The organism is Bacillus sp. ISL-18 (assembly GCF_018613415.1).
Classification (GTDB): domain Bacteria; phylum Bacillota; class Bacilli; order Bacillales; family Cytobacillaceae; genus Neobacillus.
Window position 1 is genome coordinate 57,672 of record NZ_JAGGQG010000011.1, and the last position, 115,343, is coordinate 173,014.

Sequence of the window (115,343 nt, forward strand, 5' to 3'; positions counted from 1 at the left end):
TTTCAATATTTGCGATAGCTACACAGATAAGTGGATTATATATGGCATTAGCATCTTCTACTTCAGTGTTATTACTTCCACGTACTACAAAAATGGTTTCAGAAAATGCTAATAATATACAATTAACAGATTTATTAATCCGTTCAGCAAGGTGGCAATTTATTATTTTAGGACTCATTTTATGTGGCTTTTTTCTTTATGGAAGACAGTTTATTACACTTTGGGTAGGTTCTGAATATTTAGAGGCTTGGCGTATTGCAGTGATACTTATGATTGCGAACACTATCCCACTAATCCAACAGGTGGGAGTTTCAATTTTACAAGCTAAAAATATGCATGGCTTTCGCTCGGTAATGTATTTAATTATAGCAATAGTTAATGTAATTATTAGTATTCCTTTGGCTAAACATTTAGGTGGAACAGGTTCTGCTATTGGAACGGCCATTGGACTATTAGCTGGGAATGTAATTGGTATTAATTTATATTATTATTTTAAATTAAAATTACAAATATCCCGCTTCTTTAAAGAACTTTTTCAAGGTATTCTCCCTTCTGTGATTTTTTCTGCTTTATTAGGTGGAGGAGTAAGAGAATTACCTATTGAGTCATGGTTTGGCTTAATATTAAAATGCTTTTTGTATTTCTGTATTTATATTTTTATTATGTGGCGTTTTGGTGCTAATGAGTCTGAAAGAGGAACGTTAGTTGCACCTTTTTTTAAATTAAAATCAACAATTAGAAATAAAAGATTATTGTCACAGTAATTAATTATCAATTATAATTTCATAACTTTAAAGAAAAAAACTCCTGTATAGGAGTTTTTTTAGTATTTAATAACTTAAGTATTACATAAGGAGTGGAAATAATGGAGTCTAAAAAATATAAAGTTGGGTATACAACAGGGGTTTTCGATATGTTTCATATAGGACATTTAAATTTATTGAAAAATGCTAAGCTATTTTGTGACCAATTAATAGTTGGTGTAAGTACTGATGAATTAGTAAAACAATATAAAAACAAAAATACTATTATACCCTTTGAGGAAAGGTTCTCTATTGTGGAATCGATAAATTATGTTAATAAGGTTGTACCCCAAAATACAATGGAAAAACTGAAAGCTTGGGAAACATTACATTTTGATGTTATGTTTGTTGGAGATGATTGGAAAGGAACACGGAAGTGGTTGAAATTTGAAGAACAATTTAAAGAATTAGGTGTGGAAATAATTTATTTACCATATTCTAAACAGACTTCATCAACGATGTTGAGAGAGCTAATAACTAAGGAATTAGTAAGTAAATAAGAATAGATAGATTTTCTAATTAATAGAATAGTGGGGTAAAAAAAGTGAATGTTTCCGAAGAATTAACGCAGGAGAAGTTTCAAGAAATCTTAATAAATACATATAAAAGAGGAATGGAGGCTAAAAACTTAAAAGTTGTAGAAATAATTGAAGAGATAAAAAAGCAAGTCTTGTCAGTAAAAAATAATTAAATTTGGGGAGATGGATAACAATGAAGCGATTGTTTGATTTTTTTATTTCATTAGTTTTATTTATAGGTCTATTCCCCCTCTTCTTATTAATTGCATGTTTAGTCAAATTAAAGCTAGGATCACCTATAATCTTTAAACAGCAGCGTCCAGGTTTATATGGCCGTTCTTTTTATTTATATAAGTTTCGAACTATGACCGATGAACGAGATCATGATGGTAAATTACTAGCTGACTACATAAGGCTGACTCCGTTTGGGATATTTTTAAGAAAATATAGCTTAGACGAATATCCTCAATTGATAAATGTTATAAAAGGGGATATTAGTTTGGTTGGACCTAGGCCCTTATTGATGGAATATCTTCCACTTTATACAAAAGAACAATCAAAACGACATAATGTTAGACCAGGAATAACAGGTTGGGCACAAGTAAATGGTCGGAATGCTATAACCTGGGATGAAAAGTTTAAATTGGATGTTTGGTATGTAGATAACCGTTCCTTTCTACTTGATATGAAAATATTAATTAAGACTTTTTTTAAAGTCATCATGACTGAAGATATTAATCAACCTGGAACCGCTACAATGGAAACTTTTACCGGCTCAAATTCTACATCTGGAGGTGATATTGGATGAAATTGGTTATAGTTGGACATGGCGGTCATAGTAAAGTGGTTCACGATTTGATTATTTCTGAAAATAGATTTGAAATTATTGGTTATCTAGATGAGAAGTATAAGGAAATATCACTAGTAGATAATATTTATTTTGGACCAGTTCATTCTGCGAAAGATATGCTTTTAAAATTTATTAATATCAAATTTATTGTTGCCATTGGAGATAATAAAGTACGTAAACAAGTAATAGAAAAATTAAATCTACAAGATGAGTATTTTACTACTTTGATCCATAAAACTGCATGGATTAGCCCTTCTTCAAAAATAGGAAATGGTACTGTGGTAATGCCGAACGTAGTTATTAATGCAGATAGTAAAATTGGTAACCATACCATAATCAATACTGGAGCTATTATTGAGCATGATAGTATAATTGGCAACTTTTCACATGTCTCACCAGGTGCGGTCTTAACTGGGGCCGTTCAAATTGAAGAGTGTGTGCATATAGGAGCAGGAGCAACTATTATTCCTAGCATAAAAATTGGGAAATGCTCGGTGATCGGGGCGGGGGCTACTGTAATAAATCATGTTCCTTCTGATTGTACAGCAGTTGGTGTTCCAGCAATCGTTAAAAAAATAAATAAGACTGGGGGAGAAAATATTGCTAAGTACAACATCTAAAAAAAGGATTTTTCTTTCTTCACCACATATGAGTGGAAATGAATCAAAATATATTAATGAAGCATTTGAAACAAACTGGATTGCACCGTTAGGACCAAATGTTGATGAATTTGAAAAAGAGATTGCATTAAAAGTCGGAGTCAATGAAGCGGTTGCAGTAAGTTCTGGAACTGCTGCTATACATTTGGCTCTCTCTTTATTAAATATTAAAAGGGGAGACATAGTTTTTTGCTCAAGTCTTACTTTCATCGCAAGTGCAAATCCTATTATTTACCAGGGGGCTGAACCAATATTTATTGATTCTGAACCAGATACATGGAATATGTCACCAGATGCACTTGAAAGAGCATTTTTAGATGCAAAAGATAATGGAAGATTACCCAAGGCAGTAATTTTAGTCAATCTGTATGGTCAAAGTGCAAAAATGGATGAAATTATTGCAATTTGTGATTATTATAACGTACCAATAATTGAGGATGCTGCAGAGTCACTTGGTTCGATCTATAAAGGTAAAGCCAGTGGGACTTTTGGTAGGTTTGGAATTTATTCATTTAACGGCAACAAAATTATTACGACCTCAGGTGGTGGGATGCTCATATCGAACGATACAGAATTATTAAAAAAGGCACGCTTTTTAGCAACTCAAGCCCGTGATCCTGCACCACATTATCAGCACAGTGAGATTGGTTTTAATTATCGAATGAGTAACATTTTGGCAGGGATTGGTAGGGCCCAATTAGAAGTGCTGCAACAAAGAGTGGAGGAAAGAAGAGCTATTTTTCAGCGATATTATCAAGAACTTTCAAGGATACCCGGATTTGAATTTATGCCTGAACTAAAAAATACAAAATCAAATCGTTGGCTCACAGCTCTTACAATAAACGAAAAAGAAGCAGGAGTCTCAGTGAAGAAATTGTTAAAAACATTTAATCAAGAATATATTGAAGCCAGGCCAGTTTGGAAACCTCTTCACTTGCAGCCTGTTTTTAAAGGCTGCCGATTTTATTCACATAAAGAAAATGAAAATATTTCAGAGTATTTATTTGTTAATGGAATTTGCTTACCATCAGGTTCAAATATGACGGCTGACGAACAAAATAAAATAATTCAATGTATAAACGAAACAATGGCTCAAAAATGACTAAAAGGATGCATATACTATCGACTAATTTAAGGATAAACGAGGTATGCTTATTATGATCGGGAATAATATTTATGAGTTACGGAAGAAAAGGGGATTAACTCTTTCAGAGCTTGCATCGCGTTCTGAAATTTCTAAGTCCTACCTTAGTAATATAGAACGAGGTCTTAATCAAAATCCATCTATTAATGTCTTGAAAAAAATATCGCTTGTATTGAATGTGGAGCTTAAAACTTTGCTGAAAGCAGAAGTTTCCAATGAGGATACAGTATTTGATAAGGAGTGGATTGATTTAGTTATTGAATTAAAAGAAAGAGGAATTGATAAAATACAATTACAAGAATATAAGACTTTAATTGAATTTATAAAGTGGCAGAATCAAAATATAACTAATAAGGATAAAAAATCGTTTAAATAATATATTTTGATTATATTATTGAACAGAATAAAAATTTAGTTTTACTAAGTATATTAGGACCTTTAATTAAGAAGAAATTTAAAATAGATAAATGTTGGTTAAATTATTTAACAATTTATTTGGAAAGTATAAAAAAATCCAATGACAGTTAGCTTTAATGATATAACATAAATGGGATAACCTATGAGAATAAAAAAGAGGTGTGTTAATTGAAAATAGCGTTTATTTCGGATATTCATGGTAATGCAACTGCTCTTGAAGCAGTATTAAATGATATAAATAAAGACGATGTTGACAAAGTTATAGTACTAGGTGACTTGTGCTATCGTGGCCCTCAACCAAAGAAATCAATTGATTTGGTGAGATCATTAAACACTCATGTTATAAAAGGTAATGCTGATGAGTGGGTGATTAGAGGTATCAATGAGGGAGAGGTACCTAATAATAGTCTTGAAATCATGAATAAAGAAAGGGATTGGATATTCTCACAACTAGATAGTGACTCTATTGAATACCTTAAAGCGTTACCGCATAATTTATTTCTGGAATATAAAAAAGTAAAGATTTATGCTTATCATGCAACGCCTAATAGTTTATTTGAAGTAGTTTCCTCAAATGAAAGTGATAAATTACTAGAAGAAAAAATGATGGACACCGAAGCTGATATATATATATATGCACATATTCATAAACCTTATATCAGATTCTTGAAGGGTAAATGCATTATCAATACCGGTAGTGTTGGCTTACCATTTGACGGTTTATCTAAAGCATCTTATGTTTTATTAAATATTTCCGAAGAAGGTTTTCAAACATCAATAGTAAGGGTGGAGTATGATGTGAATAAAGTGATTAAAGATATAACTGATTCGGATTATCCTAATTCAGAGCAATTAACGAAAATCTTAAAAAACGCTGGGGTTTAATTACAAATATGAGTTCTAGCGGATATTAATACTTTTTATAATCTTATTTGTAAAATATTTATATAAACTATTATTTTTTTTGTTTAAAAACTTAAGATTCAACTTTATATGTAAATTGAGTTTGAATTTAAAGTTTTTTGAGTAACTGCTTAGAGAGGTTAGTTTACTTTACTATAAGAATGCATTAGTGTATATAAATAGAGTATATTCTTTCAAAATAAAAAAGCTCTCATATATATTAATGAATTTTTGTAAATGTTATAATGTTAAATCTTCAATTTAATACCTTTAGTTGACCAAGAGGGGTGGTTCAATGAATAAACGTTTTTATGTATTAGATTCCTTAAGAGGGTTAGCTGCCTTATCAGTTCTTCTATGCCATATTTTATTAGTAACTAAAATTCCAATATTAACGTTTTTTTTTACTGGCTATTCACCTCTAAAAGTATTTGTTAATGGGCATTCAGCAGTTATTCTTTTTTTTATCTTAAGTGGTTTTGTATTGTCTCTTCCATTTATTCGCGGAAATAATATCAAGTATCACATATTTTTGATTAAACGTTTCTTTAGAATTTACCTTCCTTATATCGTTTCTGTTTTATTTACTATAATTTTTTGTTATGCCTTTTCAAGAGGTGGAATTAATGAACTAAGTAGTTGGTTTAATAATTCTTGGACGGAGTCAATTAAATTCAATAACATTATTGGACACATTTTTATGATAGGAAATTTTAATGTTGAAGCTTTGAATAGTGTTTATTGGTCTTTAGTTCAAGAAATGAGGATTTCTCTCATTTTTCCGTTGTTAGCCCTCATAATATTGAGATTTAATTGGAAATGGACTTTGATTTTAGGACTTACTTTATCAGGTATCAGCGGTCTAAATAACATCTTTAAGTTTGAAACTAGCCAAGGATTTAATATCTCTTATTCCTTTACCTTACATTACATATCTTTGTTTTTAATAGGTGGATTGGGTGCTAAAAATTCAGACAATTTGGTAGGACTATATAAAAAATTATCTAAATCCCAAAAATGGATATTAGTAATATTTTCATTTGTGTTATATAATTACTCTGGCCTTAATTCGAAAATTGCCATTTTGTTGGGGATTCCTTATTATTCTGAAATATTAAGTGATTATTCTATAGCTCTTGGAGCAATTATAATCGTTATAATATCAATTGGATCTGTGAAATTCGGTCAACTATTAATGTTAAATCCATTGAAATTTTTAGGCAAGGTATCCTATAGTCTGTATCTCTTCCATTTGCCAGTAATGTTTAGTTTGATTAATATATTTTATTATGCGCTACCAATGTGGTTTATTTATATGCTTTCGGTAGTGTTAAGTTTGGTAATTTCTAATATTGTTTGGTATCTAATTGAAAAACCATCAATAAATTATGGGAAATTAATTACAAGTAAAATGTCCACCTTTGGGATAAAAAATGATTTTAATCAAGTAAAAACGATAAAGTAAGCTGAAATTAAATAATTAAATAAACTATTACTTTACTCCAAAGTGCTGTATCTTTCTGTATTAATAAAAAAAGGTCGATTGTTTTTCTCTCTTAGTGAGATGAATAACAAACGACCCTTTATTTCTTTTAATATTCTATATTTCATTCAAACAAGTGATGAATTTTTCAATATAAGAGATGAATAGGAAATTCATAATATAAAAATCAAGAGAGACAAAATTATCGTAACCAAGCATTGTTTTTTTAAAATCTGATTAAAGTAATCAGACATGGTAATACAGGAATAAGTTTATTAAAACTATTTTTTGTTTTTACCTGGCAAGTACAAGAAATTTTAGGCTTAAAGACCAAATAATTATAATTTAAGCTAGACTCTAACATAAGGTTTTAACCCTATATTTTTTTTATAATAATTTTTAAAAAAGGATTTTCTAGATCTTTTATAAAAATACTATCTTTATTTATTATAAGGATTATTGGTTGAACAATTTTAGATGTAGACGAGACAGATAAAACATTAGGTTCTAATGTATTCAGGTTATGGGTAACAGTAGCTGAATAACCATTTTCATCCTTCAGTAATGTTAAGTTTGCTTTGTATGTGTTATCAATATCATATCCTTTGTAGATATCTGAGTCTTCGCTTGGCAAGTTAATATTAATAAATAAATTATCTGCTGAAATGAAATTAATCATAGGGTTAATATTATTATAATATATTAAATTTAGTGGGCTATCTCCAGAATATTTAAATTTACATTTTTTTAAAAACAAAGTAAAGACTTGCTTTACAGTTGGTTTATCGTGATGTATTAAGTAAGAAAAGTTGGAATTAGATATTTGAATATTACATTTGTCTAATTTTATTAAGCCACTTGGTTGGTTAAAGTCTGTAGCAAATAGATAGTTTATAGAGGTAGTAACCAATTCACATTCCTCTAATATTATTGTTGCAGGGAATCCTGGAGTGTTTATATTTCCAACTTTTATAACAGTATCTGTAAACTTTGATTTAGAAATAAATATTTCTCTGTCTTTCGTACCCAAAACAAGGTTAATTAGGATACTGTTTTTATATTCACAATTCTCTATTCTAACCTTTTCGCTTGCACTGTTACCATTAATTGTTTGAATAGTAATTTTTAAGCTGTTAAAGGTACACCCTATTTGGTTATAAACTCTTAGAACGAAGTCTCTCAATATTGTCGAATCAAAAATGCAATTTTCTACTTTGTAAGCGGTAATGGTAGAGCTACCTGAAACACTATCAAATTTAAGACGATTGTTTCTAAAGGTATTGTTTATTGAATTGATACCCATATTAATACTATTAACGTTAATAAAATTATTCTCAGAAACGTTAATTTGATAAGAATTGTTATTATTGAAAGACAGAATTCCTCCCTCAATATGATTATCTGTAATATTTACATATGCATTCTCTACATTTGATCCCATTAGACCTATGCTTGTACTACAGTTATAAATAAAGTTCCCTCGTATATTGGCGTATAACAAGTTATATAGGTTAACACCAATAGAATCCACATTATAAATATGATTATTTTCAATTTGAATGGAATAACAACCAACTAGTATTCCATGAAAACTACCATATATGAGATTATTCTTAATAACGCAGTTATCTCCATATGAATCTTCTTGATTTATAGCATATCTAGTTGAAGAGCTAAAGTTAGGCTTTCCGTCTAAGAAACTATTAGTGCCTTTTCCATTATCTCTAATAACATTATGCTGTATGATATTATAGCTTCCTCCAAGTGTTATTCCTCCTCTATGGCCATTATAAATTTCATTATTTTCAACTACATTATGGTGAGGAATTAAACCGAATCTCAAAGTAACCTGTAGATTTTTAGAGGTATTAGTTTCGTTTGAAAATACAATTTTTAATTTCGCAGCATCTATTGGTATTGAAATATCAGTATATATTTTTCTGTTTTTAAAAACCCCTATATAGGAATTATCTTCTTTATAGAAAAATACATCCACTTCTTTATCTGTTAAAGCAGTAAGTCTAGTATAACCAGCTCCTGTAATCTGGAATGAGGAAAATACAGTTCCAGTAGGTATTTTAATAAACTCTGTGGTCAATGTATTAGATGAAGAGACTATATTTCCAGTTAAATAGTCTAAAGAGTTTAATGTAACATTACCTACTCTTAACTCATTGATTGCATTACTAGTAAAAGTTACATTGTCTCCCATATAATCTCTAACTATACAATTTTTTATTGAACAATATTTTGAGCTTTTTCGAAATGCAACACCATAGCTGCTTTCAACCTTTCTTTCAGCTGTTACATTCAAAAAACTACGATCATCCCTGCACCCAATAATTGTTCCATTAATTAAGTGAGCATTCATAACGTTTTCAAATACTATGCTGTTTCCAGTAAAGTTGTAATAATCAGTGGTTGTCCGAGTGTCAAAAGGAGATTTTCTATCAGAATCATAAATTACTTTTAAAGTGGATCCGTTTAAATCAAAAGTCATGTTACTAGTCATTTTTATTTCTCTTGGATAGCATAAAGCATACTGCCCTTTTGGCAGTATTATTCCGTTAAAGCCATTATTAGAGGCAAATTGTATTGCATTATTTATTCCTTGAATATTGGTATCAGCCATCTGATAATCTGCACCTAAATATGGTTTATTGGGTAAACCTTGCTTGATATTCCATCTATCAAGTTCAATAAGATACATTATTATCACTCCTTAATTTTCACATACAGAATAAATTTGTATGTCTTTAAATTATATGAATTAATACATAGTTGGATTGGACAAGTTTACTAATAATTATTTTATTAACAAGATAATTTTGCCGGATTTATATATTTTGAGGAATATAATAGATTGGGTGAATTTGTAATAAAAAATGGAATAAATTCAGTAAATTGTCGAATTCTCGTTCTTTTAAAAGAACAAACGTTAGTTTATAATTTTAAATAAGGAATAGTATCACAAATTATATTTATACTACTTAAATTTATTGATCAACACTTTTTTATAAATCGTTCTTTATAGTGAACATTAAAATATAGATAAGGAGGTGATTAAGTGACTAAAGAAAAAGTATACCAAAGACCTATTGTCTTAATCCATCAACCAATACATTTTGAAACTGCTCAAAGCTGGAATCCAGGTAATGGTAATCATGACCATAAGGGAAAAGGAAATGATGGGATTCAATTCCCAGTGGATAGTAATACCAATACCCAACCTTGTGGAGCAGGAGAGCAGGGTGGGATAGGGCAGTGTAATCCTCAAACTAATCCCAAAAAATAAAAATGGGGGAAGACGAAAAGGAATAATTCCTTTTGCCTTCCCTAAAAAGATTAAAAATAGGAGCCCAATATGAAAGTAATCCAAACAAAAATTGGTGACCATTTTATTCAAATAATGTCTCAATTTGAAAAGCCCAATAAAATATTACATAATTTTCAAACCAATACTGAGGTAATTCAGCAACCAGACCTAATAATTAAAATTAAAAATGGCTACGGTATACCCTTTCAAGATTACGAAGTAACCATCACAAAAAAGAATAATAAGATTATTTATACCAGAGCCGATTATTTGATCGAAGTAGATTCAGAATATAAAACTGCAACTATATCCGTATATGATGATTTCGCGTTAAAACATGCCTTAACCAATTTGTATAGTTCCTTTATTGTTCATCACAACTGGGGCTTGCTAATCCATTCTTCGTGTGTCCTAGAAAATGGCAAAGCTCATCTGTTTTCTGGGCATTCTGGTGCAGGAAAATCAACCGCAGCAAAACTATCTTTTCCTAGGCAACTTCTATCCGATGAAGCCTCACTTGTAAAAATTACACCTAATCAAGTTACTGTGTTTAATTCACCATTCCGAAGTGAACTAGAGGCGGAACCTTTTGAGGGAAATGTTGAATTAGCAAGTATTCAAATCCTTTTTCAAGCTCTTCAAAATAAACGAGTAAAATTAGAAAAATCGGATGCCCTGCTTCATTTAATGGATAAAGTGTTTTTTTGGCCGCAGAGTCAAGATGAGGTTAAAAAAATTCTGCGGCTTATGACACAGTTAGTTAAGCAAGTACCAGTCTATGAGCTTCATTTTCAAAAAAATAATACATTTTGGGAGTTAATATCATGATGACTCAATATATTCAAAAAGGAAATTATGAAACAACAGAACTTGATGGCGAATTCATTATACTAAATACTGATAAATTTACCATTACGAAGTTAAATGATGTAGGTGGCTACTGCTGGTCAAAATTAAGTGAAGCCCAAACCGCTGATACACTTACGAAAAACTTGGTAGAGAAGTTTTCTGCCCATGGAAACGAGACTCAAGTTAAAAAGGATATGGAAGAATTTTTAGAGAATCTACTTCAGTGCGGGTTGATTCAATATGCAGATTGACATTCACACTTTTACAATATTAAAAAAAACCATTAATAGAGATGGCTGGTTGGAGCTCCCCGCTTCTGGAAATAGTATGTTTCCGTATATCCAGAAGGGGAATCTCTGTCGGTTTGTCCCATGTAAACCTTCATTATTAAAAAAAGGCGATGTTATTCTCTATTATTCACAAATAGGTCAATTGATTGCTCATCGTTTTGTTGGAACTACGACCGTAAAGAATCAATCGTTATTTTTACTAAAGGGTGATACCAATCTCGGCTTTGACCAACCGATTGAAGAACATTGGATACTAGGAAAACTGGAAACAGTGCAAAAAAAACAATTCAATATCACTGCAGATCATTTTATCGTTCGAATCTGGGGGGGATTAATCCTTTCTTTTCCAATCCTATCAGGTGTTCTGCGGAGCTATTTAAATAGGAAGTTAAAACTACATTTTAATTAATGATGGAGTGTACCTAACATGAAGGATCAGCTGAAATCAATTATAACCCAATATTTTTCGATGAATGATATTCGCAGAGTTTTTTCTTTTGTCCTGCCTTATATTCTCAAAAGATGGAAGGCATATGTTGCCATTCTTCTTTTATTAGGAGTGGATATCTTCCTAACCATAGCTTTTGCTAAGTTTTACGGTGAGATTACGGATGCTGCAATTCATGGTGGTTACAAACAAATATTATCATTTATTCCCTACGGTGCACTCCTTATTTTATTAAGTATCGCTTCAAGTGTGTCTTATACCTTTTTTAATATGATTGCGACAAATGGGGTAAAAATGGATCTGAAAAACCACTTTTTTAACCATGTTTTAAGATTACCTGCCGGGGAGGTGTCCAATTATCGTTCCGGTGAATTAATGTCCCACTTTTCCAATGATATTCATGGTGTCGATGGAGTGATCGGAAGCAGTCTGATTAGCCTTGTTAGACTACCGATTATTTATATTGTTGTATTTGTGTATTTAGTGAATATTAATCTTACACTATGCTTAGTAAGCCTGATTATCGCACCAATTGCAGCACTTTCTGGTTTGGTATTTGGCTTGCTGCTTCGGAAAAATGGCAGATTAATTCACCGTTTAGTTGGAAATATCAATAGTCTTTTAAGTGAAACATTTCATGGATTCACTGTAATCCGTTCGTTTACATTGGAAAAACTGCAATATAAGAAGTATGCTAAGCAAAATCAGGAATTGTATCAATTGGAATTGGAAAATGCTAAACTTCAAAGCTGGTATAAGACAGGCGAACAAATCATTGGTTCGATCACCTTCATTATCAATGTTTCTATTGGGGCCCTTTTTGTTTCCAAAGGAGTTCTTACAGTTGGAGCACTATTAACCTTTCTTAACCTAGTTACACATCTATTCTATCCAATCACAGGAATTGCCAATGTTTGGGCCGGTTTTCAACGGTCTGTTGCTGCCCTTGAGAGAGTACTAGATGTTCTCGAAAAGCCAGCAGATGTAGAAGAACTTCCATCCTTTTCTCAAAATAGCTGTGTTAACGGAAATATTGAATATCGAAATGTTACCTTCAGCTACGTGGAAAATAAACAGGTATTTGAACATTTTAACCTCGAAATTCCGGAAGGAAAGGTTGTTGCTTTAGTTGGTCCTAGTGGGGCTGGAAAGAGTACATTATTTAATCTCCTGCAAGGCTTTTATAAACCTCAATCAGGTGACATACATATTGCAGGGAAGTCACTTCAGGAGTTATCGGCATCTGATTTAAGAAGTTCCATTGCCCTTGTTCCACAAGAGACCTTTCTATTTTCAGGAACGGTAAAGGAAAATCTACTGATTGCACGTCAGAACATTACTGAAAAAGAAATGGTGGAAGCAGCCATACGTGCTGAAATTCATGACTTCATTCTTTCATTACCTAAAGGATATGATACAGAAATTGGTGAAAATGGGATCAAGCTATCAGGAGGACAAAAACAACGAATCGCCATAGCAAGAGCGATTTTAAAAGATGCACCAATTCTGTTATTGGATGAAGCCACTTCTGCCTTAGACAGCGAAACAGAATATTACGTCAAAGAAGCATTAGAAGAATTAATGAGAGGCCGAACCACGATTATCATTGCGCATCGACTGTCCACGATTCAGCATTCAGATGTCATCATGGTTATGGAGCAAGGGAAAATTGTTCAACAAGGAACTCATAACGAACTAATGAAGCAAAGTGGCTTATATCGAAAACTTTATGATTCATCTTTTAGCTCAAAAAATGAAAATACTGTACCTTTAGTTGCAAGATAGAGTGGAGGTGAAAACTCATGAGTTTAGAGATGGTTAGATTACTTTATAATCCAAACACCGGTATGCCCTTAGAAGAAGATTTCTACACACATTCGCTCTTGGATATTGAAAATGAAGGAATCTCATCCCAAGTTTACTTCATTTTAAAGCAGCAGGGGAGGCTAAATCAAACCCCTGTTTTTTTTCAAAATCGTTTAAAGGAAAGCTATGAAAAGGGGCTGTTCCAAAATCTTTTAATCAGAAATCAACTGAATAACATTCTAACCGATTTTGAGAATCATAGTATAGATGTTATCCCACTTAAAGGGGTTCATTTTGCTGAAAACTATTTTGGACATATCGGAGCAAGGTCCACTTCGGATATTGACCTTTTAATTCGATTACAGGACCTTAATAGAGCTATTGAAATAATCAATAACTTAGGATTTACTGTTGAAGAGGAGCAGGTACCCGGTCATTTTCATTGTAGTTTTAGTAAAACTATACCTGGTTCAACCATGCCGCTAGTAGTAGAGTTGCACTGGAATATAGTGAAGGAAAATACGTCGAAGTTTAATATTGATGAGTTATGGAGTCAAGCTGAACTAGTCGGCAACTCTAAATATCTTAAAGAGCTTTCACCTAATCATTTGTTCTACATGATCTGCCTGCACGGCTGGCGTCATAATTTAGATTCGGCGAAATACTTTATAGACATTATTCAATTAATCTATAAATTAGGTGGAAAGATTGATTATGATTATTTGTTAAGACTTGCTGCGTCTCACAAAACATTAACAAGGTTAAAGAGGACGTTATCCATTGTCTATCTTCAATTTCCTCATTTAAGTAGAGTAAAAGAGTTGCCGTTCATAATAAAACGAACGAATTGGGAGTATCAACATTCAAAAGGAATAAGGCAATATATCGATTTTATTGACTATCAGTTATTCAGCTACGATAACGTTAAACATCGCTTAGTTGCACTTCAAAATTTGATTTGGCCTACAAAATATGAACTAATTGCTGAAATTGATGGGGAACACCATGGAAGGTCATTGTTCAAGATGTATTTGACATTATACAAAAAAAGACTTTCTTCTATTATAAAGGTATTTTTACCTCATTAACTATTCTTTTAACAGATCATGATGTGCAAAAAAGGTTGAGTATTTGCTCAACCCTTTTCCACATCATGATCTGTGTTCTGTGGTGAATCGTTTAGTTATGAAGTAGACAGAAAATATCCCTAATGAATCAATAATCAAATCGTAAAATCTGCCATCCCTGCCGAAAAACAATTGGAAAAATTCAGTGATGAAAGCGAAAATTAAGGCAATCACAACCGATGATTTATGAGTTTTTAATAAACTAAAAAGAAGAAAATCCATGATGGCAAATCCTATAAAATGACCTGATTTTACTTTAATAAATTCAGAATGTACCAAAGTAATGTCATTAAAAATAAAGAAAGACAAAAAATCTGGTTTAGGCACCCATTTAAATCCGAATGTATGAAGATACATAAGTTTCTCAATGCTTTCTGTCCAGGTATTTAATAACAAAAATAGTCCCCAAAAGGTTATGAAAAGTAATTTTAAAAAAATACGTTTTTCTTGGGAATTGCGTTTCCTCTCAAGTGGTTGATGATCCATTTCTTTTACTCCCATTTCCCCATGAAATTTTCCTACTATTAATCATAACATCGTTCTTTATGAAGAACAATACTGGGTATTTTAATAAAATTACAAATGAAAATATATATAGTCCAAAACTATACCACTTTAGTATCATACGAAAAATATTTTATAGGTAATACCAACCTGGTTTTTATTTACAAAATTCTACATTTTCTTTATAATGAACTCATATCGTTCTTTTTTGGGAACTGACTAATTAGAAAAGAAGGGAAACTATGATCTATCCGCTAATAAAAAAAAGAGATCAAATACACATTGTTAAAGACCCTTACTGTTGTGTTTGTGGTCTGGAATTTAATACAGAAAGAGTTATTAAAAGGAAAACCCTTAGAAAAATAAAATTTATTGAATTAGGTCAAGTAACCTGTGAGCAATGTGTGTTAAAACTTCTAAACTATGAATAATCCATTACATAATTTGGATTTTGTCGAAATTGTGTCGATATTTTTGGAAATATTTTCATTTAGATTGGCTAAAGACTATAGTACTATTAAAATAGTTCTTTAATACTTTAATACTAAAAAGACAAAGGCAAACCATTCGAAAGGGTGGGACGCAAAGCTACAGGTCTAAGGTTCTTAACTATGATGGCTGAGTTACCTAAAATAGTAATACAATTTTTAGGAGGGTAATAGCGTGTCTGTATTAACTGCTGAAGAAACTGATAAAGAATGGTTAGACCTGATTGTTGAAGCGAAAAAATTAGGACTTTCCATAGAAGAAATAAAAGAATTTCTAGAGAATCCTTTTAAATCATAATGAAACCGACCTTAAAATGTTGAATAGCAACGGACGAAGCTAAATCAATTAATTAATCAAAAACGACTAGTAATACATAAAATATTCTGAATATTATATCTCGAAGGACGAGTGTATGTTTATAAATATTCTAGTTAGATTAAAACAGCTTAACAAATTGGTTTGAACCATTTTGTTAAGCTGTTTTTTGTATAAATTAATAATTCAAAAACTTCACACAAACCCCATAAGGCACCGTAATATCAGAAGTAATCAACGTCAAGCGGCCAGAAACCTCGTCTCTAGTATACAACACCGCATTGCCAGACTCCTGATTAACAGCCACCACAAACTTCCCACTTGGATCAATCTCAAAATCCCGTGGCCAATCCCCTTCAGTAGAAGTATGCTCCACAAACGTAAGCTCACCAGAGCCTGGATCCACACTAAACACAGCAATACTGTTATGCCCGCGATTGCCAGCATAAACATAACGTCCTTCCGCAGAAATATGAATCGCACTGCCTTGATTGTTTTCCTTAAAATCCTCAGGCAGAGTAGAAATATATTGAACCTCGCTAAAACGGCCATTTTCCGGATTGTAATTTAATGCAATTACCTCAGAGCTGAACTCAGTCATAACGTAAGCCATATCCCTGTTTGGATGAAAAACAAGATGTCTTGGACCGCTGCCAGCTTTTAATGGCAAAAGATGTGCCTTGCTAAGAGTGCCATCCTCTTCCACAGCATATGTAATCAGTGCATCAATTCCTAACTCACAAACCACAAGATACTTCCCATCAGGAGTCAATTCGGAAAAATGGGAATGTGGCTTTTCCTGTCTTGGGTCAGGGCCAGAGCCTTCATGCTCTCTAATTGATGCATACGGTAACACTGAACCATCTTCTTGATTAATCAAATGTGATTGAACCAGCCCTTGATGATAGTTAGCACCAAACACCATCCGGTTTTTGCTGTCTACACTCACATAACAAGGTGGTGCGCCAGCTAACACCTGGCTGTTAATTTCCGACAGACTACCATTTTCACCAATCGAAAAAGCGGCAATTCCGCCAGTTTCCCCTTCTTTAACAACCGAGTAAAGATAGCGATTGTCTGGGCTGATTGCTAAATAGGTTGGGTTCCCAAGCTCAGCAGCCACGTTAATATTTTCAATTTTTGCTTCATCCGTATTCAATGTAAAGGAATAGATTCCTTTACTATCTCCCTTTGTATAAGTTCCGATATAACCCTTATAGTTTGCCATCAGCTACACTCCTTCAGAATTGGTTTCGTTTTATTTTATCAAACATTACCAATAATTACTCCCCTAACGAACCGAAGCTTTAGGGAAAGAGGAACTCAGGCAAGACAAAAGTTGATATAAAAAAATATCGCAGTTTAGTTAATGTGTGACAACAATATCCTTAATAAAGTTTTCAATCACAAAGGCAGCCACACCTAATGCTGAAGAATAAATCGAAAGTGACGAGAAAAGTACTTCCATTTCATTCTGATGAAAGGACAAAGAATGATTTTCAATCGTTCTTTTTATTGGTGCTTCAAGCCACTGCCTTGCTTTGGCTAATCGATTACCGATGATGACCTGCTGTGGATTAAAGCTATTAATAATGTTATTTATGCCGTACCCCAGATAGCGGCCAATTTCTTCAAAAAGTTCAAGGGAAGTCTTGTCATTTTCTTTCGCACGTTGGATCAATGATTCAAGCGTTGCGTCCTTTTGGTTCGTCATTTGTAACAGGGTATGTTCGGAAGCATACATCTCCCAGCATCCGCTGCTTCCACATCTGCAGGGTCTTCCATTTACTTCAATAATCATATGTCCAAATTCTCCGGAATAACCATTATTCCCTTGATACAACTCGCCATTTAGGATGATCCCAACACCAATCCCAATTCCTGCACTAATATAAATGATATTTTCGTGATGTTGGCCTGCACCAAATTGTTTTTCTCCATACGCGCCGGCATTCGCTTCGTTTTCAATGATAACTGGAAGTTTAAAAACTTTCTCAATCTCTGATTTTAAGGATACGTTTTTCCAGCTTAGGTTGGGTGCCAACAAAACCATACCTTCTTTATCCACAATACCAGCAACACCCAGCCCCACACCAACTACGCCATATTTGCTGGGAGGCATTTCAGTAAGAATGGTATGGATACCTGTTTTAACAATTTCTTTTACAACTGAAAAACTAGAATCTTGAATTAGTTGGCTTTTTTCAAAGATGATATTGCCCTTTAAATCTGTTAAAACACTTAGGATATAATTAACACCCACATCAATCCCAATGGCATATCCTGCTGTTTTATTAAAGTGGAGAAGGACCGGACGGCGGCCGCCGCTGGATTCACCTGGACCTGATTCATAAATGAGATCTTCTTCTAATAATTCATTCACCATGGAAGAAACGGTGCCCTTATTTAAACCGGTCACCTGAGCAATGTCAGCACGTGAGATTGGCTCTTTCTCCATAATCATTTGCAGTACCAAAGATTTATTGTTTCTTTTTACTACCTGCTGGTTCCATGTAATGGTTGTCAATGAAAAAATCTCCCCATGTTCGTTATTGTATATTTATCTTAACATAAACTTAGTTTATTGGATATACAAACAAAGGAAAGCGTGCTATAATACAAATGGAAACGGTAAGAAATAACCACAAACTTGGTGTGTAATCGCTTCCTCGTTTCAAGCTAACCGTGAAGTAAAGTTAGGGACATCTCTGAAACAATTAACTATTATTTGGAGAAAGCAGGGGAATTATATGTCAAAAAATATGTTTTTCAATGCCCATCATTCACCAATTGGAGCCTTTTCAAGTTTTACCCTTGGTTTTTATGGGAATGGCGGGGGACTCGATCTTGAGCTTGGCCGTTCACCACGAAAAAATGTTTATGTTGGTGTTGAATCGGCAGAACGTGAAGGAATCTATGAGGCACTGCCATTCTTTGAACTAGAAGATGATGAAAGTAAACGCTATGATATTGAAAATATGGATCCAAACCCAGATAAGCCGCGCATCATTTTACCTTTTGAGAAGGAACAAATAGAGCGGAACTTCCAATTGGGAACAGATTCTTGGAAGGCCGGCGATTTAACCTTTACCGTCTATTCTCAAGTCCAATCTGTACCAGATCCAGCTACAGCATCAGACGAACAACTAAAAAGTACCTTAATACCTGCTGTATGGGCGGAGCTTACGATTGATAACACGCAAGGAACGAAAAGCCGACGCGCCTTTTTTGGCTATCAAGGCAGTGACGCATACAGCTCGATGCGTCGTTTGGATGATACTTGTGATGGGATTGCTGGTGTTGGCCAAGGCCGCGTAACAGCCATTGCAACCAATGACCCTGAAGTGAAGTCAGCTCTGCACTTCAGCTTGGAGAATATTTTAACCACACCGTTTGAAGAAAACTGGGCCTTCGGTTTAGGACCTGTCGGTGCACTAGTGGTGGATGTTCCTGCCGGGCAAAAACGCACCTATAAATTTGCTGTGTGCTTTTACCGCGGGGGCTATGTAACAGCAGGGTTAGATGCTTCCTACTTATATACAAGATATTTCCCAAATATCGAAACTGTAGCGACTTTTGCCTTAGAAAATTTTGATCAATTCACAGCCGTTGCGAAAGAATCCAATCAATTAGTAAGTGATGGGGATTTATCAGATGATCAAAAGTTTATGATGATTCATTCCATTCGCAGCTACTATGGCAGCACACAATTGCTGGATGTGGACGGAGAGCCGTTTTGGGTGGTAAACGAAGGGGAATATCGAATGATGAATACCTTCGACCTGACTGTCGACCAAATTTTCTTTGAATTGAAAATGAATCCTTGGACAGTGAAGAACGAGCTGGACATGTTTGTCAGCAGATTTAGCTATGAAGATAAAGTGCGTTTCCCAGGGGATGAGACAGAATATCCTGGCGGTATCAGCTTTACGCATGATATGGGGGTTGCTAACACGATTTCCCGTCCGCATTATTCCTCTTATGAATTATACGGATTAGATGGATGTTTCTCTCATATGACTTATGAGCAGTTGGTTAACTGGGTGTTATGTGCATCTGTATATGTAGAACAAACAGGAGATACCGAGTGGTTAAACGGGAATTTGGATGTTTTCTTCCGCTGCTTTGAAAGCATGATCAATCGTGATCATCCGGAAGCAGATAAACGAGATGGCATTATGGGTCTTGACTCCACACGCGTAATGGGGGGTGCAGAGATTACGACTTATGATAGTTTAGATGTTTCACTGGGCCAGGCAAGAAACAATATTTATTTAGCCGGCAAGACATGGGCATCCTATGTGGCATTAGAGAAAATCTTTAAAGAGAATGGACTAACGAACTTGTCGAAACAGGCTGGAGAGCTAGCGGAAAAATGTGCATCCACGATTGCAGGCCATATTACGCCTGGCGGCTATATCCCTGCGGTTATTAAGGAAGGGAACGATTCTAAGATTATTCCAGCGATTGAAGGACTGATTTTCCCTTACTATACAAACAACAAAGAAGCATTGGATCCAAATGGTCGTTTTGGCACCTACATTCAAGTATTGAAAAAGCACTTAACAACCGTATTGACTGAAGGTGTTTGCTTGTTTGAAGATGGCGGCTGGAAGATTTCGTCTACAAGCAATAATTCTTGGTTAAGCAAGATCTACTTAAGCCAGTTTATTGCCCGTGAAATTCTTGGGCTTGATTGGGATGAAAAAGGAGCAAAGGCAGATGCAGCACATGTTGCTTGGCTAACGCATCCAAATCTATCGGTTTGGAGCTGGAGTGATCAAATCATCTCTGGTGAAATCGCCGGAAGTAAATATTACCCGCGCGGAGTAACAAGTATTTTATGGCTTGAGGAAAGTAAAAAATCCGCACCATTAGCGGCTTCTGCAATGACTGAATAAAGGAATCGAGACTGTCTGGTAGTAACTGGACAGTCCTATTTTTTAATAGAAGTAATGCGACACTTGTTTTATACTAAAGATAGTACTCATCAAGAGGTGAAAGACCATGCAATTTAATTGGGTAGTCGGTAAGGCATATACTGGTTGTGAGTGGGTTATGAAACTAGCTTATTTAAATATTTTATGGGTGCTCTTTTCATTGGGCGGTCTTATTTTACTCGGCATTTCCCCTGCATCTGTCGCATTGTTTACCATTTTAAGAAAATGGTTGATGAATGAGACGGATGTACCAATCTTTCGAACCTTTTTAACTACTTATAAAAAGGAGTTTATCAAATCCAATCAGCTTGGATGGGTAATGGCGTTGATCGGGATGTTCCTGTATTTCGATTTCAAGTATCTGATTACGGTTGGAGGAACGATACAATATGTGCTCTCCATCCCACTGTTGATTGTTTCGATTTTATTTTTAATCACGATGCTTTATCTTTTTCCTGTTTATGTTCATTACGAATTACGCCTGATTCAATATATTAAAAACTCCTTTTATATTGGAATCATTAACATGCATATCACTATTTTGATGATTGCTGTAACGATCCTCATAGGCATCTTGTATCGTTCTATTCCTGGGATTGTTCCGTTTTTTAGCATAAGTTTGTTCTCTCTCATGGTGATGACGGGGGCCAAACAAAGTTTTAATCGGATTGAAGCCAAACAAAAAAAACTTAGTGTACAAAATTAATAAACTGTACTTCCGAAAAAGCTGTCGACGCAAAAATGGGACAGCTTTTTTGTTTGTCATAATTTGTTCAAAAAAAATTCTATAAATCTTTGTTTATCCGATAGACAAACGAAGTGGAGGATGCTATACTCTAATTAAACCTAGGTTAAAGACTATGAGATTAAAAGACATGTAAGCATTTACAAGACTAGGTCTATAACCGAAAAACCTTAGGAGGAATCCACCCATGGCATATTTTGAAAATGTAAAAAACATTCAATTTGAAGGTTCAAATTCATCGAATCCTTTAGCATTTAAGTATTATAATCCACAAGAAGTAATCAACGGAAAAACAATGGAGGAATTACTGCGTTTCTCTGTTACCTGGTGGCATACATTTACAGCAGACGGAACAGATCCATTCGGCGTAGGTACTGCCATTCGTCCTTGGAACCACTTAACAGGACTTGATTTAGCAAAAGCACGCGTTGAAGCAGCATTTGAACTTTTTGAAAAATTAAATGTTCCATTCTTTGCTTTCCATGATGTTGATATTGCTCCAGAAGGAAGCACATTAGCTGAATCTAACAAAAACCAAGACATTATCGTTAACATGATTAAAGAATACATGAAAACAAGCAAGACGAAGCTTCTTTGGAACACGGCTAATATGTTCACAAATCCTCGCTATACACATGGTGCAGCTACTGCTCCAAATGCAGATGTATTTGCATACTCTGCTGCAAAAGTGAAGAAGGGCTTAGAAGTAGCGAAGGAATTAGGCGCAGAAAACTATGTATTCTGGGGCGGCCGTGAAGGATATGAAACACTATTAAATACTGATATGAAGCTTGAGCAAGATAACCTAGCACGCTTCTTCCACTTGGCAGTAGATTATGCAAAAGAGATTGGCCTAAATGTGCCTTTCTTAATTGAGCCAAAACCAAAAGAGCCAACAAAACACCAATATGACTTTGATGTGGCTACTGGACTAGCATTCTTACAAAAATATGACTTAACTGATTACTTCAAGTTCAATCTTGAAGCAAACCATGCAACATTAGCTGGTCATACATTCGAACACGAACTTCGTGTGGCTCGTATCAATGGTATGCTTGGCTCGATTGATGCAAACCAAGGGGATCCATTACTTGGCTGGGATACAGATGAGTTCCCAACTGACTTATATTCTACAACATTAGCAATGTACGAAATTCTTCTAAATGGCGGCCTAGGAAAAGGCGGTACGAACTTCGATGCGAAAGTACGTAGAGGTTCTTTCGATCCAGAAGATTTATTCCACGCTCACATCGCTGGAATGGATGCATTTGCAATCGGCTTAAAAGTAGCAAACAAGTTACTAGAAGACCGTGTATTCGAAAACTTCATTGATGATCGTTACAGCAGCTATACAAAAGGCATCGGTTTAGACATCGTTGAAGGCAGAACAAATTTCCGTGAATTAGAACAGTATGCTCTTGGTTTAACTGAAATCAAAAATACTTCTGGCAGAACAGAAGTATTAAGAGCTACACTTAACCAGTATCTATTAGAAACACTTTCAGGTGTGACAGTTCGATAAAAACAACAATGAACCCAACAAAATAAAATGGAAAATGTGCTGGAAGTTACTTGTCCAGCACATTTTTATAGAGAGGGATGCTGCAAATGAAATACGTTATTGGTGTTGACCTTGGGACAAGCGCTGTCAAAATTCTCCTCGTTAATCAAAATGGTGATGTATGCCAGGAAGTTTCCAAATCTTATCCTTTAATTATCGAGAAATCAGGTTATAGTGAACAAAACCCGGAAGAATGGGTGGCAAAGACAACGGAAGGATTGGCTGAATTGGTCCAAGCATTCCAAGGCGATGTAAAGGATATAGAAGGAATCAGCTTTTCAGGACAGATGCATGGATTGGTTTTACTAGATGAGGCAAACCAAGTTTTGAGAAATTCAATTCTTTGGAATGATACAAGAACCACGAAGCAGTGTCAGGAAATTTATGAGACTGTGGGTCAGGAGAGACTTCTTGAGATTACGAAAAACCCGGCATTGGAAGGCTTCACCTTACCGAAAATTCTTTGGGTAAAAGAGCAGGAGCCTGAAACATTCAAACGTGCAAGCGTATTCATGCTTCCAAAAGATTATTTGCGTTACCGCATTACCGGCAATATTCATATGGAGTATTCGGATGCAGCCGGAACATTAATGTTAAATGTAAGTAAGCGGGAGTGGAGCCCGGAAATTTTAAATCTATTTAGTATTGCTCCTGAACTTTGTCCGCCGCTGGTAGAATCCCATGCTTGTGTTGGCACAGTTACAGCTGAATTTGCGCAAAGTACTGGATTATCAGAAGCAACGAAGGTATTTGCGGGCGGAGCGGATAATGCTTGTGGAGCAATCGGTTCAGGTATTCTTTCAGAAGGGAAATCATTGTGCAGCATTGGTACATCTGGTGTTGTCCTTTCATATGAAGAAAGAAACGACCTAGACTTTGAAGGTAAAGTTCACTATTTTAACCACGGTGAGGAAAATACTTATTACACGATGGGGGTTACTCTTGCTGCCGGTTATAGTTTAAGTTGGTTTAAGGATACATTTGCAAAAGAGGAAGCCTTTGATCAATTTTTAGAAGGTGTTGACGAAGTATCTGCCGGCAGTGATGGCTTATTATTCACTCCGTATATCGTTGGAGAAAGAACACCGCATGCGGATTCCAATATCCGGGGCAGCTTCATTGGAATTGATGCTGGCCATGAGCGGAGGCACTTTGCCCGTGCGGTTCTTGAGGGAATCACTTTTTCATTAAATGAGTCCATTGAAATTTTTAGAAACAGTGGTAAGACCATTGATTCGATCATTTCCATGGGCGGCGGTGCTAAAAATGAAACATGGCTGCAAATGCAGGCTGATATCTTTAATGCTAAAATCGAAAAACTTACAAGCGAACAAGGTCCAGGTATGGGGGCAGCAATGTTAGCGGCTTATGGCAGCGGCTGGTTTACCTCTTTGAAAGAGTGTGCAGAGAAGTTTATTCAAACGTCAAAAACCTATTATCCTATTGAGGAAAATGTAGAAGCATATAAAAAACTATTTGCTATTTACCAACAAGTTTATACACAAACAAAGGTGCTTAATGATCAATTAAAGGATTTTAGAAGATAAGTTGTAGATCGATAGGTGGAGGGGACATATGACAAAGTTCGTTGAAAAGCTAGATGGCTCTTTTTACACTGGGGAATATCGAAATCTCTTCAAAGAAATCGGCAAAACGGATGAAGAAATCAACCAAAGAATCAAAAATAATTGGGAAGAACTTTTTAATGGTGATGAAGATACAAGAATCTATTATCCAGTCGGCGTTGATTTAGGGTATATGCTCGATACTGGAAACCTCGATGTCCGGACGGAGGGCATGTCCTATGGAATGATGATGGCGGTACAAATGGATATTAAAGATGTATTTGACCGGCTTTGGAACTGGACAATGAAGTACATGTACATGACTACTGGGGAACACGCAGGTTACTTTGCCTGGTCTTGCCAGCCTGATGGTACGAAAAATGCTTACGGTCCTGCTCCTGATGGGGAAGAGTTCTTCGCGATGGCTTTATTCTTTGCCTCCCACCGCTGGGGAGATGGTCCAGAGCCTTTTAACTATAGCGTTCAAGCAAAGAACATTCTAAGGACTTGCCTTCATAACGGTGAAGATGGTGTGGGCTACCCTATGTGGAATCCGGATAACAAATTAATTAAATTTATTCCTGAATGTGAGTTCTCGGATCCATCCTATCATTTACCGCATTTTTATGAATTATTTGCTTTGTGGGCGTACGAGAAAGACCGTCCGTTCTGGAAGGAAGCAAGTATGGCAAGCAGGGAATATCTAAAGATCTCTTGTCATCCTGAAACCGGCTTAGCCCCAGAGTACGCATACTATGATGGCACTCCGAACAATGAGAGAGGCTATGGTCATTTTTTCAGTGATGCCTACCGTGTAGCTGCTAATATCGGTCTTGATTACGAGTGGTTTAGAGGGGATGCATGGGAAACGGAAGAAGCGAATAAGATTCAAGCCTTTTTTGCAGATAAGGATCCTGTTGATTACCGGCGTTATACGATTTCTGGAGAACCATTTGAGGAAAAATCTCTTCATCCGGTTGGTTTGCTTGCGACAAATGCCATGGCCTCCCTTGCCGCAGATGGTCCAGATCGATTAAAATGGGTGAAATTATTCTGGAATACTCCTGTTCGAACTGGGGAAAGACGGTATTATGATAACTGCTTGTATTTTTTTAGTTTGCTGGCATTAAGCGGCAATTATAAAATTTGGGCACCTTATTAAGTCAATAGATAGACTAAAAGAATGCTCTTCGTATTTATTAAAGCGAAGGGTATTCTTTTTTTGTTGTCAATTTACATAGAAACTAAAAATAGAGGACAAAAAATGAAGCCTCTCAGGTAATGAATTTGAGGGGCTTCATCGTTTAAAAATTTCATTAAATTCCAAAAATTTTCTGATAGTCTAACCTCTAAACTATGTTCCGTGGTAAAATGAGAATAAATAAATTCTGATAAGGAAATAAATTTATTCTTTATTTATTAGTCTTTCAACAGCAATAACAATAAAACATTAGTAATAATATCAGGTGTGAGATACGTCTTTTTTATTATGTAAGCGCTTAAGGTTCTGGGGCTTTAAAGCGCAAAATGCTAATTTCATCTAATTGGAGTTGAATAGACAATGCATAAAGTGATTTTAGTTGATGATGAAAATTTTTTCCGGAAAGGATTAAGAAGTTTAATAGATTGGGAAGCAAGTGGATTTAGGGTTGCAGGAGAAGCTGCAAATGGTGAAGATGCGTTAGCACTTATTGATGAAGTAGATCCCGAACTCGTCATAACCGATATCAGAATGCCGGTCTTAGATGGAATAGAGTTAATTAAACATGTTATGCAAAAAGAGGGAAATCATCCTAAATTTATTATTATCTCGGGTCACAGTGATTTTAAATACGCCCAACAAGCGGTACGTTACGGTGTTCATGATTTTATCCTAAAGCCCATTGATCAGGAAGAAATTGAGGAAACCTTGCAATTGCTTTCCCATACAATATCAGAACAAAAGCTCGTTCGTGAACGGAACATTGAAATAAAGAAGGCCGTTTTTCTTGAAAATCTGATTTATGGAAAAGTCAATGAGGAGGACGCTTACGCTTTCTCAAGAGAACTATCTTTGAGCAGTGCTGCCGAATATTATTATCTGATTTTGGAGGTAAATGGACATCCTCAATCTCCAGAAATTCAAGTGAAGGAAAAAATAACTAGTATCATCCACGATATATGTGATCCACAAGTGGGGGTATTTATTCAAGAGTTAGAACAAGGGAGCTATGGATTGTTAATTCCCTCCACTTATCTGTGTCGTTTCCAAATGCAAATCAGTCATTTTGTGAAGTGGATTTATGGATTACTTACAAGTAATATGCCTCAAGAGGTTACCTTTTATATTGGTCCTGCTGTTCCCAAATTATATTTTTTAAGAGAGTCGTTCGAAGCAGCCAAAAATGCACGCGAGTATAAGTATGTGTATGAAGATAAAAATATTATTCTTTCAAAAGAGATAGAGAACAATAAATCGATTACCTATACAGAACTTGAGGATTCTTATTACCATCTATTAATGGAGCAAATAGAAGAAAATACAACGATGGCCATTATGGAAACAATAGATAAGATTTTCCTTCAGTTTGCCTCGAAAAAAATGGCTCAAGTAGCAGTGAAGGCATCCATCAATCGATTTGTTCACGCGATTTTAAAAATTATTAAAAACATGGAAGGGGAAGTATCGAATTTAAAAAACTTCCGGATAATGCTTCAGCTTCAAAACTATAATTTAACATTACAACAACTTAGGAAACAATTTCTTGAATTTGTGTTAGAAAGTAAAGAAATGATCACAATCCTTCGCAAACAATCTGCAGATGGTGAGGCTCATAAAATTAAACAATTTGTAGACTCACACTATCGGGAGAATATAAGTTTGAAATCCATCGCTGCAAAATTTTTTATGAATCCTGTCTATTTAGGCCAGTTATTTAAGAAAACCTACGGGATCTACTTTAAAGATTATTTATTGCAGGTAAGAATTAATGAGGCGAAAAAACTGTTGAGGCAATCGGAACTGAAGATATATGAAATTGCGGAAAGAGTAGGTTTTAATAATACGGACTATTTTGTGACCATTTTTGGGAAGTTTGAAAAGATAACTCCCTCTGAATATCGGAATAAACTACTAGAAAAAAGAAAAGTGTGATTACCATGAAAAAAGTAAAATTCAGTTTTCATAATGTGCGTTTAAGTAAAAAATTATTGATTATGTATATTTTTTCAGTCTTTATTCCAATTGTTTTAACCAATATTATTTTTTATACGGTTACGATAAAAAATGTAAAACAGCAGCAAATGCACGACTCGCAGCTTGCATTGAACCAAATAAGTAATGATTTTGGGAAGATTATCGACGATGCCGTCGGGATATCTTCCTCTCTTTATACCAATACCAATATTAATTTATTCCTGGAGAGGGAATACCCTTCAGATGTGGATTATGTGGATGATTATGATACTTATCTACGAACCTTTAACCAATCAAGCCCGATTAATCCGTCAATCAATTCGATACGATTTTATACGGATAACCCCACGATTATCTATTCGGGCGGTGTCTATCCATTAACAGAGGAAATCAAAAAAATGGCTTGGTATAAACAATTAATGAAAACGAATAATACGTCTCCTATCGTATTAAATTCAATCCTTGATAACCAAACATCAACTTTCAGTATTATAAGAAAGCTTGATTACTTTAACTTTAATAATAGACAAAAGATTGTAAAAATCGAAATTAATCCGGAAACCATCGATAAAATATTCAATAATGTTACCTTTAAAGGAGATGTTTATCTTCTCAATGACAAGGGGCAAATTGAGTATTCAACGAAAAAGGATTTAGCATGGAGAGATAAGCACATCCCATTTAGTCAGATCTCAAACACAAATAAGACGGTGCTCTTTGATTCGACCCACTTGGACCAAGCCTACCTTCAAAGCTGGAAGGTGGTTGGAACTCTCTCCGAAAAAACAATGCTTAATACCGTTAACAAATCGGGGCGCTTTATTCTCTATTTGGCTTTTATCAATATCATCATTCCTACTATTATCATTATTTTAATTAATCGATCCTTTTTAAGAAGGTTACAGCGCATATTTAGACATGTTAAAAAGATGGGGGATCAAAATTTTGAAAAGATTCCCGATCCGGAATATACAGATGAAATAGGAATCTTAACAAGTGAGTTTAATCGCATGGTAAGGAAAATTGAGGAATTGATTCAAGATGTATTGATTGCTAATATCCAAAAGCAAGAGATGGAGATTAAACGAAATCGTGCCCAGCTTAGCGCTCTGCAAAGTCAAATTAATCCGCACTTTTTATTTAATGCGCTTGAAACCATCAGAATGAGAAGTTTAATGAAAGAAGAGATTGAGACGGCTAATATTATCCATAATATGGCCAAAATTTTTCGTAACTCCTTGACTTGGGGAAAAGACATGGTAACGGTCCGATCGGAAGCAAACCTGGTCGTTAGTTTTCTTGAAATCCAAAAATACCGGTTTGGTGAAAAGCTAGAATATGAAATTGATATAGATGAGGCTGCAGAACATTGCATGATACCAAATATGGCTCTCCAGCCATTTGTTGAGAATGCTAGTATTCATGGAATAGAGCCGTTAAAGGGAAATGGGAAAATTAGTGTAAAAGTCACAGTTAATCAAGATATCTTAACCTGTATCGTCATGGATAATGGTGTAGGAATGCCTGAAGATAAAAAGGAACGGATACTCCACTCCTTAAAAAATGAAGATGAAATGGGAAAAAGTGTGGGTATAAAGAATGTGTTTTATCGTTTGAAGCTGTACTACGCGGACCAATTTCACTTTTATGTGGATAGTGAGAAAGGAAAAGGAACCATTGTTACAATGAAAATCCCCTATAAGACGAGTATAACAGACAAGAAAATTGAAATTTCACAAAACAAACTATACTTTACTAAGTAACAACTATAGTTTTTAGGTACTCCAAGAAAGCCCTTACATTTTATAATAAACATGTAACTAAAAAGAAACGGGGGTTAGCAAATGATTAACAAGAAATTCTTGGCTGTACCTTTAATGGCAGCGATGTTATTTACTGCAGCAGGATGTACTAAAGATGAAAGTGCTAGTACAAGTTCCAGCAAAAATGACAAATCACCTGTAACCTTTACTTATTTTAATGCCGGTGCCGCAGGTAAAGACTTGAATACCGATGAAACTGCCATTGGTAAAGAACTTGAAAAACAAACCGGTGTAAACTTTAAGGTCGAGCACATTGTGGGTGACGTTAATACAAAGATAGGAACGATGATCGCTAGCGGAAAATATCCAGACCTTCTTGTTCCCGATCAAGGAATCGATAAAGTGGTACAAGCAGGAGGATTTATTGATTTAACGGACCTAATCAATAAACATGCCCCGAATCTTAAAAAATTATATGGTCCTTACTTAAATCAAATGAAAGATCCGAAGGACGGGAAAATTTATTTTATTCCATTTGGCGCCAGCCAGGGATATGCCCCATACCCCGATATTCAGCAAAGCGCATTTTGGATCCGTCGTGATGTTCTAAAAGAAGCAGGCTATCCAAAAGTGAAGACAGTCGATGAATATTTCAAACTAATAGAAGACTTCCAGAAAAAGCATCCACAGACGAATGGTGCTCCTACGATCGGCTACACATCACTAAACTACGATTGGAGATTTACCGTAGGTGATGGTGCAAGGCATGCTGCAGGTTATGGAAATGATGGCGGCGTTATTGTCGATACGAAGACACAAAAAGCCTCTGTTTTTGCAAACAAGGATTGGATGAAAAATTATCTTCAAAAATTAAATGACCTTAATGCCAAAGGAGTATTTGATAAAGAATCATTCGTTTCCAATTATGACGAATATCTTGCGAAAATAGCTTCAGGACGTGTCTTGGGATTCTTTGATTATCAATGGGAAGTTTCCCAGTCTTTAAATAGTTTGGCAAAAGCCGGCAATGACGATATGCGTTACATGGCATTGCCAATCACCTTTGATTCCAGCATAAGAGATGCTTATGTCGATCCGCCAGCTTTTGTAAACAACCGCGGTATTGGTATTACTGTTAGTGCAAAAGATCCTGTTCGAATCATTAAATACTTAGATGCACTTTGTAAAGAAGAAAATCAAAAGCTAGTTATGTGGGGAATTAAGGGACAAACTTATGAAGTCAATGACAAAGGCAGATTCTATCGTACTCCGGAAGAAATTGCAAAAACCCAAGATCAGAAATTTAATGACCAGTTTGGCTTCACGACTTTTGATTGGTACTGGCCTGTCGGTGATGGTCTGTATAGCGATGGTAACGCATGGGGCCCAGCGAAACAACCGGAAGTGGCGCAAGCTTCTTACACAGAAGGGGATAAAAAATTATTATCCGCATACAACATAAAAGTGTTTTCTGACCTGTTTGCGAAACCTGAAAACCGTCCGTGGTATCCGGCATGGAGCGCACAGCTTGAGCAAGGATCTCCTGCCCAAATTTACGACCAGAGAAGCCAGGATTTGCAAAAGAAATACTTTGCTAAATTGGTATTAGCCAAGCCGTCTCAATATAATTCTCTCTGGAATGAGTTTACGAAACAATACAATGCCCTAGATTCTAAACCATATGAAAAAATAATGAATAAAGTAGTTCAAGACCGGGTTAAATTAGCTGAGCAAAAGTAGGATAAAGAGAATGTAATCAAGGCCGATATTTGCAAAAACAAAGATATCGGCCTTGACCATTTTAGTAGACACTATTAATGGGAAGCTTTATAACATTTGAAGGAAAGGGACTTAGTACTTTCCTTAAGGGAGGGCTAGTAATGCAGGCAGAAACGAAAATTGCTGATGAGTTGATTCAATCTAAAGTTTCCATTCAGTCTAATAAGAAAAAGGGACTATTTCTCAAAAGGTTGAAGACGCAAAAGGCACTTATGGCCATGAGTATTCCATTCCTGATTTGGTTGTTTATTTTTAAGTACGTCCCTTTATGGGGCTGGAGCATTGCTTTTCAGGATTATAAACCAGCATTAAGCATGTTCGATCAAACATGGGCTGGATTAAAACATTTTAAGTTTTTATTCGATGACGCAAACTTTTACCGGGTGCTTCGTAATACGCTGGGTATGAGTGTTATTAATCTTGTATTGGGGTTTGTAACTGCAATTGGTCTTGCCCTGCTTTTAAATGAAATCAGACATAGCAAATTTAAGAAAGTCGTTCAAACCATCAGCTATATGCCTCACTTTCTTTCATGGGTGGTGGCGGCAAGCATCATTTCTTATTCTCTTTCCACAGATACGGGAATTGTCAATATTGTATTAATGAAACTGGGTATTATTCATCAGCCGATCCTATGGCTTGGAAAGGAAACTTGGTTCTGGGGAATTAACGGGATTTCCGATGTTTGGAAAAATGTCGGCTGGAATACAATCATCTATCTGGCCGCCATTACGATGATTGATCCGGAACAATACGAAGCAGCAGATATTGACGGTGCAACCAGGCTCCAGCGGATTAAGCATATTACACTTCCTTCTTTAAAACCAACAATTATTATCTTGCTGATCATGAATTTGGGTTATATTTTGGAATCAGGCTTTGAGGCCCAATATTTACTAGGAAATCCAATGAACCTTGACTACTCGGAAAACCTCGATATATATGTATTAAAATACGGGATTTCAATGGGGAATTTTTCACTTGCCACGGCAGCGGGCATATTTAAAACAGTCGTTAGTTTCATCTTCCTGTTTACTGCTAACCATATCGCTAAAAAGTTTGATCAGCCAAGGCTGTTTTAGGAGGGAGACATATGAAACAAAGGAAATTCTTTAAAGCTACAAAAAATTATTCCGGAGCAGGCGATTATCTTTTTGATATTTTTAACTATACATTTATGATTTTTCTTTGCGTAGTTATGCTGTATCCGTTTTTAAACCAGGTGGCTGTTTCTTTGAATGAAGCCACTGATTCCTTAAAGGGCGGAATTTTTTTATGGCCAAGGATATTTACGATGGCAAATTATAAGTATGTATTTGGCGAAGCCAGTATTTTTCATGCCTTCTTTATTTCGGTTTTAAGAACTGTAATCGGAACACTTGTTTCTGTCCTTTGTACGGCAATGGTTGCTTATACAATCAGCCGAAAGGATTATGTATTACGAAAATTCGTGACGATCGCCTTCGTTATTACGATGTATATTAACGGCGGTCTGATTCCGAATTACTTGCTCATCAAAGACCTGGGTTTATTGGATAGCTTTTGGGTATATATTATCCCAGGAATTATTGGAGTATTTAATCTCATCGTAATTCGTTCTTTTATTGAAGGAATACCTGATAGTTTATTTGAATCAGCAAAAATCGACGGCGCAGGCGATTTTACTACTTTTATCAAAATTGTCCTTCCGTTGTCACTGCCGGTATTGGCGACGGTTTCACTGTTTGTGGCCGTTGGTCAATGGAACTCCTGGTTTGATGTTTTCTTATACAATTCATCAAATTCAGATTTAAGTACGTTACAATACGAATTGATGAAAATTCTGCAAAATTCGAACGCCTCGATGTCGGGGAAAACAGCGTCTGATGCCATGGCGAATACAACTGCACAAGCAAACATGGTAACGCCTACTTCCATTCGGGCTACGATGACGATTATTGCCAGCTTGCCTATTATTATGGTCTATCCATTCCTTCAAAAATATTTTGTTAAAGGTTTAACACTTGGCGGGGTGAAAGGCTGATCCTATTAAGCTAGTAAATGTATTACCAGTGAAATGTGTTAAAAAAAGGACTAAAGGTCCTTTTTTTTTGAATTCTTTATAAATGCTAGTAAAAAGCAAAGAAAGGATGAATAATTTTGGAATATGGCGAATCAATTTTTCCTGTTCAACCTGATGATCCGAAGGCTTATGTGTTTACTTCGGAGGAGTTCGGCGCCGACGCGAGCGGTAAAGGTGATAATACAGCTGCAATGCAGGCGGTGATCGACAAACTGGAAGCGGAGGTAGATAACGGAATTATTTTTATCCCGAAGGGCACCTATCGTTTCGAGGGCACGGTGAATTTGTGGCGGGGCATCCGTCTCATCGGTTTTGGTGCCGAACGTCCGGTATTCATTGTGGGGGAAAACACTCCGGGTTTTCAGGGACCGGATTCCAAATACATCTTTCATTTCCGTGTGAATAAGCCGGGCCCCGGCGAAGAGCTGCGGGATGCACAGAACACCACTTTTTATAGTGGCATCCGGAACATAGACTTCAAACTGGGCAGGGGTAACCCCGGATTGGTCGCTTGCCGGTTTCGTGTGGCTCAGCTTTGCTCCATAGAAGATGTCGACTTCTATATGGAAGATAATCGTGCAGCTGTAGAGATGGTCGGTAACGAAATGGAACGCTGCCGCTTCTTTGGCGGGGAGTTCGGCATTCTCACCGGTGAAACTGTACCCTATTGGCCTTTCTATCTGGGTGACTGTGTTTTCTCCGGTCAGTCCAAGGCATGTATTTCGACTTATCGCGCCGGCATGACCATGCTGCGAAACACACTCTCCAATGCCCCTTATGGTGTGTATGTACCCAACAAGGAACGGGACAACCATTATATTGAGGAATTTGAACGGTTATATATGCATGATTGCCGCTTGGAGAATTTGTCGGAAGCCGGCATTAGTATGAATATGGTGAGATATCCCCAGAATTGGCTGCATGCTAACGAAATTCACTGCAAGAATGTGCCGAGGTTCTTTGAATCCTTCGGCTATCAGTATAACCACCACATCGGTGTGCCTCACATCGAGCCGACATCGGAATATTACAGCGTAAACATCGACATGGGCTTACGTATTGATGTTGACAATCAGGACATCACCCGCCGCTTTGGTTTAAGGTACCATGTTGAGCCGGAAGAAAGTCTTCCTGAAGTGTCCGATCCCGACTATGTACCAATGCCAGCATTTTCGCAGTGGGTCAACATCAAAGATCTAGGAGCAAAAGGGGACGGTGTATCAGATGATACCGAGGTGTTTGAGAACGCTATTGCTCGACATCAGGCAATCTATCTGCCACAGGGTGAATATTTGATCACCCGAGGACTTGAACTGAAACAGGATACCGCTATTCTCGGTCTTCATTGTTCGAAGACAAGACTAAAACTGAAGGATCATTCCACGGGATATGACAACGATCGAGCTCCTGCCACCATGTTCAAAATACCAAAAGGAGGTTTGAACCATATTTCCGGCATCTGTTTTGATGGCGGTAAGAACAAAGGTGTCATTCAGGTAGAATGGCTAGGCGACCCGTCCTCCATCATGGAAGACTGCCTCTTTGACTTTGGAGGTCATGGAAGCACCAAGAAAGGCCGCGACCGTTATTACGGTGTTTATATCCATGACGATGGTGCCGGTGTGTTCAAGAACATTTGGATGCCCGACGTTTGGACCAAGGATGGTTTCCATATCAGTAACACTTCCGCTCCAGGCCAGATTTGGATGGTTTCTGTTGAACACCATCTGGATGTGGAGGTTGTCTTGGAGAACGTCTCCAATTGGAAGATTGTTGCGCTTCAGACGGAAGAGAACCTTGGCAGCGAATATGCCTCTTCGCTCCACATCGAGAATTGTTGGGATCTAGAAATCGCCAATCTGTTCCAATATAGGGTACAGGCCATCGAGATTCAGCATCCCAACGCAACCATAATCAAGAATTGCAAGAACCTGACCATTAACGGGATACACTGTTTCAGTATTGGGCCTACACCTTTTACCAACTCTGCTCTAATCGACGGGAAACTGTTTATCAAGGATCAGGAGATTGGCACCCTTCACGTAAACTGCTAATTTGGTATTCAAAAGCCTTTATTCAACTGCTAGCTTCTCTGAATAATTCCTCTTGTGCTGACAGTAAAAATAGACATACTGAACATAGCTCAAGGTACAAAATATATAATTCTCTCGTTTTGTGCCTTGGAGAAGCGAAAGGATGGGAAATAAATTTGACATCATTTATTGATTTGGATTTAAGCAAAGGTAAAGACGTAATTAGTAAACATATTTATGGTCATTTTGTTGAGCATCTTGGTCGCTGTATTTATAATGGACTTTGGGTTGGGGAAGACTCCCCCATTCCTAATACTCGTGGAATTCGAAATGATATAGTGGAAGCTTTAAAAGCAATTAAGATCCCTAATTTGCGTTGGCCTGGGGGATGCTTTGCTGATAATTACCATTGGAAAGATGGGATTGGACCACGTGAAGACCGGCCGTGCATGGTTAATACAGACTGGGGACATGTAGTAGAAAATAATCATTTTGGTACACATGAATTTATGGATTTGTGTGAAGAACTTGAGACTGAACCATATATTTGTGGTAATGTTGGCAGCGGTACTGTACAAGAAATGCAGCAATGGGTTGAATATTTGACCTTTGACGGTCAATCCCCAATGGCCAATTTAAGAAAAAAAATGGTAAGAATGAACCTTGGAAGGTTAAGTTTTTTGGAGTAGGTAACGAAAACTGGGGTTGCGGTGGACATATGAAAGCAGAAACATATGCCGAAAAGTACAGACAATACCAGACCTATGTCAATAATTACTCCGGGAACAATATCCTTAAAATTGCCTGTGGTCCCAGCGAAGCAGACTTCCATTGGACCGAAGTAATCATGCGTGAATGTATGAAGGAGACCCAGCAACTGAAAAATTCAACACATGATAAACCAATCAATTCCGTTTGGGAATACTATCGACCTCAAATGTGGGGACTTAGTCTTCATTACTATGTAAGAAATCGTCTAAATTATACTAGTGCAACGAAGTTTGATGAAAGCTTGTGGTTTGAGTACATGCAAAGAACTCTTTATATGGATGAACTCATTACCAATCATTCTAATGTGATGGATCAATATGATCCGAATAAAAAGGTTGCACTTATAGTCGATGAATGGGGATCATGGTATGAACCTGAGCAAGGGACACATCCGAGATTTTTATTTCAACAAAATACATTGCGTGATGCTTTAATAGCCGGGGTTACTCTTAATATTTTTAACAATCATTGCGATCGGGTTAAAATGGCCAATATAGCGCAGTTAATTAATGTTCTGCAGGCTTTAATTCTGACTGATGGACCTGATATGCTCTTAACTCCGACATACCATGTATTTGATATGTATAAAGATCATCAGGATTCAACCCTTATTCCTCTTGATTTAGAAACAAGAGATTACCTGTTTGGTGATGGCAGTATTCCTGTTGTTAACGCTTCCGCTTCACGTAATCAGGAAGGAAAGGTTCATATTACATTATGTAACCTTGATCCAAATCGGAGCGAAGAGATCACGTTTAACTTAAAAGGAGAAAACGCAATTTCAAGTGTGAATGCGCGAATTTTAACAGATGCAGCGATGAATGTGTGTAACACGTTTGAACAACCAGAACAAATTAAACCTTGTAATTTTGATGATATTAAGACCCAGGAAAATGAGATTTCCATAGTATTGCCAGCAAAATCTGTATTAGCAATAGAAATATCGTTTAAATAAAGGAAAGACCTCAAGACCTTGTATCCGATCTTCAGGTTTTTTATTTTAGTTGGCTTATAAATGAATGAAACCTTAGCAGTTTATTTTAAATTTTAACGGTCATGTGACCAATATAAACCCATTATTAATTAAATATTATGAAATTTCAGAAAAAAACTATAGTTTCCTAAGTAAAAACTAAAGTTTTTAAGGTATTGTTGAAAACCCTTACATTTTATAATGAAAGTGCTTACGAATTATAAAGGGGGATAGCAAATGAAAAAGAGAAACCTTTTAGTTGTACCCATAATGGCTACCATGTTATTTGCTGCAGCAGGATGTACAAATGATCAAAGTGCAAGTACAAGTTCCAACAAGAATGAGAAATCACCTGTAACCTTTACTTATTTTAATGCCGGTGCAGCAGGGAAAGATTTGAATACGAACGAAACAACAATTGGAAAAGAGCTTGAGAAACAAACAGGCGTTAACTTCAAGGTAGAACATATTGTAGGTGACGTTAATACAAAGATAGGAACTATGATTGCCAGCGGAAAATATCCAGACCTTCTTGTTCCCGATCAAGGGATCGATAAAGTGGTACAAGCAGGCGGGTTTATCGATTTAACTGACCTAATTAATAAACACGCCCCGAATCTAAAAAAATTATACGGTCCATACTTAAATCAAATGAAAGATCCAAAGGATGGGAAAATTTATTTTATTCCATTTGGAGCGAACCAGGGCTATGCAGCATACCCGGATATTCAGCAAAGTGCATTTTGGATCCGGCGTGATGTCCTGAAGGAAGCAGGCTATCCAAAAGTAAAGACAATTGATGAATATTTCAAATTAATAGAAGATTTCCAGAAAAAACATCCACAGACGAATGGTTCTCCTACGATAGGCTATACATCCTTAAACTATGATTGGAGATTTACAATCCGTGATGGTGCAAGGCATGCAGCCGGTTATGGAAATGATGGCGCCAATACGATTGTCGATGCCAAGACACAGAAAGCCTCTGTTTATGCTAACAAGGATTGGATGAAAACCTATCTGCAAAAATTAAATGATCTTAATGCTAAAGGAGTATTTGATCAAGAAGCATTCGTTTCCAATTATGACGAATATCTTGCGAAGATTGCTTCAGGGCGTGTCCTAGGATTCTTTGATTATCAATGGCAGGCTGCCCAGGCTTTAAATAGTCTGACACAGGCTGGAAATGACGATTTGCGTTACATGGCATTGCCAATTACCTTTGATGCTAGCACAAGAGATGCCTACATCGACCCTCCCACTTTTGTCAACAATCGCGGTGTCGGGATTACCGTCAGTGCAAAAGATCCTGTCCGGATTATTAAATATCTTGACGCTCTTTGTAAAGAAGACAATCAAAAGCTGGTTGAGTGGGGAATTAAGGGACAAACTTATGAAGTCAATGACAAAGGCAGATTCTATCGGACACCGGAAGAAATTGCAAAAACGCAAGATCCGAAATTTAATGACAAGTTTGGCTTTACAACCTTTGATTGGTACTGGCCTGTCGGTGGCGGACTTTACAAGGATGGTAACGCTTGGATCCCGGCACAACAACAGGAAGTGGCGCAAGCTTCCTACACTGAGGGTGATAAAAAATTATTGGACGCATACGGCTTAAAAGTATTTTCCGACCTATTTGCGAAACCGGAAGACCGCCCGTGGTTCCCGGCATGGAGCTCACCGCTTGAACAAGGATCCCCGGCCCAGATTTTCGACCAGAAAGCCTCGGATTTGGAAAAGAAATATATGGCTAAATTGGTATTAGCTAAGCCGTCCCAATTTAATTCGCTCTGGAATGAGTATGAGAAACAATTCAATACGCTGGATATTAAATCGTATGAAAAAACGATGAATAAAGTGGTTCACGATCGGGTTAAATTAGCGACGCAAAAGTAGGATAAAGTATTTTGTGAGAGGGCCTACATTGAGTGGGCTAAAGGGTGATCCAATTAAATACTAGTAAAAAACAGAGTTTTTTCAAAAAACTCTGTTTTTTTATTGTAAATTCATTATAAATTATATATGATAGACATGAATTAGTTTGTTGTATGTATAAACAAACTTTTGAAATCCAAATGTTAATGGGAGATGTTTAATGATGGCAAAAACAAGTGTTAAGGTTCCTTCATTACAGAAAGTCTATGAAAATTTTTTTAACATTGGTGCAGCGGTAAACCTTCGTACAATTGAATCCCAGCAAAATTTATTAGCAAAGCATTTTAATAGTATTACAGCTGAAAATGATATGAAATTTGAGTTATTACAACCAGAAGAGGGCAAATTTACATTTGAACGAGCCGATAAATTGGCAACGTTTGCACAAAGTCATGGGATGAAGATGCGTGGGCATACATTGGTATGGCACAATCAAACGCCTGACTGGGTTTTCCAGAATTCTGATGGAGAAAAAGTAACCAGGGATCAATTGTTGCAACGGATGAAAGACCATATGACGACTGTCATGCAGAGTTATAAAGGACAAATATACTGCTGGGATGTAGTCAATGAAGCAGTAACTGACGAAGGGCCTGAATTGTACAGAAAAACTAATTGGTTCGACATCATCGGCGAAGATTACATAGAAAAGGCATTTGAAATTGCACATGCCGCTGATCCGGATGCCCTGCTTTTTTACAATGATTATAATGAATCCAATCCAGGGAAGCGGGAAAAGATTTATCAGCTTGTGAAATCGTTGGTTGATAAAGGGGTCCCGATTCATGGTGTGGGTCTTCAGGGACACTGGAACCTAACGAACCCAAGTTTGGACCAAATTCGGGAGGCAATTGAACGATATGCATCACTTGGCTTGAAGCTCCAGCTTACAGAATTAGATGTATCTGTTTTCGAATTTGAAGACAAGCGGACAGACCTGACGGAACCTACTGAGGAAATGACCGAACGTCAGACACAGAGATATCAGCAAATTTTCGAATTACTAAGAGAGTATCGTGACGTTATTACAGCCGTCACGTTCTGGGGTGCTGCTGATGACTATACATGGTTAAGTGATTTTCCAGTGCGTGGACGTAAAAACTGGCCATTATTGTTCGATGAAGATCACCAGCCAAAGGAAGCTTTTTGGAAGGTTACTAGCTTTTAATATGTTTTAGAATGAGAACAATTGAAAATGTTTAAACAGAGTAGACAACAAGGAGGACACAGATATTATGCTTCCATTAAACCAAAATTTAATAGGAAAAGTCGCAGTAGTCACAGGCGGCGGCGGCGTTTTATGCGGCTGCATGGCCACAGAGTTAGCCCGTCAAGGAATGAAGGTGGCGATTTTAAATCGTACCTATGAAAAGGCAGTAAAGGTAACAGACGAGATTAAAAGTTTTGGCGGCGAAGCAATCGCCATTGAATGTGATGTACTAAATGTTGAGAGTGTAAAAAGGGCGGAGGAAATTGTCTCTTCTGAATATGGAAGCTGTGACCTATTAATTAATGGGGCAGGCGGAAATCATCCAAAAGGAATCACAACAAAGGAGATTTTTGAGATCAGTGATCTTGAAAAAGCTGATTTAACCACCTTTTTTGATATGACCACAGAGGGATTTGGTTATGTCTTTAACCTTAACTTTATTGGTACGTTAATCCCTACTCAAATTTTCACAAAAAAAATGATTCATCATCAAGGATCAATCATAAATATATCTTCAATGAGTGCTCCTAGTCCGATGACAAAGGTTCCAGCATACAGCGCAGCCAAAGCGGCCATCGAAAACTTTACTCAATGGCTTGCCGTTCATTTTGCTGAGGCTGGTATCCGGGTAAATGCGATTGCACCGGGCTTTTTCTTAACCGAACAAAATCGTGCATTGTTAACGAATCCAGATGGGACCAATACAGAAAGAACCAATAAAATCATCGCCAATACACCGATGAGACGATTAGGAAAACCTGAGGATTTACTTGGGACGCTGCTATGGCTTGCTGATAAGGAGGCAAGCGGATTCGTCACAGGGATTAGCGTGCCCGTCGATGGCGGCTTTATGTCTTATTCAGGTGTTTAGGAATGGTTCCAGTAAAAAGGATTGAAAATTCAAGTTTGGAAGGGGCAGATAAATGATTAACGTAGCCATAATTGGGACAGGTGCCATTGCATCTGCACATATTAGAGCCTATCAACAGTTCGCAGGAAGATGTAAAATTGTAGCCATTTGTGATATCTATCCTGATAAGGCTGAAAAAAGTGCCACGTCGTACAATCTAAGGGTTGACATTTACAGCGATTATAAAGAAATGCTGCAACGACCGGATATTGATCTGGTTTCTGTTTGCACCCCTCCTTATACACATGCTGAACTATCGATTGCCTTTTTACAGGCGGGAAAACATGTCCTTGTGGAGAAGCCAATGGCCTCTTCTTTGGAAGAATGCGATGCTATGAATCAAGCACAAGAAAAGAGCGGTAAAATCCTTTCTGTGGTATCACAAAACCGCTTTACCAATCCCATGATGAAGGTAAAGTCGGTCCTTGATACAAAGCTGATGGACCCCATTGTCCATACTCAAGTTGATTCGTTCTGGTGGAGAGGGTATAGCTATTATGACTTATGGTGGCGTGGAACCTGGGAAAAAGAAGGCGGCGGCTGTACATTAAATCATGCGGTTCACCATATTGATATTTTCCATTGGATGAATGGAATGCCGTCTGATGTAACCGCGATAGCTAGTAATACATCACATGATAATGCGGAGGTTGAGGATTTGTCAGTGGCCATTTTCCGCTATCCAAATGGCAGTTTAGCCCAAATTACGAGCTCGGTTGTTCATCACGGAGAAGAACAGCAAATGATATTTCAAGGAAAAAAGGCACGTGTTTCCGTGCCCTGGAAGGTTCGAGCATCTAAGTCAAAGGAAAATGGTTTCCCGGAAAGGGATGAAGAATTAGAACATAAATTGCAAGAAGCGTATGAGCAACTGCCAAATCTTGAATACGAGGGGCATACTGCTCAAATCGATGATCTATTAGCGGCGATAGAAGGTAAAAAGGAAGTGTTAGTAGATGGAAAGGAAGGAAGAAAAACACTGGAACTAATTACAGCCATCTATCAATCTTCCAGTACAGGTCAAACTGTAAAACTTCCAATAGATAAAAAAAGCCCATTTTATACAAGGGATGGTGTTCTGAAGAATGCTACCCATTTTTATGAAAAGAAGAATCATGTCGTGAGTTTTTCGGAAAATGCGATTACAACCGGCGGAAAGTATGAATAACTCTGTTTGAAAAAGGCACAAGGGTAGTATTGACGACCGAGCAGTAGAAAAAAGAGGCCCGCGGGTAGTCAATGGACGCTATTGACGACTGTGCAGTAGAAAGCAGAGGCCCGCGGGTAGACAAGGGCCGATATTGACGACTGAGCAAGTGAAAAAAGAGAACCGCAGGTAGTCAACAAGACGTAATTGATGACTGAACAATTTAGAAATGGAAAAGGAGCTGGAATAATGGATCGAAATAATGGGATGAACTATGCGCCTAAAGGTTTGGTTAAAAAGGTTGTCGTTGAGCCAGGAGTCTTTCAATTTGCTGCAATCGGCTTAGATCACGGCCACATTTATGGAATGTGTAACGGATTAATCGAACCAGGAGGCCAGCTAGTTGCTGTATATGATCCAGATCCGAGAAAAGTCCAAGGCTTTGTGACAAAATACCCTGAAGCAAAAGTGGCATCATCCGAGGAAGAGATCCTTTCCAATCCGGCTATTAAGCTAGTTGCCAGTGCGAATATTCCGTCTGACCGAGGTCCGCTTGGTTTGAGTGTTCTTGACCATGGTAAACATTATTTCACTGACAAGCCTGCGTTTACCACCATGGAACAGGTTAAACAGGCAAGACAAAAAGTAGTAGAGACCGGTTTGAGATGGGGAATTTATTATGGAGAACGCCTGCACTCAGAAAGTTCCATCTTTGCTGGACAATTAATTGAAGACGGGGCGATTGGCCGTGTTGTTCAAGTGATTGGTACCGGACCGCATCGTGCAAATCCTAAATCAAGACCGGATTGGTTTTTTGAACCGGAGTATTATGGCGGCATTCTATGTGATATTGGCAGCCATCAAATCGAACAGTTCTTACATTTTTCAGGCGCTAAAGATGCGCAAGTGCTGCATAGTAAAATAGCCAACTATCATTTTAAACAGTATCCGAAGTTTCAAGATTTCGGAGATGCTACCCTTGTAGCCGATAATGGGGCGACCTTCTATTTCCGTGTTGACTGGTTCACACCAGATGGTCTCGGTACGTGGGGAGATGGCCGTGTTTTTATTCTAGGAACAGACGGTTATATTGAAGTAAGGAAGTATATTGATATTGCCAGAGATTCTAGAGGTGATCAGTTATATCTTGTGAACCACCAAGGAGAGAAGCATTTTCAACTTTCGGGTCAAGTTGGCTGCCCGTTTTTTGGCGAATTTATCCTCGATTGCTTAAACGGAACAGAAAATGCGATGACCCAAGAGCATACATTCAGAGCGGCTGAATTATGTATTGAAGCCCAGGAAAAGGCGATCTGGGTTGAAACAGCGGACTCTCTATTAGTATCAAACGAATCTAAACATTAAGCATAAAGGAGTTGCCTTTGAAACTGGGCAACTCTTTCTACGAGTGAAATTACTTTTGGGAAGAAGGTTCAAAATGACAACCACCATTCAAAATGTTATCGATCATTTAATCGGACCAGTGGAACAGCTGCAAAACACTGCGGACACTCTCAAGTTTGGTCATCCAAACATGGAAGTAACGGGCATTGCTACAACGTTTATGGCTACACAGCACGTGATTGAGCAGGCGATCAACCTAGGGGTTAATTTATTGATTACCCATGAAGGTCTCTATTATAGCCATATTGATAATTCCGAAATAGTGGAAGATAGCCAAGTTGTTCTTGAAAAGCAGCGGCTTATCGAAGAATCCGGGATCGCGATCTACCGTTTTCATGATTATTTGCATCGTTGCCAGCCAGACGGTATAATGGCAGGCTTGATTGAAGCATTGGAGTGGAAAACCTATGTGGAGAAGAACCATCCAACCTCAACGATTGTAAAAATTCCTCCAATGACTGTTTTGGAAATTGCTGAATACATCAAGGCTAAGCTGGGAATTAAGTTTGTGCGCACGGTAGGAGAGTTATCTGAACGCTGCACCCGTATCGGTTTGTTAGCAGGCTATAGAGGTGGAGGAGCATTGGCGATCCCGCTTTTTGAGAAAGAGAATCTAGATTTAATTATTTCTGGAGAAGGACCTGAATGGGAGACCCCAGAGTTTGTGAGGGATGCAGCATATCAAGGAAAACGAAAAGCATTAATAGTACTAGGGCATGCCGAAAGTGAAGTACCTGGCATGAAATATTTGGCCGAATGGTTGAGAACTATTTTCCTGGATGTTCCCATTCATTTCATTCCTGAAAAACCACTGTTCCAAGTGGTCTAATAAGCAAGTAATTAAAGGATAACAAAAATATAATAGATTAATAAAAAAATTTATAAATATGTCTGAAACCGCTTGCACCTACAAAAATGTGGTGTTAAAATGGGTTTAACATAGTTCGTATGGCGAACAAACAAACTATTTGTGTAATCTGTTGCTAGTCCGCCATTTTAAGATTAATAGTAAATAATTGCTAGATAAAGATAATTTGTAGTGCGGACGAACTATGTGATGAGGGAGGGTAATAATAAGCATTCTTTCTATATTTTTTCTCATTGATTTGAAAGAAGATTTACAAAAAACTAAACCATAGGAGGGAATTTCATTGAAACAGGTAGTTGAGGTCTCAAAGCAAGTACAAGAACTCCAAGTGCCTATTCTTACCACTACCAAACGATCATTGGTTATAAAAGCACTAAGAAAGGATTGGCAGCTTTATTCTCTAATTGTCTTACCAATCATTTATCTAGTGATTTTTAAGTACATACCGATGATTGGGAACATCATTGCTTTTAGAAGATTTATTCCAGGCGGAAATATATTTGGGGAAGAATGGGTTGGTCTTCATTACTTTCAAATGTTTGTTGGGGACGCAGCATTCTGGCAAGTGTTTAAAAACACTCTTAAAACGAGCAGCTTAACCTTACTATTCTGTTTTCCTGCTCCGATTATTATTGCTTTATTGTTAAATGAAATTAAATCAAATAAATTCAAAAAATTTGTTCAAACTGCATCTTATTTACCACACTTTCTATCAGTCGTCATTATTAGTGGGATGATTTTACAGTTAACCTCAACCAGTGGTGCCATCAATGCATTAATTCAATTATTTGGTGGTAAACCTGTCCTCTTTATGCAAGATCCAAATTGGTTTAGACCGGTCTATGTTGCCTCAGAAGTTTGGCAGACAATGGGCTGGGGGGCCATACTTTATTTAGCGGCGCTAACAAATATCGATGATTCTCTATATGAAGCAGCTAAAATCGATGGAGCAAACAGATGGAAACAAACCATCCATATCACTATTCCAGGGATTCTTCCAACTGTTATTACATTGCTAATTCTGAATATTGGGAACATTATGGCGGTTGGCTTTGAAAAAATCCTTTTAATCTACAACCCATTAAACTTTGAAACTTCGGATGTTATCTCTACTTATCTTTATCGAATAGGTTTACAATCTAGCAACTTTAGTTATGCAACCGCAATTGGCTTGTTTGAATCCATCATCGGATTGATATTAGTCTTTTCTGCCAATTTTCTATCGAAAAAATTTACTGACAATGGATTGTGGTAAGGGGAGGAGAGACAAGTGAAGGAAACCATACAGAGCAAAATTTTTAAAGTTATTAATGTGATTATCTTATTATTTGTTGTATACGTGACGCTTTTTCCCTTTCTAAATGTTGTTGCACAGTCGTTTAGTGGTCAAGCCGAAATTAACGCGGGAAAAGTGACCTTGATACCAAAAGGGTTTAACCTTACCACTTATCAAACCATTCTGCATGACAAAACGTTTTGGACTAGCTATCGGAATACGATTATTTATACAGTACTAGGGACGCTGATTTCAATGGTGATGACCACCATGTTTGCTTATGTTTTATCAAAGAAGCGTTTGATGGGACGTAAGTTCTTTACTTCCATGGCTATTTTCACCATGTTTTTTAACGGAGGATTAATACCTAACTATATCCTTATTAAAAACCTTGGGTGGACCAATACAATCTGGGCAATTGTTATCCCTGGCGCAATTAGTATTTTTAATATGTTAATCATGAAATCATTTTTCGAAGCCATGCCAGAGGAATTGGAAGAAGCGGCAGCGATTGACGGGTCGTCTACTTATGGAACCTTTTTAAAAATCATCTTACCGTTATCAAAGCCTATTTTAGCAACGATGGTTCTCTTCTATGCGGTAGGAAGCTGGAATTCATGGTTTGGAGCCTTTCTATATTTGGATAACTCTAACATGTTCCCAGTTACTCTTTACTTGAGAAATCTTTTGGCTGGAGCTACATCGGGTCAATCGGCTGGAGCGACCTCTGCCGATGATTTACAGCAAATTGGCGCTAATATCAAGGCAGTAACCATGGTATTAACAGTATTACCGATTTTAATGGTTTACCCGTTTGTTCAGAAATACTTTGTTTCCGGAATCATGCTTGGATCTGTTAAACAATAACCTGGATGCAACTTAGTTACATAAGTTCATTATAAAAATTAAAAAGTGGGGGAACTTCAATGGCAAAGATTTTAAAAAAGTTAGCTTTTTTAGTTGCAATTGTTACCGCTATCAGCAGCTTATTGGCTGGGTGCAGCAGTGATAAAAGCACTAGCTCAACTGCCTCAACTCCTAAAGATAAGGGAGTTGCCATGTCAGACTATGGCGTTGGAAAAACATTTAAAGCAAGCAAGCCGATTACCTTTACTACGATGTACAATGATGCTGCATGGTATGCGTATAAAAAGGATTGGCTGCTGTGGAATGAAATTACGAAGAGAACCAATGTCACTCTAAAACCAACTGTCGTTCCAATGAGCGATTACGCTCAAAAGAGAAGTTTGTTAATTAGTTCGGGGGATGCCCCATTAATTATCCCTAAAACATATCCTGGTCAGGAAACTCCATTTGTTTCCTCAGGTGCTATCTTACCTATCAGTGATTATGTTAAATACATGCCTAACTACATGGATAAAGTGAAAAAATGGAACTTGCAGCCTGAGATTGATAATTTAAGACAAGCGGATGGTAAATATTATGTACTCCCAGGTTTACACGAAGAGGTTTGGCCAGATTACACACTAGCTGTCAGAACCGATATTTTTGAAAAGAATCACATTGCTATTCCTAAAACATGGGATGAATTTGAAGCAGCTTTGAAAAAGTTAAAAGAAATCTATCCTGATGTTACACCATTCTCTGATCGCTGGAGTACAACCGGTGCAGTCAGTCCACTCGGTGCATTATTACAATATGCAGCTCCTACTTTTGGTACTGTTGGCGGCTGGGGGACCACAAACTATGTGACATTTGACCAAGACAAAAATAAATTTATTTTTGCTGGTGCATCAAAAGAATACAAAGAAATGTTAACTTACTTTAATGGACTTATTAAAGAAGGATTGTTGGACAAAGAGAGCCTATCTCAAAGTGATGATCAGGCGATTCAAAAATTTGTGAACGGCAAGTCATTTGTAATTAGCAGTAACTCTCAAGAAATCGTTACAATGCGTACAAGTATGGACAAAACGTTAGGAGCAGGTAAATATTCCATTGCGAAAATCGACGTACCAGGAGGTCCAAAAGGAAACGTGATTGCTGGATCAAGGCTTGAAAACGGCATCATGATTAGCGCTAAAGCTAAAGATGATCCAAACTTTAAGGCATTGCTGCAATTTATTGACTGGTTCTGGTACAGCGATGAAGGAGAAGAATTAGCTAAGTGGGGCGTTGAAGGAACAACATACAAGAAGGAAAATAGTAAACGCGTTCTTATGCCAGATATTAACTTCCTTGGTCTAAATCCTTCTGGAACGAAAGATTTACGTGTTGACTATGGATTTGGAACTGGTTCATTTGCTTACGGTGGAACTACTGACCTCCTTCAATCCACGATGAGCGATGAAGAAATTAAATTCCAAGATAGTATGCACAAAAATAAGGAGGTATTACCTGTAAATCCCCCTTATCCTATGAGTGCAACCGATCAAGAACAAGCAACACTTATTTCAACACCATTAACGGATACGGTTAAACAAAATACAGCGAAGTTCATTTTAGGTACTCGTCCATTATCTGATTGGAATAGTTACGTATCTGAATTAAAAGCTAAAGGTATGGATAAATATTTAGATATGATTAATAAAGCTTATAAAGATTTCGAAAAGAAAAATAAGTAATTAGTTTAAGGGTTTGGATGACTGCCTGTAATCATTTTCATCTAGCATTGCAGGCAGTTCTCCTATCATGTTACTTAAAAACGAAACGAACAGAAGAGATGGTTGTGGAGAGATAGGTGACTTCTCACGTTCACAACCATTTTTCTCTATTAATGAGAACTAAAAAATGGATGGGTGAATTTTTTATGAAAAAAAGAGAGTTTGGCGAAGGTACCCTTTTTTCAATAACCAATCATGTTTATTGGCTAGTCATGACCAATATTTACTTTGTCATCAGTAACGCCATTTTCCTAATCTTTTTTATGACACTACAACCAACGTTTTCGAATATTACCATTTACTTTCTTGCCCTTATCCTGACAGGACCTTCTATATCAGCCCTTTTTTATTCAATTGGAAAACTAATTAGAGAGAAGGAACTTTCTCCATTAAGAGATTTCTTCCATGGATATAAGATGAATTTTAAAGACACAATGAAGTTTTGGCTGCCGCTGCTTCTCGTCCTATATATCCTTTTTGTCGACCTGCAATACTTTAATTCAAATCCATCCGTGCCTCATCACATTCTATCGGTCATTTTTTTCATAGGTATTTTGATCACAATGATTATCATGATGAATTCATTTTTAATTAATGCAGGTTTTAAATTTAGATTAAAAGATATTTGTAAACTCTCTATTTATTACAGTTTCAAAAAGGTAAAGGTAACCTTTGGAAATATCGGTATCATTATCATTTCGTTATTTCTGACCACGATTACCTCTAATTTTTTCATTGTATTTATGGCCAGCGTTGTGTGTTATGTATTTTTATTAAATAGCAGGGACCTCTTAGAAGATATTAAAGTGAACTTTTGTAAACCGAATGAGAGTGCGAATTAACGGAGGGATATCAGAATGAAGATGGGATTTAGATGGTATGGTGAGGGCAATGATTCCGTAACCCTCAATCATATTAAACAAATACCAGGCGTTGAAACAATCGTTTGGGCCCTTCACGACATGCAGGCCGGCGTGGAATGGCCAATGGATCGAATTTTAGAAGTAAAACGACATGCTGATCAATACGGATTTACGATTGATGTTGTTGAGAGCGTGAATGTACATGAGGATATTAAATTAGGCCTAACCACTCGGGATCAATACATAGAAAACTATAAAAAAACCATTGAAAAACTGGCTAAAGTGGGAGTAAAGGTCATCTGTTATAACTTTATGCCTGTCTTTGACTGGATAAGGACTGATTTATATAAAGCCCATGAAGATGGTTCCACTGCCCTTTTCTATGAAACTGCCAAAGTGAATGATATTGACCCAATGGAATTGGTGAATAAAATTGCCGGGAATCCTGACTTTACCATGCCAGGCTGGGAGCCGGAGCGCTTAGAAAATATTACGAATCTATTTGAAGCTTATAAGAATGTAACAGAAGAAGATTTATTTAATAATTTGCAATACTTCCTTAAAGCTATTATTCCAGTGGCAGAGGAACATGATATCAAAATGGCGATTCATCCGGATGACCCGCCATGGCCGGTATTTGGCTTACCACGGATTGTAACCAACCAGGAAAATATTCGACGAATTTTAAAGCTTGTTGATAGTCCCTATAATGGTGTCACACTATGCAGCGGGGCATTAGGTTCAAGCCGAAGCAACGATGTTGCGGCGATGGTAAGAGAATTTGCCGAACGGATTCCATTTGCCCATGTACGTAATGTGAAAATTTATGATAATGGGGATTTTATTGAAACATCTCACCGGACTGAAGATGGCACCGTGGATATTGTTGGAATCATGAAAGCCTATCATGACAGCGGGTTTAACGGATATATCAGGCCGGATCATGGCAGACATATTTGGGATGAACAATGCCGTCCCGGCTATGGATTGTATGATCGTGCCCTTGGCATTATGTATCTATTAGGGACTTGGGACGCATTTAATCGATAAATAATAGAGTAAATTATCTTCTCTTACTTGGAAATCAGAATATTGAATATGGAGGATAACCATAATGAATAGCACAATCGAAAATACAACAATCGAACAATACAAAGTCACTCATAAAGAAAGTTATGCGGCATGGCTGCAGTACACAAAAATTGATGATGCAGAGTTGGCGGGAGAATATCTAAAATGGGCTGGGAATATTCATAGTCTGGCAGGTTCTGCTGTAGTCGATTCGGCGCTAAATGAACTGAATACTGCGTTTTCTTCTATGCTGGACATTCAACCTCAACTCTCATCGGGAGTCAGTTATAAAAATAGGATTTTATTAGCAACAAAGAAAGAATCTACTATGCTAGACGGTAACATTGACGTTGATTTTGATCAAATCAATGAGGATGGATATATGATCAAATCGGTAGTCACTGATACTAGCAGTACGATTTTTTTGTTAGGGAAAAGAGATGTCGGGGTATTATACGCGGCTTTTCATCTTTTAAGACTAATGCAGAATAGAGAAAAAATAAATAAATTAAACATTGTGGAATCTCCTAAAAATCAATTAAGAATGATTAACCAGTGGGATAACATGGATGGCAGCATTGAACGAGGTTATGCAGGGAAATCCATTTTCTACAAGGACGACGTGTTCTCAGAGGAGTTAAATCGGATTCAGGATTATGCAAGATTGCTATCTTCAGTAGGAATCAACGGCATTTCCATTAATAATGTTAATGTCCATCAAGTCGAAACCAATTTAATTACGAGCAGTTTACTTCCTAAGGTAGCTGAAGTTGCCAGCATATTTAGAGCATATGGTATTAAAACATTCCTTAGTATTAATTATGCGAGTACAATTTCGCTCGGTGATTTGGACACAGCAGATCCATTAGAACCTGAGGTTAAAAGATGGTGGAAAAACAAGGCAGAAGAAATTTATCGCTTTATCCCTGATTTTGGAGGATTTCTCGTAAAAGCAGATTCAGAACACCGTCCTGGACCATTTACTTATAACCGTAACCATGCAGATGGAGCCAATATGCTAGCGGAAGCCTTAGAGCCGTTTGGCGGATTAGTCATCTGGAGATGTTTCGTCTATAACTGCCTTCAAGATTGGCGTGATCGTTCTACAGACCGTGCAAGGGCAGCTTATGACCACTTTAAACCATTAGACGGAAAGTTTCACGAAAATGTAATCTTGCAAATAAAAAATGGTCCAATGGATTTCCAGGTACGTGAGGCAGTATCCCCATTATTTGGTGCCATGCCGCAAACGAACCAGATGATGGAGTTTCAAGTAACGCAGGAATATACAGGGCAGCAGAGGCACCTTTGTTATCTCGTCCCTCAATGGAAGGAAATCCTTGATTTTAAGACATTTGCAAATGGAGACGAATCACCTGTCAAACATATTGTCGACGGATCGGTATACCCATACCGCTATTCAGGTATAGCAGCCGTTTCTAATATCGGAAATGACTATAATTGGACGGGACATCCGTTAGCACAAGCGAACCTATATGGCTATGGGCGTTTAACATGGAATCCAGACCTTGAAGCAGAGACGATTACAAAGGAATGGATTGGTCAAACGTTTGGGCAGGATCAGCTGGTAAACGAGAAAATCAGTCAGATGCTTCTGAAATCATGGGAAATCTATGAACAGTATACCTCACCACTTGGAGTTGGCTGGATGGTAAATCCGCATCATCACTATGGACCGAATGTCGATGGGTATGAATATTCGGTTTGGGGTACCTATCATTTTGCTGACTGCCGTGGTATTGGCGTTGACCGCACCGTAAAAACAGGTACTGGTTACACGGCACAGTATTTTAAAGAGAATGCCGACATGTATGAATCACTAGAAGCCTGTCCGGATGAATTGTTATTGTTTTTCCACCATGTTCCATATACCCATAGGTTAAAATCAGGTATTACAGTGATTCAGCATATTTACAATACTCACTTTGAGGGCGTTCAGGAAGCAGAGCAATTAAAAGAACGATGGACAACATTAGAGGGCAAAATAGATTCCGAACGTTATGAAGATATTTTAAATCGATTGGAAGAACAAGTATCACATTCTAAAGAGTGGCGGGATATCATTAACACTTATTTTTACAGGAAATCAGGCATTGCAGATCAACAAAATAGAAAAATCTATTGAAACAAGGTGTTAATGTTTTCTACCTTCCTATCAAAGGTGGATCTGTATGGGAATTTCAAATAGCCAGGGAGCGGTGCCGCAAATCAGTTTGCTAAGGTTAACATGGCCCATTTTTATTGAACTATTTCTTCAAGTGATTATGGGCAGCACGGACACGATCATGCTGTCCCATATCTCTGATGATGCAGTTGCTGCAGTTGGGGTATCGAATCAACTTATTTTCTTTACCATTCTTATCTTTAATTTTGTTTCAATGGGGACCGCTGTAGTCCTTTCCCAGTATTTAGGTGCGGGTTTACGTGAACAGGCTAAAATTGTAACGACCATGTCAATCAAACTAAATTTCATCATGGGGTTCATTATTAGTATCATCATGGTCATTTTCAAAGGCGAATTTTTGGCATTTTTTCATCTCCCAGAACATCTTGCTGGTTTAGGAAAGCAGTATCTTTCCATTGTTGGCGGAACTCTTTTTATTCAGGCATTATTGCAAACCGTATCTTCCATTTTAAGGGCGAATGGCTACACGCGAGATGCGATGTTTGTGTCTATGTTCATGAATGTGGTTCATTTAGCGATCAATAGTATTTTGATTTTTGGTTTATTGGGATTCCCACAACTGGGTGTGAAAGGGACGGCTATCTCAACTGGAATAAGCAGAACAGCAGCACTATTGGTGATTCTCACGATTATGTATAAAAGGATTCCAATGAATATTAAGTTAAAAGATTACCTAACAAATGATCGTACACAAGTAAAAAAAATCTTAAACATTGGTATTCCGGCTGCTAGTGAGCAACTCTGTTATAACGCCAGTCATTTAGTGATCACGTCGATGATCGCTATTCTAGGTGCTGCCGCCTTAACCACCCGTGTTTATACACAAAGTGTCAATTCTTATATTGTTTTATTTGGCTTGGCCATGGGGCAGGGAACACAGATTTTAATAGGTTATAAGGTAGGTGCCCGTGATTTCGATGGTGCCTATCGCCAATTATTAAATAGTCTAAAATACAGCTTTATCCTCACCTTTACGGTTGCTGTATTTATTTGTTTCTTCCGGGAATCTCTCCTGTCAATTTTTACGGATAATAAAGAGATTATTTCTATGGGAAGCAAATTATTATTGTTTTGCTTCATTTTGGAGCCCGGCCGAACGTTTAACCTAGTCGTCATTAGTTCACTAAGAGCAGCTGGTGATACTACCATATCCGTTAAAATGGCCGTTATCTCGATGTGGGGGATTTGTGTGCCGCTGGCTTACTTCTTAGGAATTCATCTTGGATTTGGACTGCCGGGTTTTTGGATCGCTTTTATTGTAGATGAGTGGGTTAGAGGGATTACCATGTTCTTTAGATGGAAAAGCAGGGCATGGGAAAAAAAAGTCTTGGTTCAAAATCAAGTTTCACCAACTGCCTAAAAATGAATGATTGAAAAATTTTCATCGTCTATAAAGGCGGGGATGTTTTATGGATATTGGTGAAAAATTAATGAAAAAGAGAGAGATTAGAAGGAACATGTTAGGACATGAAGAATATATAAGCTTAGTCCCCTTGTATTGCTTGGTAGAGACAGGTCAAAAAAATCTATTTTTTTATACACTTAATTCGGTCGTCCAACAAACATGCTGGTTGGTGAATAGGAGGAAATTAAATGAAAGAGAAGCTGCGCTGGGGAGTCTTAGGATGCGCCAATATTGCCATCCATTCTGTTATTCCAGCTATTAAAAACTCTGAATCTAGTGTGGTGATTGCGATTGCCAGCCGGCGATTAGAGAAAGCAAGGTCGACTGCTGCTGAATTAGGCATCGAGCGAGCATACGATAGTTATGATGCACTTTTGCAAGATCCTGATATCGACGCGGTTTACATTCCACTGCCAAATCATTTGCATAAAGAATGGACCATAAAAGCCGCAAAAGCGGGTAAGCATGTTTTATGTGAAAAGCCGCTTGCGCTAAATCAGGAAGAAGCTAGAGAGATGGTTACGGCATGCAAAGAGTCGGGGGTCAAATTAGGCGAAGCATTTATGTACCGTTATCACCCTCGATATGAACGTATTAAGGAAATTTTAAATTCTGGAGAAATAGGAACCATCCGCGGACTGCATGGGAGCTTTACCTTTAATAATGCCGCAGACAAAAACAATGTCCGCTATCGTGCTGAATGGGGCGGGGGATCCATTTACGATGTCGGCTGTTATCCGATAAGTGCCGCACGATATTTGTTGGAGCGGGAACCCGAAGCGGTTACGGTACAAGCTTTTTACTCACCAGAACATGACGATGTTGACATGATGGTTTCCGGCTTAATGGAATTCCCTGAAAATATTGGAGTTACCTTTATGTGCGGCATGTGGGCTCATTTTCAAAACACCCTTCAAATTGTAGGGACTAAAGGAAAAATAGATATTCCAAACGCCTTTATCGTGAATTCCGATTTAGGGGGGGATTTTAAAGTTACCGTTGATGGGGAAACACGAACCGAACCAAGTAAGGAACTAAATCAGTATACCATCCAGGTGGATGAATTTGCCCAAAGTATTATTGACGGTACATCGCCCCGTTTTCCATCAGAAGATGCTATCAGTAATATGAAAGTCATCGATGCGTGTTTATTATCCGCAAAAAATAAACAACGTGTGGCACTTACTTAAAACCAGAATTTTATTCTTAAGGGAGATAACAAAAATAGTAAACCATTAAGCTTTTATTTAAGGAGGAATCACACTTGGAATATTCTACATTGGGAAGAACAGGATTGAAAGTTAGCCGCCTATGTCTTGGAACCATGAATTTTGGTGTAGATACAGAAGAAAAAGAAGCATTTCGCATCATGGATGCGGCGTTGGATGCAGGAATTAACTTTTTTGACACAGCTAATGTATACGGCTGGGGCGAAAATGCAGGAAGAACAGAGGAAATTATTGGACGCTGGTTTGCTCAGGGAGGCGGCCGCAGGGAGAGAGTAGTCCTTGCCACAAAAGTTTATGGAGAGATGCACAATCCGCTAGAGGATCCAAACAATACTCCTGGATTATCTGCATTTAAGATTCGCCGGCACTTGGAGGATTCACTGCGCCGTCTTCAAACCGATCATATTGAACTCTATCAAATGCACCATGTTGACTGGAAAGTCAGTTGGGCTGAAATTTGGGGAGCATTTGAGTTGACGGTTCAGCAAGGAAAAGCCGGATATATAGGGGCAAGCAATTTTTCGGGGTGGAAACTAATGGAGGCGCAAAAAGAAGCTGAATCACGCCATTTCCTCGGGCTGGTTTCTGAACAGCATAAATACAATTTAAATTGCCGTCTTCCGGAATTGGAAGTTTTACCTGCCGCACAGCATTTAGGGATTGGAGTGATTCCTTGGAGCCCGCTTGATGGTGGATTGTTGGGTGGGAATGCTTTAAAGAAGCAGTCTGGCACAAGAAGCGGCAGAGACGCTGCTAGAATCGAAAAGCACAGAATTCAATTAGAACAATTTTCTGGTCTTTGCAGAGAACTGGAAGTAAGAGAAGATACAGTGGCGTTAGCATGGCTGCTTGCAAATCCTGCAGTAACTGCGCCTATTATTGGCTGCCGCACAATGGAGCAGTTTGAGCAATCACTCCGCGCAGTTGAAGTAGTATTGAATGAGGAAGTATTGAACCGTGTAGACGAAATATTCCCTGGACCCGGAGGACGGGCACCAGAAGCATACGCTTGGTAATCATTGATAAGAAATACAAGGGATAGAAGGGAGCTTTTAATGGGCCGTGTTAAAAGCTGTGCTTAATCCATCTTTTGTACATGGTCCATTCATAGGTTATATTTTTTAAAGAACTTAGTTTGTCGAATGCGCAAACAAAGTAGACGGTGATATAATGAAATTAGTTTTTTTTAATAAACGCAGTGATTAATCAACTTAGGAGGAGATTGTTGTGCCTTTCGTTATGAATCCGATTTTGCCAGGGTTCAACCCGGATCCTTCCATTGTAAGAGTCGAAGATGATTATTATATTTCCACTTCCACTTTTGAATGGTTTCCGGGCGTACAAATTCATCATTCACGAGATTTAAAGAATTGGAGATTACTAACCCATCCATTAACACGTAAAAGTCAACTGGACATGCTTGGAAATCCCGATTCTGGAGGAGCATGGGCTCCATGCTTGAGCTATGATAATGGAACATTTTACTTAATCTACACAGATGTGAAAAGTCATATTGGACCATTTAAGGATACTCACAACTATCTCATTTCGGCTGACGATATTATGGGCCCATGGTCCGAACCCGTTTATTTAAACAGCAGCGGGTTTGATCCATCTCTATATCATGATGATGATGGGAGAAAATGGCTTGTCAATATGGTGTGGGATCACCGAAAAAATAAAAATTCATTTGGCGGCATCTTACTTCAGGAATATTCCCCAGAGGAGAAGAAATTAGTTGGACCGATTCATAATATCTTTAAAGGGACAAAGTTAGGCTTAACAGAAGCGCCTCATGTATATAAGCACAATGACTATTATTATTTGATGACTGCTGAAGGCGGAACAAGATATGAGCATTCGGTCACAGTGGCACGCTCCACATCATTATTCGGCCCCTATGAGGTAGACCCAACAGGACCGATTTTGACTTCGTCCGGCAAACCGGAGCTTGAACTTCAAAAGGCGGGGCATGCCAGCATTGTCCATACACAAGATAATGAGCTGTATTTAGTTCATCTAACAGGACGCCCTCTAAAGCCTTCGATGAACTGTAATCTTGGCAGGGAAACAGCGATTCAAAAAGGAGTTTGGACGGAAGATGGATGGCTCAGGCTTGCCAATGGAACTACTAGTCCGGATCCAAAAGTGGAACTTCCTTCTTTACCTGAAGCCCCTTTTGAAAAAGAACCAGAAACCGATTATTTCGATGAGGAAGAACTAAGTATTCATTTTAGTTCCCTTCGAGTACCATTTACGGAAGAATGGGTTTCCGTTACTGAAAGACCAGGTTATTTAAGATTAAAAGGAAGAGAATCGTTTAGTTCTTCACATCGACAAAGCTTGATCGCCCGCAGACAGCAGGCCTTTTCGGTAACAGCTGAGACCGTTGTGGAATTTGAACCGGAAACTTTCCAGCAGATGGCCGGACTTGTCTACTATTACAACAGTCGAAATTTCTATTATCTATGGATTAGTCATGACGAAGAGCTAGGCAAATGCATTGGCATTATGGCGAATGACCAAGGGGTATATACAGAGCCGCTTGACACTCCAATCTCAATAGAAGGTTGGAACCAGGTGTTCTTAAAAGCCGATTTTCATTATGAAGAACTGCAATTCTTCTTTTCTGAAGACGGTATGAATTGGACTAAAATTGGTCCAGTCTTAGATGCAAGCAAAATATCGGATGATCATGTGGAACTAAAAAAGGGTGGTACCTTACTCGACCAGGGTTTCACAGGCGCCTTTATTGGCCTATGTGCCCAAGATTTAAGCGGCAGGAAAAAACATGCTGATTTTGACTATTTTACCTACCGTGAAAGAGATGAAAACTAAACTCACTTCTGAGAAAGGAAATAAGAATATGACAACAGGTTTAATGGACGCGGCAGTGATGGCAAAGCCGTTGGATATTGAAGTCAAACAAATCAGTATACCAGAACCAAAGGAAGATGAAGCCTTAATTATAGTCTATTGTATTGGTGTTTGTGGTTCAGATGTCCATTATTATGAACATGGAAAAATTGGCCGTTATGTGGTAAAAGAGCCTATCATTCTAGGACATGAATTAGCCGGGGAAGTGGTAAAGATAGGAGATTCTGTTAACAATGTATCCGTGGGCGACCGAGTAGCAGTAGAGCCCGGGGTAACTTGTGGCAGATGTGATTATTGTAAGTCGGGAAGATACAACTTATGCCCTGATGTTGTGTTTTTGGCCACACCGCCAGTGGATGGTGCTTGGGCTGAATATATCACGATTCGAAGCGATATGCTGTTTAAATTGCCAGATACCATGAGTTATGAGGAAGGTGCTTTGCTTGAGCCGCTGTCAGTAGGCTTTCATGCGATGAAACGTGGAAAGGTGACACAAGCAGATCGCGTATTTATTAGCGGACTTGGTCCGATTGGCTTACTAGCCATTCAGGCAGCTAAAATGTTTGGAGTTACGGAGATTTATGCAAGTGATGTGGTTCCTTTTCGTAGAGAACTTGCTTTGGAAATGGGAGTATCGGATGTGATTGATCCGCTTAATGAAAACGTGAAAGAGCGGCTTGAAGAACTAACGGCTGGAAAAGGTATTACCGTAGTGGTGGAATCATCGGGTAATCAGCGGGCTATTTCGGATACCGTAAAAATGGTTAATCGGGGCGGCAGAATTGTTTTTGTAGGAATGCCAACGACGAACGAGATTCCCCTGGACATTAATCAATTAATTGATGGAGAAATTGATGTTTACGGTCTTTTCCGCTATGCAAACACCTATCCTGCGGCCATTCAGGCGTTAGGTAAATCTGATTGCGATATTGAAAAAGTGATTACTCATAAGTATGCGCTAAGTGATATCAAGGAAGCCGTGGAGAGGGCTAGAACACAAAAAGACACCAGTATCAAGATTATGATCTACCCAGATAAGAAAAATGTATAGGCTGATGTCATCAATTTAACTATCTGAAATGAGGGGATTTTATGGCAAAAAATGATCAAGCAACAGAGAAAAATATACTTGGTACGAATGTAATTGCTCAAATTGGAATTCTTGTTCATGATATTGAAAAAACCAGTCAAGCATATGCGGATTTCTTTGGTGTGGAAAATCCGGGCTGGAATCTTACTGACACGGTGGATAAAGCCGCAACTGAATATAACGGGAATTCAACCGAAGCACGTGCTAAACTTGCCTTCTTTGATATGGGTTCACTTCAATTAGAACTAATTGAACCAGACCAGCATCCAAGTACATGGAGAGAATATCTCGATGAGCATGGTGAAGGTCCGCATCATATTGCTTTCATTATAAAAGGAATGAAAGAAAAAATTACTTTAATGGAAAGAAACCAAATGCCATTAATGCAAAAGGGCGAGTACACCGGCGGAAGGTATGCATATATGGATACCTTTAAGAATTTGAAAATAATTTTAGAGCTATTAGAAAATGACAATTAAACAAGAGACTTTCTTCTAAATTTCATAGGCTGGTGATTGAATATGAGGATTTTGGTTACAGGCGCCAACCGAGGCTTAGGATTAGCGCTCGCTAAATTAGGGGCAGAAAAAGGACATCATATTGTTGCAGGAGTTAGAGATCCTGAACAAAGAAGAGAAAAATTATCTAATCTTGAATTCTCAAAGTCTATTACGATTGTTCCATTAGATGTGACAAAGGAAGATTCTGTTAGACAAGCTGCCAATTTTGTAAAAGAGCAGTTTGGAACCATTGACGCTATTATTAATAATGCTGGAATCCTGTTGGGACGGGATCAACAAATAGAAGACTTAGACCTGGACCAAGTTCAAGTTTCTTTTGATATCAATCTGTTTGGTCCAATGAGAGTCAGCAAACATTTCCTTCCTTTGATGTTATTGGGCGACGGTTCATCGATTATCAATATTTCTTCTGAAGCGGGAAGTATTGAAAACGCTTATGGCGGAGATTATGCTTACGCTGCATCAAAAACAGCGCTAAATATGTTTTCTCAACAATTGAGTAAATATGTGAATGGGAAAAATATTCAGGTTTACGCTGTTCATCCTGGATGGATCCGGACCGATATGGGTGGAATAAATGCCCCAGGAAATCCGGATGAAACAGCAAAGGGAATTTTTAATCTTATTGAAAAAAGACCGGCAGTTGAAAGCAAATATGTCTTCATTGATTATAAAGGAAACCCTATGCCTATTTAATTAATCAAATGATGTGAGGGATAACGAATGGTTAAATTGCTGGCTATTTTAGGAGATTATTATCACCCGGCAGAGTGGGCTAAAGAGTGTCTTGAGGAGGCGATTCGATCCACTTTTGAACGTGAAGATGTTCAACTCGTCTTTGGTTCCTATGAAACATTAATAGATGAGCTCTTAGATCAGCCAGATGGAGTGATTCTTTTTAAGGAGAATCGCTTAAATCCTAACGATGAAATAGTGGAGAATTGGCTGACCGAAGAACTTGATTCGGAGATTACTAGGTATGTATCTAATGGCGGAGGCTGGTTGGCTTGGCACTCTGGATTAGCATCCTATTTCTCTGAAAGCGGCTACACCAAGATGTTAAGAGGATCTTTTCTTTATCATCCGGAAAAGCACCAGATCGTAAAGTATTCTACTGTAGAAAAAGATTCATTCCTTCCTGGTCCATCTTACTTTGAATTTCCGGATGAACATTATTTCGTCCAGTGTGATGAGGCGAATACCAATGTCTTTTTACAAGCGGAATCTATTGATGGTCAAGCTGTGGCGGGGTGGTCACATTCTTTTGGAGAAGGAAGGGTATGTTGTTTAACACCCGCTCACACTAAACAGGGTCTGATGAATCAAGAGTTTTTGAACATTTTAGGAAGCTGTATCAATTGGATTGGCTCTAAGTAAGGTGCAAAAATTTGTTGAAAAGTGACTTAGAGCTGGCCAATGAGCCAGCTCCCTTTAAAAACAACTCTTGCAATATCAGTGAATATAAGTCAGAGGTGAGTAAAACGTAAATGAATAAAAAGATACTTTTTAATGATGGCTGGGAATTTACTAAAACCGGCCTGGACGTGACTGATCGTACTGGTTTAACATTTGAACCTGTTGATTTACCCCATGATTGGCTGATCTATAATACACTAAATCTTTATGAAAACAGTATAGGCTGGTATCGAAAGAGATTTACTTACACCAAAGACGACAAGCAGATTCTCTTGTGCTTTGATGGCGTGTATATGGATTCTTCCCTTTATGTCAATCAACAGTTTGCAGGAGAATGGAAATATGGGTATTCATCCTTTGAACATGAAATCACAGACGCCCTTGTGGAAGGGGAAAATGAAATTCTCGTCAAAGTGGTGCATCAAAGTCCAAATAGCAGATGGTACTCAGGTGCCGGCATTTATCGGAATGTCTGGCTAAAAACAAGAGATGTGAACCATATTGTAACAGATGGAATTTATGTAACAACCATACAGAACGATGATGGCTGGCAAGTTGAGATTTACACGGAAATCAACCTCTATGAAGATGTACAACTTTCACATACGATTATGTATAAAGATAAAATCATTGCCGCATCATCAGAAAAGATTGTTTTAAAAACTAACTCTAATGTACATAATCGTCAAAGCTTGTTTATTGAAAATCCAAATCTTTGGAGCACGGAACAGCCAAATCTTTATCTGATAATCACTCAATTAAAGGCAGCAGCAACAAACGAAGAAATAGAATCCGTATCTCAGAATATCGGGTTTCGTACCATTACACTTAACCCGGAGCAAGGGTTTAAACTGAATGGGAAAAGGATGAAATTAAACGGAGTTTGTGAACATCACGATTTAGGGGCTTTGGGTGCGGCTTTTAATAAAACGGCCTTAAAAAGAAGATTTAAGATATTAAAAGAAATGGGCGTCAATTCGATACGAACCGCTCACAATATGCCGGCAAAAGAACTGATGAACTTAGCCGATGAGATGGGGTTCCTGATTGTATCGGAAGCTTTTGATATGTGGGAAAGATCTAAAACAACTTATGATTACGCAAGATTTTTTAAGGAATGGGCGGCTATTGATGTAAAAAGCTGGGTCATGCGTGACCGCAATCATCCAAGTCTTTTTATGTGGAGTATTGGAAATGAAATATATGATACCCATGCGGATGAGAGAGGGCAGGAAGTGACTAAAATGCTCATGGATGAAGTACGAAAATATGATCCAAACGAAAATGCCAAGGTAACCATCGGATCGAACTATATGCCCTGGGAAAATGCGCAAAAATGCGCAGATATCGTGAAGGTTGCTGGTTATAATTATGCAGAAAAGTATTACCAAAAACACCATGTGGAACATCCGGATTGGATCATCTACGGCAGTGAGACTGCTTCGGTCGTTCAAAGCAGGGGAATCTATCATTTCCCATTTGAAAAATCGATACTGGCAGATGATGATGAACAATGTTCTGCCCTTGGAAATAGTTCTACGAGCTGGGGAGCAAAATCCGCTGAAGCTTGTATTCTAGCTGAAAGAGATATACCTTTCTCCCTTGGCCAATTCATTTGGACGGGATTTGATTATATCGGGGAGCCTACACCGTACCATACGAAGAACTCCTATTTTGGTCAGATTGATACGGCTACTTTTAAGAAAGATTCCTATTTTATCTATCAATCGGCATGGACGGATTACAAGATAAAGCCGATGGTTCATATTTTGCCATATTGGGATTTTAATAAAGGACAACTGATTGATGTCCGAGTATGCTCGAATGCACCGAAAATTGAACTTCAGTTCAATGGGACCACTATCGGAACCCATGAAATTGACCATGAAAATGGGGCACAGCTTGTTGGCTGGTGGAAGATTCCTTATGAAGAAGGAGAATTAAAAGCGATTGCCTATGATGAGGCAGGAAGCATCATTGCAACAGATGTAAAGAGGTCCTTCGGTGATGCAAAGAAGATTTGTTTACAGGCAGATAAGCAACAGCTAATGGCAAATGGCACGGACTTAATTTTTGTCGAAATTAGCATGGAAGATGAGAATGGCATTCCAGTAGAGAATGCCAGCAATCGGGTACGAGTGGATGTGACCGGAGCGGGCCGCTTAATTGGTCTTGATAATGGCGACAGCACCGATTATGACCAGTACAAAGGGGTTAGCAGAAGACTATTCGGCGGTAAATTAATGGCTATTATTGGAGCCACATTAGACCCCGGAGCGATTCATCTTGAAGTGTCCTCCGAAGGCCTAGATAGCCAGAAATTGGAGTTTGAATCCCTGCCAATAAAAGAGGTCGTGATCGAAGGAATCTCTGCTCATACGAGGAATCAGGACCTGCCGATTGTTATGGGTATGAGCGAAGATATCCCTGTTCGTAAGATTGAAATCATCAGCGAAGACGGTCAAGTGTTTGATGCATCGCAAAAAGAGAGAATGGTTCGAGCAAAATTTTTCCCGGAAAATACTTCTTACCGTGAAGTAGAGTGGAGCGTAGTCAACGAAACTGGGATTGAGTCGAATATTGCTGTAGTAGAAGCGTTTGGCCAGGAAGCAAAGATTACAGCATTAGGAGACGGGGAATTCCGCGTTCGTTGTACCAGTAAGAATGGTACGGACAAAACGAAATTAATCGCTCAGCTGGAATTTACGGTAGAGGGTCTTGGCACTGCCTATAAGGATCCTTATGGATTTATCTCAGCAGGACTCTATGATTATAGTAAAGGCGAAATTGGTAACGGAAACGAAAGAGGGGTTGCTACCGCTAGAGATGGTGAAACACAGGTAGGTTTTCGTGGAATTGACTTTGGAACGTATGGTTCAGATACGATAACGATTCCCATTTTTGCCTTATCAAGCGAAGAGTATTCCTTGCAGATTTGGGAAGGAATGCCTGATGAGGCGGGCAGTGAGTTGCTAGCGGATGTGATCTATCAAAAAGAATCCAGGTGGAATGTCTATCAGGAAGAAACCTATCGGTTGTGCAAAAGACTCCGTGGGATTACTTCCATTTGTTTTGTCCTCGAAAAGAAGGTTCATATAAAAGGATTTTCTTTTGAAAAGAAGAATAGAGCCTTTGAAAGAAATCTTGCTGCAGAGTCTGACCATATCTATGGGGATACGTTTACAGTAACAGAAAATAGTGTTGAGGGAATCGGAAATAATGTTTCGCTAGAATTTGAACAAATGGATTTTGCCAGTGAAGGGGCAGCGAGACTGGTTGTTTATGGAAAGTCGCCAATTGATAAAAATACAATTCATATCCGGTTTGCGGGCCTAGAAGGAGAATTCAATCAACTTGTCGAATTTACGCAATCGGATGGATATGAAGAGAGAGTGTTTGAATTGGAAAGAATCACCGGCATACAAAAAGTGACCTTTATCTTTCTGCCAGGAAGTCATTTTGATTTTGGATGGTTTCAATTTAAAAGATAGAGAGAATCCCCCCACACACAACTTCAAAAGATTTGGAGGAAATAAAGATGAAGATTGAATCAGCTCAAAAACTAGTATTTATTGGTGACTCTGTAACAGATTGCGAACGGGCCCAGCCGGAAGGTGAAGGTCTGTTTGGTGCATTAGGGAAAGGTTATGTATCCTATGTAGATGCACTTCTGCAAGCTGTTTACCCGGAATTGGGCATCCGAGTAGTCAATAAGGGGATTAGCGGCAACACAGTTCGTGATCTTAAAACCAGGTGGCAGGCGGATGTCATGAATCAGGAACCAGATTGGTTATCAATCATGATTGGCATCAACGATGTTTGGCGGCAGTATGATACTCCTTTCATAAAAGAATGGCATGTATACCTTGACGAATATGAGGAAACCCTTCGGAAGCTTGTCACAGAAACGAAGCCGCTCACAAAGGGGCTTGTCCTCATGACTCCATTTTATTTGGAAAGTAATGAACAGGACCAGATGCGCAAAACGATGGACCAATATGGACAAATCGTTCACCAAATTGCCGAAGAGACGGGCTGTTTATTTGTAGATACACAAGCTGCTTTTAATGAACTATTAAAGGAGCTCTATCCAGCAACCATTGCCTGGGACCGGGTTCATCCTTCCGCTGCTGGGCATATGGTATTGGCTAGGGCATTCTTGAAGGAAATTGGTTTTCAGTGGAACCGCATTTAATTTATTTATTGGAGATGATGACATGAACTATCGGGAATTAGGAAATACAGGAATCAAAATCAGTGAAGTAAGCTTTGGAACATGGGCGATCGGCGGGGCATGGGGAAAGACAAGCGACGAAGAAGCTTTGAGATCTCTTGACTATGCCATTAGTCAAGGTGTTAATTTCTTTGATACAGCTGATGTTTATGGGGATGGACATAGTGAGGAATTATTGGCCAAAGCTACAAAGGGTCGTGAAGATCAAATCCATATCGCAACTAAGTTTTGCCGGCAGGGAGATATCTTTGATCCCAATAATTACAGCTATGAAACGGTAAGTGCTTATTGTGAGGACAGTCTCCGCCGCCTAAAGCGGGAAGCAATCGATTTGTATCAAATTCATTGCCCGGCAACTGAAATATTGCGGGATGGCAGTGTATTTGAGGTACTTGACCGATTGAAGCAAGAAGGGAAAATCCGTCAGTACGGAGTTAGTGTTGAAACGGTAGAAGAAGGGCTTATTTGTTTGGAATATCCTAATGTTAAAAGCCTTCAGATTATCTTTAATATCTTCCGTCAGAAGCCATTAGAGGATTTAATCCCTGAGGCCTATCAAAAAGGCGTAGGGCTTCTCGTTAGATTACCGCTAGCAAGCGGACTGCTTACGGGGAAATTCTCAAGTAATCATGTGTTTGAAGCGGATGACCATCGCCGTTTTAATGAAAATGGAGAGGCCTTCAATGTAGGAGAAACTTTTGCAGGGCTTGGCTTTCAAAAGGGTGTGGAATTAGCTAATCAGCTTAAATGGATTTCAGAGGGACGGAATTCTATGGCAAGTGCGGCACTTCGCTGGATTTTGGATCAAAAAGAGATTACCTGCATCATCCCTGGATTTAAAAACGTGAAACAAGTAGAGCAAAATCTGTCAGCCTTGGATACAAAATCGTTTACAGAAGAAGAACAACAGAAGCTTCAACGTTTTTATCAGGAAAATGTAAAGGATTTTATTAGAGGACCTTATTAATGGTTCGGTCTCTAGTGAGGTAGTCAATAGACGTTATTGCCGACCGAGCAGGAGAAAAAAGAGTGCCAAGGGTAGTCAATGGCCCTTATTGCCGACCGAGCAAGCGAAAAAAGAGTACCATGGGTAGTCAATAGCCCAATAAACCTCACAAATAATTACTTTCTGTAGGGAGTGAATCCAATTGACCGAGCTAACTATGATTAACGAAGTTTCTACATCACAAAAGGCAGTTGCTATTACGTTCGATGATGGTCCGAATCCAATTTATACACCGGAAGTGTTGGATATTTTTGCAAAGGCAGGAGGAAAAGCAACGTTTTTTATGATTGGTGAACAAATGGAAAAAAATCCCGAAATAGTAAAAGAAGTGGCCGAACAAGGACACGAAATCGGCAATCATACGTTTTCCCATCCTAAATTATCGGAGTTAAGTCCTGCTGACTGTTTATCGGAAATTGAACGAAATGAGAAAATAATCCAAGAATTGACTGGACAACTCCCCGTTGTCTTCCGGCCTCCATATCTAGACTATAATAATGATACGATCTCAATCCTAAAGGATAAGGGGTATCCTATGATTGGAGCATTAAATATGGAGGCTCAAGACTGGGAGCAGCCTGGAGTAGAGCATATACTATCAGCCTCAAAGAAGTGTGTGAGTAATGGAAGTATTTTAATCTTTCATGACGGCTTTGGAGATCGTTCTCAAACAATAGAAGCGGTTAAGAAGCTTGTATTTGAGCTTAAATCTGAAGGTTATCAGCTTCTAACCGTAAGTGAGTTATTAAACTTAGACTAGGTATATTTATAGTAAAAAGGGATCGGAAAATTACTAAATTTTTCTGGTCCTTTTTTTTGCTGTTTTCACTTATTTTTATACTAAAATAAGTTATGATTAGATTAAAAATGAATACTGGTAGAAGGTGGCCAAATGCTTTCCAAATTGCAGAGATGGAATACAATGAGAAATCAAATTTTAGTCGTCTTTTTAATTGTCATGGCTATTGTTTTATTAATCGTTGGCAGTTTAACTTTTAATCAAGTTTCCAATATGCTGAACAATAATGGAGAAAAGCAAATCCAGCAAACAGCAATTGAGGCAAATGGAAGATTGGAATCACTATATGAACAAGTGAATACGGCCTCAAAGCTTGTCATGACAAATGATAAAATTCAGGGAATTTTATCAAAAGCCTATTTAGACAGAAAAGTAAGTTTTTCTGATCTTCAAGAAGCAAAAGGAACAGTTAATACCATTCAAGCTAATACGGAAGGAATCTTCTCATTCGAGATTTTTACGAAAAATCAGAATCGCTTGTTACCAAATGACGACTCCAAGTTAACTGCCCGCATTGGTAAGCGGTGGATCACGCAGGCCAATGAAGCAAAGGGCCGTTTGGTTTGGATAGGAGAAGATCCTCATAATTCTGATTATATTTTAGCCCTTAGACAAGTGAATCTCATGGGGAATGACTATGGGAAAGGCGGCTATCTACTTATAAGGGTTTATCAAAACTATTTTCAATTCGCAAACCAAGACAATAGTGGTATCAATCAATATTCTATATTACTAGACAAGGATTTAAAGCCCATTCTGTCTAACTATTCTGGTTCGCCTGCCCCGATTATAAACAATGATAAATCAATTATATCCCTAGACCATAAGGATTATATGGTTACAAAACAAGCCTCGAAAAATACCGGATGGACGCTTATTATTTTAACTCCTGTTAAAGCGCTTACTAAAGGGATTAATGTTTTGAAAATGGGGATTATGATTTCCGGAATCATAGGGCTGTTTATCTTTTTTAGCAGCTCATTATTTCTTTCAACCATCATTACAAGACCTATTATTAAACTGACAAAAACAATGCAAAAAGCAAGCGAAGGTTCTTTATCCTTGAATCCTTCTGTCCCAACTGTTAATGAAATCAATGAATTGAACAGTACCTATAATCAGCTTGTTAAGGAAACCAATCATCTCATAAAAATGGTTTATCAAAAAGAAATTATTCGCAGTCAAAGTGAACTAAAGGCACTGCAGGCACAGATCAATCCCCATTTTCTTTTTAATACATTAGACGCTCTCAGATGGTCACTTGATGATAAAGAAGAAGAGGAACTTGCCGACCTTGTCATTGCGATGTCCAACTTATTTCGTTATACCATTACCAAACAATCCGATAGTGATTGGGTATCAATCAAGGAAGAAATCAAACATATTGAAGATTATTTGGATATTATGAAAATGCGTTTTGGAGACCAGTTAAATTGGAATTTGAATATTGATGTTGATTGGGATGAAGTAAAAATACCAAAATTATTAATACAGCCTTTGGTGGAGAATGCTGTCATTCATGGGGCAGGGAATACGGTCAAGCCATGTATGATTACTGTATCGATCCAACCTTCAGCTGATACTCAGTACCTCGAAATACTTGTACATGATGATGGTCCTGGAATGGATCAAGAAAAGTTAGATGTTGTAAAACAGTCTATGACGGAAGGGGGAGGCCCATCCTTAAAGGGAAATGGGATGGCGATTTCCAATGTTTTTAAACGCCTTCTATTATACTATCATGCTCATTTAAAAAGGGGCTTGACGATCTCAAGTGAGGTAAATAACGGTACAACGATTTCTTTTGAAATTCCCGTGAAAATGGAGGAGACCCAAGTTGTATAGACGAACGATTTTAATAGTTGATGATGAACCAAGAACCCGGCAAGGGCTTAAGAAGACATTGGATACATGGGCACAAGGGGAATACCAAATCATTACGACTGCTAATGCGGAGGAAACAATCGAAATCATGCGTCAGCAAAAGATTGATATCCTCTTAACAGACATTCGTATGCCGGAAATGACTGGTTTAGAGCTCTTAAAAGTAATCAAAGAGCAAAACATGTCACCTGTTATTATTGTTATTTCTGCGTATTCGGAATTCGAATATGCCCATGAGGCTCTTCGTCTCGGGGTTATTAACTATTTATTAAAACCAATTAGCAAAAAAAATCTAATTGAAGCAGTAGAGGATGCTGTGAAGGCTGTGGAGAAACAAGAACGGGCAGGATTGATTGAAAAAGTGGTGGATACTAAACTTGTTGATGTAAACACCCAAAGTCCTTCCAATCGGCTGCCAATCCGTGAAGCGCTCGATTATATTAATCAACATCTGAAAAATGAACTTTCCCAAAAGGAAGTTGCCGACCATGTTCATTTAAATCCAAGTTATTTAAGTGTTTTATTTAAGGATCATGTTAAACTAACGTTCAGTGAATATGTAACAAGAAGGAGGATCCAGCGCGCCAAGGAATTATTAATGTCAACTAATCTTCCAATTGCTGATATTGCAGAGGAATCTGGTTACAAAACGGCAAAATATTTTATTAAGATTTTTAAGGAAATGGAAGGAGAAACACCTAGCGCCTATCGTAAAAATTATAATGAAAAGGCTGTCCAATAATTTGGGTTCTCTTTCCTAAGACCTATTTTCCAACGATCTGAATACTAACCTATCAATCTAAACAGCTAAGATAATAATAGGTCATGGGAGGAATAACCATTGTTTAAAAAGAAAATGATATCAGTTTTGGTATTCATGATCCTCCTTGCTGCAATAGCTGCTGGCTGTTCTTCATCAAGGTCGTCTGGTGATGTAATGGCTTTAAACGACAGCAAGAAAGTGATTCATTTCATGCATATATGGCCGGAAGGCAGTTCGAATTCTCAGTATTCCATCGTGAAAAGTATCATCTCTGATTACGAAAGACAACATCCTGATGTAAAAATTGAAACAGAAATTGTTAACTCTGATCAATATAAGGACAAGCTTAAAGTTTTAGCTACTGCAAATGAATTACCAGACATTGGGATGACTTGGTCAGATGGATTTATTAGACCGTACGTAAATGCTGACATGTTAGAGCCGTTAGACGATATCGTTAATAACGATCCAGCACTTAAAGATGCATTCATCCCAGGCGTAAAGGAGTCCTATGCAGTTAATGAAAAAACGTATGGTTTGCCCTTAGAATTGAACACTTCATATGTTTTTTACAATAAGGAAATTTTCAAGAAATATAACCTTGCCGTCCCTAAAACATTTGAAGAGTATAAACACGTCGTGAAAAGACTAGCGGAAAATGGAGTGATCCCTGCTACTGTAGGTGCAAAGGATGGATGGCCAGCATCCTTCTGGTTTATGTATCTAGCAGACCGTATTGGCGGACCGACTATTTTAACCGATGTTATACATGGAAAAGCAAAAATGGATGACCCAGCACTTTTAAAAGCAGCACAAGAAGTTCAAAATTTAGTTAATATGGGCGGTTTTGTAAAAGAGGCAAGCACATTATCATATGAAGATTCCGTGGATTATTTCATGTATGAAAAAGCGGCCATGTTTCTAACTGGACTTTGGCAATTGCCGGCATTCACAACAAGCCCTGATGTACCACAAGAGTTTAAAGATAAAATTGGCTACTTCAAATTCCCGCTTTACGAAGGCGGTAAAGGCACCGATATCAACAGTTATGTAGGGGGCCCCGGTGTAGGGTTATTCGTAGCGAAAGATTCAAAGGTTAAAAAAGAAGCAAAGGATTTTGTGGGATTTTTCGTAAAAGAATGGGGCAAAAAATCTGTTACGGATGCAGGGATCATCCCGGCAACAAAAGTGGATACATCCAATTTGAAACTTTCACCAATGTACATGGATATATTAAAGGATTTGAACGAAGCTTCCAATGTTACAACTTATTTCGATACTCAATCCAGCCCGGCTGTATCCGAATTACACCACGAATTACTTACGGCTCTATTCGGAAAACAAGTAACCCCAAACGATTTCGTTAAACAACAAGCAGACGCATTAGCTGAAGAACAAAAGTAAAAGAAGTTTCAATCATTTGCGTAACACAGGCTCCCAGTTATTTTTTGCTGGGAGTTTTTTGTTTGCGCCGTTATACTTGTCCAGCTCCAGCGCCTAGGGGCTCGAAGATCTACAGCCAATCCGTCAAGAAGGCTAAAGAACAGCCTTCTCGCCGGCTCGTCTTATGCCTGTCGCCCCTGTTCAAGGCGCTTCCGCTTTTCTTATTGTCTAGCTCCAGCGCCTAGCCCCTCGAGGTCACAAGCCAATCCGTCCAAAAGGTTAAAAAACAACCTTTCGGCCGGCTTGTCTTGTGCTTGTCGGGGCTGATCAAGGCGCTTCCGCTTTTCTTATTGTCTAGCTCCAGCGCCTAGCCCCTCGAGGTCACAAGCCAATCCATCCAAAAGGTTAAAAAACAACCTTTCGGCCGGCCTGTCTTGTGCTTGTCGGGGCTGATCAAGGCGCTTCCGCTTTTCCTGTGAAAGGGCTTTCTAAAAATAGTGGTATTTTTCCTAATCGTAGTGACCTATTTTCAAAACTATCTGAATGCTAAACTTATAAATGTAAACAAACAAAATAAAAGGTCATAGGGGGAATAACAATTGTTTAAAAAGAAAACGATTTCAGTCTTGATGTCCTTGGTAATGCTTGCTGCCTTAGCGCTTGCTGGCTGTTCTTCATCAAGTTCTTCTGGTAAAGAAAGCGCTTCAAGCGGCGGTAAGAAAGTGATTAAATTTATGCATTTATGGCCGGAAGGCAGTTCAAATGCACAGTTTTCAATTGTAAAAAATATCATTGCTGATTATGAAAAACAGCATAAAGATGTAAAAATTGAAACAGAAATTCTAAGCCCTGATCAATACAGAGACAAGCTTAAAGTTTTAGCTTCATCCAATGAATTACCTGACATTGGGATGACATGGTCAGATGGATTTATCCAGCCTTATGTACAAGGTGACATGTTAGAGCCATTAGACGATGTCGTTAATGGAGATCCAGCTCTTAAAGATGCTTTTATCCCTGGTGTAAAAGAATCGTATGCGGTTAATGGTAAAACGTATGGTTTACCATTAGAATTAAACATTTCATATGTTTTCTACAACAAAGAAATTTTCAAGAAATATAACCTAGAAGTTCCTAAAACATTTGAAGAATATAAAAATGTCGTGAAAACATTAGCAAAAAATGGAGTTACCCCTGCGACTGTAGGCGCTAAAGATGGCTGGCCAGCATCCTTCTGGTTTATGTATCTAGCAGATCGTATCGGTGGACCAACGATTTTAACAGATGTAATTCATGGAAAAGCAAAAATGACAGACCCTGCTGTTGTAAAAGCAGCTCAAGAAGTTCAAAACTTAGTAGATATGGGCGGCTTTGAAAAAGGTGCAAGCGCCTTATCAAATGAAGATGCAAAAGGTTACTTTATGAATGAAAAAGCAGCGATGTTCTTAACCGCTACTTGGGAATTACCAAACTATACAACAAGCCCTGATGTGAAACAAGAGTTTAAAGATAAGATTGGCTACTTTAAATTCCCAACTTATGAAGGCGGTAAAGGTACAGACATTAACAGTTATGTTGGCGGCCCTGGCGTTGGTTTATTCGTAGCGAAAGATTCTAAAGTGAAGAAAGAAGCAAAGGATTTTGTTGGATTCTTAGTGAAAGAATGGGGTAAAAAATCAGTTACAGATGCTGGTGTTATTCCTGCAACGAAAGTAGACACATCTAGTTTGAAACTTTCTCCAATGTACATTGATATCTTGAAGGATTTGAGTGAAGCATCCAACGTTACGACGTATTTTGATACTCAATCCAGCCCGGCTGTATCAGAGTTGCACCATGATTTAATGACAGCTCTATTCGGAAAACAAATTACGCCGAAAGACTTTGCTAAACAACAGGCAGATGCTCTTGCTAAAGAACAAAAGTAATTAAGCGTAACTCATTCTCTTAAAGATAGAGGGCATACAAAATATGCTCTCTATCTACTTTAGACTATTCAGCTTCAGCGCTTAGGAGCGACAGGCTTAGTTCAATCCTTCAAGAAGGCTCGAATTAAGCCTGTCGCCCCAACCCAAGGCGCTTACGTTTTTAATTAGAAGGGAGTATAGAAAATGAAAAACGTAATGTCAAACAAGTTAGCCATAAGCCTCTACGTACTTCCTGCCTTACTACTTATTCTTATTTTGATTTACATCCCAATCGTTCAAACAGGTTATTATGGTTTAATGGACTGGAACGGCATCGGGAAGATGAAGTTTATAGGTTTAGAGAACTACAAAAATCTAATTCATGACAAAATGTTTTGGCAAAGTACTTGGCATTCCTTATTACTCGGTATTTTCTCCACAATCAGCTTAATTGGTTACTTGATTTTATCGTTAATTTTAGCTAGTAAGATTAAGGGAGCTAACTTTTTAAGAAAAATTTACCTAATCCCTATGTTGTTATCCTCTGTTGCAATAGCACAGTTATGGGCGAAGATCTTTGACCCGTCTAACGGAATGATCAACAGATTGTTAATGACATTTGGTGTTGAAAACCCACCCCTTTGGTTGGCAGATTCAAACATCGTATTATATGCCCTTTTTATCCCAATTGTTTGGCAATATGCTGGTTTTTATATTATTATTTTCTACGCGGCACTAAAGAATGTTCCTGAAGAACTGATTGAAGCAGCGAAAATTGATGGAGCCACAGCTTTTCAAATTGCTTATAAGATTAAAGTTCCGCTAATCGCAGGAGTCATCAAAGTAATGGTCATATTAGCCATCGTTGGTTCATTAAAGTATTTTGATTTAATTTTCGTCTTGACTGGCGGCGGCCCTAACCATGCGAGTGAGGTTATGGCATCCTATATGTATACAGAAGCATTCACAAAATATAACTTTGGTTACGGAAGTGCCATCGGGTTTGGTTTACTTGTTATCTGTATGCTGATGACCTGGTTAATCCAAAAACTACTATCTACTAAAGATGTAGATTATTAAAAAAAGGGGAGTGAATAAGATGAGTAAAGTTGCATATGAGAGACAAACACATTCGACCCTATCCGCTTCATATAAAACTAGTAATACGTTTGGAAAAAAGATTGGCTACGGAATTCTCTATTTTATTCTAGGAATCATTGCTATTATCCAGATTTACCCACTTATATGGTTATTCCTTTTTTCCTTAAAAACCAATCAAGAGGTCTTTGGTATGTCCCCATTCTCATTACCTCAACATCCACAATGGGGCAACTATCTGAAGGCTTGGACTGCTGGACATATTGATGCTTACTTTTTAAATAGTGTGATTTACACTGTAATTGCGGTTGTACTAACTGTTATTCTAGCTAGCTTTGTGACATTCGCGATTACAAGAATGCAATGGAAGCTCAGCGGTTTAGTTCTAGGGTTGTTTATGGCGGGGTATATGATTCCGCTTCATTCAACACTAATCCCATTATTTAATACCTTTAAATCAGTCCATTTAATCGATAATCCTATTTCAGTCATATTATCGTATGTAGCTTTCAACTTACCAATCACGATCATGATTCTAAGCGGATTTTACAAATCCCTTCCAAGAGAGGTAGAAGAAGCAGCAGTAATTGATGGCTGTTCAATTCATCGTATCTTTTTCCAAATAACACTGCCAATGACTGTACCAGTACTTTCAACAACAGTGATCATTAACATGATTTACAACTGGAACGAATTCGTGTTTGTTAATACGTTCTTAAGTTCTGATAAATGGAAAACCATCACGGTTGGGGTTAATAACTTTGTCGGACAGTATTTAACAGATTGGGGCGCGATTGGTGCGACCTTAATGATTAGTATCATTCCAGTTCTGATTGCTTTCTTTGTTCTAAGTGATCGAATTGTGGAAGGCATTGCTGCTGGATCTGTTAAAGGTTAATAAAATGTTATCGATAAAGAAGCTGATTCAGAAACCAAGAATCAGCTTTTTTACAGAGAATCTTTTTCGAAACTTCTTTGCTTTTGCACTAAAATCAGGAAAATCTAAAGTCGCAAAACCCGCTATAATTCCTTTATATTCCCTACTTTAAAACCTTTATTCTATGCAAATGCACAAATATATTTGTTGCGCTGACTATACCAAAATAACAAGTAATAGATTAATATTCTCATTAGAAAGCGCTTTACTTATGGCGCCGCAAGGAAAAAAATTTTGCTGCAATGTTTGATCTGCTTATATAAAAAGGAAAGGAGGGAGGAAACATGAACAAAGACTTTGTCATCGTGTTAGCTCCGGATTCATTTAAAGAAAGTATGACAGCAAAAGAAGCATGCGAGGCAATGGAAAGTGGAATTAGAAAAGTAAATAATCAGATAACGTGTATTCAAGTTCCAATGGCCGATGGTGGTGAAGGCACGATGCAATCGCTGGTTGATGCTACTGGTGGCGAAATATTTACGGCAAGAGTAATAGGTCCTCTAGGAAATGAAGTGGACGCCCCCTATGGGATATTAGGAGACGGTAAAACAGGTGTAATTGAAATGGCTAGTGCAAGTGGCCTCCATTTAGTACGAAAAGAAGAAAGGAATCCTCTAGTTACCACCACCTACGGTACAGGTCAATTAATAAAAGCCTGTTTAGATCAGGGGGTAAATAAACTATTAATTGGTATCGGTGGAAGTGCTACAAATGATGGCGGAGCTGGATTAGTACAGGCTTTAGGAGGAAAACTGCTCGATGCAAATGGCGAGGAGCTTGGTTTTGGCGGAGGAGAGCTAGGCCGTTTAGCAAGAATTGATCTGACAAATTTTGATCCGCGTATAAAAGATATCACCGTTGAGGTAGCCTGTGATGTCAATAATCCACTTTGTGGAGAGCGGGGGGCCTCCGTTGTGTTTGGCCCACAAAAGGGTGCTACACCAGAGGTTGTTGAATTATTAGATAAAAACTTAATGAATTATGCAAAAATAATCAAAGCAGAGCTTAATTTAGACCTACTCGATGTACCTGGAGCGGGAGCAGCGGGAGGATTGGGTGCTGGACTAATGGTGTTCTTAAATGGGACTTTAAAAAAAGGCATTGATATGGTTATAGAATATACATTACTGGAAGAGAAAGTCCAGGATGCAGATATGGTCTGGACTGGGGAAGGCAGTATTGACTTCCAGACTAAATTTGGAAAAACCCCCTTTGGAGTTGCCTCAGTTGCTAAGAAATATCATAAGCCAGTGGTGGCAATCGCAGGAAGCATTGGTGAAAATATTGATTCATTGTATGAGAAGATTGATTCTATTTTTTGTAGTATGCAAGGAGTTTATTCACTGGAAGAAGCATTAGCAAATGGACAGAAAAACCTGCAAAAAACCTCTGAACAAGTAATAAGATTTTTAAATTTAGCTAGGCAAATGTGATCAAAAGCTAGGCGGTAAAATGAGATTTGTCCTATTTATCAAATAGTTTAGCAGGTTTAAACTAATAATAAATAGCAGCTTAGAAAAGGTGATGTAATGAAATTATCGAAGCCGATAGCAGAAAAGGTCACAAAGGAAATGATGAAAGTTATCCCCTACAATATTAATCTCATGGATGAAAAAGGGTTGATTATTGGAAGTGGAGATAAGAAACGGATAGGAATATTACATAAGGGAGCAACAAAGGTCATTGCCACCAAGAGCATCAATGAGATTTATACTGAAGGAGACGGGATGAAGCCGGGCGTCAATGAACCTATTATTGTAAATGGTGAAATTATTGGTGTCATTGGGATTACAGGCGATCCTGATGAAGTGAGGCCCTTTAGTAAGCTTGTTGGGGCAACCGCAAAACTTCTAATTGAACAAGAAACCATAAATAAGAAAGCTCAAAATGACAGAATCAAGCGTGAGACATTTTACCATGAATTATCGTATCGAAAAACAAGCTATGATGAAGAGTTTTTACAACAAGGAAAAATGTATGGCATCGACCTTACAAGGAACTGTCAAGCCATCTTAATAAAGGGAAATTTACATTCAAAGGACATAAAGGCGTTTTTTGATAGGTTAAGACATTATTCCACCATTGATAACAGCAGGAGGGTCTTGTTTATTACCGAACATAGCAGCTTTGAGGAAGTAATAACTTATTTATTAGACAGAAAAGAGATTGAAAAGGTAGCGATAGGTGAAAAGGAGGAATTTGCCGCCCTATCACTGGAACAGGCTGCTGATGCTTTGACAGTGGGTGTGAAAATAAAACCCTCAGAAAAGATCTATTATTATCATCATTTAAGGCTATTTATAGATCTCGCTTCCGATCATAGGGATTATCCTAGTAACGTCTTATCGGTATTAGAAGGTTCGGGAAACAATCAGGAGCTTTTCCATACATTGCAAATATATGTGGAGGAAAATGGGGATATTAACCAAACAGCAAAAAAACTGAAAATTCACAGAAATACGTTGAATTATAGATTGGAAAAAATAGGTGATCTCACAGGGAAAAATCCCAAAGTAATTCTAGAATTATTCGAATTAATATGTTCGATTATTTGGTATAAGTGAAAAATTGAAGTGTGGGTAACTATAGTTTTTCAATGGATATCTGCCGGTATGATTTCTATCATAAGGATGAGAGAAAGGAGAAGAAGTATTCTTTATGATTACTTTGTTTGTATAAGGGACAAACAAAGTAGATTTCTGCTTCCCGCTTCATGTTTTCTATAGATGTTTGATTACAAAAGGAGGATTAGAATGAGTGCAAACCTTGCTGAAAAAATAACAGTACTTCCAACAGGAAAAATTAGAATGAAGGAAAAGATCGGATATGCCACTGGGGATTTAGCTTGTAACTTCATTTATCAAACAGTAAGTAGTTATCTATTATTCTTTTATACTGATGTATTTGGAATTTCAGCCGCAGCCGCCGGATTTATGTTCCTGATCGTTCGTATGATTGACGCAGTAGCTGATCCGCTTATTGGAACATTTGTTGATAAAACAAATACTAAATACGGAAGATTTCGTCCATACCTTTTATATGGTGCCTTTCCATTTGCTGGGGTAGCGATTCTTTGTTTTACCACTCCTTCGTTTTCTGATCCTATGAAACTAGTGTATGCCTATATTACTTATATTCTGTTATCGATCACATATTCAGTAATTAACATTCCTTATGCCGCGCTTACTTCAGCGATTACCCAAGATAACAAAGAGGTTGTCAGTTTAACCTCCGTTAGAATGTTATTTTCAAATACTGGTGGCTTAATTGTTTCCTTTGGAGTACCGCTTTTAGCCGGACTTTTTACAAATGCAACTGGAAAAACAAGTACTGGATGGCAAATAACCATGTCAATCATGGGAGTTTTAGGTGCCCTTCTATTAATTTACAGCTTCATGAATACAAAAGAACGAGTACAAATTAATCACTCCAAAGATGCAAAAGTTAATTTTAAAGATATCTTTCTTCAATTAAAGGCCAATCGGCCGCTAGTCATCGTATGTTTTTTCTTTATTCTTAATTTCGGTGTTAACTCCATCGTCAACTCGGTTGGAATTTATTATGTCACTTATAACGTTGCAAGACCGGACTTGGTTAAGTGGTATGGTTTAATGGGAACGCTTCCTGCACTCATCCTTATGCCATTAATGCCAATGATGTATAAATGGATGGGGAAGAAAAAGTTACTATTTACTGCTTTATCCTTTAAGGCAATCGGCTTAATTGCTTTATTCGTTATTCCTGCATCCATGGTTCCACTAGTATTTGCAGGGCGTTTAATTGCCGCATTAGGGACCATCACGGCAGGTGCCTTTACATGGGCATTAATCCCTGAAACGATCGATTATGGTGAATATAAGACTGGCAAACGTGCAAGCGGTGTTATTTACGCATTAGTTGGATTCTTCTTTAAGTTTGGTATGGCCATCGGAGGCATTGTTCCAGGTTTAATTTTGGCCAACTTCGGTTATGTTGCCAATCACGCCCAAACGCCAACCGCATTAAATGGTATTTTAGTTACCATGACCGCTATTCCAGCAGTCTTTGTTCTTATCGAGCTTGTGGCCATCTATTTCTACAACTTGGATGAAAAAGAACATAAAAGAGTATTGGCTGAATTAAAGGCGAGGGGATAAAAAATTAAAATATACAGAATAGTTCGTTCTTTTTTAATACGAAGAATTGGACACTTGTTCAACATTGAAAGGAAGGAATTAATGATGGAATTGCTTAAGGTAAAAAATAATAAAATTACGGATTCAACAGGGAATCCCATTCAACTGAGAGGAACTTGTATTGGCGGCTGGATGAATATGGAGGACTTTATTAATGGCTATACAGGAACGGAACATGCCCTCCGTCACACCGTTTCCGAAGTCATTGGAAAGGAAAAAGCTGAATTTTTATTCGACCGGCTGCTGCATTATTTCTTTGGTGAAGACGATATAAAGTTTATTAAGAGCTGGGGAGCAACCACCATTCGCATTCCTTTAAATTATCGTCATTTTGAAGATGATGAAGCACCTTTTACTTACAAGGAATCGGGATTTAACCGCCTGGACAAAATCATTGATCTCTGTGAAGAGCATGGACTTTACGTTATTCTTGATCTTCATGCAGTACAGGGGTTCCAAAACACCCACTGGCATTCAGATAATGATGTACGTCATAGCTTTTTCTGGCATGACAAAACGTATCAAGACAGGTTTGTCGCTCTGTGGGAAGAGTTTGCCCGCCGTTACAAAGGGCGAGGTATAATTGCAGGGTATAACGTCATGAATGAACCATGTGTGAATACACCGCACGGCGATTTTCCACATACATTCTTTGGCAATTATAAACCGGATTGGGAAAGGATGAATCGGATCTATAAACGGGTCGTTAAAGCCATCCGCAATATTGATCCTGACCACATCATTTTCCTTGAAGGGGATAACTATTCCAAGCTGTTTGCCGGTTTAGAAGCTCCATTTGCAAAAAATCTGGTCTACAGCAGTCATAACTATACAGCGGCTGGATTTGGACCAGGACAGTACCCGGGAGTGGCAGATGCAAAAACGGCCCGCGTAGAGAGTGGCAAGTATTGGGACAAATCTGTCCAAGAGGAAGTATTTTATAACCATGAAGGTACTAAGTTTGCACAGAAATATGATGTTCCTCTTTGGGTGGGTGAGTTTGGCTCTGTCTATAATGGACCAGAGCGGGAGATCCCAGATCGTTTAAGTGCAATGGATGAGCAAATTAGTATTTTTGAAGATTTCGGCGCACATTGGACGACTTGGACGTATAAAGATGTTGGGGTTATGGGGTTAGTGACGCTTGATCCTAATTCAGAGTATATGCAGAAGGTTTCTTCGATTTTAAAAATGAAACTTGCATTAAATACGGATGATTGGATGATTTGGCTTCCGGGGTTTAAGGCAAGAGAATCAGTTGAGGAGTTAGCCAAGCATTTGGAAGAGGTTGTCAATCCGGAAATGTCTCATAGCTTTAATCTTTCCAGCATATCACAAGCCATTTTTACCATTTATGCGGGTGCTCTGATCCAGCCCGAGTATGCGAAAATTTTTAAAGATTTATCAAATGAAGAAATTGACCTTGTAATGCAGTCATTTGCCTTTAAAAACTGTAAAATTAACGAAGGCTTGCTAAATATATTAAAAAAACATACAAACGAAAAAGTTCAGCTGGGAAATGGTTGATTTTTTGATAGATAACTGAGTATAAAGGCTGATTTCAAAAGGAGTGATCGTAATCACCTTGTGAAATCAGCTTTCTCTTTTAACCCATTTTCATAACTAGCTAAAATATAAGAGCTAACTGGTTTACTAGAGTAGTTAAAGGAGGGTTCTAAATGGAAGCTACAAAAATATTTTTTGAAAGGCATACCATTCGGAAATTTTTAAATAAGCCTGTAAGCAAGGAATTATTGACATCGGTACTGTCAGCAGCTATTCGTGCCCCGTCTTGGGCCAATTCACAACCTTGGGAAATATATGCAGCGAGTGATAAAAAATTAGAAGAGTTAAGAAAGGCCTACTTACAATCCTTTGAAAATCACGAACCCCATACACAGGATTTACCTACACCAAAGATATGGCCTGAGTATATAGATGACCGAATGAAAAAGAGCTTTGCAGAGTCATTTAAAAGCATGGGAATTGTCCGTGATGACGAGGCTGCGCGATATAAAAATTGGAAAAATAACTATCAGTTTTTTGGAGCTCCTGTTGCCATCTTCTTATGTCTTGATCATTCGCTTACAGATTGGTCATTGTTTGATCTTGGGATGTTTGCCAACAGCCTGATGCTTGCAGCTAAGGCCCATGGACTGGATTCAGCACCGGCAGCAAGCTCGGTTTCCTACCCCCATCATATTAGAAACGTACTAGGCATCCCGGCCAATCAGAAAATCATCGTGGGTATCATGATTGGGTATGCGGACCCCGAGCATCCATATAATCAATATGTTTCAAACAGGGTCCCTATTGATGAAGTTGCCCATTTTAGGGGCATCTGATTATTCGGATTAGGATAACATTGTAGGCATAGGGAGTTTTCCTCTAGTCAAAGAGTTGGTTTGGTCACTTACTCATTACGACATTTTGGGGAGGTACTCCTTTTTTAGTTATTAAGAGTTTTGAGCCGGTAGGGCTCATATTTATGGAATTAAATGGATATCAGGTATTCATGTAAAAGTTTGTTTATTGGGTATACAAACTTAAAATAAGATGATATAATATTCTGAAAGTTAAAATTTCTATCATCCCTAGGAGTGGGGATGAGTAAAAAGATTAGCTAGAGATTATTGAGTACGGCAGGTATCACCCAAGATCGGGTAATTCCTGCAATATTTCGTTCAGATAATGTGAATGAATAGGAATTGTAAGTGGATGTGGTAAAGTAAAGGACGTTTCTTTAAAGCTTTTCCCTAACTGTATATTAAGATAGCTCCTAGTACTTCTTAAAAAGGAAAATGATATTGTTTACATACTTGTTTAAATAAATGAAAGAGGTGATACCATATGCCAATGGGCAGAGTGATGGGAGGACTCTTAACTGTATGCGATTGGATTTGGAAGATGGCTTTGGTTAATATCTTATGGATTCTCTTTACATTAACTGGGTTCATAGTTTTTGGTATAATGCCCGCAACTGTTGCATTATTTACAGTGGTTAGAAAGTGGAGCATGAAAGAAGCAGATATCCCTATTTCTCGAGTCTTTTTTCAGACCTATAAAAAGGAGTTCCTACATGCTAATATTGTGGGTTTAATAATAGGGGTCATTGGCTTTTTCCTGCTTTATGATTTTAGGCTCTTAATGGCAATAGGTGGTACCGTTCAATACATTCTGTCAGTCCCTTTATTGATCATTATTGGTTTGTATTTGATCACCTTGTTATATCTTTTTCCTGTCTATGTCCATTTTGATTTAAAGTTTTTTCAGTATTTTAAAAGTGCATTTTATATTGGGACTCTTAATCTGCACATTACCATTTTGATGGTAGCAGTGCTTCTATTATTAAGTTTTCCGTTCTCCAAATTCCCGGGATTTATACCATTTTTTTTGGTAAGTCTTATGTCCATTGTGATTATGTTTGGTGCGACAATAGCTTTTAAACGTATAGAAAAAAAACAAAAGAAGTATAGTACTTTAAAATTAGAGATATAGTTAGAAACTGACCCAAAGATTTGTTCTTTGGGTTTATTTTTTTAAAAAAATATTATTTTTATTCTAATAAAATTTAGAGGATGCAACACAACGTCTAATCAATGAACGGGTTGAGGAATTAATTTCCCTTTTAATCTTTCTTTAACAGCATAACCTTAGAATATATCAATTATTTATATGAAAATGTCAATGCATGGAGGGAATAATTATATTATTATTCTATTAATAACTTGGAAACGCTTTATTTGTAAAAAAATTTGTAGCCACCAGTGTTGATCAAAAGAAATAGTTTCCATTGAACAGTTGTAACAAAATAAGTTGAAAGCGATTTCGGTCAAAGGGGTGATGTGAGAATTGTAAGTCTTATTTTTTGAGAAAAAATAAAAAGGAGAGAAAAACTTATGAAAAAACTTCTAAAATCATTTTTAGCTGGGGCATTAGCACTATCTCTCACTGCTTGTGGAAGCAATAGTAGTCAGTCCAGCAGCAAAAACGATGGGAAAACGATTTCTGGCGAACTCACTATTATGGGCTGGGGTGGTGGAGAAGAACTCCAGGCCAGAAAGCAAGCTACAAAAGTATTCGAAAAGTTGTATCCTGAAGTGAAAGTTCATGAAATATGGCTTCCGGCAGATAGTGTTGATCAGAAGCTTGATGCGGCATTGGCAGCAGGGAATGCTGCTGATGTGATTATGATGTCACCTGACTGGAAAGGTCTCCGTTCAAAATGGTTTGAAGATTTGAATCCTTATTTAGAAAAGGATAATATCGATACTGCAGATTTTACGCCGGGTGCAGATGATGGGTACGTAGACCCAGATGGAAAAAGGGAAGGGATGCCTACAACTGAATCAGATTTCATGTTCGCTTACAATAAAGAAATTTTCGACAAAGCCGGAGTTCCATATCCTACAAATGATTGGACATGGGATGACTTTAAAAATGTTTCAGGGAAAGTTTCTTCAGGTTCTGGTGCTAAAAGGACTTATGCTATTGTTTCACATTGGATTCTTCAAAGTTTTGCATCTTTACCATATGGTGGTACTCCATATAACAGTGATTGGACCAAACAGACAGTAGATGACCCAAAAACAATAAAAGCGTTGGAATTGTTTGCAGATCTCGTCAAATCAAAAGAGTTGCCTGATGATGCTGCTTCTAAAAGTATACCTATGGACCAGATGTTTGTATCAGGAAAAGCTGCCATGTATCCACTGGGATTGTTCGAGGCTGGAGAAATAGCTAAAAAAATAGGGAATAGCTTTAAATGGGGTATTGTTTTGCCTCCTAAAGATCCTAATGGAAAAAATACGAATATTAAATTTCAAACAGGTTTTGCTATGAATAAGGCATCAAAGAACAAGAAGGCTGCATGGGCCTACATAAAGACAATATCTATGAATAAAGAAGTAAATGATATCTATGCTAAAGTAGGAATTCCAGCATTAAAGGAATCAGCTGACACCACTTTTAGTAAACTGACTATTCCAAATACAGATATTAAACAGACTGACTACCTTAACGGATTGGCGGATGCAACTACGTTTCCTTGGGGTGGATCCATTAATAAAGCTGCAGACTTATTCGAACAAGTATGGCAGCAAATTACTACTAAGAAAAGTTCGGCTAAAGACGCTGTGAAAAAATATGCTCCACAAATACAAGCTGCACTTGACGAAGTTCATCAAAAACAAAGTAAATAGTTTAGGCAATTAAATTAATGGGAGGAAGACATAAAAGGCAATATCCTCCCTTTATATATTCGTCTCTTGAGGGGTGAAGAAATGAAAAAGAAGAATACTAGTAGTGAAAAAAGTGAAGCTAGGTTATTTTACTTATATACATCACCATTTATTTTGGGTTTTTTAATTTTCACATTATATCCAGTAGTTTATTCCATTATATTGATCTTTACAAATGCGGATATGACTGGAACGGGTGAATTTGTAGGCTTGGCCAATATAAAAAAGGCTTTTACTCAAGATCCCCTTTTCTATAAATCTCTAAAAAATACTTTATATTTTGTAGTAGTTTCTGTCCCATTAAGTTTAATCGTATCCTTTATGGTTGCGCTCTTACTAAATCACAAAAAAATAAAAGGAATGGGGATATTCAGAACCACTTTTTATATACCGTATATAACGGCAGGTGTTGCTGTCACATTATTGTGGGGATGGATTTTTAACGCACAATTCGGTCTCATAAACTATGTTCTTTCATTTTTGGGGATAACCGGTCCGAATTGGCTTAGTGATGGTAAATGGGCGATGCCTGCGATTATCATAATGGGTTTATGGACGATTGGCAACTCTATTATTATAACACTTGCTGGGTTACAGGATATACCGGAACAATTATATGAAAGTGCTTCAATCGATGGTGCGAATCGTCTTATAATGATTACTCATATTACCCTTCCTCTGTCGACACCAACATTATTTTTTAATCTAGTAATGGGAATAATAGGTGGCTTTCAAGTTTTCATGCAGCCTTTTGTTTTAACAGAAGGGGGCCCTAACTATGCTACCTATACCTATATGATGCATATATATAACAGTGCATTCAAATATGGTGAGATGGGGTATGCTTCAACATTAGCGTGGATCTTATTTATTGTAATTCTGATTATAACTTTAATTGTAAACCGTACTTCTAAATACTGGGTATACTACGAGAATTAATTTTGGAGGCGGAAAAATGCAGGCAAATGTGGCGATAAAAGAAACGACAGTGAATCATTATAAGAATAAAAGAAAAGTTGAAGCGATTAATCTTGTTATAAGTTATATTATATTGAGCTTATTGGCATTAGTGTTTATATTCCCATTTTTATGGATGATTTCTACTGCTTTTAAAGTACCTTCTGAGGCGTACACAATACCTCCGAAATTAATACCAAAAACATTTACATTAGATAATTTTATTCAGGGATGGCAGTATGCAGATTTTACAAGGTACACCTGGAATACGATTATAGTAACTGTTTTAGCAACCTTAGGAGCAGTATTCTCAGCATCCTTTGTTGCATATGGCTTTGCAAGGTTTAAATCACGTTACAGTAACATCCTTTTTACCATCGTACTAGGAACAATGATGCTGCCTAATCAGGTTCTATTAATTCCAACTTATATTTTATTTTCAAAACTAGGTTGGCTGGATACATTAAAACCTCTTATAATACCCTCATATTTTGGCGGTGGGGCGTTTAATATTTTTCTTCTGAGACAATTTTTTAAAACCATACCAATAGAGTTAGATCAGGCTGCTAAAATTGATGGTGCTAATTCATTTCAAATCTACTTTAAAATTCTGTTACCAATAATCAAACCAGCTTTGATGACAGTTGCAGTTATGTCAGTTGCTTTCCATTGGAATGACTTTATGACACCATTAATTTATTTAAATAGTGACGAACATTTTACGCTCGCTCTAGGTTTGCAGTTTTTTCAGAATTCCTACGGTTCCTCTCAAGTTCAGATGCTTATGGCCGTGTCTTTAATAACAGTAATTCCTTTACTCATACTTTTCTTCATTGGGCAAAAATACTTTGTTCAAGGGATTACAATGTCTGGACTTAAGGGATGATCATTCATATTTGGTTACAAGGAAAAGGTGATTCCAGATGAAGTATAAAAACCCGATCATACCGGGATTTAACCCAGATCCGAGCATATGCAGGGTGGGCAATGATTTTTATATTGTTAATTCAAGTTTTGAATTTTATCCAGGTGTTCCAATCTATCATAGCAGGAATTTAGTTAACTGGAACTTGATTGGATATTGCCTGTCGAGAAGATCACAGGATGAACTATTAAACGCAAGGGCATCTGGAGGAATTTATGCGCCTACCATCCGATACCATAATGACATGTTTTACATGACAACAACGAATGTATCTCATGGTGGTAATTTTATTGTACACGCAAAGGATCCAAGTGGGCCCTGGTCGGAACCTGTATGGGTAGACCAGGGGGGAATCGACCCATCCTTATTTTTTGATGATGATGGAACGGTGTATTACTGTTCCAATGCAACCGTAGAAGGGAAAATGGGAATCGCACTTTCAATTATTGATCCAATGACTGGAGAAAGATTGTCTCCCATTCAACATATTTGTTCAGGCAGCGGTGGACGTTATCCGGAGGGACCTCATTTATACAAAATCAATGATTGGTATTTTTTGATGATTGCAGAGGGTGGGACTGAATATGGACACATGGAGACCATATTCAGGAGCAGGTCTCCATGGGGACCTTACGAAGGCTGCCCGCACAATCCCATTCTTTCACACAGAGACCGTACATACAGTCCGATACAGTGTACAGGTCATGCTGATATGGTAGAAGATCAAAATGGGAATTGGTGGCTCGTGTGTCTAGGGGTCAGACCATTAAAAGGTATGCTACATAATCTTGGCCGTGAAACCTTTCTTGCTCCGGTCACTTGGACAAGCGATGGATGGCCGGTTATAGGGAATGATGGTTATATTGAAATGGAAATGAATGGTCCTCTTCCTGAAGATACTTTCCCACAAAGTGATAGTTGGGATGATCATTTTGAGAGTAATAAGTTGGATCTAAATTGGAACTTTATCCGTAATCCAAAAATAGAAAACTATGATTTATCTTCAAGAAAGGGCTCGCTCAAAATTACAGGAGAAAATAAAACACTATCCGAGGATAAAGATTCTCCTTCATTTATTGGAAAGATACAGCAGCATTTTAACTGTACTGCAGAAGTCAACATGTCCTTTAAAGCCGATGAACAAAACTCTGAAGCCGGCATAACCGCTTACTACAATGATAGTTATCATTATGAAGAATTTTTAACAAAAATGGATGGGGAATATTACGCTTGCCTGAGAAAAAAAGTACATGATATTGAGGTTATAACAGAGAGGAAAAAGGTTGACTTCATAGAGGAGATAATTTTTAGAATCAGAAGCGATAGAGATTACTATTATTTTGATTATAAACTTCCTGAGGGAGATTGGGAACACCTGGGCAAGGGAATGACAGCTGGCCTTTGCACAGAAGGAACGCATACCATGACTTTTACAGGTACCTACCTTGGTGTGTATTGTGTAAATGGAAATGCCTTTTTTGACTGGTTTAGATATACCGGAAACAATGATTAGTATAGAACTGATTGATCCAAGTAAACCTTGGATCAATCAAATGGTTCTTCCTGCAATATCAGAGAATTGATTCTTTTTCACTGTATGAATTGGCAGCATGGTTTCGAAATCTGCCTGGAGTATATCCTGTCTTTTGTTTAAATTGTCGGCAAAAGTGCTCTACATTGTTATACCCACAGCGAAATGCGACTTCAGCAATTGTATAGGAACCATGCCTTAAATATTCTTTGGCTAGCCGGATTCGGCTGATAATTACGTCATCCATGCAGGAGATACCAAAGGTGTTTTTATAGAGTGTCTGCAAATAGCCAGGGCTTAGATGGACAGATTCTGACATTTTAGGAATTGTCCAATTATCACCAGGGTTAGTGTATATTTCAGTACGAAGATTTATAAGGTTATAATATTGCGGGGAAATCTCAGTTTGGAAGTAAGATTCCAAAAGTTTATTAAACAGAATTCTTAACAAATAATCAATTGATGATTCTTTGAAATCTTTATTAAAAGAGTGCTCAGTGACAAGTAGCTGAAATAGCTTGTGGCAATAGTCCGGATCTTCCAATGAAAAAGGTATACCACGTGGAAGCATTGTTTCGGTAATATAAGGTTCATTAGACTCAAAACGCAGCCAGTTATTTATGTATGTTTCAGCACAAGCCCGATAGTATATTTTCTGATGTGGTTGAAATAATATGGCACTGTGCGCTGGGTATTCCTTGATTTCACCATTTACCCAGAAAAAAGCTGGAGTTTTTGTTATGACAAGAAGCCAGCAGTCATGACCGTTAGGAATATCAAAAACAAAACTACCATTGTGAGTAGCATCAGTTTCTACATAGTAAATATTTGTCATAGTTATACTCCAATCTTCATGTTGCTTCATAAACTGAGGGACAATAACTCCTCTGAGTCCCCATATAATAACAAGTATTATATATCAATCTTAGAATATATCAATTATATTTTATTGTGTGAAAATTTCAAGAACTTATATACTTTTGAGAAGTAAATTAGTGCATTTTATGTGGTTAAAGCACCCGTTTATTAAGATACAAGGAGTGAAGTGACGGTGAAGCAAGGATTTAATCCGTATCTTCCATCATGGGAATATACTCCTGATGGAGAACCATATGTTTTTAACGAAAGAGTGTATGTTTATGGCTCGCATGATAGGTTTAACGGTCATGTCTTTTGCATAAACGATTATGTGTGCTGGTCGGCACCAGTGGATAATTTAGGTGATTGGCGGTATGAAGGCGTCATTTACAAAAAAACAGATGATCCACTCAATCCTGATGGCAGAATGTGTCTTTATGCACCGGACGTCACGGTCGGTCTGGATGGTCGATATTATCTCTATTATGTGCTTGACAAAGTTCCCATTGTGTCGGTAGCTGTCTGTGATTCGCCGGCAGGCCGTTACGAATTTTACGGTTATGTGCATTATCCAGATGGAACACGCTTGGGGGAAAGAGAAGGCGACCAGCCTCAATTCGACCCAGGGGTCCTAACCGAAGGTGAGAAAACCTATTTGTACACTGGATTTTGTGCAGCAGGTGACAAATCAAGAAAGGGTGCCATGGCGACAGTAATTGGTCCAGATATGCTTACCATTATGGAAGAACCCGTTATTATTGCACCAAGTGAACCCTACAGCAAGGGCAGCGAGTACGAAGGACATGAGTTTTTTGAAGCGCCGTCCATAAGGAAAAAAGGAGACACCTATTATTTTATTTACTCCTCTATCGTCATGCATGAGCTTTGCTATGCGACTAGCAAACATCCGACAGAAGGCTTTGTCTACCAGGGAGTCATCGTAAGCAATGCTGATCTTCATATCGATACATACAAACCAGCGGACAAGCCTATGTACTATGGTCACAATAACCACGGCAGCATTGTTGAAATGAATGGGAAATGGTACATCTTTTATCATAGGCATACTAATGGAACCGTTTACAGCAGACAGGGCTGTGTAGAGCCGATTGAATTTAGGGATAATGGCACCATACCCCAAGTAGAGATGACATCCTGCGGACCCAATGGAGGACCACTAGTGGGACACGGGGAATATCCAGCTTATGTGGCTTGCAATCTATTCTGTAAGGATGAGGAATTGTATTCGGGTTCTCTCGGGGCATGGATGGACGGACGATTTCCGAAGATTACACAGGATGGTAAAGATGGAGATGAAGAAATCGGATACATTGCGAATATGAGGGATACTGCAACAGCCGGTTTTAAATATTTCCAATGCGACGGTATTCGAAAAGTCAAAATCAAGGTGCGTGGATATGCCAAAGGGAGTTTTGAAGTCAAAACATCATGGAACGGGCCGGCCCTCGGAGAAATACCGGTTGATTTTACGAACATATGGACAGAATATTCCGCTGAAATTACCATTCCGGACGGTATACAGGCATTGTATTTTACTTATAAGGGGATCGGTAACGCAAGTCTCGCTTCTTTTACATTCGAATAAACAACAGATGTAACAATAATACTTTGTTCGTTGGTTATCCAAACGTTATAATGGAGTAGTAATAATATTGAAAATATATTCCAAAAGCAGTCACTAGAAACAACTAATTGAGAGGATGAAAAATATGGGACAAAAGGCAAAAATGATTCTTGAAAAGGATTTTAAAGTTTCTGAGATTGATAACCGTATCTACGGTTCTTTTATCGAACATCTGGGACGTGCAGTCTATGGAGGGATTTACCAGCCCGGTCATCCGCAGGCAGATGATAATGGCTTCCGTCAAGATGTGATGGAAATGGTAAAAGAGCTTCAGGTTCCAATCATTCGTTATCCAGGTGGAAACTTTGTATCCGGTTACAAGTGGGAGGATGGCGTAGGACCAGTTGAAAATCGCCCACGCAGGCTTGATTTAGCATGGCGCACTACGGAAACCAATGAAATTGGTACAAATGAGCTCATGAAATGGGCAAAGCTGGTAAATGCGGATGTAAACATGGCCGTTAACTTAGGAACACGCGGTATTGACGCTGCTAGAAACCTGGTAGAATATTGCAACCATCCGGGTGGTTCTTATTATAGTGATTTACGAATTTCCCACGGGTTTAAAGAGCCTCATAAAATTAAAACATGGTGCTTGGGAAATGAAATGGATGGTCCTTGGCAAATTGGCCATAAAACGGCTGAAGAATATGGGAGGATTGCTGCCGAAGCAGCCAAGGTCATGAAGTGGGTTGACCCAACAATTGAACTTGTTGCATGCGGAAGCTCTGGCCGAGGCATGCCAACCTTTGCAGATTGGGAAGCAACTGTTTTGGACCACACCTATGATTATGTTGAGTTTATTTCACTTCATCAATATTATGGCAATCGTGATAATGACATCTCCAACTATTTGGCTATGACCCTCGAAATGGATGACTTTATCCGGTCAGTCATATCCATAGCCGATTATATTAAAGCGAAAAAACGAGGAAAGAAGAATATCAATCTTTCTTTTGATGAATGGAATGTGTGGTATCACAGTAATGATGCGGATAAGAAAATTGAACCGTGGAGCATTGCACCTCAGCAGCTGGAAGATCATTATAATTTTGAGGATGCCCTATTGGTTGGTTGTATGCTGATCACGTTATTAAAGCATGCTGACCGCATAAAAATTGCTTGTCTTGCCCAGTTGATAAATGTAATTGCACCTATTATGACGGAAGAAAATGGATCAGCCTGGAAGCAGACCATTTTCTATCCATATATGCATGCATCAGTATTTGGACGCGGCGTTTCCTTGAATCCGATTATTTCAAGTCCAAAATACGATAGCAAGGATTTTACGGATGTACCTTATTTAGAATCAACAGCTGTATATAATGAAGAAAATGAACAGTTAACCATTTTTGCGGTAAACCGCCATTTAAAGGAAGGCTTGGAACTAGAGTGCGATATTCGTAACTTTGATGGATATGAGGTTGTGGAGCATATCGTCCTAGAAAACGATGACTTAAAGCAAACCAATTCAGCTAAAGGCACACCGGTTGCTCCACATTCAAATGGTAATGCCGCAATTGAAAATGGTTTGGTTTCAGCTGTGTTGCCGAAATTGTCTTGGAATGTAATCCGGTTAGCAAAACGTAAATAGTTCTAATTCATATTAAGGTTTATTGGAAAAAAACGGATATTAAGGCAGCGTAAAAATGATAGTAATAAAATTGGAGGTATACAAATGAATTACAGATTACTTGGAAAAACAGGTTTAAAAGTTTCCGAGATTGGATATGGTGCTTGGGGAATAGGAAATACCGGATGGCAGGGAGCAAACGATGAAGAATCCATTAAGGCACTAAACAAAGCAATTGATCTCGGCCTGAATTTTATTGATACAGCCTTAGGGTATGGAAATGGTCACAGTGAGCGCTTGGTTGGACAAGTATTAAGAGAACGCCAGGAATCGATTTATGTATCAACCAAGATTCCTCCGAAAAATTTAAAATGGCCTGCTCCTGCAGGTATTTCAGCAGAAGAAGCTTTCCCGGCAGATCATATTATTTCCTGCACAGAAGAGAGCTTGCACAATCTTGGTGTCGATACGATCGATGTCCAACAGTTTCACGTATGGTCTGACGAATGGGTAAATCAAGGAGAATGGCTTGAAGCAATTGAAAAGCTGAAAAAGCAAGGAAAAATTAAATATTTTGGTGTTTCCATTAATGATCATCAGCCGGAAAATGCCATCAAGTTGATTGAGACAGGCCTGGTTGATACAGTTCAAGTTATCTACAATATTTTTGAACAAAGCCCGGAAGATAAGCTTTTCCATGCTTGTGAAAAACATAATGTCGGTGTGATTGCCCGAGTACCTCTAGATGAAGGGGGACTGACCGGCAGAATCACCCCGGAAAGTCGATTTGACGAGGGCGATTTCAGAAATCATTATTTTAAGGATGAAAGGAAACGTGAAGTTTACAACCGGGTAAATGAAATCGTAACAGATCTTAACATTTCTATCGAGGATATGGCAGAAACATCACTACGGTATGTTTTAAGCCACCCTGCAGTTTCTACCGTTATACCTGGGATGCGTACCATCAAAAATGTCGAAAGAAACTGTAAGGTTGGGGACGGAAAAGGGCTTTCTCAAGAGTCGGTTAAGAAGCTGAAAGCTCATAGATGGATTCGGAATTTTTATCAGGCTTAATCATTGTTATCCATCTAAAAGTCTTTATTAACAAAGAAATATACATCCCATATACAAAGGATATACATTTCCTGCCTGTCAAAATGACGGGCAGGAATATTACATATAGAAATATTTCTGAACAGTTATCGGAAAGACTTGCTTATCAACTCAAGCTGAACGAGTGCGTCAACTTTTCCACCTAAAGGAATCACACATCAGGAGAATTAGGCGGTAGCTATAAGAAAGAAATAACTAAATTGCCAAGGCAGGTTAGAAGTAGATAGACAATGGAAGGATCAAAGAATTATATGAGTAAAACTAATTTAAAGAATCCCATTATATGGGCGGATGTCCCGGACCCTGATGTGATAAGAGTCGGGACAGTTTATTATATGATAAGTACGAGCATGCATACTATGCCAGGATGCCCAATTATGAAGTCGAAGAATTTAGTAGATTGGGAGATTATCGGATATGTATTTGATATTTTGGAAGACAATGTTGCCCATAATTTGAAGGATGGAAAAGGAATTTACGGGAAAGGTTCTTGGGCTGCAAGTTTGCGTTATCATAATGAAACCTTCTATGTTTCTTTTTCTAGTAACGACATGAATAGGTTTTATATCTATCAAACAAAAGAAATTGAAAATGGACAATGGTCTCGTTCCATTTTTGAAGGAGTATATCACGATCCCGCATTACTTTTTGATGAAAATAGGGTGTTTGTGATTTATGGCAATGGTGACATTCATATAACAGAATTGACAGAAGATGTAACAGCAATAAAACCGGGAGGCATCCATCAATTATTGTTGGTAACCGATAAAGAAGATATCGGTTTGCGATGTGAAGGATGCCATGCGTATAAGATAGACGGGCGATATTATTTATTATTTATCGAATGGCCAATAGACGGATACAAGCGCAGAAGGCAAATATGTTATCGCGCTAGCCAGCTTTTGGGTAGGTATGAGCGTAAAGTGATTTTTGATGATGACATGGAATACCATAATCATGGAATTGCACAAGGAGCGATTTTTGATACGCCGGAACATGAGTGGTATGCCATGTTGTTTCAAGATCATGATGCCGTTGGCAGAATCCCCTATATACTGCCTGTCACTTGGAAAGACGGATGGCCCATGGTGGGGATAGACGGTAAGGCACCAAAAGAATTGGAAATAAACGTGCCTGCTTCTTCAAAAAAGCCGTTAGTGATCAGTGATGAGTTTGACTATACAGAAAATAATTTGCCCTTGAATTGGCAGTGGAATCATAATCCGGATAATGAGCTATGGTCATTCACAAAAAGGCCGGGCTATCTGCGTTTGGAAAACGGCCATTTAACGAACAGCATTTTATATGCACGTAATACATTGACACAAAGAACGGAAGGACCTGACTGTACAGGGATAACGAAGATGGATATTTCAAACATGAAGCCTGGTGATTATGCAGGATTGGTCGCTCTCCAGAATAGCTTTGGGACTGTGGGAATTAAGGCAGAAGTGGACGGAAATAAATACGTCTCAATGTGTGTAAACCGCGGTGATGGTAATGAAAAAATGGTTGAAAGGATTTCATTTTCTAGCAATCAGATTTATTTGAAAATTGAGTTTAATTTTGATGATAGTGTTGATCTAGCGGAATTTTTCTATTCTGAAGACGGAGAAAATTGGGGTAAAATTGGCTGTCCATTAAACATGAAGTATACATTAGATCATTTCATGGGTTACCGGATTGGCTTATTTAATTATGCTACTGCGCAAATTGGCGGATATGTAGATATTGCTTATTTCCATTATCAAAGAGGCTCATTGAACACTGTTAGAATCTAGCGTAGAAAAATAGTGATTAATTCTAAATAATTTGTCATAAAAAATAGATGATTTATAGGAGAGAAAGGTTAAATGACTGAAAAAAGCAGATTGTTGAAAAATGACAATAGAGATGAAGATTTCCTAGCACCAAAAGATCAAGTGATAAAACGGGATAGCTTTTTCGTTATGTTTGAGAGTGTGATTGAGGCAACTCCCCGTAATGAAGGCAAGCCCTCACAGGAAATCTATTTAGAAGGAGAACAATTGAAAAGTCTTGCCAGATTTGTAGGTGGCGTGGAAGATGAGGAAATGCTGACTCTGCTTGAAGATTGTAAGGGATTCCGTAAGCTGGTTCACAGTATAGGGGTAGTAATAAAAACAGGAAATGAATATGCAGGAAAAATCAACTTTGTATTACAAAATTATGGAAAAGGGAAAAAATATGAAACTGGAACACTACTAAGAATGCCATGTCCAACAGATGGAACCGAGATCATTTTAGACCTGGGAGATTACCAATGGTCCCCATATGATGATATACCAGGTAAATTTGCCTTTGAATTTGAGCATCCGGGTGAACTAGCAACAGCAAGTGTAAAATTCTATCTGCATGATTTCTATAAGGTCCCTGAGATATCGTTGGAACCACCGGTCGCATTTGGCTCAAAAGGTTACCAGTCCATGATTAGAAAATCCCTTTTAAGTAAAGGAAACAATCAAAGATTGAAAGCGGCAATTGAAAAAGCAGAAAGAGGCGAGGATGTAACCATCGCCTATATAGGGGGCTCCATTACTCAGGGAGCTGGAGCAAAACCAATCCATACTCATTGTTATGCCTATCAATCTTATTTGAAGTTCAGAGAAATGTTTGGTAAAGATGATGGAAGGAATGTCCATTTTGTGAAGGCCGGAGTAGGAGGTACACCATCTGAACTCGGTATGATCCGCTATGAACGGGATGTTCTAAGGAATGGAAAAGTAAAGCCGGATATCGTGATTGTTGAGTTTGCGGTAAATGATGCAGGAGACGAAACAAAGGGAATATGTTACGAGAGCCTATGTTTAAAAATACTTTCTTCGGAAAACAACCCAGCTGTTATTTTATTATTCAGCGTGTTTGTAGATGACTGGAATCTGCAGGAAAGGCTTTCTCCCGTAGGAATGCACCATGAACTCCCAATGGTAAGTGTAAAAGATGCAGTGGTAGAGCAATTTAGACTTACAAAGGAAGAGGGAAATATCATAACCAAGCGGCAATTTTTTTACGATATCTATCATCCAACAAATGACGGTCATACTATAATGGCAGATTGCCTTTCTTATCTATTTTCTGAAACGAAGAAATCCTTTAGAGATAGAAATGATATAAAAATAGATAGATTGCCGGTTTATGGTAATGGTTTTAAGGATGTACAGTTACTTGATAGGAAAGATAACCGAATAGATGCAACGATAAATGTGGGCAGTTTTTGGGAAACAGATGTAGATTTGCAGATGGTAGAGATGGATGCTAACTCTTTCGTTACACCTCAATTTCCAAATAACTGGATGCATACAACTACATCGGGAAATGAAAGTTTCAAAATGACAATAAACAGCAGAAGCCTCATTCTTGTTTATAAGGATTCTGGAAATAGTGAGTTTGGGATAGCGGAAATATTTGTGGATGGAAAGCATGTAAAAACCGCCGATCCTCATGAAGTTAACTGGACTCATTGTAATGCTGTCATCTTGTATCAGGAGAATGCCTGCCGGGAACACCAGGTAGAAATTAAGATGGCTTCCGATAATGAAGACAAATGTTATACCATTTTGGGATTCGGATATACCTTATAAGTTTTTATGTCCTACCTGGTGATGGTGAGTATGATTACTCATTGAACCCTTCTTCCTAATAATAGGTTTATTTGAAAGCCTTTACTTATTTGGAGCAGTGTTCATAAAAAAAAAAATCAATGATTCAGAATATTTATGTAAATTATGTTGACTCATGTGAATCATTACAGTAATATTTTAACTAGATTTAAGCTACATTATAAAATCTGGTTTTATAATGTAAAACAAATTATTAAAGAGAACTAATGCTTCAACATAGTAATCTACGTCTAGAGACCCAACAAAAAAGGATTGATATTAAATGCCAATAATTCAATCAGTTGAAAGAGCATTGACGATTTTAGACTTGTTTGATGAACATTCAACTGAATTAAAAATAACCGAAATTAGTGAGCGTATGAACTTAAATAAAAGTACTGTTCATTCATTATTGAAAACGCTAAAAAAAAGCGGTTATATTGATCAGGATGGAGAGAGTGGAAAATACAAGCTTGGCATGAAGTTACTTGAAAGAGGTAATTTTGTTATAACCAACTTAGATGTCCGGAACATCGCAAAAAAATACCTACTTGATTTATCGAAAAAAACCGGTCACACCCTTCACCTCGTCATATTAGAGGGAAAAGAAGGTCTATATATAGATAAAGTAGAGGGAACTTCAGCAAATGTTCTATATTCTCGGATTGGAAGGAGGGTACCGATACATACAAGTGCAGTAGGAAAGCTTCTTGTTGCTTTAAGTTCCCAAGAAGAGATTGATAAAATGATGGATGGCTATGTATTTGATCAAAGGACTCCTAGAACAATAACAAATAAATCTGATTTTTTAAATGAATTGGCTGAAATAAAAATAAATAGATTTGCTTATGATCGAGAAGAGAATGAGCCTGGTATTTGCTGCCTCGCATTTCCGATTCGTAATCATACAGGCAATGCTATAGCTGCTTTTAGTGTTTCGATGCCTACTCCTCGATTAAATGATGAGGAAATGGAACGAATTATACCATTGATGCTTCAAACTAGTGAAGAAATATCTCGAGAAATGGGTTATGTATCAAAAACTCCTTATTATTAATAATGGAGTTTTCATTTGAACACATTATAAAACTTAGTTTTATAATGTAAAACTAATTAGAGGTGATTGGATGCGCATTATACGATTCTTAGAAGAAAACGGTTTATCAAGATTGGCTGCTATTACGGATGAGAATTTACTTTACGAATTGCCATTTGAAAACATCCTTGAATTAAGACAGACAGCAAAACAAAGAAAAGTCTCGATGGTTGAAATCATTCAGCAAGCGATCCAAGATACCTTGCCTAAGAAGGAAGATTTAGAACAGCTTCAATTACTCGTACCAATTGAGGCACAGGAGGTATGGGCTGCTGGGGTCACTTATCTTAGAAGCAGGGAAGAACGAAACTATGAAGCTACAGGTGGGAAACATACGGAGCCAACCATTTATGATAAGGTTTATGAGGCAAAAAGACCGGAAATTTTCTTTAAATCCACCAAAGAAAGAACAAGAGGAACAGGCGAAGCTCTCTGTTTAAGATCTGATTCTAGCTGGCAGGTTCCCGAACCTGAATTAGCTCTTGTCTTAGATGAGAATGGGGAGATTTTTGGATTCACAATTGGAAATGATTTGAGCTGCCGGGATATTGAGGGGGAAAATCCACTCTACTTACCTCAAGCTAAAATATGGAAAAATTCATGCTCGATTGGTCCAGCTATTCGTTTGGCAGAAACAGTTGAAGATTTTTATAGCTTCCAGATTACCTGTCGTATCTATCGAAATCAGGAAAAAGTATTTGAAGAAACGGCCCATACGCGTGACTTGCGAAGAACATATGAAGAACTTTCCTCCTATCTAGTAAAAGATAATATTGTGTTTAATGGGACTGTCCTTTTAACAGGAACAAGCATTGTTCCACCCGAAAGTTATACTTTACAAGACGGTGACCGTATTGAAATAGAAATTCCGGGTATAGGTAAATTGGTTAATCCGGTAGTAAAACAAGCAGTAAAACTAGTTGAAACAATTTAGTTGAAAAGATATGAACAGAAGGGAAAGGGTAGCTATGACAGTTCAAACTGAAGTAAAAACGTATGGAAATTTTATAGGTGGAGAATGGGTTCCAGCATCTACCAATTTGGTTGAAAAGAGTTATAGTCCGGCACACCGGAATGAAATAGTTGGGTACGTTCAAAGTTCATCAGCAAGTGATGTAGATAAAGCTGTTGCTGCTGCTCAAAATGCAAGTGCCCCATGGCGGAATTTATCTGGTGCTCAAAGAGGTGACTTCCTTTTTAAAACTGCGGATATCATGGAAAAGCGCCTGGATGAAATTGCTGAAACACTTACAAGAGAAATGGGAAAAACCTTTCCAGAAGCAAAGGGGGAAACGCTGCGCGGTATCGCCATTCTAAGATATTATGCTGGAGAGGGCTTACGGAAAACCGGTGATGTCATTCCAGCAACAGATAGCAAGGCGTTAATGTATACAACCCGTGTACCCTTAGGTGTGGTGGGAATTATCACTCCATGGAATTTTCCGGTTGCGATCCCTTTGTGGAAAATGGCACCCGCTTTAATTTATGGAAATACCGTTGTGATTAAGCCTGCACAGGAGGCTTCCGTCACTTGTGCTAAAGTAATCGAATGTATGGAGCAAGCCGGATTGCCTGCAGGGGTAGTCAATATGGTGACGGGGAAAGGTTCAGTTGTTGGACAGCGCATCATTGATCATCCTCAAATAAACGGAATCTCCTTTACTGGTTCCAATTCTACCGGTAAAAGAGTGGCATTTGGGGCCATTGAACGGGGTGCAAAATATCAGTTAGAAATGGGCGGGAAAAATCCGATTATTATTGCAGATGATGCCGACCTTGAGGAGGCAGTGGAAGCAACTATAAGCGGGGGACTTAGATCCACGGGTCAAAAATGTACCGCAACTAGCCGTGTCATTGTACAAGAAGGAATCTATGAAGAATTCAAAAAAAGATTAGTTGATAGAACAAGAGAATTAAAGGTTGGCGATGGCCTTGAGGAAGGGACCTGGATGGGACCATGTGTAAATGAATCACAGTTAAACACTGTACTTTCCTATATAGAAAAAGGAAAAGAAGAAGGCGCAACTGTTCTAGTTGGGGGCAACAGGCCATCAGATATTGAACTGCAGGATGGGTATTTTGTAGAGCCGACCATATTTGATGATGTTAAATCAGACATGACCATTGGTCAAGAAGAAATTTTTGGCCCGGTGTTAGCCTTAATTAAAGTTAAAACGATTGAAGAAGCAATCGAATTGGCTAATGACATTCCGTATGGCTTAAGTGCATCCATATTCACGAAAAACATTGGGAAGGCATTTCAATTTATTGAGGCAAGTGAGGCAGGGCTTGTTCGTGTAAATTATGAAACAGCAGGAGTTGAATTACAAGCTCCATTTGGCGGTATGAAGGCATCGAGTTCCGGAGCACGAGAACAAGGAACCGCTGCAATTGAGTTTTACACCTCCATTAAAACCGTATTTGTTAAGCCTTAATGAATAAGGAAAATTAGGTTATCAAAGGGGACTGTACATAGGTGGAAAGTATCCATTATAGTATGGTTTCCCTTTTATAAATGCATAGATTTCTAGAAAACGATTCTAGTGTTTTAATGAAAATTGTCTTGGAGCAGGAGGCTTTATATATGACCGGAAATGCAAATGATAAAAGGCCAATAATTAACAATCCAATTAACCCTTATCGGGAAAATGTCCAAGGGAAGGCAAATGAACCAATTACAGTGGCAGGACTATTGGATCGAGCCAAAAAGGTTCTGGGAGACTCATATCAAGGTTCAAAATCCGATTGGACATTAGGGGAAATATATAACCGTTTAGAAGAAAATGCACCTCGTATCGCCATTATTGGCGGCTCCGCCGACCATCCTGCCCATATTTTAGATTTAGAAACCGTTTCCCGCGCAGCTTTAAAAATTTGGGAAGAAGGCGGGGTTCCGTTTTATTTTAGTACACCCGTGATGTGTGACGGTACAGCCCAAAGTAATATGGGGATGTCTTATTCACTACAAAGCCGTAATGCCATTGCTGAGATTGTCGTCAATCAAATGGAAGCGCATTCCTATCATGGGGCATTTGTTATCCAAGGTTGTGATAAGCAGCCGTTAGGGGTATTAAGTGGTTTAGCTTTATTGGATCGAGTCCGGCGCTATCGTGGTGAAGCACCAGTATTTGCAACATTTGCACCTTCGCACGTTTTAAAGGGAGGAGAAATTCCGCAGGATTTACAAGTAGAATTAAAAGAAATTGCAGAAAGAGCATCATTAATGGGTGAACAGAATATTGCCGATGATCTTAACGATGCATTAAGTTTTATCTTACAATGTACATCGAATACACAATTTCAAGGAGTTCTTGCCCGAGCTGTTGAGAAAGGGATCATTACCCACGAGCAGCATAAGAATTATGAAAAGAGGCTTGCGATTAATACTTGTGACTCAGCAGGGGGAATATGTGCTTTTCATGGAACGGGAAATAGTTCAAGGGATTTGATGGCGGGCTTTGGGTTAGTGCATCCTAAACTTGAATTGTTAACAGAACCACCCACTTCAGATCAGCTAAAGCCAGCCATAGAATCTTTATTTACGATAGCAAATCGCCCGGAATGCAGTGTGGCTGAGTTGGTCGGTGCTAATATTGCTAATGCCATCCGGATTCATAGCTCTGGCGGCGGGTCCACGAACTTAATGATGCACATTGTTGGGGCAATGGTCTATGCTGGATATGACTTCAGTCTTTGGGATATTGAGAAAATTCATCAATCACATCCTATACCAGATTTATTTCATTACAGCCTTACAGAAGGCAGGGATATTTTCGTACTCGCAGAGCAATGCTGCTCTGGTCAGATTAGAGGAATGGAAACTCTTTTTTATGAATTAATTCGAAATGGAGTTCCGATGGATGTCGATGCTTTAACTGTCACTGGCCAAACTTGGAAGGAAAGGCTGAGTAATACGGAAGGACTAAGTGCAGATGGGGTTAAGGACAATCCAATCATCCAAAGTAAGCCGCTAAGAAAGTTCAGTGGAGTCGATGTGTTACGGGGGAACTTTTTTGAAAGTGCGGTTGTCAAAATTAGTGGGATGACTACTTATCAATTAGATCAATTTGATGATAAAGTTTCGTTTGTTCTTTATTTTGAAAATGAAGAAGATGCGAATAACCAATTATTAAATGACCAATTATTAGATGAACTAAGAGACCAGCAAGCATTTTCGCTAGAGCATTTGCTGCAAATGTGGAAACATAATCAACCAGAAAGTTATGGAGAAGCAGGTGCCTTATCCTATCATCAATTATTTAATCGAATGGTAAAAGATCAATGTTTGAAACTTACTATAATTATCGCTGGTCAAGGACCTGAGGCATTTGGTATGCCTGAGATGTTCAATCCGATGCAGCATATTAATGCCAATCGCCAACTCAAACGTTTAGCTACTCTAATCAGTGATGGCCGCTATTCTGGGGTTACTTACGGGGCAGCAATAGGCCACATGACTCCCGAAGCTTATAATGGCGGAGGGGTGTTATACCTAAAACAAGGAGATTTATTACACTTACGCTTCCGCGCAAAACGAATTGAACTGCTTGATGCTGAGAGTTTTACAAATGGAGAAATGAAACCTTACTTAGGTGATCTCAAGCTCGATAGAGGGACACTTGGAGAACAGAGGAAGGAAACCATGAAAAAGAGACAAAGAACGGTAGCAGCTTCTAACCGTCTTGTTGGCTGCACAAGTGCAGTTGAAGGAGTCGTACCGTTAGCAGTTAAGATGGATGCTGTCATACCATTTTCTCCTAGAATAGCTATTAGTAAGAATTAACCTTTTTCCTCTATATGAACATCAATAGATAAATTTGACTAATTAGTTTATGGAATGAAATTGTAACGGTTACATGAACAAATCTAGTATTTTATCAACTTATTTCTTCTTAAAGGAGTTGTTAGGATGTTTGGAGGAAAGGTTTTATCTCAAAATGATATTGAGCAATTCATTGAATTGGGATGGGTTAAAGTTCCCCAAGCTTTTGAGCGAAAGGCCGCCTTAAAGGCACAGGATTACTTGTGGAAGCAACTTGAAAAAAGAGGAGTTGAAAGATTGGATCGTACAACATGGACTGAGCCCATGCTTCGATTGAATGAAAATTACGATACGGAGGAGTTCCGTCTGTGCGATAGTGAAAGACTTTCCGATGCCATAGAAGATTTAGTAGGAACAGGTCGTTGGGTTGGCCGTGGCATACCAAATCGTTGGGGGTGGTGGCCTGTTAATTTTTCGGAAGGTTCCCATCTGGAATGGGACGTTCCAACTAATGGATGGCATTGGGATGGGATCCATTTTAAACATCATGTAGATAGCCCTGACCAAGGTCTGCTTTGTTTATGTGTTTTTTCGGATATTGGCCCCCGGGGTGGAGGGACATTAGTGGCAGAGGGCTCACATAAAGTTATCGCACGATACTTGGCTGAACAGCAAAATGGTGTAACTCTCGAGGATGGAATCCAAGCTGTGAACAAAGCTCATCAATGGTTTGGCAAGCTTACAGGTCAGGAAGGCACAAACTTTTCTTCAAGCAAGGATACAACCCGAGTTGATTACTTTATGAATCAAACGGTTAAGGTTGATGAGGTAAACCTTAGAGTAGTGGAAACAACTGCAGAAGCAGGTGATGTCTACCTTTGTCATCCGTTTCTCTATCATGCCTCTTCTCAAAATCATTCAGGAATTCCACGTTTTATGTGCAATCGGACAACTCCGTTAGGGGAGAAATTAAACTTAAGAAGAAGAAATGAGCCAGACTATTCACCTCTAGAATTTAGTATTCGGAAGGCTTTGTAAACTCAGCAAAAAGCCCGATTATTTGGTATCCCATCCATTTAATCGGGCTTTTTTTTCCTATTTGGGGTCTTTTACTCTATTATACTAAAGTAACACCACTTAGCCCGATATTTTAAACATTTATGATTGTGCATGGACTAAAAAGGAATCAACGTACAAAACATATTGACTACTAAATACGCATTGTTATATTTTTGAAACTGATAAATTAACATGAATATTTCAAAACCATTACTTTTTTCAAGGGGTTCTTTATGTCCAGTAAATATGGGGTCTATGGCTTTCGTTTCTTAGATACTCTAAATAGTTCCTTCTACCAGCTATTTGCCGTGGGGTATCAAAATATCACTGAATCTTCATATGATTGGGACGGTTTAAAACGAAAAGATGGCCCGCTTCTTTTGTTCCAATATACTATCTCAGGATTTGGAAATATTGAAATAGATGGAGAGGTTCATCAGGTCGTTGCAGGATCGGCGTTTATGGTAGAAATCCCAAGTAATCACCGCTATTATTTGCCGCCGAATAGTGAAAGCTGGGAATTTTATTTTATTTTAGTAAGACCAATAAATATACAAAAAGAATGGACAGAACTTATCAAGTTAATCGGCAATGTTCCCCAAATTCCAGTGGACAGTTCGCCTATTATTTTTTTAAAAAGTACGTATTTCGCCGCAAGCAAGAATCAGATCACCGATGGTTTTCGTGCTTCTTCTATAGTCTATCAATTTATTATGGAGCTTTTCCGGCATAGTACAGCCTATAAAAAGGAAAAAGAAATCTGGCCCGAAAAAGTAGTCCAAGCTGTCGGTTTTTTAGAGGAAGATTACGTTTCCCTGCAGAGTCTCGAAGAACTTGCAAACAGGGTGGAATTATCCAAATATCATTTTACCCGTCTTTTTAAAAAAACAACGGGACTGTCACCTATGGAATATTTAACAAAAGTGCGCATGGAAAAGGCGGTCAAGCTACTTCGTAATACGGATTTAACAATAGAAGAGATTGCAAGAAACATTGGATATTCCAATGGCAGCTACTTTATTAAGGTATTCCGGGAGTGGATTGGCTTTTCACCTGGGGAGTTTCGCCAAGGCAAAGACCTTGCTTATTTAAATGAGCTCAGGTTTGATTGAAGTAATGATTCAGTGAGCAATATTTTACAACAAAGGGCAAAATGTTATCGTAGATGTAGATGTCACAATTCCTTATTATTAATTTAAAGAGCAATGATTTAGTAGAAAGGAAATGAGAAAATGAGACATCATACATTTGCAAAAACCCCTCCATTAGGCTGGAACAGCTGGGATTGCTATGGAGCAGCGGTAAGGGAAGAAGAAGTAAAGGGAAATGCTGATTATATGGCAGAGTATCTTACACCATATGGCTGGGAGTATGTGGTTGTTGATATTCAATGGTATGAACCGGGCGCAGCTTCCTCCGTTTATCGTCCGTTTGTTCCGCTGGAAATGGATGAATATTCAAGGTTAATTCCAGCTGCCAATCGGTTTCCTTCTTCCGCTGACGGTAATGGATTTAAAGCATTAGCAGAATATGTACATAACCTCGGTTTAAAATTTGGAATTCACATTATGAGAGGGATTCCGCGTCAGGCTGTCCATGCCAATTGCCAGATACTAGGGACGAAGGCTACAGCAAGAGATATTGCTCACCCTAATTCCATTTGTCCTTGGAATACCGATATGTATGGGGTGGATGCATCAAAAGAAGGGGCGCAGGAATATTATAAATCCTTGTTCCAACTGTATGCTGAATGGGGAGTCGATTTTGTAAAAGTGGATGATATTGCAGCATCACGGCTGTATGACACCCATTTAGATGAGATCAAATTGATTCGTAATGCAATTGAAAACTGTGGAAGAGATATGGTGCTTAGTCTGTCTCCAGGACCTGCTCCATTGGAATATGCGGAAGACTTAAAAGCAAATGCTAATATGTGGAGAATGACGGATGATTTCTGGGATCATTGGAATCTGCTATACGGCATGTTTGAACGGTGTGAACAATGGAACGAATATACGGGGGCAGGTCATTGGCCTGATTGTGACATGCTTCCATTAGGGCATATTGGCATTCGTTCCGTTGATGGAGGCGGGGCAGACCGCTGGACTCGATTCACAAAAGACGAACAAGTGACGATGATGACGCTCTGGTCTATTTTCCGTTCACCGCTTATGTTTGGCGGAGAACTAAGGGACAATGATGAATGGACACTTTCATTGCTAACAAATAAAGAAGTGCTTGAATTAAATCAGAATAGCCACAGCAATCGACTGGTCTACCGAAAGGACGATAAAATTGTCTGGACGGCAAAGGATCAGGAGAATAACACTTACGCAGCGTTGTTTAATGCAACCGATGAAACCGCTGAAGTTGAAGTGACATTAGAACAGCTGGGACTTACGTCTAAAAAAAGAGCTAGAAATGTCTGGAGCCAGGAAGAGCTTGGTGAAATTACAGATGGATTGAAACAACAGCTGCCACCGCACGGCTCCATTTTAATAAAGTTAGTTTAATATTTACGAAGATGTGGAAGAAGGAGAATTCCATCGTTTGAGGTTACTTCATACAATTTTACAGTACAAGAGGGTGCCTCCAGATTAATACTTTGGAGGCATCCTCTACTTATGAAAAATAATAATGACTATACTTATGCATACAAGTATTTAAGACGTTTTAACCAATTGGATTTTGGTAAATACTCGGTGGCATAGAAGGTAAATACTATAGGCACCAAGACTAAAAATAAATAAAAAGGTTATCGGCCATTTATATAGAATAAGAGCCATTAATCCAATATAAAGGATCGCAATAAGAGTGGTCAGGAAATACCTAATGGAGAAAAACAGTGAATTTTTGATTGCATTGATCCAGCTCATCTTAAAATTAGCGATGGTCGGAAAGATAAATATGGTCGTTAGAAGAATTAAGATTCCCATTAAAAATAAAACCGGAAGCAATATATGCTGAAACGAGCCGACATTTTTCAACAACATCAAATCTAAAAAAAACAGGCCGCAAAAGATAATCCATAGAATTCCTAGGCCAAAACTTTGTTTAAAGTTTTCCTTGAAAAATTGAAAGAAGGGCCTGATCACACTATAGTCCTTGTGTAAGATCCATTGGCGGGTCACACAATACATTGCAACTGTAGCAGGAAAAATGGTTATGACAGGGATACAAAGTAACAACCATAGAATGTTTAACTGAAAGAACGCTGAAACGACTTCAAGTACGCGAAAGAATTTTCCATCATATCTAAACATTGTATTTCACCAAATTCCTAAATAGTTTGTTGTACCATAAAAATAGCATAGCTTACTAATAAATAAAGTCACTTAAAATGGAAAGCTATTAGACTAAATAAAGCCTTGTTAGTAAAAAGGAATCCCAAGGATGTTTGGGACTCCCTTTGTAGAAAGCGCACTCATAAAAATGATTTATGGATTTTTTACTAGCGCTGCTGTAGAATTCCGTACAACAAGCTCTGGTTCATAAATGGTGGAATGCTCATTGGTTCCCCGTTTTTCGACCGCAGAAACAATCCATTTTGCTGCTTCAATTCCCATATCCATTTTCGGATGGGAAACAGATGTTAATTTGATATCTGTTGCTTCTGCTAAGGAAGAATCATCGTAACCGACAATTGATACATCCTCTGGAACCTTTAAACCGAGTCCTCTTAACATAAAGATGACTTGTAAGGCGAGCTGATCATTATAACAAACGATTGCGGTCGGCTTATTTTCCTTCTTAAAAAACTCCTGTAATCGCTCTACAACATTACTATCTTTATCCTCCGTTGTATAGGTAATCACCATATCTGGAAAGAAGGAGAGGTTATTCTCTCTAAATGCGCGGATAAACCCTTGCATCCGATTGACACCTTGAAGGTCATCTGTTTTAAAAAGGCCAATTATCTTTTCGTGACCAAGCTTAATTACATGTTCAGTCGCAATAAATCCTCCATGTTCATCATTCATAATGATATGAGGGGGCATCAACTGCGAGTAATATTGGTTAATCATGAGATATGGAATATTATTTTGCTCTAATTGCAGGTAATATTGAATATTGGGGTTATAATTACTACTCCTTGTTGGTTCAACAATAAGACCATTTATATTCCTGCTCAGCATTGTCTCCAGACATTGTTTTTCTTTCTCCACATCGTTATCGGTACAAGCAAATGTTAGTGAATAACCTTGTGCTGTTAGATAGGATTCAATGCCTTTAATAATGGAAGGAAAAATATAGTCAGAGATGTAAGTGGTAATGACACCGATATTTTTTCCGTTTGTGTTTAATCTTTGAACCTTAGGAGATGCTTCTGCTGTTTGGGTGGATTCGAACATTTTATTGGAACAGAATGTACCAGCACCTTGTTCACGGTATAGCCAACCTTCATGAACTAAATCTCCAACGGCTTGACGGACGGTATGCCGGCTAACCCCAAACATTTTTACTAATTCATTTTCAGAATAAATTTTTTCGCCTGGTTGTACGGTCCCGCTTGTGATCCATTCGGTTATTTTTTCTTTGACCATATTATATTTTGTCTTCTGAGCCATTGGTTCACCTTCTTTCAACTTGTATGAAAAATCATTAACTTATACGTACAACAATTTTTATAACATTATCGTAACAAAAATAATCAAAAAAGACTATAAAAAAAATTTTAATTTGTCCTGTCCAAATTTAGTATATTTTTAAACGTGAATCAAGTTTATGTCGAAGTTTGGTTAAAAACTGACGAGTTGATGTGGGGAAATGGACCATAGTTATAATTGAGCTGGATCTTGTTCAAAATTCAGTTGAAAAAAAGCTAGATTATGAGGATAAAAGACTATCTATTAAACCCGTTTACACGTACGTACAAAAAATAAAAAAACTCAGAAAAATGATTGACATGTACGAACAGGTATATTAATATTTGGGATATAAGGAATACGCTTTCACAGTTTTACAAAAAACGATAAAAAAGTCTTCCGAAATATCGAACATAAGACCTAAAAATCTTACTTTAGAAGGCTTTTTAGGAGGGATTGATATCTAATCACTTTTACATGTCCGTACATCTAAATTTTAAAGAGTTAACTAGTTTACTAACATTAGCACTTTAATTTTTATTGAAAAGTGATTACGCTCCCAATGGTTTTAATTTTTACACCATTTATAAAACAATTTTATTGGAGGGATTTACTTGTTTAAAGCATCTAAAAAAATCAGTGCACTTTTATTGCTTGCGATTTTAGTAGTTGGCTCAATCCTTGCAGGTTGTGGGAATCAAGCGAGTAGTGGAAAAGAAGGCGGCAAAACACAGCTTACCTTTATGTTCCGCGGCCAGCCCAAAGAGTTAGCAGCTTATCAATCTACGGTTAAGAAATATGAAAAGTCACATCCAAATGTGAAAGTTACAGTTGTTTCTGTTGCTCCGGATCAATATGATACAAAATTAAAAGCTGCGATTGCAGGACACAAAATTCCGGATGTTTTCTTCTATAACCCAGCACAAGTTAAAGCATATGTAAACTCTGGTATCCTACTAGATATGACAAAGTATGTTGAAGGTTCAAAAGATGTTAAGCTGAGTGATATGTGGGAAAAAGGTGTAAACAAATACCGTTACGATGGTAAAGAACTTGGTCAAGGTGCAATCTACGGTTTACCAAAAGATATCAGTGGATTTGCACTAGGCTATAATAAAACCATGTTTGAAAAAGCAGGAGTTCCACTACCTGACAAAGATAAGCCATATACATTAGATGAATTCATCAATGTAGCAAAACAATTAACCAAAGATACAAATGGTGACGGTAAGATTGATCAATTCGGTACAGGATTCAACGTACAATGGTCATTACAGCCGATCGTTTGGAGTAATGGTGCTGATTTTATTGACAAAACACATACAAAAGTCACTATCGATGATCCTAAATTTGTTGAAGCATTACAATGGTTTGCAGATCAACAAACTAAATACAAAGTGACTCCATCTATCTCAGAAGCACAAACTCTTGACACATACCAAAGATGGATGAAAGGTCAATTAGCATTCTTCCCTGTTGGTCCTTGGGATATGGCAACATATGCTTCACTACCATTCGATTATGATTTAATTCCATGGCCCGCTGGTTCAACTGGAAAAACAGCTGCATGGATCGGTTCCCTTGGTATTGGTGTAGGAGCAACTACTAAGAACCCTAAAGCTGCTGCTGAATTAGCGACCTATCTATCCGCTGACCAAGAAGGACAAAAAGCACTAGTTGACGCTCAGATTCAGCTTCCAAACAGCGTGAAAGTTGCTGAAGAGTGGGCAGCAAATACTTCTACAAAACCAGCAAACAAGCAAGAATTCTTAGATATTATTAATGATTATGGCCGCAGCTTCCCAGGTGAGTTCACTTATACTAGTGAGTGGTATGATGAATTCTTCAAAAACATTCAGCCTGTACTTGATGGTAAGAAAACAGCTGCTCAGTATGTAAAAGAAGAACAGCCAAAAATGCAGAAACTTTTAGATGCTGCCATTCAACAAGAAAAACAATCTACAAAGAAATAATATCGATTTTGACATAATGTAAATGGTGCTAGTTTAAGAAAGTTTTGCTAGCGCCATTTATTCCTTTTGTCTAACTTTTTTAGAGATAAGTAATTTAGAGAAAGGGAAATGTACTTGAAAAATCCATTGAAAGGGTGGGGGAAGATGAAAACAGCATCCAAGCTGTATCGAACGGAACAAAGATACGCCTATTTATTTATTGCGGCACCGGTTTTAGGATTCCTCATATTTGCTATGGTTCCTTTATTGTATTCGATTTACGGCGCATTTACAGATTGGAACGGTTTAGGACAGATGAATTTTATTGGTCTTGAAAACTTTAAGAATTTATTTCATGATGAATATTTTTATAAGACTATGTATAATACCATCTTCATGATGCTGGGAATTCCGATTGGTATCGTTTTAGCACTTTTACTTGCTTTAGCATTAAATAGAGGAATTCCTGGAACAAATACCTTCCGGGTCCTTTACTATATCCCAGTTATTTCTTCCCTTGCTGCGATTTCGATACTATGGCAATGGGCTTACAATGGTGATTATGGTTTAGTGAACCAATTTTTAGAGCTGTTTGGCATTAAGGGTCCAAACTGGCTGCAAAATACAGCTACTGTTAAACCTGCCTTAATTATTATGACCGTTTGGAAGGGCTTAGGTTATACGATGTTATTGTATTTAGCAGCACTCCAAAGTGTTCCGAAATCCTTTTATGAAGCGGCTAAGTTAGATGGAGCGAATGCATTCAAATCCTTTTGGTACATCACATTACCAATGGTAAAACCAGTAACCTTCTTTATTATCGTGACAAATATTATTGGCGGTGCGCAAATCTTTACAGAAATTAACGTTATGACCCCGACTGGCGGTCCTGAATTTAGTTCCGCATCGGTTGTATTCTACATCTGGCAGAAAGCATTTGGTAACTTCCAATTAGGTTATGCGTCTGCAATGGCCTTGGTACTGGGACTTTTCATCTTTATTGTTACCTTAGTCCAGTTTAAGATCAACGAGAAGAATTCTTTCGATTTGGATTAAGAATTGGTGAATGAAAGTGTAATAGAAAGGGGCTATAAAAAATGGAAGTTGCTATTTCAAAAAAGACGGTTAAAGCAGAACCAATGTCTGAAAAGAAGAAAGATAAAATCACCAATATATTCATTTTTGTTTTACTAACAATTGGAGCCATCTTCATGATAGCTCCGTTATTGTGGATGTTTTCTACTTCACTCAAATCGAAGGAAGACGTCTTCGCCTTACCGCCAGTATGGATTCCTCATACTATTTCTTTTAGTAAATATACTGAAATCTGGGATATGGGGCCGCTATTATCAGGTATCGGCAATAGTTTGATTGTAGCTGTAACCGTCACGGTCATCGGAACGTTTACATCCAGCTTAGCAGCATTTGCTTTTTCAAAATTACACTTCGCTGGAAAAAATAAAATTTTCATTACACTCTTTGCTTCCGTTATGATTCCGTATCCGGTTGTCATGATCCCACAGTTCATTATGTTTTCAAATATCGGCTGGATTGATAGTCTGTTGCCATTAATTGTACCTGGATTATTCGGTAACATTTTTATGATTTTCTTTTTGCGCCAGTTCTTAACGAGTATTCCTAATTCCATCATTGAAGCGGCAAAAATCGATGGATGCTCTTATTTCCAAATCTTTTATAAGATTATCTTTCCATTAATCAAACCAGCAGTTGCGGCACAGTTAATTTTATGGTTCATGGGAATCTGGAATGATTACTTAGGTCCAATTCTTTACTTGAATTCACCAGAGAAACAAACATTGCAGCTAGTTATTGCAAACTTTAATGCGTCATACGCTATTCAAAGTGACTACCCGCTTATTATGGCGGCATCGATGGTAGCGTTACTGCCAATGTTAATCGTATTTATTATCTTCCAGAAGCAAATCATTGAATCGATTGCCATTTCTGGGGTAAAAGGTTGATTAGATTTTAATAAAAGGCAGTATAAGGGCACTTATTATCTAGTTTTGATAAGTGCCTTTTCTTATATCAAAATAATCATGTTGTTTCTTTATTTGGGAGAATAATGAATGAAAACTAAAACAAAAGGAATCCTTCTGGTTGTCTTGGCCGTTCTGATCATCATACCGGCTGTTATCTTAGGAATGAAACACTTCCAACCAAAGGAAAATGATTTTACAGGAATAAAGCTGCCTTCAAGCCCGGCAAAAACACCTGTTAAAAATGTGAATACAGATGTCCTTTATGATGAAAAGAAATGGACGACTAATTTTACGCATGATGGGGCTATCATTAAAGCGGATGGCTGGTATTATGTATTTTCTACCGACTATATGGTCGGTGCACCGCCCACTCCGGGCATCCAAATCAGAAAATCCAAGGATTTGATTCATTGGAAATTTGCTGGCCGCGTCTTTGACCAAGTGTCCCAAGAGGCATGGGATTGGACGCATGGAACCACCTTTTGGGCGCCAAGCGTGATCCGAATGAATGATCAATACTACCTATATTATTCGGTCTCCGAAGTAGGGAAGAGGAACTCATATATTGGTCTCGCAACTAGTCATAAGATTGAAGGGCCCTGGAAGGATGAAGGGCCAGTTTTTAAATCAAAAGAGGGCGACGGCAATACGGTGAATGCGATTGACCCAGATATTACGATTGATAAAAATGGCCAGCCATGGATGGTCTATGGTTCCTATTTTGGCGGTATTTTTATCACAAAAATTGATAAAAACACGGGGAAACTAGTAAATCCAAATGATCAAGGAACGCTCCTTGCCCAGAGGAAAGATATGAGTGCCGGCATTGAAGGGCCTGAAATTATATATAACAAAAAAACAGGTTATTATTATTTAACTGTTTCTTATGATTGGTTAGAAGACACATACAATGTGAGAGTTGCCCGTTCAAAGAACATTACAGGGCCATTTTTAGACTATAACCATAAGGACATGATCGACCCTAGTGATGACTCCTTTAATACTGGTAATAAAATAGTGGCTCCATATGCATTTGGAAAAGATCCTGGCTGGCTTGGAACCGGGCATAATGGATTACTTCAGGATGGAGAAAACTATTATCTGATTCACAACGCCAGAGCAGGCGAGGATAAGTATTGGTCGCATTTGCATGTAAGAAAAATGGTCTGGACCGATGATGGCTGGCCGGTAGTCTCACCAGAACGATATGCAGGTGAAAAAGAGCAAAAAGTAATAGAGTCGAATCTAATCGGAAACTGGCAGCAGATTGTCCTTAATCGCTTCGAAGATTCTATCCAAATTTCTACCAATCTTCAATTACTGCCTAATGGAAAAATAAAGGATGAAAAAGGGAAAAGTCGCTGGAAATTAAGCGGGCAAAACACACTAGAGTTGTCGATCTATGATCCTGGAAGTGCACCAAAGGACTATTGGAAATTTACGGTCAAAGTACTTCCCGGCTGGGATTGGGAGAACTGGAAAGGAACTTTGGTTTTTACGGGGATGAATCAGGAAGGTACTGTTATATGGGGAAAGAAAATAATAAATAAATAGTCCAAAAGATTAAATTAATAGTAAAAAAGCATTGAAAAAAAAATCGTAGATGGTAAAATTTAATTGAGTTATACGTACAAGTTTTGATGATTAAGGGAGTTGTAAGGATAACTGATAATATAATCAAGACAGCGGTAACAATGATTTGTTTTTATCGATCAAACAACAAATTAAAGATGTTTTTATAAATAGGGGGAAATGACATGAGTTTTGATGTAAGAAATGCTATTCAAAGTGGCAAAACCGTACTTGGTATTGAACTTGGTTCAACCCGAATTAAAGCAGTTCTCATTGGAGAAGACAATGCTCCAATCGCATCTGGAAGCCATGACTGGGAAAACAGCTATGTGAACAATATTTGGACCTATAGCCTTGAAGATATTTGGAAGGGCATACAAGACAGCTATCAAAAAATGGCTGAAGAGGTGAAACAGCAATATGGAGTCAACCTGCAATCAGTAGGGGCGATCGGTTTCAGTGCAATGATGCATGGTTATATGGCTTTCGACAAAGATGGAGAGCTTCTAGTGCCTTTTCGAACTTGGCGGAACAACATTACCGAGCAGGCTTCGAAAGTACTAACAGAACTATTTAACTATCAAATTCCTCAAAGATGGAGTATTGCCCATCTGTATCAAGCGATTTTGAATCAGGAAGAACATATTACGGACATTAGTTTCCAGACAACCCTAGCTGGATATATCCATTGGAAATTGACAGGAGAAAAGGTATTGGGAGTTGGAGAAGCATCCGGTGTATTTCCAATTGACTTGAATACAAAGAACTTTAACCAAACCATGATTGAGCAATTTAATGAATTGATTGCAGCTCAACAACTGCCGTGGAAACTTGAAGATATTCTGCCTAAGGTATTGTCAGCGGGGGAGAACGCTGGTGTACTTACGGAAGAAGGAGCAAAGCTTCTGGATGTTACCGGTGAGCTAAAAGCTGGTATTCCGCTTTGTCCGCCGGAAGGGGATGCAGGAACTGGGATGGTCGCAACGAACAGTGTGGCGAAGCGTACAGGCAATGTCTCTGCCGGAACTTCTGTATTTGCAATGGTTGTATTAGAAAAAGAACTGTCCAAAGTTTATTCTGAAATCGACCTTGTTACCACACCGACAGGTAACCTCGTAGCGATGGCTCATTCTAACAACTGTTCTTCAGATCTAAATGCATGGGTCGGATTGTTTGACGAGTTTTCAAAAGCGATGGGCATGGATATTGACATGAATAAATTATATGGAACTCTTTATAATCTAGCCCTTCAAGGGAATCCTGATTGCGGCGGCTTACTTGCATATGGCTATCTCTCCGGTGAACACATAACCCACTTTGAA

Annotated in this window: 91 protein-coding genes, 1 pseudogene and 1 riboswitch (2 of these 93 cut by a window edge); of the genes and pseudogenes, 85 read left to right on the forward strand and 7 right to left on the reverse strand. The window is 38.0% G+C overall.

The features are described from left to right. The 9 genes from J7E81_RS17975 to J7E81_RS18015 all read left to right on the forward strand — a co-directional run. Nucleotides 1-764: the 3' portion of an oligosaccharide flippase family protein gene (locus J7E81_RS17975; RefSeq protein WP_215044535.1), read on the forward strand. Its footprint begins 775 nt before the window's first position; 764 of the gene's 1,539 nt are visible here — the last part of the coding sequence; the start codon falls outside the window, past its left edge; it ends in the stop codon at nt 762-764. 101 nt (nt 765-865) lie between these two features. Beyond that, nucleotides 866-1,303, forward strand: coding sequence for an FAD synthase family protein (locus J7E81_RS17980; protein ID WP_215044537.1), 438 nt, complete (start codon nt 866-868; stop codon nt 1,301-1,303). 44 nt (nt 1,304-1,347) lie between these two features. Further along, entirely contained in the window at nt 1,348-1,494 is a 147-nt protein-coding gene (locus tag J7E81_RS17985; protein ID WP_215044539.1) for a YwzD family small protein, read from the forward strand. 20 nt (nt 1,495-1,514) lie between these two features. Continuing rightward, nucleotides 1,515-2,129 (forward strand): sugar transferase, encoded by a 615-nt coding sequence (locus J7E81_RS17990; protein ID WP_215044541.1) that lies wholly within the window; start codon nt 1,515-1,517, stop codon nt 2,127-2,129. After that, complete coding sequence (locus tag J7E81_RS17995) at nt 2,126-2,791, forward strand: acetyltransferase (protein ID WP_215044543.1); 666 nt, start codon at nt 2,126-2,128, stop codon at nt 2,789-2,791. The genes J7E81_RS17990 and J7E81_RS17995 overlap by 4 nt, the downstream gene beginning before the upstream one ends. Then, on the forward strand, nt 2,772-3,932 hold the full coding sequence (locus J7E81_RS18000) for an aminotransferase class I/II-fold pyridoxal phosphate-dependent enzyme (protein ID WP_285292030.1): 1,161 nt from the start codon (nt 2,772-2,774) through the stop codon (nt 3,930-3,932). Before J7E81_RS17995 ends, J7E81_RS18000 begins: the two co-directional genes overlap by 20 nt. Before the next feature lie 55 nt (nt 3,933-3,987). Further along, nucleotides 3,988-4,350, forward strand: coding sequence for a helix-turn-helix domain-containing protein (locus J7E81_RS18005; protein WP_215044545.1), 363 nt, complete (start codon nt 3,988-3,990; stop codon nt 4,348-4,350). A gap of 209 nt (nt 4,351-4,559) precedes the next feature. Next, nucleotides 4,560-5,276: a metallophosphoesterase family protein gene (locus J7E81_RS18010; protein ID WP_215044548.1), complete on the forward strand. Its 717-nt coding sequence runs from the start codon at nt 4,560-4,562 to the stop codon at nt 5,274-5,276. 313 nt (nt 5,277-5,589) lie between these two features. After that, entirely contained in the window at nt 5,590-6,759 is a 1,170-nt protein-coding gene (locus tag J7E81_RS18015; protein ID WP_215044550.1) for an acyltransferase family protein, read from the forward strand. 394 nt (nt 6,760-7,153) lie between these two features. On the opposite strand, the gene J7E81_RS18020 is transcribed toward J7E81_RS18015, so the two are convergent. After that, nucleotides 7,154-9,487: a right-handed parallel beta-helix repeat-containing protein gene (locus J7E81_RS18020; protein ID WP_251028727.1), complete on the reverse strand. Its 2,334-nt coding sequence runs from the start codon at nt 9,485-9,487 to the stop codon at nt 7,154-7,156. Between the two features lie 357 nt (nt 9,488-9,844). Between J7E81_RS18020 and J7E81_RS18025 the strand changes: the two genes are divergently transcribed. The 6 genes from J7E81_RS18025 to J7E81_RS18050 all read left to right on the forward strand — a co-directional run bounded on the left by J7E81_RS18025 (nt 9,845) and on the right by J7E81_RS18050 (nt 14,574). After that, nucleotides 9,845-10,072: a hypothetical protein gene (locus J7E81_RS18025; RefSeq protein ID WP_215044552.1), complete on the forward strand. Its 228-nt coding sequence runs from the start codon at nt 9,845-9,847 to the stop codon at nt 10,070-10,072. A 69-nt stretch (nt 10,073-10,141) separates the two neighbouring features. After that, a complete protein-coding gene (locus J7E81_RS18030) occupies nt 10,142-10,921 on the forward strand; it encodes a hypothetical protein (protein ID WP_215044554.1) in 780 nt (259 codons plus the stop codon). Next, entirely contained in the window at nt 10,918-11,193 is a 276-nt protein-coding gene (locus J7E81_RS18035; protein WP_251028728.1) for a PqqD family protein, read from the forward strand. Before J7E81_RS18030 ends, J7E81_RS18035 begins: the two co-directional genes overlap by 4 nt. Beyond that, nucleotides 11,183-11,641: a S24/S26 family peptidase gene (locus tag J7E81_RS18040; RefSeq protein WP_215044556.1), complete on the forward strand. Its 459-nt coding sequence runs from the start codon at nt 11,183-11,185 to the stop codon at nt 11,639-11,641. The genes J7E81_RS18035 and J7E81_RS18040 overlap by 11 nt, the downstream gene beginning before the upstream one ends. 18 nt (nt 11,642-11,659) lie before the next feature. After that, nucleotides 11,660-13,465, forward strand: a complete 1,806-nt coding sequence (locus J7E81_RS18045) for an ABC transporter ATP-binding protein (RefSeq protein WP_215044558.1) — start codon at nt 11,660-11,662, stop codon at nt 13,463-13,465. A gap of 17 nt (nt 13,466-13,482) precedes the next feature. After that, nucleotides 13,483-14,574: a nucleotidyltransferase domain-containing protein gene (locus J7E81_RS18050; RefSeq protein WP_215044560.1), complete on the forward strand. Its 1,092-nt coding sequence runs from the start codon at nt 13,483-13,485 to the stop codon at nt 14,572-14,574. Nucleotides 14,575-14,637: 63 nt separating this feature from the next. Here the strand turns inward: J7E81_RS18050 and J7E81_RS18055 are convergent, their stop codons facing one another. Beyond that, on the reverse strand, nt 14,638-15,114 hold the full coding sequence (locus tag J7E81_RS18055) for a VanZ family protein (RefSeq protein WP_251028729.1): 477 nt from the start codon (nt 15,112-15,114) through the stop codon (nt 14,638-14,640). Nucleotides 15,115-15,664: 550 nt separating this feature from the next. Continuing rightward, nucleotides 15,665-15,748: riboswitch (cyclic di-GMP riboswitch) on the forward strand. A 32-nt stretch (nt 15,749-15,780) separates the two neighbouring features. On the opposite strand from J7E81_RS18055, the gene J7E81_RS18060 reads away from it, so the two are divergent. Then, nucleotides 15,781-15,903 carry an anti-repressor SinI family protein gene (locus J7E81_RS18060; RefSeq protein ID WP_215044562.1) on the forward strand — a complete coding sequence of 41 codons (123 nt, stop codon included), beginning with the start codon at nt 15,781-15,783 and terminating at the stop codon, nt 15,901-15,903. Between the two features lie 196 nt (nt 15,904-16,099). Here the strand turns inward: J7E81_RS18060 and J7E81_RS18065 are convergent, their stop codons facing one another. Continuing rightward, nucleotides 16,100-17,149: a lactonase family protein gene (locus tag J7E81_RS18065; RefSeq protein ID WP_215044564.1), complete on the reverse strand. Its 1,050-nt coding sequence runs from the start codon at nt 17,147-17,149 to the stop codon at nt 16,100-16,102. Between the two features lie 138 nt (nt 17,150-17,287). Beyond that, a complete protein-coding gene (locus tag J7E81_RS18070) occupies nt 17,288-18,448 on the reverse strand; it encodes an ROK family transcriptional regulator (protein WP_251028730.1) in 1,161 nt (386 codons plus the stop codon). A gap of 223 nt (nt 18,449-18,671) precedes the next feature. Between J7E81_RS18070 and J7E81_RS18075 the strand changes: the two genes are divergently transcribed. The 52 genes and pseudogenes from J7E81_RS18075 to J7E81_RS18330 all read left to right on the forward strand — a co-directional run bounded on the left by J7E81_RS18075 (nt 18,672) and on the right by J7E81_RS18330 (nt 88,164). Further along, nucleotides 18,672-20,822: a glycoside hydrolase family 52 protein gene (locus J7E81_RS18075; protein WP_215044566.1), complete on the forward strand. Its 2,151-nt coding sequence runs from the start codon at nt 18,672-18,674 to the stop codon at nt 20,820-20,822. 106 nt (nt 20,823-20,928) lie between these two features. Continuing rightward, a complete protein-coding gene (locus J7E81_RS18080) occupies nt 20,929-21,567 on the forward strand; it encodes a YesL family protein (protein WP_215044568.1) in 639 nt (212 codons plus the stop codon). A gap of 226 nt (nt 21,568-21,793) precedes the next feature. Continuing rightward, on the forward strand, nt 21,794-23,128 hold the full coding sequence (xylA, locus tag J7E81_RS18085) for a xylose isomerase (RefSeq protein ID WP_215044570.1): 1,335 nt from the start codon (nt 21,794-21,796) through the stop codon (nt 23,126-23,128). A gap of 86 nt (nt 23,129-23,214) precedes the next feature. After that, nucleotides 23,215-24,714 (forward strand): xylulokinase, encoded by a 1,500-nt coding sequence (xylB, locus tag J7E81_RS18090; protein ID WP_215044572.1) that lies wholly within the window; start codon nt 23,215-23,217, stop codon nt 24,712-24,714. A 28-nt stretch (nt 24,715-24,742) separates the two neighbouring features. Further along, a complete protein-coding gene (locus tag J7E81_RS18095) occupies nt 24,743-25,894 on the forward strand; it encodes a family 8 glycosyl hydrolase (RefSeq protein ID WP_215044574.1) in 1,152 nt (383 codons plus the stop codon). 399 nt (nt 25,895-26,293) lie between these two features. After that, complete coding sequence (locus tag J7E81_RS18100) at nt 26,294-27,865, forward strand: response regulator transcription factor (RefSeq protein ID WP_215044576.1); 1,572 nt, start codon at nt 26,294-26,296, stop codon at nt 27,863-27,865. A 5-nt stretch (nt 27,866-27,870) separates the two neighbouring features. Then, complete coding sequence (locus J7E81_RS18105) at nt 27,871-29,670, forward strand: sensor histidine kinase (protein WP_215044578.1); 1,800 nt, start codon at nt 27,871-27,873, stop codon at nt 29,668-29,670. 81 nt (nt 29,671-29,751) lie between these two features. After that, a complete protein-coding gene (locus tag J7E81_RS18110; protein ID WP_215044580.1) occupies nt 29,752-31,410 on the forward strand; it encodes an ABC transporter substrate-binding protein in 1,659 nt (552 codons plus the stop codon). Nucleotides 31,411-31,661: 251 nt separating this feature from the next. Then, nucleotides 31,662-32,531 (forward strand): ABC transporter permease, encoded by an 870-nt coding sequence (locus J7E81_RS18115; RefSeq protein WP_374104064.1) that lies wholly within the window; start codon nt 31,662-31,664, stop codon nt 32,529-32,531. Nucleotides 32,532-32,542: 11 nt separating this feature from the next. Then, nucleotides 32,543-33,472 (forward strand): carbohydrate ABC transporter permease, encoded by a 930-nt coding sequence (locus J7E81_RS18120; RefSeq protein WP_215044584.1) that lies wholly within the window; start codon nt 32,543-32,545, stop codon nt 33,470-33,472. 116 nt (nt 33,473-33,588) lie between these two features. Then, nucleotides 33,589-35,565, forward strand: a complete 1,977-nt coding sequence (locus tag J7E81_RS18125) for a glycosyl hydrolase family 28-related protein (protein ID WP_215044586.1) — start codon at nt 33,589-33,591, stop codon at nt 35,563-35,565. A gap of 149 nt (nt 35,566-35,714) precedes the next feature. Beyond that, a pseudogene (locus J7E81_RS18130) lies at nt 35,715-37,270 on the forward strand (alpha-N-arabinofuranosidase). A gap of 255 nt (nt 37,271-37,525) precedes the next feature. Beyond that, on the forward strand, nt 37,526-39,187 hold the full coding sequence (locus J7E81_RS18135) for an ABC transporter substrate-binding protein (protein WP_215044588.1): 1,662 nt from the start codon (nt 37,526-37,528) through the stop codon (nt 39,185-39,187). Between the two features lie 202 nt (nt 39,188-39,389). Further along, the gene (locus J7E81_RS18140; protein WP_215044590.1) at nt 39,390-40,394 is read left to right on the forward strand and encodes an endo-1,4-beta-xylanase; all 1,005 of its coding nucleotides are present in this window, start codon (nt 39,390-39,392) and stop codon (nt 40,392-40,394) included. Between the two features lie 67 nt (nt 40,395-40,461). Further along, nucleotides 40,462-41,307: an SDR family oxidoreductase gene (locus tag J7E81_RS18145; RefSeq protein ID WP_215044593.1), complete on the forward strand. Its 846-nt coding sequence runs from the start codon at nt 40,462-40,464 to the stop codon at nt 41,305-41,307. A gap of 52 nt (nt 41,308-41,359) precedes the next feature. Then, nucleotides 41,360-42,514, forward strand: a complete 1,155-nt coding sequence (locus J7E81_RS18150) for a Gfo/Idh/MocA family protein (RefSeq protein WP_215044594.1) — start codon at nt 41,360-41,362, stop codon at nt 42,512-42,514. 228 nt (nt 42,515-42,742) lie between these two features. Beyond that, nucleotides 42,743-43,858, forward strand: a complete 1,116-nt coding sequence (locus tag J7E81_RS18155; RefSeq protein ID WP_215044596.1) for a Gfo/Idh/MocA family protein — start codon at nt 42,743-42,745, stop codon at nt 43,856-43,858. Nucleotides 43,859-43,931: 73 nt separating this feature from the next. Then, nucleotides 43,932-44,726 (forward strand): Nif3-like dinuclear metal center hexameric protein, encoded by a 795-nt coding sequence (locus J7E81_RS18160; RefSeq protein ID WP_215044598.1) that lies wholly within the window; start codon nt 43,932-43,934, stop codon nt 44,724-44,726. Nucleotides 44,727-45,093: 367 nt separating this feature from the next. Further along, nucleotides 45,094-46,020, forward strand: a complete 927-nt coding sequence (locus J7E81_RS18165) for an ABC transporter permease (protein ID WP_308162239.1) — start codon at nt 45,094-45,096, stop codon at nt 46,018-46,020. A 15-nt stretch (nt 46,021-46,035) separates the two neighbouring features. Further along, the gene (locus J7E81_RS18170) at nt 46,036-46,908 is read left to right on the forward strand and encodes a carbohydrate ABC transporter permease (RefSeq protein ID WP_215044600.1); all 873 of its coding nucleotides are present in this window, start codon (nt 46,036-46,038) and stop codon (nt 46,906-46,908) included. 59 nt (nt 46,909-46,967) lie between these two features. Next, on the forward strand, nt 46,968-48,626 hold the full coding sequence (locus J7E81_RS18175; RefSeq protein ID WP_215044602.1) for an ABC transporter substrate-binding protein: 1,659 nt from the start codon (nt 46,968-46,970) through the stop codon (nt 48,624-48,626). Nucleotides 48,627-48,811: 185 nt separating this feature from the next. After that, nucleotides 48,812-49,507: a DUF624 domain-containing protein gene (locus J7E81_RS18180; protein WP_215044603.1), complete on the forward strand. Its 696-nt coding sequence runs from the start codon at nt 48,812-48,814 to the stop codon at nt 49,505-49,507. Between the two features lie 15 nt (nt 49,508-49,522). After that, the gene (uxuA, locus tag J7E81_RS18185) at nt 49,523-50,578 is read left to right on the forward strand and encodes a mannonate dehydratase (RefSeq protein ID WP_215044605.1); all 1,056 of its coding nucleotides are present in this window, start codon (nt 49,523-49,525) and stop codon (nt 50,576-50,578) included. Between the two features lie 64 nt (nt 50,579-50,642). Then, complete coding sequence (locus tag J7E81_RS18190) at nt 50,643-52,745, forward strand: alpha-glucuronidase family glycosyl hydrolase (protein WP_215044608.1); 2,103 nt, start codon at nt 50,643-50,645, stop codon at nt 52,743-52,745. Nucleotides 52,746-52,791: 46 nt separating this feature from the next. Then, nucleotides 52,792-54,165 (forward strand): MATE family efflux transporter, encoded by a 1,374-nt coding sequence (locus J7E81_RS18195; RefSeq protein ID WP_215044609.1) that lies wholly within the window; start codon nt 52,792-52,794, stop codon nt 54,163-54,165. Nucleotides 54,166-54,398: 233 nt separating this feature from the next. Next, nucleotides 54,399-55,400, forward strand: a complete 1,002-nt coding sequence (locus tag J7E81_RS18200) for a Gfo/Idh/MocA family protein (protein ID WP_215044611.1) — start codon at nt 54,399-54,401, stop codon at nt 55,398-55,400. 74 nt (nt 55,401-55,474) lie between these two features. Continuing rightward, nucleotides 55,475-56,455 carry an aldo/keto reductase gene (locus tag J7E81_RS18205; protein WP_215044613.1) on the forward strand — a complete coding sequence of 327 codons (981 nt, stop codon included), beginning with the start codon at nt 55,475-55,477 and terminating at the stop codon, nt 56,453-56,455. Between the two features lie 211 nt (nt 56,456-56,666). Further along, complete coding sequence (locus J7E81_RS18210) at nt 56,667-58,277, forward strand: glycoside hydrolase family 43 protein (protein WP_308162233.1); 1,611 nt, start codon at nt 56,667-56,669, stop codon at nt 58,275-58,277. 28 nt (nt 58,278-58,305) lie between these two features. Further along, a complete protein-coding gene (locus J7E81_RS18215; protein WP_215044615.1) occupies nt 58,306-59,367 on the forward strand; it encodes an NAD(P)-dependent alcohol dehydrogenase in 1,062 nt (353 codons plus the stop codon). 41 nt (nt 59,368-59,408) lie between these two features. After that, the gene (locus J7E81_RS18220; protein WP_215044617.1) at nt 59,409-59,885 is read left to right on the forward strand and encodes a VOC family protein; all 477 of its coding nucleotides are present in this window, start codon (nt 59,409-59,411) and stop codon (nt 59,883-59,885) included. A 42-nt stretch (nt 59,886-59,927) separates the two neighbouring features. Beyond that, the gene (locus J7E81_RS18225) at nt 59,928-60,623 is read left to right on the forward strand and encodes an SDR family oxidoreductase (protein ID WP_215044619.1); all 696 of its coding nucleotides are present in this window, start codon (nt 59,928-59,930) and stop codon (nt 60,621-60,623) included. Between the two features lie 27 nt (nt 60,624-60,650). After that, on the forward strand, nt 60,651-61,304 hold the full coding sequence (locus J7E81_RS18230; protein WP_215044621.1) for a ThuA domain-containing protein: 654 nt from the start codon (nt 60,651-60,653) through the stop codon (nt 61,302-61,304). 110 nt (nt 61,305-61,414) lie between these two features. Next, the gene (locus J7E81_RS18235) at nt 61,415-64,834 is read left to right on the forward strand and encodes a glycoside hydrolase family 2 TIM barrel-domain containing protein (protein ID WP_215044623.1); all 3,420 of its coding nucleotides are present in this window, start codon (nt 61,415-61,417) and stop codon (nt 64,832-64,834) included. Between the two features lie 47 nt (nt 64,835-64,881). Next, entirely contained in the window at nt 64,882-65,538 is a 657-nt protein-coding gene (locus J7E81_RS18240; protein ID WP_215044625.1) for an SGNH/GDSL hydrolase family protein, read from the forward strand. Nucleotides 65,539-65,560: 22 nt separating this feature from the next. Next, entirely contained in the window at nt 65,561-66,544 is a 984-nt protein-coding gene (locus J7E81_RS18245; protein WP_215044627.1) for an aldo/keto reductase, read from the forward strand. 196 nt (nt 66,545-66,740) lie between these two features. Next, nucleotides 66,741-67,343: a polysaccharide deacetylase family protein gene (locus J7E81_RS18250; protein ID WP_215044810.1), complete on the forward strand. Its 603-nt coding sequence runs from the start codon at nt 66,741-66,743 to the stop codon at nt 67,341-67,343. 162 nt (nt 67,344-67,505) lie between these two features. Then, nucleotides 67,506-69,227: a cache domain-containing sensor histidine kinase gene (locus J7E81_RS18255; protein ID WP_308162234.1), complete on the forward strand. Its 1,722-nt coding sequence runs from the start codon at nt 67,506-67,508 to the stop codon at nt 69,225-69,227. Beyond that, entirely contained in the window at nt 69,220-70,008 is a 789-nt protein-coding gene (locus tag J7E81_RS18260; RefSeq protein ID WP_215044630.1) for a response regulator transcription factor, read from the forward strand. The genes J7E81_RS18255 and J7E81_RS18260 overlap by 8 nt, the downstream gene beginning before the upstream one ends. A 114-nt stretch (nt 70,009-70,122) precedes the next feature. Continuing rightward, nucleotides 70,123-71,433, forward strand: a complete 1,311-nt coding sequence (locus tag J7E81_RS18265; RefSeq protein ID WP_215044811.1) for an extracellular solute-binding protein — start codon at nt 70,123-70,125, stop codon at nt 71,431-71,433. A gap of 608 nt (nt 71,434-72,041) precedes the next feature. Continuing rightward, entirely contained in the window at nt 72,042-73,340 is a 1,299-nt protein-coding gene (locus J7E81_RS18270) for an extracellular solute-binding protein (RefSeq protein WP_215044813.1), read from the forward strand. A gap of 183 nt (nt 73,341-73,523) precedes the next feature. Next, the gene (locus tag J7E81_RS18275) at nt 73,524-74,399 is read left to right on the forward strand and encodes a carbohydrate ABC transporter permease (protein ID WP_215044632.1); all 876 of its coding nucleotides are present in this window, start codon (nt 73,524-73,526) and stop codon (nt 74,397-74,399) included. Between the two features lie 19 nt (nt 74,400-74,418). Next, nucleotides 74,419-75,315, forward strand: a complete 897-nt coding sequence (locus J7E81_RS18280) for a carbohydrate ABC transporter permease (protein ID WP_215044634.1) — start codon at nt 74,419-74,421, stop codon at nt 75,313-75,315. 323 nt (nt 75,316-75,638) lie between these two features. Next, nucleotides 75,639-76,787, forward strand: coding sequence for a glycerate kinase family protein (locus J7E81_RS18285; RefSeq protein ID WP_215044636.1), 1,149 nt, complete (start codon nt 75,639-75,641; stop codon nt 76,785-76,787). Between the two features lie 96 nt (nt 76,788-76,883). After that, nucleotides 76,884-77,918 carry a CdaR family transcriptional regulator gene (locus J7E81_RS18290; RefSeq protein WP_215044638.1) on the forward strand — a complete coding sequence of 345 codons (1,035 nt, stop codon included), beginning with the start codon at nt 76,884-76,886 and terminating at the stop codon, nt 77,916-77,918. 189 nt (nt 77,919-78,107) lie between these two features. Then, nucleotides 78,108-79,490, forward strand: a complete 1,383-nt coding sequence (locus J7E81_RS18295; protein WP_215044640.1) for a glycoside-pentoside-hexuronide (GPH):cation symporter — start codon at nt 78,108-78,110, stop codon at nt 79,488-79,490. Between the two features lie 81 nt (nt 79,491-79,571). After that, entirely contained in the window at nt 79,572-81,056 is a 1,485-nt protein-coding gene (locus J7E81_RS18300) for a glycoside hydrolase family 5 protein (protein WP_215044642.1), read from the forward strand. Nucleotides 81,057-81,208: 152 nt separating this feature from the next. Further along, nucleotides 81,209-81,874 carry a nitroreductase gene (locus J7E81_RS18305; protein ID WP_215044644.1) on the forward strand — a complete coding sequence of 222 codons (666 nt, stop codon included), beginning with the start codon at nt 81,209-81,211 and terminating at the stop codon, nt 81,872-81,874. Nucleotides 81,875-82,436: 562 nt separating this feature from the next. Beyond that, nucleotides 82,437-83,027 (forward strand): YesL family protein, encoded by a 591-nt coding sequence (locus tag J7E81_RS18310; RefSeq protein ID WP_251028739.1) that lies wholly within the window; start codon nt 82,437-82,439, stop codon nt 83,025-83,027. A gap of 401 nt (nt 83,028-83,428) precedes the next feature. After that, nucleotides 83,429-84,730, forward strand: coding sequence for an ABC transporter substrate-binding protein (locus tag J7E81_RS18315; RefSeq protein ID WP_215044648.1), 1,302 nt, complete (start codon nt 83,429-83,431; stop codon nt 84,728-84,730). Between the two features lie 81 nt (nt 84,731-84,811). Beyond that, nucleotides 84,812-85,708, forward strand: coding sequence for a carbohydrate ABC transporter permease (locus J7E81_RS18320; RefSeq protein ID WP_215044650.1), 897 nt, complete (start codon nt 84,812-84,814; stop codon nt 85,706-85,708). 16 nt (nt 85,709-85,724) lie between these two features. After that, a complete protein-coding gene (locus tag J7E81_RS18325) occupies nt 85,725-86,612 on the forward strand; it encodes a carbohydrate ABC transporter permease (protein ID WP_215044652.1) in 888 nt (295 codons plus the stop codon). Nucleotides 86,613-86,649: 37 nt separating this feature from the next. Further along, nucleotides 86,650-88,164, forward strand: a complete 1,515-nt coding sequence (locus J7E81_RS18330) for a glycoside hydrolase family 43 protein (protein ID WP_215044654.1) — start codon at nt 86,650-86,652, stop codon at nt 88,162-88,164. A 58-nt stretch (nt 88,165-88,222) separates the two neighbouring features. Here the strand turns inward: J7E81_RS18330 and J7E81_RS18335 are convergent, their stop codons facing one another. Further along, nucleotides 88,223-89,017 (reverse strand): AraC family transcriptional regulator, encoded by a 795-nt coding sequence (locus J7E81_RS18335; protein WP_215044656.1) that lies wholly within the window; start codon nt 89,015-89,017, stop codon nt 88,223-88,225. Nucleotides 89,018-89,227: 210 nt separating this feature from the next. Here J7E81_RS18335 and J7E81_RS18340 point away from each other — a divergent pair, with 210 nt between their 5' ends. The 12 genes from J7E81_RS18340 (at nt 89,228) to J7E81_RS18395 (ending at nt 106,421) form a co-directional block, all read left to right on the forward strand. Next, complete coding sequence (locus J7E81_RS18340; protein ID WP_215044658.1) at nt 89,228-90,646, forward strand: family 43 glycosylhydrolase; 1,419 nt, start codon at nt 89,228-89,230, stop codon at nt 90,644-90,646. A 124-nt stretch (nt 90,647-90,770) separates the two neighbouring features. Beyond that, nucleotides 90,771-92,279, forward strand: coding sequence for an arabinosylfuranosidase ArfA (arfA, locus tag J7E81_RS18345; RefSeq protein WP_215044660.1), 1,509 nt, complete (start codon nt 90,771-90,773; stop codon nt 92,277-92,279). An 84-nt stretch (nt 92,280-92,363) separates the two neighbouring features. After that, nucleotides 92,364-93,335: an aldo/keto reductase gene (locus J7E81_RS18350; RefSeq protein WP_251028731.1), complete on the forward strand. Its 972-nt coding sequence runs from the start codon at nt 92,364-92,366 to the stop codon at nt 93,333-93,335. A 290-nt stretch (nt 93,336-93,625) separates the two neighbouring features. After that, nucleotides 93,626-95,155: a glycoside hydrolase family 43 protein gene (locus tag J7E81_RS18355; RefSeq protein WP_215044662.1), complete on the forward strand. Its 1,530-nt coding sequence runs from the start codon at nt 93,626-93,628 to the stop codon at nt 95,153-95,155. A 72-nt stretch (nt 95,156-95,227) separates the two neighbouring features. After that, nucleotides 95,228-96,973: an SGNH/GDSL hydrolase family protein gene (locus J7E81_RS18360; protein ID WP_215044664.1), complete on the forward strand. Its 1,746-nt coding sequence runs from the start codon at nt 95,228-95,230 to the stop codon at nt 96,971-96,973. A gap of 301 nt (nt 96,974-97,274) precedes the next feature. Further along, on the forward strand, nt 97,275-98,048 hold the full coding sequence (locus tag J7E81_RS18365; RefSeq protein WP_215044666.1) for an IclR family transcriptional regulator: 774 nt from the start codon (nt 97,275-97,277) through the stop codon (nt 98,046-98,048). Nucleotides 98,049-98,118: 70 nt separating this feature from the next. Further along, complete coding sequence (locus J7E81_RS18370; RefSeq protein WP_215044667.1) at nt 98,119-99,021, forward strand: fumarylacetoacetate hydrolase family protein; 903 nt, start codon at nt 98,119-98,121, stop codon at nt 99,019-99,021. 34 nt (nt 99,022-99,055) lie between these two features. Next, nucleotides 99,056-100,522 carry an alpha-ketoglutaric semialdehyde dehydrogenase GucD gene (gucD, locus tag J7E81_RS18375; protein ID WP_215044669.1) on the forward strand — a complete coding sequence of 489 codons (1,467 nt, stop codon included), beginning with the start codon at nt 99,056-99,058 and terminating at the stop codon, nt 100,520-100,522. A gap of 194 nt (nt 100,523-100,716) precedes the next feature. Next, nucleotides 100,717-102,870 (forward strand): dihydroxy-acid dehydratase domain-containing protein, encoded by a 2,154-nt coding sequence (locus tag J7E81_RS18380; RefSeq protein ID WP_374104065.1) that lies wholly within the window; start codon nt 100,717-100,719, stop codon nt 102,868-102,870. A 126-nt stretch (nt 102,871-102,996) separates the two neighbouring features. Further along, entirely contained in the window at nt 102,997-103,887 is an 891-nt protein-coding gene (locus tag J7E81_RS18385; RefSeq protein ID WP_215044673.1) for a phytanoyl-CoA dioxygenase family protein, read from the forward strand. A 254-nt stretch (nt 103,888-104,141) separates the two neighbouring features. Continuing rightward, the gene (locus J7E81_RS18390) at nt 104,142-105,020 is read left to right on the forward strand and encodes an AraC family transcriptional regulator (RefSeq protein WP_215044675.1); all 879 of its coding nucleotides are present in this window, start codon (nt 104,142-104,144) and stop codon (nt 105,018-105,020) included. A gap of 120 nt (nt 105,021-105,140) precedes the next feature. Further along, nucleotides 105,141-106,421, forward strand: coding sequence for a glycoside hydrolase family 27 protein (locus J7E81_RS18395; protein ID WP_215044677.1), 1,281 nt, complete (start codon nt 105,141-105,143; stop codon nt 106,419-106,421). Between the two features lie 150 nt (nt 106,422-106,571). Here the strand turns inward: J7E81_RS18395 and J7E81_RS18400 are convergent, their stop codons facing one another. Together J7E81_RS18400 and J7E81_RS18405 are read right to left on the reverse strand one after the other, a co-directional pair. Further along, entirely contained in the window at nt 106,572-107,171 is a 600-nt protein-coding gene (locus tag J7E81_RS18400; RefSeq protein WP_215044678.1) for a YesL family protein, read from the reverse strand. Between the two features lie 174 nt (nt 107,172-107,345). Next, nucleotides 107,346-108,476: a GntR family transcriptional regulator gene (locus J7E81_RS18405; protein ID WP_215044680.1), complete on the reverse strand. Its 1,131-nt coding sequence runs from the start codon at nt 108,474-108,476 to the stop codon at nt 107,346-107,348. 632 nt (nt 108,477-109,108) lie between these two features. On the opposite strand from J7E81_RS18405, the gene J7E81_RS18410 reads away from it, so the two are divergent. From J7E81_RS18410 to J7E81_RS18430, 5 genes are all read left to right on the forward strand, one after another. Then, complete coding sequence (locus J7E81_RS18410) at nt 109,109-110,467, forward strand: ABC transporter substrate-binding protein (RefSeq protein WP_251028732.1); 1,359 nt, start codon at nt 109,109-109,111, stop codon at nt 110,465-110,467. A 144-nt stretch (nt 110,468-110,611) separates the two neighbouring features. After that, on the forward strand, nt 110,612-111,502 hold the full coding sequence (locus tag J7E81_RS18415) for a carbohydrate ABC transporter permease (protein WP_215044681.1): 891 nt from the start codon (nt 110,612-110,614) through the stop codon (nt 111,500-111,502). 41 nt (nt 111,503-111,543) lie between these two features. After that, nucleotides 111,544-112,428 (forward strand): carbohydrate ABC transporter permease, encoded by an 885-nt coding sequence (locus J7E81_RS18420; RefSeq protein ID WP_374104061.1) that lies wholly within the window; start codon nt 111,544-111,546, stop codon nt 112,426-112,428. 108 nt (nt 112,429-112,536) lie between these two features. Then, a complete protein-coding gene (locus J7E81_RS18425) occupies nt 112,537-114,003 on the forward strand; it encodes an arabinan endo-1,5-alpha-L-arabinosidase (protein ID WP_215044683.1) in 1,467 nt (488 codons plus the stop codon). A 203-nt stretch (nt 114,004-114,206) separates the two neighbouring features. Further along, nucleotides 114,207-115,343, forward strand: partial view of a xylulokinase gene (locus J7E81_RS18430; RefSeq protein ID WP_215044685.1) — the 5' portion only. It continues 462 nt past the right edge of the window; 1,137 of the gene's 1,599 nt are visible here — the first part of the coding sequence; it begins with the start codon at nt 114,207-114,209; its stop codon lies off the right edge, out of view.

What these genes read in the sequence shown, in the direction of transcription:
- J7E81_RS18220 (WP_215044617.1), top strand. Translation starts at nt 59,409, where the DNA reads ATGGCAAAAAATGATCAAGCAACAGAGAAAAATATACTTGGTACGAAT.
- J7E81_RS18225 (WP_215044619.1), top strand. Translation starts at nt 59,928, where the DNA reads ATGAGGATTTTGGTTACAGGCGCCAACCGAGGCTTAGGATTAGCGCTC.
- J7E81_RS17980 (WP_215044537.1), top strand. Translation starts at nt 866, where the DNA reads ATGGAGTCTAAAAAATATAAAGTTGGGTATACAACAGGGGTTTTCGAT.
- J7E81_RS18395 (WP_215044677.1), top strand. Translation starts at nt 105,141, where the DNA reads ATGAGACATCATACATTTGCAAAAACCCCTCCATTAGGCTGGAACAGC.
- J7E81_RS18050 (WP_215044560.1), top strand. Translation starts at nt 13,483, where the DNA reads ATGAGTTTAGAGATGGTTAGATTACTTTATAATCCAAACACCGGTATG.
- J7E81_RS18365 (WP_215044666.1), top strand. Translation starts at nt 97,275, where the DNA reads ATGCCAATAATTCAATCAGTTGAAAGAGCATTGACGATTTTAGACTTG.
- J7E81_RS18290 (WP_215044638.1), top strand. Translation starts at nt 76,884, where the DNA reads ATGAAATTATCGAAGCCGATAGCAGAAAAGGTCACAAAGGAAATGATG.
- J7E81_RS18005 (WP_215044545.1), top strand. Translation starts at nt 3,988, where the DNA reads ATGATCGGGAATAATATTTATGAGTTACGGAAGAAAAGGGGATTAACT.
- J7E81_RS18320 (WP_215044650.1), top strand. Translation starts at nt 84,812, where the DNA reads ATGAAAAAGAAGAATACTAGTAGTGAAAAAAGTGAAGCTAGGTTATTT.
- J7E81_RS18330 (WP_215044654.1), top strand. Translation starts at nt 86,650, where the DNA reads ATGAAGTATAAAAACCCGATCATACCGGGATTTAACCCAGATCCGAGC.
- J7E81_RS18020 (WP_251028727.1), bottom strand. Translation starts at nt 9,487, where the DNA reads ATGTATCTTATTGAACTTGATAGATGGAATATCAAGCAAGGTTTACCC.
- J7E81_RS18325 (WP_215044652.1), top strand. Translation starts at nt 85,725, where the DNA reads ATGCAGGCAAATGTGGCGATAAAAGAAACGACAGTGAATCATTATAAG.
- J7E81_RS18160 (WP_215044598.1), top strand. Translation starts at nt 43,932, where the DNA reads ATGACAACCACCATTCAAAATGTTATCGATCATTTAATCGGACCAGTG.
- xylA (WP_215044570.1), top strand. Translation starts at nt 21,794, where the DNA reads ATGGCATATTTTGAAAATGTAAAAAACATTCAATTTGAAGGTTCAAAT.
- J7E81_RS18415 (WP_215044681.1), top strand. Translation starts at nt 110,612, where the DNA reads ATGAAAACAGCATCCAAGCTGTATCGAACGGAACAAAGATACGCCTAT.
- J7E81_RS18190 (WP_215044608.1), top strand. Translation starts at nt 50,643, where the DNA reads ATGAATAGCACAATCGAAAATACAACAATCGAACAATACAAAGTCACT.
- J7E81_RS18095 (WP_215044574.1), top strand. Translation starts at nt 24,743, where the DNA reads ATGACAAAGTTCGTTGAAAAGCTAGATGGCTCTTTTTACACTGGGGAA.
- J7E81_RS18270 (WP_215044813.1), top strand. Translation starts at nt 72,042, where the DNA reads ATGTCCTTGGTAATGCTTGCTGCCTTAGCGCTTGCTGGCTGTTCTTCA.
- J7E81_RS18045 (WP_215044558.1), top strand. Translation starts at nt 11,660, where the DNA reads ATGAAGGATCAGCTGAAATCAATTATAACCCAATATTTTTCGATGAAT.
- J7E81_RS17995 (WP_215044543.1), top strand. Translation starts at nt 2,126, where the DNA reads ATGAAATTGGTTATAGTTGGACATGGCGGTCATAGTAAAGTGGTTCAC.
- J7E81_RS18285 (WP_215044636.1), top strand. Translation starts at nt 75,639, where the DNA reads ATGAACAAAGACTTTGTCATCGTGTTAGCTCCGGATTCATTTAAAGAA.
- gucD (WP_215044669.1), top strand. Translation starts at nt 99,056, where the DNA reads ATGACAGTTCAAACTGAAGTAAAAACGTATGGAAATTTTATAGGTGGA.
- J7E81_RS18350 (WP_251028731.1), top strand. Translation starts at nt 92,364, where the DNA reads ATGAATTACAGATTACTTGGAAAAACAGGTTTAAAAGTTTCCGAGATT.
- J7E81_RS18235 (WP_215044623.1), top strand. Translation starts at nt 61,415, where the DNA reads ATGAATAAAAAGATACTTTTTAATGATGGCTGGGAATTTACTAAAACC.
- J7E81_RS18195 (WP_215044609.1), top strand. Translation starts at nt 52,792, where the DNA reads ATGGGAATTTCAAATAGCCAGGGAGCGGTGCCGCAAATCAGTTTGCTA.
- J7E81_RS18080 (WP_215044568.1), top strand. Translation starts at nt 20,929, where the DNA reads ATGCAATTTAATTGGGTAGTCGGTAAGGCATATACTGGTTGTGAGTGG.
- J7E81_RS18115 (WP_374104064.1), top strand. Translation starts at nt 31,662, where the DNA reads ATGGCCATGAGTATTCCATTCCTGATTTGGTTGTTTATTTTTAAGTAC.
- J7E81_RS18030 (WP_215044554.1), top strand. Translation starts at nt 10,142, where the DNA reads ATGAAAGTAATCCAAACAAAAATTGGTGACCATTTTATTCAAATAATG.
- J7E81_RS18120 (WP_215044584.1), top strand. Translation starts at nt 32,543, where the DNA reads ATGAAACAAAGGAAATTCTTTAAAGCTACAAAAAATTATTCCGGAGCA.
- J7E81_RS18355 (WP_215044662.1), top strand. Translation starts at nt 93,626, where the DNA reads ATGAGTAAAACTAATTTAAAGAATCCCATTATATGGGCGGATGTCCCG.
- J7E81_RS18300 (WP_215044642.1), top strand. Translation starts at nt 79,572, where the DNA reads ATGATGGAATTGCTTAAGGTAAAAAATAATAAAATTACGGATTCAACA.
- J7E81_RS18150 (WP_215044594.1), top strand. Translation starts at nt 41,360, where the DNA reads ATGATTAACGTAGCCATAATTGGGACAGGTGCCATTGCATCTGCACAT.
- J7E81_RS18335 (WP_215044656.1), bottom strand. Translation starts at nt 89,017, where the DNA reads ATGACAAATATTTACTATGTAGAAACTGATGCTACTCACAATGGTAGT.
- J7E81_RS18240 (WP_215044625.1), top strand. Translation starts at nt 64,882, where the DNA reads ATGAAGATTGAATCAGCTCAAAAACTAGTATTTATTGGTGACTCTGTA.
- J7E81_RS18255 (WP_308162234.1), top strand. Translation starts at nt 67,506, where the DNA reads ATGAGAAATCAAATTTTAGTCGTCTTTTTAATTGTCATGGCTATTGTT.
- J7E81_RS18215 (WP_215044615.1), top strand. Translation starts at nt 58,306, where the DNA reads ATGACAACAGGTTTAATGGACGCGGCAGTGATGGCAAAGCCGTTGGAT.
- J7E81_RS18110 (WP_215044580.1), top strand. Translation starts at nt 29,752, where the DNA reads ATGATTAACAAGAAATTCTTGGCTGTACCTTTAATGGCAGCGATGTTA.
- J7E81_RS18305 (WP_215044644.1), top strand. Translation starts at nt 81,209, where the DNA reads ATGGAAGCTACAAAAATATTTTTTGAAAGGCATACCATTCGGAAATTT.
- J7E81_RS18040 (WP_215044556.1), top strand. Translation starts at nt 11,183, where the DNA reads ATGCAGATTGACATTCACACTTTTACAATATTAAAAAAAACCATTAAT.
- J7E81_RS18075 (WP_215044566.1), top strand. Translation starts at nt 18,672, where the DNA reads ATGTCAAAAAATATGTTTTTCAATGCCCATCATTCACCAATTGGAGCC.
- J7E81_RS18425 (WP_215044683.1), top strand. Translation starts at nt 112,537, where the DNA reads ATGAAAACTAAAACAAAAGGAATCCTTCTGGTTGTCTTGGCCGTTCTG.
- J7E81_RS18370 (WP_215044667.1), top strand. Translation starts at nt 98,119, where the DNA reads ATGCGCATTATACGATTCTTAGAAGAAAACGGTTTATCAAGATTGGCT.
- J7E81_RS18035 (WP_251028728.1), top strand. Translation starts at nt 10,918, where the DNA reads ATGATGACTCAATATATTCAAAAAGGAAATTATGAAACAACAGAACTT.
- J7E81_RS18265 (WP_215044811.1), top strand. Translation starts at nt 70,123, where the DNA reads ATGATATCAGTTTTGGTATTCATGATCCTCCTTGCTGCAATAGCTGCT.
- J7E81_RS18180 (WP_215044603.1), top strand. Translation starts at nt 48,812, where the DNA reads ATGAAAAAAAGAGAGTTTGGCGAAGGTACCCTTTTTTCAATAACCAAT.
- J7E81_RS18135 (WP_215044588.1), top strand. Translation starts at nt 37,526, where the DNA reads ATGAAAAAGAGAAACCTTTTAGTTGTACCCATAATGGCTACCATGTTA.
- J7E81_RS18275 (WP_215044632.1), top strand. Translation starts at nt 73,524, where the DNA reads ATGAAAAACGTAATGTCAAACAAGTTAGCCATAAGCCTCTACGTACTT.
- J7E81_RS18390 (WP_215044675.1), top strand. Translation starts at nt 104,142, where the DNA reads ATGTCCAGTAAATATGGGGTCTATGGCTTTCGTTTCTTAGATACTCTA.
- J7E81_RS18200 (WP_215044611.1), top strand. Translation starts at nt 54,399, where the DNA reads ATGAAAGAGAAGCTGCGCTGGGGAGTCTTAGGATGCGCCAATATTGCC.
- J7E81_RS18385 (WP_215044673.1), top strand. Translation starts at nt 102,997, where the DNA reads ATGTTTGGAGGAAAGGTTTTATCTCAAAATGATATTGAGCAATTCATT.
- J7E81_RS18280 (WP_215044634.1), top strand. Translation starts at nt 74,419, where the DNA reads ATGAGTAAAGTTGCATATGAGAGACAAACACATTCGACCCTATCCGCT.
- J7E81_RS18105 (WP_215044578.1), top strand. Translation starts at nt 27,871, where the DNA reads ATGAAAAAAGTAAAATTCAGTTTTCATAATGTGCGTTTAAGTAAAAAA.
- J7E81_RS18295 (WP_215044640.1), top strand. Translation starts at nt 78,108, where the DNA reads ATGAGTGCAAACCTTGCTGAAAAAATAACAGTACTTCCAACAGGAAAA.
- J7E81_RS18230 (WP_215044621.1), top strand. Translation starts at nt 60,651, where the DNA reads ATGGTTAAATTGCTGGCTATTTTAGGAGATTATTATCACCCGGCAGAG.
- J7E81_RS18245 (WP_215044627.1), top strand. Translation starts at nt 65,561, where the DNA reads ATGAACTATCGGGAATTAGGAAATACAGGAATCAAAATCAGTGAAGTA.
- arfA (WP_215044660.1), top strand. Translation starts at nt 90,771, where the DNA reads ATGGGACAAAAGGCAAAAATGATTCTTGAAAAGGATTTTAAAGTTTCT.
- J7E81_RS18100 (WP_215044576.1), top strand. Translation starts at nt 26,294, where the DNA reads ATGCATAAAGTGATTTTAGTTGATGATGAAAATTTTTTCCGGAAAGGA.
- J7E81_RS18400 (WP_215044678.1), bottom strand. Translation starts at nt 107,171, where the DNA reads ATGTTTAGATATGATGGAAAATTCTTTCGCGTACTTGAAGTCGTTTCA.
- J7E81_RS18155 (WP_215044596.1), top strand. Translation starts at nt 42,743, where the DNA reads ATGGATCGAAATAATGGGATGAACTATGCGCCTAAAGGTTTGGTTAAA.
- J7E81_RS18360 (WP_215044664.1), top strand. Translation starts at nt 95,228, where the DNA reads ATGACTGAAAAAAGCAGATTGTTGAAAAATGACAATAGAGATGAAGAT.
- J7E81_RS18140 (WP_215044590.1), top strand. Translation starts at nt 39,390, where the DNA reads ATGGCAAAAACAAGTGTTAAGGTTCCTTCATTACAGAAAGTCTATGAA.
- J7E81_RS18175 (WP_215044602.1), top strand. Translation starts at nt 46,968, where the DNA reads ATGGCAAAGATTTTAAAAAAGTTAGCTTTTTTAGTTGCAATTGTTACC.
- J7E81_RS17990 (WP_215044541.1), top strand. Translation starts at nt 1,515, where the DNA reads ATGAAGCGATTGTTTGATTTTTTTATTTCATTAGTTTTATTTATAGGT.
- J7E81_RS18315 (WP_215044648.1), top strand. Translation starts at nt 83,429, where the DNA reads ATGAAAAAACTTCTAAAATCATTTTTAGCTGGGGCATTAGCACTATCT.
- J7E81_RS18310 (WP_251028739.1), top strand. Translation starts at nt 82,437, where the DNA reads ATGGCTTTGGTTAATATCTTATGGATTCTCTTTACATTAACTGGGTTC.
- J7E81_RS18250 (WP_215044810.1), top strand. Translation starts at nt 66,741, where the DNA reads ATGATTAACGAAGTTTCTACATCACAAAAGGCAGTTGCTATTACGTTC.
- J7E81_RS18055 (WP_251028729.1), bottom strand. Translation starts at nt 15,114, where the DNA reads ATGGGAGTAAAAGAAATGGATCATCAACCACTTGAGAGGAAACGCAAT.
- J7E81_RS18145 (WP_215044593.1), top strand. Translation starts at nt 40,462, where the DNA reads ATGCTTCCATTAAACCAAAATTTAATAGGAAAAGTCGCAGTAGTCACA.
- xylB (WP_215044572.1), top strand. Translation starts at nt 23,215, where the DNA reads ATGAAATACGTTATTGGTGTTGACCTTGGGACAAGCGCTGTCAAAATT.
- J7E81_RS18420 (WP_374104061.1), top strand. Translation starts at nt 111,544, where the DNA reads ATGGAAGTTGCTATTTCAAAAAAGACGGTTAAAGCAGAACCAATGTCT.
- J7E81_RS18015 (WP_215044550.1), top strand. Translation starts at nt 5,590, where the DNA reads ATGAATAAACGTTTTTATGTATTAGATTCCTTAAGAGGGTTAGCTGCC.
- uxuA (WP_215044605.1), top strand. Translation starts at nt 49,523, where the DNA reads ATGAAGATGGGATTTAGATGGTATGGTGAGGGCAATGATTCCGTAACC.
- J7E81_RS18065 (WP_215044564.1), bottom strand. Translation starts at nt 17,149, where the DNA reads ATGGCAAACTATAAGGGTTATATCGGAACTTATACAAAGGGAGATAGT.
- J7E81_RS18405 (WP_215044680.1), bottom strand. Translation starts at nt 108,476, where the DNA reads ATGGCTCAGAAGACAAAATATAATATGGTCAAAGAAAAAATAACCGAA.